Raw genomic sequence first — 112,025 nt, 5'->3', positions numbered from 1 at the left:
GAGGTGAAAAGGGGCAGGCCGCAACCCGCCCGCCGGGGGCGGCAACCCCCCCCGGCCTGCCGCCAGCAACGCCGGCACAATGGCGGCAGCTTCTGCTGCGGCCCTGCGGCCAACCGCGCACCGGCCGCCCAACCGGAGAACAACATGATGCAACTGACCCGCGCCCGCGACTTCACCGCCAGCCGCGCCTGGGGTGCCAAACACCTTGCCAGCCTGGATGGCGTCACCGCCCGCCTGCACTGGACCGACCAGCCGTATCACTGGCACATCAACGATGGTGACGAACTGTTTGTGGTGCTGGATGGTGTGGTGCGCATGCACTATCGCGATGCGGCCAACCTGGAACAATCCGTTGAAATGCAGCCAGGCGACATCTTCTTTGCCACCGCCGGCTGCGCCCACGTGGCGCACCCGCAGGGCGCGGCCCGCATCCTGGTGCTGGAACGCGCCGGCAGCGAGTAAGCACATCGCCCAGCTTCGGGGCAGAGTGCCCGCCGGCTGCCGCACGATGCAAAAACGGTAAGGGCGACCTGCGTCGCCCTTGCCGTGTTGAATGCCTGCTGGCGGCGGCCAAGGTTGGCCGCGCGCCTTGCCCGCTTAATGGCCCAGCGAGCTGGCTACCACCGGTTTCTGCACCGCTTCCGGATGCGCGCGGTTCTTCACCAGCAGCGCGGCGGCGGCCAGCACGCCCGGAATCGCCAGTACCAGGAATACCTGGTCGAAGCCGACATGGCGGCGTGCCAGTTCTGCCACCAGCAGCGAACCCAGGATGCCGCCAAAGCGGCCGATGCCCATCATCCACGACACCCCGGTCGCCCGGCCCTGGGTCGGGTAGAACGAGGCGGCCAATGCCGGCAGCGACGATTGCGCGGTATTCATCACCGTACCGGCAATAAACACCACCACCATCAGCGTGCCGACATTGCCCACTACCTGGCCGACGGCATAGATCGACAGCGCGGTCAGCAGGAAACCGATGGCGATGATGCGGTCGGCATTGAAGCGGTCCATCAGCCAGCCGCTGAACACCGCACCGATGCCGCCCAGCGGGAACAGTGCCGATACCAGCATGGCGGTCTTGCCGTCGATGCCCACTTCCTTGAACAGCGTCGGCATCCAGTTGATCACCGCGTAGAAAATCACCACGCCCATGAAATAGGTCAGCCACAACATGATCGAGCCGACGCGGTAGGACGGCGAGAACACCACCGCCAGGCCGCGTTTGCCATCCGCCCCGCTCTTGCTCTCGCTCAGATGGAAGGCGGCGATACTGCGGGCGGCGGCGGAAATTCGCGCCAGCACCTCGACCACTTGCGCATGCGGCTTGGCGTGCGCCACCAGATAGCGTACCGACTCCGGCAACACCAGCAGCATCAACAGCAGCAGCAACAGCGGCGCCACGCCGCCGAACAGCATCACGCTGCGCCAGCCCCATTGCGGGATCATCCATGCGGCCACAAAACCGCCCAGCGACGCGCCCAGCGGAAAGCCGCAGAACATGGCATTCGTCAGCATCGAGCGCCTGGCCGCCGGGCAGTACTCGCTCATCAGCGTCACCGCATTGGGCATGGCGGTGCCCAGCCCGAGGCCGGTGAGAAAACGCAGCACCGACAGCTCGGTCAGGTTGCTGGCAAACGACGACGCCAGGGTGAATACCCCCAGCACCGCCACCGAAGTCACCAGCACCTTCTTGCGGCCAAAGCGGTCGGACAGCGAACCGGTCAGCAAGGCGCCGGCCGACAGCCCAAACAGCGCGGCCGTCAGCACCGGCCCCAGTGCCGGCTTGGCGATGCCCCACTCCTTCAGCAGCGAAGGCGCCACGTAGCCGATGGCGGCAGTATCGAACCCATCCAGCAGCACGATGCAGAAGCACAGTGCGAAGATGAACCATTGAAACGGGGAAAACGGGTGCCGGTCGATAAACGCCTGCACGTCAACAGACTGCTGCGACATATCTCTATCTCTCCATTGCTTGTGTTGTGCTGCCTGTGTGGTGCGCCGGGCGGCGCGGAGGATGCCTGCAGCCCGTGGCCTGGGCCTGGCGGGCCGTTGTCGCTCTCTGTTTTTTCGCAACGACGCCACCGCGGGACATGCGGGAATCCGGTTCAGCACAGCGCTGCCGGCGCTCGCACACCGCCGGGCAACAGCCATACTGTCTGACCACAGTATCAGGCTACATGATATTAAATTGAACCGGGCGGGAGAGATAGTAGATATAACAATCTGCTATAGATTTGCGGCAAAACGACAATCTGCCTGCCGGCAGCTGGCGTCAGAATGCCTCCGGCAGCGGCTTGCCTTCGATGATGGCCGGCAGCATTTCGCGCAGCAGTTCCTGCATCGCCTGTTGCGTCAGGGTGCGCGGACGATGCGCGCTGACCACCAGCGCCAGCCGGCTGAACAGGCCCGGCTCGCCGATCTGCCGCAGCCGCAGCCGCGCCGCCTTGTCGCTGGACGATACCGCCAGCCGCGACAGCACCGCGCAGCCGGCACCATCGGCCACCAGCTCCAGAATCGCCGGCACGCTGTCGATTTCCAGCGCCACGGTTGGCCGCAAGCCGCGCGCACCCAGCTCCGCCTCCACCAGCATGCGGATGGCGTGCGGTTGCGACGGAATCACCAGCGGCTGGGCGGCCAACTCGGCCAGCGTGACCGGCGCACTGCTACCGCCCTCGGTGGCCAGCTCCACCAGGTACAGCACCTCGTCGCACAGCGGCAGGATGTCGATATCCGCCGCCGGCACCGGGTTGTACAGCAGCGCGATATCCAGCCGGCCATTGCGCAGCGATTCCAGCATATTGGCCGACAAGCCTTCGCGGATCGCCAGCGATGCCTCCGGCAAGCGGGCGCGGAACGCGCGCGACAGCGGCACCGACAATACCCGCGACAAACTGGGCGGCAGCCCCAGCGCCACCTTGCCGGCCAGTGCGCCGCGCACCCGCCCCAGTTCCTCGCGGGTGCGCTCCACCTGGTGCAACACGCCACGGCCGTGCTCCAGCAACAGCTTGCCGGCCTCGGTCAGCGTCACGCCGCGGCCATTGCGCAGCAGCAGGGTCTGCCGCAGCTCGACCTCCAGCTGGCGGATCTGCCGGCTCAAGGCCGGCTGCGCGATATCCAGCACGATGGCGGCGCGGGTGAAACTGCCCAGCTCCGCCACGCGCACAAAGTATTCGATCTGTTTCAGGTCCATGCCCTGCTCCTGCACTCATTGCACGCCATGCCGCTTACCCCGCCGAGTTATCCAGCCCGCGCACCAGCGCGCGCAACAGCCGCTGCAGTTGCTGGCGCTCGTCGCCGGCCACCTCGGCCAGCATGCGCTGCTCCTGCAACGCCACCACGCGATCGCAGGCCACCAGCAGCGCCAGCGCCGTCTCGGTGAGCCGCAGATTGATGATGCGGCCGTGAGTCGGGTCCGGCTCGCGCTCGATCCAGCCCTTGCCTTCCATGATCTTCACCATCTCGTTGGCCGACTGCGGCGACACCATCGAGCGCTCCGCCAGCTGGGCATTGGACAGCTGGCCATGCGCCTGCAGCATGGACAGCATGGTGTACTGGCTGACGGTCAGCCCCTGTTGTTTCAGGCTGTCGCGCAGCTGCTGGCTGAGCATGTGATCCACCCGGCCGATCAGGTAGGCAATGCCCAGCGGGCGTTCATTGGCGCCGGGCGCCACAGTGTCTTTACTCATTGCAAAACAATCCTTGCCAGTGCGGAAAACTGGCGATTAGAATGAAAACAATATCAGGTTGCTTGATATTTATTTTTAACCATGACGAGGTGAGTGAGTATGGCAAATTACGCAGATCGCTGGAAGACAGTGGCGGTAGAAGGACAGGAAGGGATTGCCTGGGTTACCCTGAACCGCCCGGACAAACGCAATGCCATGAGCCCGACGCTCAACCGCGAAAAGATCGACGTGCTGGAAAACCTGGAGCTGGATCAGGAGGCGCAAGTGCTGGTACTGACCGGCGCCGGCGAGTCCTGGACCGCCGGCATGGACCTGAAAGAATACTTCCGCGAAACCGACGGCCAGCCGGAGATCTTCCAGGAACGCATGCGCCGCGATGCCTGCCAGTGGCAATGGAAACTGCTGCGCTTCTATAACAAGCCGACCATCGCCATGGTTAACGGCTGGTGCTTCGGTGGCGCCTTCTCGCCGCTGGTGGCCTGCGACCTGGCCATCTGCGCCGACGAAGCGGTATTCGGCCTGTCCGAAATCAACTGGGGCATCCCGCCGGGCAACCTGGTCAGCAAGGCCGTGGCCGATACCATGGGCCATCGCCAGGCGCTGTACTACATCATGACCGGCGACACCTGGAGCGGCAAAGAAGCCGCAGCCATGGGCCTGGTGAACAAGAGTGTGCCGCGCAGCGAACTGCGTGCCGAAGTACGCAAGCTGGCCGGCAAGCTGCTGGAAAAGAACCCGGTAGTGCTGCGCTACGCCAAGCATGGCTTCAAGCGCTGCCGCGAACTGAGCTGGGAGCAGAACGAAGACTACCTGTATGCCAAGCTCGACCAGAGCAACGGTCGCGATCCGGAGCAAGGCCGTGCGCAGGGCCTGAAGCAGTTCCTCGATGACAAGACGCTGAAGCCGGGCCTGCAAAGCTACAAGCGCGGCTGATTCTTCCCCGTACACACGCATCCTGATCGTGGCGCCAGCCTGTCCCTGATGGCCGGCTGCGTCCCGAAGCGGCAACTTACATAACAACAGCACGGCCCATGCGGCCAACACAAAACAACACGCTACAGAGGCGTAGGAGACTGTTATGTTCGAATCTTCCCTGCTGATCAACGGTCAGCACCAACCTGCTCACCAGCACGCCACCTTCCAGCGTCTCAACCCGGTGAACGGCAGCGTCGCCAGCATTGCCAGCGCCGCCAGCGCCGCAGACGTGGACGCCGCCCTGGCCGCCGCCAGCGCCGCCTTCCCGGCCTGGGCCGCCACGCTACCGGGCCAGCGTCGCGCCTTGCTACTGAAAGCCGCCGACATCATGGAACGCCGCGCCGGCGACTTCGTGGCGCGCGGCATCGCCGAGGCCGGCAGCATTGCCGGCTGGTACCACTTCAACGTGATGCTGGCAGCCGGCATCCTGCGCGAAGCCGCCGGCATGACCACCCAGATCGGCGGCGAGCTGATTCCGTCCGACATTCCCGGCAACATGGCCATGGGCGTGCGTCGTCCCTGCGGCGTGGTGGTCGGCATCGCGCCGTGGAATGCGCCGGTGATCCTTGGCACTCGCGCCATAGCCATGCCGCTGGCCTGCGGCAATACCGTGATCCTGAAAAGCTCCGAGCTGTGCCCTGCCCTGCACGGCCTGATCGGCGAAGTGCTGCACGAAGCCGGCTTCCCGGCTGGCGTGGTCAATGTCATCAGCAACGCCCCGCAGGATGCGGCCAGCGTGGTGGAACGTCTGGTTGCCCATCCGGCCGTCAAGCGCGTGAACTTCACCGGTTCTACCAAGGTTGGCCGCATCATCGCCGCGCTGGGGGCCAAGTACCTGAAGCCGGTACTGCTGGAACTGGGTGGCAAGAACCCCTTGCTGGTGCTGGACGATGCCGACCTCGACGCTGCGGTAGAAGCCGCCGCCTTTGGCGCCTTCTTCAACCAGGGGCAGATTTGCATGTCCACCGAACGCATCATCGTGGACGAACGTATCGCCGATGAATTCGTTGCCCGCTTCACCCGCAAGGCCCAGAGCCTGCGCGCCGGCAACCCGGCCGATGGCAACACCCCGCTGGGCGCCCTGGCCGACATCCACACCGTCGAGCATGCCTACCGTCTGGTCGAGGATGCCGTGGCGCATGGTGCCAGCCTGACCACCGGCCCGCTGCACAGCGACGGCTGCATCATGCAGCCGGCGGTGATCGACGGTGTCACCGCCGCGATGGCGCTGTACCGCGATGAATCGTTTGCCCCGATTGTCGGCATCATCCGCTGCCGCGGTGACGAGGACGCCATTCGTCTGGCCAATGACAGCGAGTACGGCCTGTCGGCCGCCGTGTTCAGCCGCGACATCAGCCGCGCCATGCAAGTAGCCGAGCGCATCGAATCCGGCATTTGCCACATCAACGGCCCGACGGTACACGACGAGGCACAGATGCCGTTCGGCGGCGTCAAGGCCAGCGGATATGGCCGTTTCGGCGGCAAGGCCTCGGTCAACGAATTCACCGAGCTGCGCTGGATCACCATCCAGCACACGCCGCGCCACTATCCGATCTGACGGGAGCCGCCATGCCTATCGCATCGAAGCACGCGACGGCGTTGCGCTATCGCGCCGTCGATATCGGCCAGGCCGAGCTGCGCTACCAGCACCGGCTGGACGGCAGCTGGCTGCTGGGCTCGTCCGAACCGCTGGGCCCCTACCCGGCACGGCTGTTCGACTGCCTGCTGCAGGGCGCCGCCAGCCATCCGCAGCGCACGCTGGTCGCGCGCCGCGGCGCCGACGGCCAGTGGCAGCACATCAGCTACGCCGACATGCTGCAACGTGCCCGCGCCATTGGTCAGGCGCTGCGCGACCGCGGCCTGTCGCCGCAGCAGCCGCTGTTGATCCTGTCCGGCAACGATCTGGAACATCTGCAGCTGGCCATGGGCGCCATGCTGGCCGGCGTGCCGTACTGCCCGGTATCGCCTGCCTACTCGCTGCTGGCCAACAACCCGGACAAGCTGGCGCACATCATCGCCAAGCTGACCCCGGGCCTGGTGTACGCCAGCGACGGCAATGCCTACGCCCGCGCCATCCTGCAGGTGGTGCCGGCCGAACTGGAACTGGTGCTGGCCAGCGGCGAGGTGCCGGGCCGGCGCTGCAGCCGCTTTGCCAGCCTGCTGGATACCGAGCCGCGCGACATCGACCAGCAGGCGGCCAACGTCACGGCCGACGACATCGCCAAGTTCCTGTTTACCTCCGGTTCCACCAAGCTGCCCAAGGCGGTGCCGTGCACGCATCGCATGCTGTGCAGCAACCAGCAGATGCTGCGCCAGACCATGCCGTTCTTTGGCAGCGAACCGCCGGTGCTGGTGGACTGGCTGCCGTGGAACCACACTTTTGGCGGCAGCCATAACGTCGGCATCGCGCTGTACAACGGCGGCAGCTACTACATCGACGACGGCAAGCCCACCGAGCGCGACTTTGCCGCCACGCTGGCCAACCTGCGCGAGATCTCGCCCACGGTGTACTTCAACGTGCCCAAGGGCTGGGAGATGCTGACCGAGGCACTGGAAGAGGACGCCGCGCTGCGCGACAGCTTCTTTGCCCGCGTGAAGCTGTTCTTCTTTGCCGGCGCCGGCCTGTCGCAGGCGGCGTGGGACCGGCTGGAGCGCGTCTCCGAGCAGCACTGCGGCGAACGGATCCGCATCATGGCCGGGCTGGGCATGACCGAGACCTCGCCGTCGTGCACCTTCGCCACCGGCTCGCTGATGATGGCCGGCTACGTCGGCCAGCCGGCGCCCGGAGTCGAAGTCAAGCTGGTGCCCAGCGACGGCAAGCTGGAAGCGCGCTTTCGCGGACCGCACGTGATGGGCGGCTACTGGCGCGATGCCGAGCTGACGGCGGCGGCGTTCGACGAGGACGGCTTTTACTGCTCCGGCGACGCGCTGCGCTTCGTCAATCCGGAAGAGCCGGCACTGGGGCTGATGTTCGACGGCCGCATCACCGAGGACTTCAAGCTCAGCTCCGGCACCTTCGTCAGTGTCGGCCCGCTGCGCGCGCGCATCATCAGCGACGGTGCGCCCTATGTGCAGGATGCGGTCATCACCGGCCTCAACCGTGACGACATCGGGGTGATGATCTTCCCGCGGCTGGACCAGTGCGCCAGGTTGGCCGCCCTGCCGGCCAACACCCCGGCGGCGACGGTACTGGCCAGCGATGCGGTGCAGGCGTTCTTCGGCTGCCTGCTGCAACAGCTCAATCGCGGCGTGACCGGCTCCGCCACCCGCATCGCACGGCTGTGCCTGCTGGACGAGCCGCCGTCTATCGACCACGGCGAGATCACCGACAAGGGCTCCATCAACCAGCGCGCGGTGCTGGCCCGGCGCTCGCAGGCGGTGGAAGCGCTGTACCTGGAACAGCATCCGCTGCAAGTACGGCCGGTCCCCAGCGCGCACTAGCCCCGCTCACCCGCGGCAGTGGCCACGGTATCGGCACACGGGCGCCCCGCGCCCGGCCACAGGGGTGTGTGCCGCCGGACCGCGGGCGACTGCCGCCGGTAACTTCACCGCGCCCTGCCGGGCGCGGTCTTTCTACCCGACAAGGAAACGCATCATGCTCAAGCACGCAGGCGTGTTTTCGTCTTATGCCGACATCTGGCTGCTGCACGGCCAGCGCACGCCGTTTGTCGATTACAACGGCGCGCTGGCGGCGGTGTCGCCCACCGACCTCGGCATCCATGCCGCCCGCGCCACCCTCGCCAGCGCCGGCATTCCGGCCGGCGATGTCGGCCACGTATTCGCCGGCAATATGGCGCAGGCCAGTTTTGATGCCTACATGCTGCCGCGCCATATCGCGCTGTATGCCGGCACCGACCTCACCACCCCGGCCACGCTGACGCAGCGGGTGTGCGGCACCGGCATCGAACTGCTGCTGCAGGCCGCCGACCGCATCACGTTGGGACAGATCGCCCTGGGGCTGTGCGTCGGCGCGGAATCGATGTCGCGCAATCCGATCGCCGCCTACGGCCATCGCGGCGGCTTCCGCCTGGGACAGGTCGAGTTCAAGGACTTTCTGTGGGAAGCGCTGTTCGACCCTGCGGCCAACGTCAGCATGGGTGACACCGCCGAGAAGCTGGCACGCCAGTACGGCATCCCGCGCGAACAGGTGGACCGCTTTGCCGAGGCCAGTTTCCACCGGGCGCTGGCCGCACGCGAGGCCGGCTTCTTTGACGGCGAGCTATGCGCCATCGACAACTGCATGTTCGAGCTGGCGGGCTACCAGCCACGGCGTCTGAAGCTGGCGGCCGGCCATGGCCGCGTGACCACGGACAGCCACCTGCGCCCGTCGCCCTATGCCGAACTGGCCCGCATTCGCCCCGCCTTTGGCGGTGTCCAAACCGCCGGCAACAGTTCCGCCATTGTCGATGGTGCCGCCGCTGCACTGGTCGCCAGTGGCGACTATCGCCAACAGCACCACTGCGCGCCGCTTGCCCGTATCGTCGCCGGCGCAGTCATCGGCGTGCCACCGGAAATCATGGGCATCGGCCCGGCACCGGCCATCCGCCGGCTGCTGCAAGGTAGCGGCCTGTCGCTGGCCGACATCGACCGTTTCGAGATCAACGAAGCGTTTGGCGCGCAATGCCTCGCGGTGATGCAGGAGCTGGGGCTCGACCACCAGCGCGTCAACGTCAACGGCGGCGCCATCGCCATCGGCCACCCGCTGGCCGCCAGCGGCCTGCGCCTGAGCATCACGCTGGCGCGCGAACTACAGCGCTGCAACGGCCGCTTTGGCATTGCCAGCGCCTGCATCGGCGGTGGCCAGGGCATTGCCCTGCTGCTGGAAAACCCCGCTTGCGGCTGAACTGTCGCACCGACCGCCGCAACCGGCGGCGCCCATCAAGGACTATGTCATGACGCATTATCACGCCCCGCTGCGCGACATCCGCTTCGCGCTGCAGGTACAGGATTTCGCACAACTGAGCCAGCTGCCCGGCTGCGAGGAACTATCGCCGGAGCTGGCCGATGCGGTGCTGGAAGAGGCCGCCCGCTTTGCCGAAAACGTACTGACGCCGCTCAACCGCGTTGGTGACCTGCAGGGTTGCCGCTGGCAGCAGGGCAAGGTCATCACCCCGGACGGCTGGACCGAAGCTTATCGCCAGTTTGCCGAGGCCGGCTGGGTGGGGCTGGAGCTACCACAGGAGTACGGCGGCCAGGCACTACCCAAGTCGCTGGCCACGCCGGTGGGGGAAATGTGGCATGCGGCCAACCTCGCCTTCAACATGCTGCCGACACTGGCGGTGGGCGCCACCGAATCGTTGCTGCGCGCCGCCAGCCCGGCGCTGCAGGCCTGCTACCTGCCCAAGCTGGTCAGCGGCGAATGGAGCGCAGCGATGGACCTGACCGAGCCGCAGGCCGGCTCCGATCTTGGCGCGCTGCGCACCCGCGCCGAGCCGCACGCCGATGGCAGCTACCGGCTGTTCGGCCAGAAGATTTTCATCTCCTACGGCGAGCACGACATGGCGGCCAACATCGTGCACCTGGTGCTGGCGCGGCTGCCGGATGCGCCGGCCGGCAGCAAGGGCATCTCGCTGTTTCTGGTGCCCAAGTTCCTGCCGGATGCCGCCGGCGAACCGGGCGCGCGCAACGACATCCAGTGCGTATCGATCGAGCACAAGCTGGGCCTGCACGGCAGCCCAACCTGCACGCTGGTGTACGGCGAACAGGGCGGCGCCACCGGCTACCTGATCGGCCAGCCTAATCGCGGGCTGGAGGCGATGTTCGTGATGATGAACGAGGCGCGGCTGAGCGTGGCGCTGCAGGGTGTGGGGCTGGGCGAGCGCGCCTACCAGCATGCCGTTGCCTATGCCCGCGAGCGGGTACAGGGCCGCGCCCCCGGTGCGCCGGCCGCCGGCGCCATCATCCAGCACCCGGACGTGAAGCGCATGCTGCTGGGCATGCGTGCGCGGCTGCTGGCCACCCGGCTGCTGATCTACCACCTGGCCAGCCTGCTGGACCGCGCCCATCGCCAGCCGGATGCGGCCGCCGCCACGGCGGCACAGCAGCAAGCTGAACTGCTGGTGCCGGTGGCCAAGGGCTGGGGCACCGAAACCGGGGTCGAACTGAGCAATCTGGCGGTGCAGGTATTCGGCGGCAGCGGCTTTATCGAGGAAACCGGCATCGCCCAGCAACTGCGCGACGCCCGCGTCACCACCATTTACGAAGGCACCACCGGTATCCAGGCCGCCGATCTGGTTGGCCGCAAGCTGGTGCGCGATCAGGGTGCCGCGCTGCAGGCGCTGCAGCAGCAGATGCTGGCCACCGCCAGCGCGCTGCTAGCACAACCTGCGCTGGCAGCACTGGGGCAGCGCCTCGCCGCTGCGGCCAACGTGCTGCAGCAGGCCGGTGCGCAGATGCTGCAACAGGAGCCGGCCAGCGCGCTGGCGGTAGCGGTGCCGTTCCTGCAACTGTGCGGCGGCATTGCCGGCGCCTGGCAACTGGGCAAGGCCGCGCTGTTGGCCGCGCAGCAGCTGGACAGCGCCCATGACGACTACCAGGCCGGCATCATCGCGCTGGCACGCTTCTACTACAGCCATCAACTGCCGCAGGCCGAAGCCTGGCTGCACAGTCTGCAGGATGGGGGCGCGGCGGTCTGCGACTATCCGCTGGCAGCGCTGTAAACAGCACGGCCACAGATCAGCACGGAGGAAATCCCGATGAGTTCACCGCAACACCAGTTGGCCCTGACCCAGCGCCCGCGCTATGACTGGCTGCTGCTGGCCGGCCTGCCGGCACTGGCGCTGTGCGCCTACCAGCCGGCCCTGCTGGCACCGGCGCTGGCCGCGGTTCTGCTGCTGGCCCTGCTGGGCTGGTGGCAGACGCGGCAACAGCTGCAGCAACTGAATCAGCGACTGCCGCAGCTGTTGCAGCAGGCCGAACAGCAGGCACTGCAGCAGTGGCAGTTGCAGCAACAGTTGGCCGCGCCTGCGGCTAACCCTGTGACTACCGCCGAGCAGCGCTTCGCGGCCTGGCAGGCGCAGCAGCAGAGCCTGCTGCAACGGCTGCAGCAACATGGCGAGGAGATGGCGAGCATGATCGAGCAGCATGTGCTGCATGCCAGAGGTGCCTGCGACATCGCGCGACAGTCCAGCCACGCCGTGGCCGGCCACACCCAGGATGTCAGCGACACCGCCGCCATCATTGCCGAGCTGGTCGCCGGCGCGCAGCGCAGCAGCGAAGTATTTGCCGAGCTGACGCTGCAATCGGAGCAGATCGGCCGGCTGGTTGACACCATCCAGGACATTGCCAGCCAGACCAATCTGCTGGCGCTCAATGCCGCCATCGAGGCGGCGCGCGCCGGCGAAAGCGGGCGCGGCTTTGCCGTGGTAGCCGACGAGGTGCGCAAGCTGGCCGAACGCGTCAACAGCTCCAGCAAGGAAATCGGCAGCATCGCCCAGGCCTTCCACCACACCTCGCAACAGGCCGGCGGCAGTGTCGCGCAGGCCAAGGCGGATGCGGAACAAGGGCTGGCGCGCACGCTACAGGTGCAGGCGGCGATGCAGGCCATGCAGCAGGCCGCCACCCGCCGCGTCGGCATTGCCGAACAGGCGGTGGCAAAAGGCGAACTGCAGGCCGACATCTGCCGCCAGATGCAGGCCAGCCTGCAACAGCTGCAACAGGCGCCGGTCTGACACGCGCTAGCCACCAGCGCTCTGCGTCAGCGGCGCGCCGCCCAGCGCCTCGTACAGGCTGGCGCTGGCAGACAGCAGTTTGCCGCGCATCTCGCACCAGCTCTGCCGCACCGCCAGCATGCTTTCCTGCTGCGCCAGCAGCGTGGCCTTGTCGATGGCACCCAGCTGGTAGCGGGCGGCAGCTGCCCGCTCCTGCTGCTCCGCCGCCCGCAACTGCGCCTCCAGCGCCATCATCGCCTGGCGGTAGGCAGCGATGGCCTGCATGGCATTGTCGGCATCGGCAATCGCCGCCAGCACCGTGCTGCGCCACGCCTGCAGCTGCACCTGCCACTGCGCCTCGCTGTAACGCACACCGGCACGCAGCTTGCCTCCGTCGTACAGCGTGCCGGCCAGTGCCGCCGCGGCGGTCGTTACCCACTGGCTGGGACCGCCGGCCACCTTGCTCAACACCCCTTCCCAACTGAGCGTAAAGCTCGGATACAGCGCCGCCCGCGCGGCGGCGATATCCGCCTGCGCCGCCTGCAAGGTGGCATCGGCGGCGCGGATGTCCGGCCGCTGTAGCAGCAATGCCGACGGCTGCTGCGCCGCCGGGTATGGCTGCTGCAGCACGGTCAATGCTTCCCCGGCCAGCCGGAAGTCTTGCGGCGCGACACCGCACAGCACCGCCAGCGCGGTAAACGCCTGCTGCAGCGACAGGCTCAGCGTCGCCACGCTTGCAGTCTGGCTGGCAATGTCCTGCTGCAATGCGGCCAACTCGTACGGCGCCTTGCTGCCGAGTGCCACCTGTTGCCGCAGCAAAGCGCTGCGCTGCTGCATCGCCGCCAGTTGCCGGCTGGCCAGCTGCTGCTGTTGCTGCAGGGCCAGCAAGGAGAAGTACTGCCGCGCCACCTCGCTATCCAGCGTCAGCGCCGTGGCGTCGCGGCTGGCCTCGCTGGCCACCACCCGCGCCTGCGCGGCGCTGTCCTGTGCTGCACGCTGGCCCCACCAGTCCACGCTGTAGCTGAGCGTTGGCCCCAACTGGCTGCTGGTGCTGCGGGTACTACCGCGACTACGCTGGCTGCTGGCACTGGCGCCAAGCTGCACGCTGCCGCCGGCGGCGGTTTCCGCCAGCGTGGCACGCGCCCTGGCAATGACGGCCTGCGCCGACAGCAGATCCGGGTTGGCCGCACGGGCCTGCGCCTGCAAGGCCGGCAGCGTGCGGCTGCCGAATGCCTGCCACCAGTCGACGGCGCTGCGCGGCGCCTGCCACGGCACGGCAGCCTGTCGCCAGGCATCCTGTTGCAGCGGCAGGTCCGCGTTGCCGGCGGCCAGTAGCGGGCTGGGCGCCAGACACAGCAGCGCTGCCGGGAGGGAAATCCATCGCATCTTCAAATCCTATTCCGCCGCCAGCGCGACCACCGGGTCCAGCCGGGCGGCCTTGCGCGCCGGCAGGTAACCGAACACGCAGCCGGTGACAAAGGCGCAGCTGAAGGCCAGTAGCGGCGGCAACAGCGAATACACCGCCGACACCCCCGCCAGTTTCAGCCCCCACACCGCCAGCAAGCCGATGGCGATGCCGATCAGCCCGCCCAGCCCGCATACCACCACCGCCTCGACATTGAACTGCAGCAGGATGCTGCCCACTGGCGCGCCGGTGGCCATGCGCAGGCCGATCTCGCGGGTGCGCTCGGTCACCGACACCAGCATGATGTTCATCACGCCGATGCCGCCCACCAGCAGCGAGATCGCCGCCACCAAGCCCAGCAGCAGCGTCAGCGTGTTCTGCGTCTTGGTAATCATCTCCACCAGCGAGGCGGTATTGCGCACCTGGAAGTCCTCGCTGCCGTGCCGCGCCAGCAGGATGCGGCTGATCAGCTGCTCGGTAACGCTGCTCTTGGCAATGCTGGCCATGCTGACGGTGATGGAGCTGACGTAGCGCTGCCCCATCAGTCGCGACTGCGCGGTGGACAGCGGCACGAAGGCGACGTCGTCCTGATCCTGGCCAAAACTGTTGGCACCCTTTTTCTCCATCACCCCCACCACTTCAAACGGGATGCTGGACACCATCACGTACTGCCCCACCGGGTTCTGTCCCAACGGGAACAGGCTGTCGACCACGGTCTGCCCCAGCACGATCACCGCCGCCTGGCGCTCTTCCTCGGCCGGGCCGAAGAACGCCCCTTGGCTCAAACCCCAGCTTTTCACCTGCGGGTAGCTGGGCCACACGCCCTGGATCTCGCTCTGGTAGTCCTTGTTGCCCAGCCGCAGCGTGGTGCCGCTGCCGCTGCGCATCGGCACCACGCCGTTGACGTTGGGCAGACTGGCGATGGCGCGGGCATCGTCGGCGGTCAGGGTGGCGATCTTGCCGGTTGGCCGCACGCCGGGCGCCCCTGGCCGCACCAGCAGCAGGTTGGTGCCCATGGCGGCGATGCGGTCGAGCACCTCGGCCTTGCTGCCGTTGCCGATCGCCATCATGGTGACCACTGCCGCCACGCCGATGATCACCCCCAGCAGGGTCAGCGCGGTGCGGAACAGGTTGGCCTGCAGCGCCACCAGCGCCATCTGCACCGCCTCCCACACCCGTGCCAGCGACAGCTGCCGTACCGCCGGCAGCTGATGGCGGTCAAGCTCCTGCGGCGGCCGCGGCACCGGGCCGCTGTCGGACTCGACCCGGCCATCGCGCAGGCGGATGATGCGCTCGGCGTAGCCGGCAATCTCCAGATCGTGGGTAATCAGCACGATGGTGCGGCCCTCGGCGTGCAGCTGTTGCAGCAGCGCCAGCACGTCGCGGCCGTTCTGGCTGTCCAGCGCACCGGTCGGCTCGTCGGCCAGGATCACCGGCGCATCGTTCATCAGCGCACGGGCGATCGACACCCGCTGCTGCTGGCCGCCGGACAGCTGCGCCGGCTTGTGCAGCAGCCGGTCGCCCAGCCCCAGCCGTGTCAGCAATTGCTGCGCGCGCTGCTGCCGTGACTCCGCCTCCATCCCGGCGTAGATCGCCGGCAGCGCCACGTTGTCGCTGGAGCTGGCCGAGGCCAGCAGGTTGTAGCGCTGGAACACGAAGCCGAAGGTGCGGCAGCGCAGTGCGGCCAACTCGTCGCTGTCCAGCGTCGCCACATCCTGCCCGGCTACCAGATAGCGGCCGCTGCTGGCGCGGTCCAGACAGCCGAGGATGTTCATCATGGTGGACTTGCCGCAGCCGGACGGCCCCAGCAGAGCGACAAACTCGCCGCGCCGGATGCTCAGCTCGATGTCCTGCAGCACGATGCTGTCGCCATCACCGGCGCGGTAACGCTTGCTTACCCCCTGCAATGTCAGCATGGCGTCCATGCTAGCCTCCGGGCGGCGGCGGCATGTTGCGGCTGCTGCTCTTGCCACTGTCGGTCGCCAGCATCAGCTCGTCGCCGGCCTTCAGCCCGCTGGCAATCGCCGCCTGGCTGCGGGTGGCCAGCCGCACCACCACGTCGCGGTCCTGCACCTTGCCATCCACCAGCACCTGCGCGCGGTAATGCACGCCGTCCTGCGACAAGGGCTTGAGCGCGGCCAGTGGCACCACCGGCAAGCCGCTGACCTGGTCGAGCTGGAAGAACACCTGCGCGGTCATGGTGATCATCAGTTTCTGCGCCGGATTGGGCACATCCAGCAGCACGGTGTACAGCACCACGTCGTTGGTGGTGGTCGGCGTCGGCTTGATCTGCCGCACCGTGGCCTGATGCCGGGTCTGGCTGTCGCCCAGGGTGGTGAACCAGGCGCGCATACCCGGCTTGAGCTGCGGCACATCGGCCTCGGCCACACTGGCCTCCACCGTCATCGGGTCCAGCCGCGCCACGCGCAGAATGGTCGGCGCGCTCTGGCTGGAATTGATGGTCTGCCCCTGCAGATAGCTTTGCGACACCACGGTGCCGTCGATCGGCGCGTAAATGCGGGTGTATTTGAGGCTGACTTCGTCGCCCCGCAGCGTGGCGCGCGCCTTGGCGATCTGCGCCTCAAGCGAGCGCAGCGTGGCGGCGGCTTCGTCGTGTTCGGTCTGCGCGGTTTCCAGCGCCTCGCTACTGGTGGCATCGGCCTTGGCCAAGCCGGTCTGCCGCGCCAGCGCCTGGGATGCCAGCCGCAGCGAGGCCTGCTGCTTGTCGCGCTGCGCCAGCAGGTCATCCACTGCGGCGCGGTCGCTATCCACCTTGGTCTGGTACGACTCCGGGTCGATCTGCACCAGCAGCTGGCCCTGCTTCACCTGCTGGCCGATGCCGACATATACCTTGCTGATCTGGCCGGAGACCTGCGCGCCGACATCCACATAATCGCGCGGCGCCAGCGAGCCTTGCGCGGTGACGGTTTTTTCCAGGCTGCCGACGGTGACTTTCTGGCTGAGCCGCTCCGCTGCCGGTGCGGCACGCGGTGTCAGCCACCAACCGGCCACCGCCAGCAACAGCAGCGCGCCGGCGATTAGCCCGCCCTTGCGCCAGCCTTTGCCTGCCGGCGGACGACTCTCGAGTTGATTCATGCTTTCCTCCGTTGCTGTCATTACAGTAGCGGAGTGTGTCGCCGGTTTACCAACTGTACGTCATGGGCGATACAGTGCCGCGCGGCGGCGGCATGGCGGCCAAGCTGGGCGCGGCGGCCACGGGGTTGGCCGCATGGCTACAACGCCGCCAGCACCTCGTCCAGCGTGCCCAGCAGCAGATCGGCGTTGTCGCGCGAGAACGGCAGCTGCGGCCGCAGCTTGAGGATATTGCCGGCCGGGCCGGTGGCGCTGAGCAGGATCTGCCGCTGGCGCAGCGCGTTGACGATGCGCACTGTCTCTTCCTTTGCCGCCGTCTTGCGCTGGCGGTCGCTTACCAGCTCCACGCCGAGGAAGAAGCCGGCGCCGCGCACGTCGCCGATCAGCTCGTGTTTGGCGGCCAACCTGTCGAAGCCGGCCTTGAGATAGGCGCCGGTGTCGTGTGCGTTCTGCTGCAGGTTTTCGTCACGGATGATGTCCAGTACCGCGAGGCCGGCGGCGCACGACACCGGGTTGCCGCCGAAGGTATTGAAATAGCGCACCTTGCTGCCGAAGGCATCGATGATCTCTGGCCGTGCCGCCAGCCCGGCGATGGGGTGGCCGTTGCCCATCGGCTTGCCCATGGTGACGATATCCGGGGTGACGCCGTGGCGCTGGAAGCCCCAGAACTGGCTGCCGCTGCGGGCAAAGCCGGCCTGCACCTCGTCGGCGATGAACACCCCGCCGGCGGCGCGGATGGCATCCACCGCGCCGGCGAGAAAGCCTGCCGGCTCGGCAAACACGCCATCGCTGGTAAACAGCGTGTCCACCAGCAGCGCCGCCGGCCGGATGCCATGCCGCTGCAGGTCATCGATGGCCTGTTGCACATGGCGGGTGAAGCACTCTGCCACGTCCTCGTCCGGATGGCGATAGCCATCGGGCGCCGGCACGGTACGCACATGCACGCCCAGCGGCACGTTGTGGCCGAAGGCCGGCGAGCACGCCGCCACGCTGCTGGTGACGCCGTGATAGGCATGGCTGGTGACAATCACGCCGCTACCGCCGCTGTAGTTGGCCGCCAGCCGCAGCGCCAGATCGTTGGCCTCGCTGCCGGTGCAGGTGAACATCGCCTGGCCGATCGCCGCCGGCAGCGTCGCCAGCAACCGCTCGGCGTAGTCGAGGATGATGTCGTTAAGGTAACGGGTATGGGTGTTCAGCGTCGCCGCCTGCTGCGCGATGGCTGCCACCACCCGCGGGTGGCTATGCCCGACCGAGGCGACGTTATTGTAGACGTCGAGATACGGCTTGCCATCCGGGTCGTACAGCCACACGCCCTCGCCGCGCACCACGTGCAGCGGCTGCTCGTAGAACAGGCGGTAGGCCTGGCCCAGCACCTGCTGCCGGCGCCGGATCAGCGCCTGCTCTCGTGCCGGCAGGCTGCCGACGGTGGCAGGGTCGAAGGCATTGGCCATGCGTTGATCCTTGCTCATGCTTGTCCTTTCATGCCGCACACCTGCAGCAAAAATGCCTGCGCCTCGGCGCGGTCCAGCGCGCCCAGCCGTTGCAGCCCGTCCCAACTCAGGCCGTTGTTGCGCAGGATATAAGTCTGGTTGTCCGGATAGCGCGCAGCGCGCCAGCCGGTGATGGTCACCGTCATGCACAGCCGGGTGAGAATCAAGTCGTACAGCAGCAGCACTTCCTCGCGCAGCAGCGGGCAAGCCTGGTGATAGCCGGCGATCAGCTCGGCGGCGCTATCCAGCGGATTGGCATTGCCGGACAGCTGGTAGGAACAGGCCACCGCCAGCTCGTTTATCAGCGGCGCCTGCACCATGTCGCCGAAGTCGATCAGCCCGCAGGTGGTGATCTGCTCCTGCGGATCGACCAGCACGTTGTACGGGTTGAGATCGTTATGGATCACCTGCCGCCGCAGTCCGGCCAGCGCCGGCTGGATGTCGCGCACAAAATGCTGCAGAAATGCGGCCAACGTGGCGGTGCGCTCGCCTGCCGGCAGCTCCGCCAGCAGCGGTTGCAGCCGGTCGCTGTGCTGGATGTCCCACAGCAGCGCATGCCCGGCGGACGGATGGCTGAAATCGCCGAGCGCTACATCCAGCCGCCCCAGCGTATACCCCAAATGCCTGCGCTGCGCCGCACTGCGCATGATCTGGTGCAAAGGTTGGCCGTGCAGATAGCTCAGCAGCCGCAATACCCGCTGCGTGCCGTCCGGCAGGGTAATCGCCGCATACGGCTCGCCGTCCAGCCGCGGGATGACGCGCGGAATCGGCAGCGACGGGTCGCGGCTGGCGGCATGCAGCAAGGCGCGGGTCTGGAAATCGGTGACGCCGCGCGCCTCGGCCGGGTGCGTCAGCTTCAGCACATACTGCCGGCCGTCATCGCCATCGATGCGGAAGTTCTGGTCGCGTTCGCTGTTCAGCGGGCTGGCGCTGCCGCGCAGGCCATAGTGCTGCCACAGCAGCTCGCTGGCTGCCTGCAGCGAGGTGGTGCTGCCCATGGTGGAAAACAGCTGGTCGATGGTGCTGTCAGACATGCTGGCCTCCGTTGATGTGGATTTCCGCGCCGTTGATGTAAGAAGAGTGGCCGGAGCACAGGAAGTAGATCGCCTCCGCCACCTCGTGCGGGGTGCCCAGCCGCCGCAGCGGCACATCGTGTTCCACGATTTGGGCGGTGTCCGGCGACAGGATGGCGGTGTCGATCTCGCCCGGCGCAATGGCGTTGGCTCGGATGCCGTGCGGCGCGAACTCGTGCGCCAGCTCGCGGGTCAAGGCGGCCAGGCCGGCCTTGGAGGCGGCGTAGGCGACACCGGCAAACGGATGCACCCGCGAGCCGGCAATCGAGGTGACATTGACGATGCTGCCCTGCCCTTTTTTCAACTCCGGAAACAGCCCGCGCGCCAGCAGTGCAGTGGAGACCAGATTGACGTTGAGCACCCGGCCCCAGGTATCCGCATCGCTATCCAGAATCCCCAGCCGCGCGCCATCCGGCCCCTTGGGCGAAATGCCGGCATTGTTCACCAGCGCGTGCAGCTCGCCATCCGGCAGCCGGCTGCGCACCTCGGCCACCAGCGCGTCGAGGCAGGACAGCTCGGCCAGATCGGCCTGTACATGGCTGGCGCGTGCCGACGGCCAGCGGCAGTCCTCGGAAAACGGCTGCCGCGACACGGTCAGGATGTGCCAGTTGTGTTGCTGGAACAGCTTGACGGTGGCGTGGCCGATGCCACGGCTGGCCCCCGTCAGCAACATGTAGTGCTGTTTGTCCGCCATCGCACCTCCTCCTTTGCAGTTAGTTGCGGCCAGCGCCACGACGGCGCGACCGCTCGTCCGGCTGGCCGTTACACTGGCCGGCCAGTAAATTATGATGCATCATATTTGCTGTATTTTTAGCTGACAAGCCCTTGCTTTCGCGCATGGCTTGCCCTGCCGTAGCGATGCTGCGGCCAACCCTGATTCTTGATGCATCAAACATTCTTGGCGCGATGCTAGAATCGACTGCCCCCCATTCTTGCCACCAGCCATGAGCGACGCACTGGATACACTGGAACACGACAACCTCGGCAGCACCGTCTACCGCCTGCTGAGCAATGCCCTGATCGAAGGGCGGCTGAAGCCGGGCGAGCGGCTGAAAATCCGCGAGCTGGCGGCGCGGCTGGGCACCAGCGTCACCCCGGTGCGCGACGCCATCCTGCGGCTGGTGCAGGAACAGGCGCTGACCATGAAGTCGGCGCGCGACATCCGCGTACCGCACATGACGGTGGCGCGTTATCTGGAAATCCGCACCATCCGCATCCGGCTGGAAGGGTTGGCCGCAGAGATGGCGGCCCAGCGCGCCGATGCGGCGCAGATTGCGCAGCTGGAGGAACTGGTGCGCCAGAACCAGCAGGCGATTGCCGACGGCGACATCGCCCGCGGCTGCGACCTGAACCAGCGCTTCCACTTTGCGCTGGTCGACATCGCCGGCATGCCGTTCCTGCAGGGGATTTTGTTCCGCATCTGGCTACAGATGGGGCCGCTGATCGCCGAGGTCTACGCCGCCGGCGGCGACGACATGCTCGACTACCACTACCCGCTACTGGCGGCGATCCGCGCCCATGATGGCGCGGCTGCCGCCCGCGCCATCGGCGACGACCTGCTGTACGGCGGCCAGGTAATCCTGCAGCACCTGCAAAACGCCGCCGCAGCCGATGCCGCGCCGGCGGATGACGATCAACCCACTGCCTGAGCCGCCCCCATGTCCACCACCCGCCCCCATGCCTGGCTTGGCCAGCTCAAGATCCTGCTCTCCGCCATCGGCTTTGGCAGCATGGCCATCTTTGCCCACTTTGCCACCCTGGACGGCACCTCGACCCCCACGCTGCTGTTCCTGCGCTTTGCGCTGGCCGGCATGCTGCTGTTGCCGTGGTGTCTGGCCAAGCGCCTGGAGTGGCCGCGCGGCCGCTCGTTGCTGGTGCTGATGCTGATGGGCAGCGTGGGCTATGCCGGCATGGCCGCCTGCTACTTCAATGGCCTGCGCTATGCCAATGCCGGCACCATCTCGCTGCTGCTGTATCTGTTTCCGGCCATCGTGCTGGTGCTGTCCACCCTGCTCTTGAAAGAACCGTTTACCCGCCGCCGGCTGCTGGCGTTGTGCCTGGCGCTATCCGGTCTGCTGGTGACGGTCGGCATAGAGCTGCAGGCGCAACCGCTGGGGCTGCTACTGGGGCTGGCTTCCGCGCTGATCTATTCGCTGTATATCCTCGCCGGCAGCCAGCTGGTGCGCGGCGGCCATCCGCTGACCCACGCCTGCGTGGTGGTGCTGTCCGCCGCCTGCTGCTACGGCGGCTGGCTGGCCATCAACGGCTTCTCCCCGCCGCACAGCCCCGCCGGCTGGAGCGCCATCCTCGGCATCGTGCTGCTGGGCACGGTGGCGGCACTGGCGCTGTTCCTGTCCGGGCTGCAAAGCACCGGCGCCACCCAGGCCTCGCTGATTTCCACCGCCGAGCCAGTGGTGACCATCATCCTGGCGCGGTTGTTTCTGGGCGAAGCGCTGAGCCTGACACAAGTCTTGGGTGGCGCACTGATCCTGTGCGCGGTGCTGCTGATCAGCCGCGAATCGCGCCCGGAGCAGGTAGCGCTGACCGAGCTGCACGACTAGGCAACATGACATCGGCACCAAGAATAACGCCCGCATTGCGGGCGTTTTTTTGCGGCCAACTCTTACCTACACGTCGGTGCTGTCGCCCCAGCCGACGCGATTGCCGACGTGGAAAATGCGGTCGTGCGGCTCGATCTCGCCGGCACCCAGCACGCCCTGCTGCTCTACCGCGTGGTATAGCGGGGTGAAATCGGGGGCGGTGGCATCGAACAGTTGCTGGAAGCTGTCGATAACGAAGTAAGTCTTCTGGAAGGTGTCGATGCGGTAGCGGGTGCGCATGATGCGCTGCAGATCGAAGCCGACGCGGTTCGGACTGTCGCTATCCAGGCAGTACACCGACTCGGACTTGCTGGACACGATGCCGGCGCCGTAGATGCGCATGCCCTGCGGGGTGTTGATCAGGCCGAACTCCACCGTGTACCAGTACAGGCGTGCCAGCAGCGGCAGGTAGCCCAGGTTCTTGGCCTTCATGCCGCCCTTGCCGTAAGCCTGCAGGTAGTCGGCAAATACCGGATTGATCAGCAGCGGCACGTGGCCGAACAGGTCGTGGAAGACGTCCGGCTCCTGCAGGTAGTCCAGCTGGTGCGGTTCGCGCAGCCACCAGGTTACCGGAAAACGGCGATTGGCCAGGTGCTCGAAGAATACGTCATCCGGAATCAGCCCCGGCACCGCCACTATGCGCCAGCCGGTGGCGGCCTGCAGTTTTTCGTTGAGGCGGTTGAAGTCCGGCACGCGGTCGGCATCCACATCCAGTGCGGCCAACCCTTGCAGGAATTCGTCGCAGGCACGGCCCGGCAACATCTCGCTCTGGCGGCGGTACAGCGTGGCCCAGGTCTGATGATCCTCGGTGCTATAGCGCGCCAGCGGTTGCGGCAGGGTGAAATCCGCCGCGTGCGTCAGGCCCTGGTTCTTGCGCACGGTAATGTCCGGCACCGTGTAGGTATTCGTTTCCATGGCGTTGTCTCTCGAATGGGTTGGCAGTGACTGCCTATGTTTCGAGTGTAGGTGCAAGCGCATGCGCGTTGGCCGCATGATTTGAATTTGCGAACCTTTTTTTGCATACTTTCCGCACCAAAACACATTGAAATGCAGAATATGCGCGGAATCGAGCTGGATCGATACGATTACCAGATTCTGGAGGCGCTGCAGAAGGACGCGCGCGCCACCCACCAGAAGCTGGCACAGGAGGTGCCGCTGTCGGCATCGCAGATCGGCCGCCGCATCCAGCGGCTGGAGGAGTCCGGCATTATCCAGGGCTACCACATCGCCTTGCGGCCGGACCTGCTGGACCTGTCGGTGACCGCTTTTGCCAATGTCAGCCTGGAACGCCACGGCGAGGCGTCGATCCGCGAGTTTGCCGCCGCCATCAGCGATCTGCCGGAGGTGCTGGAGTGCTACGCGGTGGCCGGCGAGGCCGACTACTGGCTGCGCATCGTGGTGCAGGACCTGCCGTCGTTATCGCGCTTCGTGATGAACAAGCTGATGACGCTGTCGCTGGTGCGCAGCGTGAAATCGACGGTGGCGCTGGAGCCGATCAAGCACACCACTCGCCTGCCACTGCAACCGCCCGGGCGCTGATGCGGCCAACGTTGGCCGCCGCTTAGCCGCGCCGGCGCCACCAGTGCGGCAGCGACAGCAGCAGCAGCGCCGCGCCGATCAGCACCATGCCGCCGGCCTCGGCCTGGCTCGGCAGCTCGCCGATCATCAGCCACGCCATCAGCACCGCCACGGCCGGAATCGCCAGAATCGACAGGCTGGCCATGCCGGCGGACAGTCGCGCCAGCAGCAGCATCCAGATCAGCCAGCCGATGCCGCCGGCCAGCACGCCGGAAAACAGCAGGATGCCGCACAGCTGCCAGCTGAATGCCAGCTCGCGCTGCGGGAACAAGGGCAGCAGCAACAGCAGCGGCAAGGTGCCCCACAGCAGCTGCCAGAAGGTCAGCGTCAGCGTGTCCACGCTATGTTGCGCACGCATGCGCTTGGCGATGATGGCGGAAGCCGCCCACACCAGCCCGCCGCAGATGGCCAGCAGATCGGACAACCAGTTGCCGCCCAGCGACCACGGCTCCAGGATCGCCAGCAAGCCAGCCAGCGCCAGTGCTACCGCCAGCCACTGCAGCGGCTGCAGTTTCTCGTGCAGGAACACGCGCGCCAGGATCAGCGTCCAGAACGGCATGGTGTAGCACAGCACCGATACCTTGCCGGCACCACCGGCTACCAGCGCCAGATTGGTAAACACCAGAAAACCGGCGGTCTGGGTCAGCCCGAGCAGGAAAGTGGGCCAGGCCGGCGTGGGGGTAAAGCGGCGGCCGGTCAGGCGCATGATCAGCGCCAGGGTGGCGACCGCCAGCACGGTACGCAGCAGGCTTAGCTGGAAGGCAGTGGCATAGGCCAGCCCCAGTTTGGTCACCACCCAGTTGGTACCCCAGGAAAACCACAACACCAGCAGCATCAAGGCACTGGCGACAGGAGAAGCAGCAAAAGACATAACGCAACAGAAGGCAAAGGTTGGCCGCAGGCAATAAAAACGGGCCGGTATCGACCGGCCCGCGCTTACGCTGACGTGGAGGGCGCCAGTTTATGCCGAAAGGTTTTTCGACACAATTTCATACACGTCCTTGGACAGCCCTTCCTTGGCCAGAATGCGCTGCAGTTCGCGCGTCATCAGGTCGCGACGAAGCGGCTCCAGCTTCTGGCGGCGGTTGAACAGCGACACGATACGGCTGGCTACCTGCGGGTTGATGGCATCCAGCGCCAGTACCTGGTCAACCAGGAAGCGGTAGCCGGAGCCGTCTTCGGCATGGAAATGCAGCATGTTGCGGCCGAAGCTGCCCAGCAGTGCGCGCGCCTTGTTCGGGTTGCGCAGGGTGAACGCCGGATGCGCCATTGCCGCCTTGACGTGCTCCAGCGTGCACGGCAGCTGGCTGCTGGCCACCAGCGAGAAGAACTTGTCCATCACCAGCGCGTTGTCCTGCCAGCGTTCGGCAAACGCCAGATAGCAGTTGTCGCGCTCCTCACTATCACGATCACGCAATGCCAGCATGGCGCCCATCTGGTCGCTCATATTGTTGCTCTGCAGGCACTGCCGCTCGGCAGCCTCCAGCGGCCACGGGTCCGGCAGGCGTGCCAGCATGCCCAGCGCCAGATTTTTCAGCGCGCGGCGACCGGCATCGGCCGGCTTGTAGTCGCGGGTCTGGTTGAAGTCGTAGGCCTGGCGCAGCTCGCCGCGCAGTGCCTGTGCCAGGGTATCCAGCACGAAGTCGCGGACGGTATGGATGGCAGCCGGATCGGCCTCGTCCACCATTTCCAGGATTTCGGCCTCGGTCGGCAGGCTCAGCATCAGCGCCTTGAACGCCGGATCGGCAGCATGGTCTTCCAGCACCGCGCGGAAGGCGTCGATGAAACCTGCGGCCAACTTCAGCGGCGTGCCGGCGGCGTGATCGGCCAGCAGCTGGCGGATCAGGCGCTCGGCATAGGCCTGGCCGGCTTCCCAGCGGGCAAAGGCATCGCTGTCGTTGGCCATCAGGAAAGCCAGCTCGCTGTCACGCCAGGCAAACGACAGCTTCACCGGCGCGGAATAGCCGCGCAGCAGCGAAGCCACCGGCGCGGCGGCGACGTTGATGAAGGTGAAAGTCTGTGCCGCGGCACGCACGTCCAGCACGCGGGTAGTGCCTTTTGCCTCGCTCTCGCCCTGCAGTTGCAGCGGCAGATCGTTGCCGTCCGGGTCGATCAGGCCGACCGCGAACGGAATGTGCAGCGGCTGCTTGTCGCTCTGCCCCGGGGTGGCCGGGCTGCTTTGCTGTACATGCAGGGTGTAGCTCTGGCCTGCCGCGTCGTATTCGCCGCTGACAGTCAGCAGCGGCGTGCCGGCCTGGCTGTACCACAGCGCGAACTGCGACAGATCGACATCGTTGGCGTCGGCCATCGCGGCGCGGAAGTCGTCGCAGGTGACGGCCTGACCATCGTGACGCTTGAAGTACAGCTGCATGCCCTTCTGGAAGCCTTCTTCGCCCAGCAGGGTGTGGTACATGCGTACCACTTCGGCGCCCTTCTCGTACACCGTCATGGTGTAGAAGTTGTTCATCTCGATGTAGCTGTCGGGGCGGATCGGGTGCGCGGTCGGACCGGCGTCTTCCGGGAACTGCAGCTGGCGCAGGTTCTTCACGTCCTGGATGCGCTTCACCGCGCGGCTGTCGAGGTCGGAGCTGAATTCCTGGTCGCGGAACACGGTCAGGCCTTCCTTCAGCGACAGCTGGAACCAGTCACGGCAGGTGACGCGGTTACCGGTCCAGTTATGGAAGTACTCGTGGCCGATGATGGCCTCCACCCGCTGGAAGTCGGCGTCGGTGGAGGTATCCTGCCGTGCCAGCACGGCGGAGGTATTGAAGATGTTGAGGCCCTTGTTCTCCATCGCCCCCATGTTGAAGTCGCCCACCGCCACGATCATGTAGATGTCGAGGTCGTACTCGAGGCCGAAGCGCTCCTCGTCCCACTGCATCGAGCGCTTCACCGCGCCCATGGCGAATTCCACCTTGTCCTGGTCGGCCGGCACGGTCCAGATTTCCAGCAGCACGTTGCGGCCGCTGCGGGTGGTGTAGCTGTCACGCAGCGCCGACAGTTTGCCGGCCACCAGCGCGAACAGGTAGGACGGTTTCTTGTACGGATCGACCCATTTCACCCAGTGGCGTTTCTTGTCCAGCATGCCCTCGCCCACCTTGTTGCCGTTGGACAGCAACACTGGGTATTTGCCCTTGTCGGCAATGATGGTGGTGGTGAACTTGGCCATCACGTCCGGACGGTCCGGATAGAAGGTGATCTTGCGGAAGCCTTCCGGCTCGCACTGGGTGTAGAGGTTGCTGCCGCCGGAGGCGTACAGGCCCATCAGGCTGGTATTGGCCACCGGATCGATCTCGGTTTCCACGTCCAGAATGAAACTGTCCGGCACACAGGCAATGCTGAGGCCATCGGCGTTCAGCGTGTAACCATCCGGACCCAGCTTGTCGCCGTCCAGTGTCACGCCGGTCAATTTGGCGCTACCGTCCAGCTGCAGCACGCCCGCCGCCGTGGCGGCCGGGTTGCGACGCATGACCATGCGTGAATGCACGCGGGTCAGGTTGTCTTCGATGATGTCGAAAGTCAGGTCGACCTTGTCCACCAGATAAGCCGGCGGCTGGTAGTCACTGCGATATTTGATCTGCGGTTGTTGGCTCATCTACTTCCATCCTGCTAAGGGGTAACGGCGGGTCGTCGTTGCCCGCCTTGTTATTGTGACGCTGACGCGTCCCCGGTCATGTTCGGTTATTGCTGGCTCAGCCCTGGATCCAGCTGCCGCCGTTCTCTGCCAGCCGCAGACGGCAGGTATCTGCCGGCGTGTCCTGCAGGGTGATACGGAAACTCAGCAACTGGTCGCGGCGGAAGGCATGCAGCTTGATGCTGTCGCCACTGCGGCAGCGGCGGATCGCCTTGTCCAGGTCCGTCACCTTCAGGCCATCTACGGCAATCACCACATCGCCACCGGCGAGCCCCGCAGCCTGTGCCGCCCCGCCATCCAGCACCGCGGTCAGCTTGACGCCCAGCGCGTCGCCGGCGGTTTTCACGCCCAGGGTTGGCCGCACGGTAGCGGGCTTGATGTCGTCGACCACGCTGCCGCCATCGGCCGGGCTGTCGGCCGGCAGCAGTTTCATCTCGACTCCCTGCGTGGCCAGCAGTTCCGCCAGCGGCAACTCGCGGGTGGAGCGGATCGCCATATCGAAGAATTTGCCGAGTTTGAGGCCGGTGACTTCCTCCGCCACCCGCTCCCATTCATCCTCGGCCAGTCCCTTGCCATCGGCCAGCCATTTCTGCCACAGCGCCAGCATCACGCTGTCCAGACTCTTGCCGCCTGCAGTGTGCTTGCGGATGTGCAGGTCCAGCGCCAGTGCGGCCAGCGAACCCTTGGTGTAGTAGCTGACAATGCTGTTGGGGCTGTTCTCGTCCTGGCGGTAGTACTTGGTCCAGGCATCGAAACTGGAGTCGGCCAGCGTCTGCTTGTTGCGGCCGTTGCCGCGCGCCACGCCGGTGATGGTCTTGGCCAGCAGGCCCAGGTAACGCTTTTCGTCGATCAGGCCGCAGCGCACCAGCGCCAGGTCGTCGTAATAGGAAGTAATGCCTTCGAACGCCCACAGCAGCGTGGTGTGGCCTTCGCGGTTGAGGTCGTACGGTGTGAACGCCGCCGGTTTCATGCGCTTGACGTTCCAGGTGTGGAAATATTCGTGGCTGATCAGGCCCAGCAGCTTGAGGTAGCCATCGCTGATGCCCTCCTCGCCGGCTTGCGGCAGATCGTCGCGACTGGCCACCAGCGCGGTGGAGGCGCGGTGCTCCAGACCGCCATAGATATCGCCGCCGGCAAACAGCATGAATACATAGCGCTCGAACGGTGCCGGTTCGCCAAAGAAGCGGATCTGCCATTCGCAGATGCGCTTGGTATCGGCGGCCAACCTTTTCAGGTCGGCCTTGTATTTGCCGGACACCACGAATTCGTGCGGCACGCCGCAGGCCTTGAACGTCACGCGCTCAAACTCACCCAGCTCCACCGGGTGATCGATCAATTCGTCGTAGTTGGCCGCACGGTAATGGCCGAAACCGGATTTCTTGACGTCCAGTGCCGGCAGACTGGTCGCCACTTTCCACTTGGCCAGCGCCTTGTCCTGCGGTGGCAGGATTTCCACCGCGCACGGGTCATGCTCGAAACCATCGGCCTGCAGGAACACGCTGGTGCCGTTGTAGAAGCCGCGCTCGCCATCCAGATAGGCGCCGCGCACCGACAAGTCGAAGGCATAGACGGTGTAATGCACGGTCAGCTCACCTTTTACTGCGGCGGCCTGCCAGCTGTGCTTGTCGAGCTTGGTGAGCGCCACCGCCTTCTTGCCGCTCTCGGCACGGATGGCGACGATGTGGCGGGCAAACTCGCGGATCATGTAGCTGCCGGGAATCCACGCCGGCAACCGCAGGATCTGCCCGCTCTCGGCCGGGGTGGCCACGGTAAGCGAAACTTCGAACAGGTGCGCCTCGGGCGAGACGGGACGGATGCGATAGCTGACAGCGGTAGACATGATGACAGTCCGTTGGAAAGCGGAAGAAGCGCGAATTCTAGCACCAGCCACCCACGGCCGCGCCTGACCTTACAGCTTGATATGCGTCAATAGCAAACAGGGCGATGACAATATAATCGCCTGCATGTCAATGGCGGGAATGGGGGTGCAAATTATGCGAATCGCGCAATTTGCACCGGTCCGGGTCTCTATCGTTCTAGTGGCTGCTACCGGAATTGATTTAGAATCGCCCGTTGAATAACAGGGGATTGGCGCGTTGATTGGGCTAGTTTTATAAGGGTTACAAGGTGCGGCAACACTCCACATGCACCAGCTGTCCTAGCCGCTTTCCCCCGACTTGCCCGGCCTCATGAAGAAATGGGGATACGCACCGGAATATCAAGTCACCGGTTTTACACGTTCTAGTTCGCAACCTTGGAGAAAACCCTAATGGATACGCAATCCACTTATAACTATAAGGTGGTGCGCCAGTTCTCGATAATGACCGTGGTCTGGGGCATTGTCGGGATGCTGGTTGGCGTGATTATTGCGGCCCAGTTGGTGTGGCCGGAGCTCAATTTTGGGCCCTGGTTCCACTACGGTCGCCTGCGTCCGCTGCACACCAACGCCGTGATCTTCGCTTTCGGCGGCTCCGCACTGTTTGCCACGTCTTACTACGTGGTACAGCGTACCTGTCACGTCCGCCTGCTGTCCGACAAGCTGGCGGCCTTCACCTTCTGGGGTTGGCAACTGGTCATCGTGCTGGCCGCCGTTACCCTGCCGCTGGGCCTAACCACCGGCAAGGAGTACGCCGAGCTGGAATGGCCGATCGATATCCTGATCACCGTGGTATGGGTTGCCTACGCCATCGTGTTCTTCGGTACCCTCGCCATCCGCAAGGTCAAGCACATCTACGTGGCCAACTGGTTCTACGGTGCCTTCATCCTGGCCGTGGCCCTGCTGCACATCGTCAACAGCCTGGAAGTACCGGTCACCATGTGGAAGTCCTACTCGGTATACGCCGGTGCCGTGGATGCCATGGTGCAATGGTGGTACGGCCACAACGCCGTGGGCTTCTTCCTGACTGCCGCCTTCCTGGGCATGATGTACTACTTCGTACCGAAGCAGGCCGGCCGTCCGGTGTACTCCTACCGCCTGTCGGTAGTGCACTTCTGGGCGCTGATCTTCACTTACATGTGGGCCGGTCCGCACCATCTGCACTACACAGCCCTGCCTGACTGGACCCAGTCGCTGGGTATGGCGTTCTCGCTGGTGCTGCTGGCTCCGAGCTGGGGCGGCATGATCAACGGCATCATGACCCTGTCCGGCGCATGGCATAAGCTGCGCACCGACCCGGTGCTGAAGTTCCTGGTGGTATCGCTGTCCTTCTACGGTATGTCCACCTTCGAAGGCCCGATGATGTCCATCAAGACCGTTAACGCCCTGTCGCACTATACCGACTGGACCATTGGTCACGTGCACTCCGGCGCACTGGGCTGGGTGGCGTTCATTTCCATCGGTTCCATGTACTACCTGATTCCGCGCCTGTTCGGCCGTGATGCCATGCACAGCGTGAAGCTGATCGAAACCCACTTCTGGCTGGCTACCGTGGGCGTGGTGCTGTACATCGCCTCGCTGTGGATTGCCGGTGTGATGGAAGGTCTGATGTGGCGTGCGCTGAACCCGGATGGCACCCTGACCTACTCCTTTGCCGAAGCCGTGAAAGCGACCTACCCGTACCTGTTCGTACGCTTCCTGGGTGGTGTGCTGTTCCTGACCGGCATGCTGCTGATGGCTTACAACACTTACCGCACCGTCGTTGCCGGCCGTGCCGTTGATGCCAAGATCCCGGCCGTTGCCGTTCACGCGCACTAAGGGACCAAGGGAAACATCATGGAAAAAATCCAGAAACTGATCGAAGAAAACGTAGCGTATCTGATCGTGCTGACCCTGCTGGTAATCAGCGTGGCAATGATGGTCGAGATCCTGCCGCTGATGTTCCAGAAATCGACGACAGAACCGGTTGCCGGCGTGAAGCCGTACAACGCCCTGCAGCTGACCGGTCGCGACATCTATATCCGCGAAGGTTGCTACACCTGCCACTCGCAGATGATCCGTCCGTTCCGTGCCGAAACTGAGCGCTACGGCCACTACTCAGTTGCGGGCGAGTCGGTATACGACCACCCGTTCCAGTGGGGCTCCAAGCGTACTGGTCCGGATCTGGCACGTGTTGGCGGTCGCTACTCCGACGAATGGCACCGTGTTCACCTGACCAACCCGCGTGACGTGGTACCGGAGTCCAACATGCCGGCATTCCCGTGGCTGGCCCGTAATCTGGCTGACGCCGACGGTGTAGCCGCCAAGATGACGGCGCTGCGCAAGGTGGGTGTGCCGTACAGCGATAAGGAAATCGCCGAAGGCAAGGCCATGGTGGAAGGCAAGTCCGAACTGGATGCGCTGATCGCCTACCTGCAGGGCTTGGGCCTTGCGCTGAAGAACGCGCGCTAAGCCATGGACTGGACCAATCTGGGGCGCACCCTGTTCACGGTATTCTGTCTCATCGTGTTTGTCGTGATCGTACTGGGTGCCTTCGGTAAAAAATCCAAGAAGCGTTACGACGAAGCGGCCAACCTCTTATTCAGTGAAGACGAGGATGATCAGCCGCAAAAGCCGGACGCCTCCAACGGAGCCTAAGTAATGAGTGATTTCGTAAGTAACTTCTGGGGCGTTTATATCGCCGTCGTGGTAATCGTGGGCTTCGTAGGCCTTGCCTACCTGCTGTTCAGCCAGTCGAAAACCACGGTCAAGAAAGGCGAGCAGGTTGAGATTACCGGTCACGTCTGGGATGACGACCTGGCCGAGTACAACAACCCGCTGCCGCGCTGGTGGATGCTGATGTTCTACATCACACTGGTGTTTGGTGCTGTTTACCTGACCCTGTACCCGGGTCTGGGTACCTGGAAAGGCTTGCGTGGCTGGACTTCGGTCGGCCAGTACAAGGAAGAAAAGGCCCAGGCCGAAGCCAAGTACCAGCCGCTGTACGACAAGTTCCTGAAACAGGACGTCAAGGCAGTTGCCGCCGATCCGGAAGCCCAGGCTATGGGCAAACGCCTGTTCCAGACCTACTGCGTACAGTGCCACGGCTCTGACGCCCGCGGTGCCAAAGGCTTCCCGAACCTGACCGATAACGACTGGCTGTACGGTGGTACGCCGGAAATCATCAAGACCACCATCAGTGGTGGTCGTCAGGGTCAGATGCCGGCCTTCGGCGCGGCCTTCGGCGAGGAAAAAGTGAAAGATGCGGCCAACTACGTGATGTCGCTGTCCGGCAAGAAGCATGATGCCGACCGCGCCGCACGTGGCAAGGAAACCTTCGCTGCCATCTGTTCTGCCTGCCACGGCGCAGACGGCAAGGGTAACCAGGCAGTTGGTGCACCGAACCTGACCGACAACGTGTGGCTGTATGGCGGTACCGAAAAGACCATCATCGAAACCATCACCAACGGTCGCAACAACCAGATGCCGGCCTGGAAAGACTTCCTCGGCGATGGCAAGGTTCACCTGCTGACATCCTATGTTTACGGCCTGTCCCATAACGGTACAGCCCAGTAATTGATGCTGCTCAATACTGCCCGCGCAAGCGGGCAGTATCTTTTGCAATATTAATATATTTTTTTGTAAATCATTTTCTCATCCAGAAGTTTGTGGCAAGGCCATACAATGGCGCATGCCCTTGCCGGAAACTTCTAGCAGGAACCACCCCCATGTCAGACAAGCTCAAAGACATCGCCGTAAAAGTCGAAAACCCCAAACCCGAGACCGTTTCGCTTTACGCCGCGCAAAAGAAGATCTACCCGCGCAGCGTGAAAGGCCTGTTCGCCAACTGGCGCATCCTGTTTGTCGTGGCAACCCAGCTGTTCTACTTCGGCCTGCCCTGGCTGCAGTGGAACGATCGCCAGGCGGTGCTGTTTGATCTGGTCAATCGCAAGTTCTATCTGTTTGGCCTGACCATCCTGCCGCAGGATTTTGTCTATCTGGCCGCGCTGTTGATGATCTGCGCCTTCGGCCTGTTTGCCTGGACCACCATCGCCGGCCGGCTGTGGTGCGGCTATTCCTGTCCGCAAACGGTGTACACCGAAATCATGCTGTGGATCGAACAATGGGTGGAGGGTGACCGCAACAAACGCATGAAGCTGGACAAGGAGCCGTGGAGCCTGCGCAAGCTGCGCATCAAGGGCACCTCGCAGGCCATCATGATCGCATTCTCGCTGTGGACCGGCTTCACGCTGGTAGGTTATTTCACCCCGGTACACGATCTGATTGCCGCCCTACCTACCTTCAACTACGGCACCTGGGAAACCTTCTGGATGTTTTTCTATGCCGGCTTCACTTACCTGCTGGCCGGCCACATGCGCGATCAGGTCTGCAAGTACATGTGCCCGTATGCCCGCTTCCAGAGCGCGATGTTCGACGAAGACACGCTGATCATCTCCTACGACGAGAAACGCGGCGAACCACGCGGCGCACGCAAGAAAGGCCAGGAAGGCCAGAACCTGGGCGATTGCGTCAACTGCGGCATCTGCGTGCAGGTGTGCCCGGTCGGTATCGATATCCGTAACGGTCTGCAATATGAATGCATCGGCTGTGCCGCCTGTATCGATGCCTGTGACGAGGTGATGGTGAAAGTCGGCAGCCCCAAAGGACTGATCCGCTACACCACCGAAGCCGCGCTGGAAGGCAAGTATCCGGAAAGCCAGTTCCTGTCACGCCTGAAGCGCCCGCGCGTGGTGATGTATGTACTGGTGCTGAGCATCGTGCTGATTGCCGCCCTCACTTCACTGGCACTGCGCAAACCATTCAAGGTAGATGTGATCCGCGACCGTGCCTCGCTGGTACGCGAGACCGATGATGGCCTGCTGGAGAACAGCTACAGCATCCGCATCATGAACGTATCGGAACAAGTCCAGCACTTCCGCATCAAAGTCGATGGCATGCACGACATGAAACTGGAGACTGACCACAAGGAAATCGTGGTCAAACCCACGGAGGATGAACTGGTGGCTGTGCGCGTGCAGGTCGATCCGGAGGAGGCTACCAAAGGCAGCCACGAAATCCATTTCACGGTCGAATCGCTGGAAGACGGCAGCACCGTGCATGAAAAATCCAGTTTTATCGGTGAATAAGATGCAGAAAACAACTGGGATGCCCATTCCCTGGTACAAAAACCGCTGGCCGTGGTTCCTGATGGCAGGTCCCGCCATTGCCGTCGTTGCCGGCATCATTACGTTCCGGCTGGCGGTGGTGACCGCCGATGACATGGTGACCGACGACTACTACAAGCGCGGCAAAGACATCAACCTGGAGCTGAGCCGCGACAAGGCCGCCGTCAGCATGGGTATCAAGGCCCAGGCAATGTTCAGCGACGACCAGCAAAGTGTCCGCATCATCACCAGCAGCAAACAACCGCTGACCGGCACCCTCGAGCTGCAGCTGCTGCATCCGACCCGCAAGCAGGATGACCAGACCATTACCCTGCAGCGCCTGGGTGACAATCTGTATCAGGGCAAGATCACCCACTACACCGCCGAGCACTGGTATGTGCGGCTGCAGGACAAAGCCCGTACCTGGCGCCTGCAGGGCGAATGGCGGCCGCAAGATGGCCAGAGCGTAAGCCTGGGCAACCCGAAACTGGAGCCGGCAGAATGATGCAACGCCCCCTTCCGCGCCGCGCCCTGCTACTGGGGCTGAGTGCCTCACTGCTGGCCGCCTGCGCCAGTAATGGCCGCCCTACCCTGTCCTACCTGAACGGCAACGCCTTCTATCTGGAGAAAATCCAGTACCCCCGCGACAAGACGCTATTGCGTTTGCGGCTGCTGGATATCACCGACAGTGAAGCCGCGCCGGCCGTCCTGGCAGAACAAAGCCTGGAAAAAATCGGCACCTCGGCAGCCTATTCACTGTGCTACGACGCCAGCAGCGTCCAAGCCGGTCACCGCTATGTAGTGGACGCGCGGCTGTTTGTGGATGGCGAATTGCGCATGCAAGGTCGCGAGCTGGTTAGCGGCATGGGCATCGAGGCTGCCGGCCCGCAAGTCCGCCTGCAAATGATCGCCGCCGACTAGCTGGCGCTGTCATCAAAAAAGCCCGTGACTGCACGGGCTTTTTTATTGCCGACCACGGCGGCCAACCTGGCTATGCGACGACAGAAAAGCAGTTGGCAGACAACTCCCTCCAAGCTGCAAGGTTGGCCGCAGGATACAGGTCGCTGCCAGCGCCCTATGCTTCAGCCCTGCAACACCTTGCCGTCCCGACAATCGATCAAGCGGTCAATCGCCATGCCAGGCGGTATGCACGCGAACTCCCCAGGCGCGCTGATCAGCATCAGCCCGTGATTGACCGGACGCGGGAACCACTTGTCGTCGGTCATCACCCGGACATTATCCACGCCGAAGTAGGCCAACATCGGCAGGCTATAACTCCACACCGCGTAGCGCTGTACCCCGCTGCGGTAGGCCGGCTGGTAGCCATAGGAAGTAATGCGCTGATCGACGCCGATCTGGCGGAAAAAAGCGGTTTCACGCCGCTGCTTGTCGCTGACCAGTGCCTCAATCCTGCGTCGCTGCGCATCGCGACGTGCCACCGGATATTTGTACAACATCTGTCCGATCCGGTCGGCGGTATCCATCATGCCGCCGTGAAAAGCCACAATCGCGTACAACCCCAGCTCGCGACTCGTCGCCGCGGTAAACACATAGTTGGCACAGGATGAATTGCAGTAGCGCGGCACCGACACCTTGAGCCGGTGGCGGAACACCCACTCGCCCAATGCCAGGCCGTGCTCGAAATTACCGCCCGGGCTGGAAATAACCAGCGTATCCGGTTTGGGCTCCACTGCCTCATAGAGCTGGTACAGGCGCTGATTCGCCTGGGCAGAAAGCTCGCCAGTGTAAATCAGCGCCTGTCCCGACAATGACAGCTCCACGGTCGTAAGCGCCATCGCCACGGCCGGCAGCAGCATCGCCAACAAGGACAACAGATACTTCATTGCAGCACCCACCAACATTGACCCGATCAAATGCCGAACGATCGCCAGTTTATCGCCGCTCCACACAGCACTGCCGCACCCCCAGTCCAGTCGATCACTATAACCGCACGGGTCGACAACCTAGCCCCCAGCACAAACTCATCAGCTCCGAATGCAGTTGCCTGGGTAACCGCCATCAGCAGAGACCCTGCCATGACTCGCCACATTCCGGCACCACACCACATTCAAGATATAGCCTGCTGACGACACTACCGGCGGCAACTTGTAAGCCGGTAGCCGCTAACCGCCACATGTTGGCCGCAACATCACGTCACCGCTATTCCTGCATTACCCCCCTCTCGCCGCCAGTCAGTATCTGGTGCTTATTCGCAGCGCCAGTCAGTGCGGCCAACCACCGCCTGTGATGCGTTAAAACCAGCCCTTACTGCCCTGCCACAAGCAATCTGCAGTCGACCGGAAACCACAGCCACAAATGCAAAAAAGCCCGGCCATGTCAGGCCGGGCTTTTCTTCGACATCCGGATTTGCCGCTGCTTGCCGAAACGCGTCAGCAACGCCGCAAAGCCATCGTCAGACGACTCAGTCGTGATGTTCGTGGCGCATCTGCGGGAACAGGATGACATCACGGATAGATGGCGCATTGGTCAGCAGCATCACCAGGCGGTCGATACCGATACCGCAACCACCGGTCGGCGGCAGGCCATATTCCATCGCGCGGATGTAGTCGGCATCGTAGTGCATCGCCTCGTCGTCACCGGCATCTTTCTGCTCGACCTGCGACATGAAGCGTGCGGCCTGGTCTTCCGGATCGTTCAACTCGGAATAACCGTTGGCATGCTCGCGGCCAACGATGAACAGCTCGAAGCGCTCGGTGATGCCCGGCTGGGTATCCGAACCGCGAGCCAGCGGCGACACTTCCACCGGGTAGTCGATGATGAAGGTCGGGTTCCACAGCAGCGCTTCGGCACATTCTTCGAACAGCGCCAGTTGCAGACTGCCCAGACCCGGTGCCGGCGGCAGCTTGCCACCCAGGCGCTTGATCTCGGCGGCCACCCATTCGGCGTCGAACAGTTGCTCGTCGGTGTACTGCGGGTTGTAGTGCTTGATGGCGCCAACGATGGTAAAGCGGTCGAAGCGCTTGCCCAGATCCACGTCTTTACCGTTGTAGCTCACCAGGGTGTGGCCGGTGGCGGCAAGGGCACAGCTGCGAATGATCTGTTCGGTCAGGTCCATCATGCGCTGGTAGTCGCTGTAGGCCTCGTAGAACTCGATCATGGTGAACTCGGGGTTGTGGCGGGTGCTCATCCCCTCGTTACGGAAGTTGCGGTTGATCTCGAACACGCGCTCCAGACCACCGACCACCAGACGCTTCAGATACAGCTCCGGCGCCACGCGCAGGTACAGCGGCATGTCCAGCGCATTGTGGTGGGTCACAAACGGCTTGGCCGTGGCCCCGCCCGGGATCGGGTGCATCATCGGGGTTTCCACTTCCAGGTAACCCTCGCCCACCATCACCTCGCGCAGCGCCTGCACGATCTTGGAGCGCTTGATGAAGGTGTTGCGGCTTTCCTCGCTCATGATCAGGTCAACATAACGCTGACGGTACTTCTGCTCCTGATCGGTCATGCCGTGGAACTTGTCCGGCAGCGGACGCAGGCTCTTGGACAGCAGGCGCAGCTCGGTGACATTCACCGACAGCTCGCCCTTGTTGGTCTTGAACAGGATGCCCTTGGCAGCCACGATGTCGCCCATGTCCCAGTGCTTGAACGCGCTGTGTACTTCCGGGCCGACGCCCTGGTCGTTGATGTACAGCTGGATCTGGCCGGACATGTCCTGGATGGTGGCAAAGCTGGCCTTGCCCATCACGCGCTTGAGCATCATGCGGCCGGCAACCGACACATGTACGTTCAGCGGCTCCAGCTCGTCCTTGCTCTTGTCGTTGTAATCGGTGTGCAGCTCGCCGGCCAGGTGCTCGCGCTTGAAATCATTGGGAAAGGCCACACCGGCTTCGCGCAGAGCTTTCAGCTTCTCGCGACGCTCGGCCATGATGTGGTTCTCATCATGCTGTACCAGGCTGGATTCTTGTTCCGACATGGAAATCTCCGTCAAATGTAAAAGGTTGGCCGCAACACTGCGGCCAACCCTGGTTATGCGTTACACGCCCTGCTTCAGGCTGGCTTCGATGAAGCCGTCCAGGTCGCCGTCCATCACGCCCTTGATGTTGCCCACTTCGTAGCTGGTACGCAGATCCTTGATGCGCGACTGGTCGAACACGTAGGAGCGGATCTGGTGACCCCAACCCACGTCGGTCTTGCTGTCTTCCAGCGCCTGCTTGGCTTCGTTGCGCTTTTTCAGTTCCAGCTCGTACAGCTTGGCACGCAGCATCTGCCAGGCCTCGTCGCGGTTGCGGTGTTGCGAGCGGTCGTTCTGGCACTGCACCACGATACCGGTCGGAATGTGGGTCAGACGCACTGCAGAGTCGGTCTTGTTGATGTGCTGGCCACCGGCACCGGAGGCGCGGTAGGTATCGGTACGCACATCGGCCGGATTGATGTCGATCTCGAAACTGTCGTCCACTTCCGGATACACGAACACGGAGCAGAACGAGGTATGGCGACGCGCGTTGGAGTCGAACGGCGATACGCGCACCAGGCGATGCACGCCGACTTCGGTACGCAGCAGGCCGTAGGCGTATTCGCCCTCGATCTTGATGGTGGCGCTGGTAATGCCGGCTACGTCGCCTTCGGATTCTTCCAGGATGTCAACCTTGAAGCCCTTGCGCTCGGCGTAACGCACATACATGCGCAGCAGCATGCCGGCCCAGTCTTGCGCCTCGGTACCGCCTGCACCAGCCTGGATGTCCACGAAGCAGTTGTTCGGGTCCATCGGGTCGTGGAACATGCGGCGGAATTCCAGTCGGGCCAGCTTGGCCTCGACCTCGTCGAGGTCGGCCTTCACTGCGAGGATGGTATCGTCGTCATCCTCGGCCTTGCCCATTTCAAACAGTTCGGCACAATCTGCCAGCGTGGCGGCGATACCTTCGATCACCAGCACCACGTCTTCCAGCTGCTTGCGCTCGCGGCCCAGATCCTGGGCTTTTTTCGGATCGTTCCAGACATCCGGATCTTCAGTCAGGCGGGAAACTTCTTCCAGACGGTCTTTTTTGCCGTCGAAGTCAAAGATACCCCCGGATAGCGGTGTTGCGTGTGCTCAGATCGTCGATCTGGGCCTGAATCTGATTGAGTACTTCTGCTTCAATCATGGTGTGAAACCTCCACAATAAAGAACATTTCCAGACTGCAATTACAGTATTTCAGTAAAGACAAAAAGCGCACCTCGCGGTGCGCTTTTGCCGAAGCACTCAGACATTAACCCAGCAGGTGGGTAACGCCGGCGCGTTCTTCTTCCAGTTCAGCCAGGGTGAAGTTGATACGTTCACGGCTGAATTCGTCGATTTCCAGACCTTGTACGATCTTGTACTCGCCATTCTCGCAGGTTACCGGGAAGCCGAACATCACATCCTTCGGAATGCCGTAGGAACCGTCGGACGGAATACCCATGGTCACCCACTTGCCGTTGGTGCCCAGCGCCCAGTCGCGCATGTGATCGATAGCGGCATTGGCAGCAGAAGCAGCGGACGACAGGCCGCGGGCGGCGATAATCGCGGCACCACGCTTGCCTACGGTCGGCAGGAACACATCGCGGTTCCAGGCTTCGTCATTGATCATCGCCTTAACGGACTGACCGTCGATGGTAGCGAAGCGGTAGTCGGCGTACATGGTCGGGGAGTGGTTGCCCCAAACAGTCAAGTGCTCGATGTCGGCCACAGCCTTGCCGGTTTTGGAGGCAATCTGGCTGGCTGCACGGTTGTGGTCCAGACGCAGCATGGCGGTGAAGTTCTTGGCCGGCAGGTCCGGTGCGGACTTCATGGCGATGTAGGCGTTGGTGTTGGCCGGGTTGCCGACAACCAGCACCTTCACGTCGCGCGAAGCCACTGCGTTCAGTGCCTTGCCCTGACCGATGAAGATGGCACCGTTGATGGACAGCAGCTCGGAACGCTCCATGCCCGGGCCGCGCGGACGGGAACCTACCAGCAGTGCGTAATCGGTGTCCTTGAAGGCGGTCATCGGATCGCTATGCGCTTCGATACCGGCCAGCAGCGGGAATGCGCAGTCTTCCAGTTCCATGATCACGCCCTTGAGCGCGTTCTGTGCCTTCTCGTCAGGGATTTCCAACAGTTGCAGAATCACCGGCTGGTCCTTGCCCAGCATTTCACCGGAGGCGATACGGAACAGCAGGGCATAACCAATCTGACCGGCTGCGCCAGTAACAGCAACGCGTACGGGGGCTTTCATCTAGGTACTCTCCTTTAGACGTGGCGATGGATGCGAGCACATGCTTTTCTCTGGTGCATGCTGCTATGCAATACGGACCGAGTGTAGCACGCGACACCCGATTTGTGACCACCACCTTACCCCTTATCCGGCGAGCTTGGCAACAGGCATCTTGTGTCTTATATAAGACATGTCTTTACGCTTGATTTATTTGATGATAAAAAGCAGCAATGAATGCAAAGTCACTCCTTCGCCTCCCGCTGTACGAACAGATAAAGCTGCAGATTTTGCAGCGCATAGCAGCTGGGGAATGGGGTAGCAACGAGTTGTTACCAAGCGAGTGGGATCTGGCCGAGCAGTTTGCAGTCAGTCAGGGCACGGTCCGCAAAGCGCTAACAGATCTGGTTACCGATGGCGTGCTGTTTCGCCAGCAAGGACGCGGCACTTTTGTTGCCGAGGCACTAGACGACTGGGCGGGCATGAGCATGGTTTCCCCCGGTCTGCTGAACGAAAAACCTGATCGGCTGGCGCGTGAGTTCCTAGGCATCAGCCGCGCGCACGCGAGCGAGGAGTTGGCCGCAGCACTGGGTTTGCGTCGCGGTGCTGGCGTACACCGCATCCGCATGCTGTGGCGACTGCGCGGCCAACCTGTAGCCCTGGACGAGGTAACGCTGCCGCAGGATCGCTTTGACACGATGGAGGCACGCTGGCTACGACAGAGTGCGGGCGTGTGGGCCGCGCTACAGCAGCACTTTGGCGTACGACTGAAAGTCGCCGCCGAGCAATGGCGGGCAGTCGCCCTGCCAAGAGAGGAAGCCCAGCTGCTTCAGGCCCGCGAAGGCGATGCCGCCCTGTTCTACCTGCGCATTGCGCAAGACATGCAGGGCCAGGCTGTGGAGTGGCGGGAGCGCTGGTGCCTGACAGGCTCGTTTGGCCTGACCAGGCAGCAGACAGATTAAGCAGTTTTATGTGTCGCAAAGATGTAAACAGGCGACCGGTTTATGTCAGGCGTCGGCATGCCGGCGCTAATTTGCTAGAATTTACGGGCATGTTGCACCTGCAGCATCGGTTCGACATGTTTTTAATCGGGTGGGGGCTGCAGCAAAACCCCTGTTCAGAGGACTTCGCGGTCATACAGCGAAGCCCGATATAACCACTTGGTACATGCACATCCAAGGAAGCTCTATGCAGAAGCAACGACCAAAGCACCTCGATCTGGGGAAGATCAGACTGCCTGTTCCGGGCATCGTCTCGATCCTGCACCGGATCAGCGGCGTGGCACTCTTCTTCGCCCTGCCGTTATTGATTTACCTCCTCTCTGGCTCCCTCAGCTCCGCTGAAACTTTCGATAGCTACCGCGCCGTAGTTGCCCACCCGCTGATGAAGCTGATCCTGATCGGTTTCCTGTGGGCCTTCCTGCACCATGCCTGTGCCGGCGTACGTTTCCTGTTTCTTGACATTCACAAGGGCCTCGAGCTGCAAACCGCTCGCGCGACCGCCAAGATTGTTCTGGCTGTCAGCCTGTCCCTGACCGTGATCCTGGGGGCGATCCTATGGTAAACCGCAACGTCGTTGGCGCTCATTACGGCCTGAAAGACTGGATCGTCCAGCGTATTACTGCCGTCATCATGCTGACCTACACCGTGATGCTGGTGCTGTTCCTGCTGGCCATGCCGGCCGGCTACGAAGGCTGGAAAACCCTGTTCAGCCTGACCTGGGTAAAAGTTCTGACCCAGACCACGCTGCTGGCGCTGTTCCTGCACGCCTGGGTGGGTATCCGTGATTTGTGGATGGACTACATCAAGCCGGTTGGTCTGCGTCTTGCGCTGCATACCTTTACCGCTGTATGGCTGGTGTCCTGTTTCATTTATTCGCTTAAGGTTGTCTGGGGGCTGTAATGACCGTACCCGTTCGTCATTTTGATGCAGTTATCGTCGGTGCCGGTGGCGCCGGCATGCGCGCTGCCTTGCAACTGTCCGAGGCCGGTCTGAAGACCGCGGTACTGTCCAAGGTTTTCCCGACCCGTTCGCATACCGTTGCTGCACAAGGTGGTGTCTCCGCCTCGCTGGGCAACTCCGAGCCGGATCACTGGCACTGGCACATGTACGACACCGTAAAGGGTTCGGACTGGCTGGGCGACCAGGATGCTATCGAATTCATGTGCCGCGAAGCGCCGAAAGTCGTCGTCGAGCTGGAACACTTCGGCATGCCGTTCGACCGTAACGAAGACGGCACCATTTACCAGCGCCCGTTCGGCGGCCACATGTCCAATTTCGGCGAGAAGCCGGTACGCCGCGCCTGTGCCGCTGCCGACCGTACCGGTCACGCGATGCTGCATGCGCTGTACCAGCGTAACGTGCGCGCCAACACCCACTTCTTCGTAGAGTGGATGGCGCTGGATCTGGTGCGTGATGCTGACGGCAATGTCCAGGGCGTCGTTGCCATGGAAATGGAAACCTCCGAAATCGTGGTATTCCAGGCCAAGGCCACCCTGTTCGCGACCGGCGGTGCCGGCCGTATCTTCGCTTCCTCCACCAATGCCTTCATCAACACCGGTGATGGTCTGGGTATGGCTGCCCGTGCCGGCATCCCGCTGGAAGACATGGAATTCTGGCAGTTCCACCCGACCGGCGTCGCCGGTGCCGGTGTACTGATTACCGAAGGTGTTCGCGGTGAAGGCGGCATTCTGCGCAATAGCGCGGGCGAGCGTTTCATGGAGCGCTATGCCCCGAACGCCAAAGACCTGGCATCGCGTGATGTGGTATCCCGCGCCATGGTGACCGAGATCAACGAAGGCCGTGGCTGCGGTCCGAACAAGGATCACGTGCTGCTGGACATCACCCACCTGGACCCGGAAGTCATCAAGTCCAAGCTGCCGGGCATCCGCGAAATTTCCATCAAGTTTGCCGGTGTCGATCCGATCGTAGCCCCGATCCCTGTCGTGCCGACCTGCCACTACCAGATGGGCGGCATCCCGACCAACTATCGCGGCGAAGTCGTGATTGATGGCAAGCCGGTTCACGGTTTCTACGCCGCTGGCGAAGTGGCATGTGCTTCGGTACACGGCGCCAACCGTCTGGGCACCAACTCGCTGCTTGACCTGCTGGTATTTGGCAAGAGCTCGGCCAACTCGATGATCGACTTCATCAAGGCACAGCCTGCCGAACTGCCGGAACTGGCGACGACTGACGTTGACCGTGCCGTTGCGCGTGTCGCCCGTCTGGACAACCAGACTGGCGGCGTGGAAGTCAACGATGCCCGTAACGCCATGCAGCGCACCATGCAGAACCACTGCGGCGTATTCCGCTTCAAGGACATGCTGGCCGAAGGCGCAGCCAAGATCCTGGAAGTGGAAGAAATGGTCAAAAAGACCCAGATCCACGACAAGTCCAAGGTCTTCAACACCGCGCGTATCGAAGCGCTGGAGCTGGAGAACCTGATTGAAGTGGCCAAAGCGACCATGATTTCCGCCAATGCCCGTACCGAGTCCCGTGGTGCCCACGTGCGTGATGACGCACCGGATACTGCCGAGACCCCGAACGGCCGCGATGACACGAACTGGCTGAAGCACACCCTGTGGCACCGTGACGGTAACCGCCTGGAGTACAAGCCGGTGAACATGACTCCGCTGACCGTCGAGACCATCGCGCTCAAGACTCGCTCGTACTAAGGGACGCCGACAGATGACAACGCAAACCGTGCAATTCCGCGTTTATCGCTACAACCCGGATCAGGATGCCAAGCCGTACATGCAGGACATCAGCGTCGAGATCGACTCGACCGATCGCAAGCTGCTGGACGCACTGGTCAAGCTGAAGATCAAGGATGACTCCGTGTCCTTCCGTCGCTCCTGCCGTGAAGGTGTATGTGGCTCTGACGCCATGAACATCAACGGCAAGAACGGCCTGGCCTGTCTCACCGACATCAGTGACCTGAAACAGCCGATCGAGCTGCGCCCGCTGCCGGGTCTGCCGGTCATCCGCGACCTGATCGTGGACATGACCCAGTTCTTCAAGCAGTACCACTCGATCAAGCCGTACGTGATCAACGACACGCCGCCGCCGGAAAAAGAGCGCCTGCAATCGCCAGAGGACCGTCTGGAACTGGACGGCCTGTACGAGTGCATTCTCTGCGCCAGCTGCTCGACTTCCTGCCCGTCGTTCTGGTGGAACCCGGACAAATTCGTTGGCCCGGCCGGCCTGCTGGCTGCCTACCGCTTTATCGCCGATACCCGCGATACCGCCACCAACGAGCGTCTGGACAACCTGGAAGACCCGTACCGCCTGTTCCGTTGCCACACCATCATGAACTGCGTGGACGTGTGTCCTAAGGGCCTGAACCCGACCAAGGCCATTGGCAAGATCAAAGACCTGATGGTCAAGCGTGCCGTATGACCGAAATCGATCCGATTGAAATCAAGCGGATCCGCTGGCGCTCGCGCCGGGGTTTGCTGGAGTTGGACCTGGTACTGGAGCGTTTTCTGGCCAACGGTTTCAACCAGCTGACCCAGGCCGAGCTGTTGGCGTACAGGCGTTGTCTGGAGCTTCCGGACAACGATTTCCTGGACTACGTCAACGGCAAAGCGGAGATCGAAGACCCCGAACTGACTCACATCATCGGGATCTTGCGCCGCGCGTAAGCGCAGTGCAAAGCAGCAACCATAAATTACAACGACCACAAATTTAGACTGGGAGTATTGCTGTGGAAAACAATCGCAAAGTAACGCTCACCTACAACGACGGAAAAGACTCGCTGGAGATGCCGGTTCTGCCGGGTACTCTGGGTCCGGACGTGGTAGATATCCGTGCCTTCTCCAAGACCGGCATGTTCACTTTCGACCCGGGTTTCCTGGCCACCGCCAGCTGCGAATCGCAGATCACCTTCATCGATGGTGACCTGGGCCAGCTGTACTACCGCGGCTACCCTATCGAGCAACTGGCCGAAAACAGCGACTACCTCGAAGTGTGCTATCTGCTGCTGAACGGCGAACTGCCGAATGCAGAACAGCGCAAGGAATTCGAGCGCGGCATCATGCGCCACAACATGCTGCATGACCAGATCATCAGCTTCTACAAAGGCTTCCGCCGCGACGCACACCCGATGGCCGTGATGGTGGGTGTGGTTGGCGCGCTGTCCGCCTTCTACCACGACTCGCTGGACATCAATAACGCGGAACACCGCAAGATTTCGGCACACCGCCTGATCGCCAAGCTGCCGAACATCGCCGCCCAGGCGTATCGCTACAACAAGGGCCTGCCGTTCTCCTACCCGAAAAACGGCCTGACCTATGCCGAGAACTTCCTGCACATGATGTTCTCCACCCCGTGCGAAGAGTACAAGGTGAATCCGGTTACCGCGCGCGCGCTGGACCGCATCTTCACCCTGCACGCTGACCACGAGCAGAACGCTTCCACCTCTACCGTGCGTCTGGCCGGCTCCTCCGGTGCCAACCCGTTCGCGTGTATCGCCGCCGGTATCGCCTGCCTGTGGGGCCCGTCCCACGGCGGCGCCAACGAAGCCGTGCTGAAGATGCTGGACGAAATCGGTTCCGTGGATAACGTGGCCGAATTCATGCAGGGCGTGAAGGACAAGCGCTACAAGCTGATGGGCTTTGGTCACCGCGTGTACAAGAACATGGACCCGCGCGCCGCCATCATGAAGCAGACTTGTGACGAAGTGCTGACCGAGCTGGGTCTGCAGGACGATCCGAAGTTCAAGCTAGCCATGGCACTGGAAAAGATTGCGCTGGAAGACCCGTACTTCATCGAGCGCAAGCTGTACCCGAACGTGGACTTCTACTCCGGCATCGTGCTGTCCGCCATCGGCATCCCGGTATCCATGTTCACCCCGATCTTCGCCCTGGCACGTACCGTGGGCTGGATCTCGCACTGGACCGAAATGATCGCCGACCCGGGCATGAAGATCGGTCGTCCGCGCCAGCTGTACACCGGCTCGCCGCGTCGCGACTTCGTACCGGTAGCAAAGCGCTAATCGCGCACTGAAGGTTGGCCGCCATGCGGCCAACCTTTTTCAACGCCCCTTGCAGGAGAAAGAAAAGGCAGAAAGAACAGCAAGAGCGTTCCGTCAAAGGGAGAAGCAGCGATGAACACCTCGCCGGCTACTCACTTTGTCAAAACGGTTTTTGCAAAGCTGCAACGCAGACAAAAGGGTCGAACAATGATGCAATCCATGTACAGTCATTCCCACCTGTTTGGTGGGAATGCACCGTTCATCGAGGAGCTGTACGAACAGTACCTCGCTGATCCGAACGTGGTTCCGGCGGAATGGCGGGATTACTTCGACAAGCTGGCAATGGCACCGGGCGCCGCCGAGCGCGACGTGGCGCACCAGCCGATTCAGGAATCCTTCATCCAGCTGGCGAAAAAGCCGATTTCCGGCCAGCGCAGCAGCGATGTTGCCAACTGGGAATCGATGCAGAAGCAGGTTGGCGTACTGAAGCTGATCTCTGCCTGGCGCGTGCTGGGCTCCCGCCAGGCCAACCTCGACCCGCTCAAGCGCATGGATCAGGCCACGGTTCGCGAACTGGACCCGGCCTCTCACGGCCTGACCGATGCCGACATGGCGGTACAGTTCAATGTCGGCTCGCTGATCGCGCCGCAAAAGCTGCCGCTGTCCGACATCATTGCCCGTCTGAAGCAGACCTACGGTGGCAATGTCGGTGTGGAATACATGCACATCACCAACTCCGCCGAAAAGCACTGGATCCAGCAGCGTTTCGAAGGTGATCTGTCCACCCCGCGTTACAGCGCCGACAAGAAAAAACGCATCCTCAAGCAGATTACCGCTGCCGAGACCCTGGAACGCTACCTGCATACCCGCTACGTCGGCCAGAAGCGCTTCTCGCTGGAAGGTGGCGAAGCCGCCATCGCCGCGCTGGATCACCTGATCCAGACCGGTACCAGCCATGGTATCGAGGAGCTGATCATCGGCATGGCCCACCGCGGCCGTCTGAACGTGCTGGTGAACACCCTGGGCAAACTGCCGCGTGACCTGTTCGCCGAATTCGAAGGCAAGGCCTCGCAGGATCTGGCTTCCGGCGACGTGAAGTACCACATGGGCTTCTCCTCCGACATCCCGACCGCCAATGGTCCGATGCACGTGTCGCTGGCGTTCAACCCGTCGCACCTGGAAATCGTCAACCCGGTAGTGGAAGGTTCCGTGCGCGCCCGTCAGGAACGCCGCAAGGATGCCGAACGCAAGACCGTGGTGCCGCTGCTGATTCACGGTGACTCCGCCTTTGCCGGTCTGGGCGTCAACCAGGGTACCTTCAACCTGTCGCAGACCCGCGGCTACGGTACCGGCGGTACCCTGCACCTGGTGATCAACAACCAGGAGGGCTTCACCACCTCCGACACCCGCGACATGCGTTCCACGCTGTACTGTACCGACGTGGCCAAGATGGTCGAAGCACCGATCTTCCACGTCAACGGCGACGATCCGGAAGCCGTGTGCTACGTGATGCAGGCTGCGCTCGACTACCGCATGACCTTCAACAAGGACGTGGTAATCGATCTGGTGTGCTACCGCAAGCTGGGCCACAACGAGGGCGATGACCCGTTCCTGACCCAGCCGATGATGTACAAGAAGATCGCCAAGCATGCCGGTCCGCGTGCGCTGTACGCCCAGCGTCTGGTCGCCGAAGGCGTGCTGAAGGCCGAAGAAGCCGAAGACCTGATCCGTGCCTACCGCGATGCACTGGACAAAGGTGAACACGTCGAGCAGACCGTACTGTCCAACTACCGCCGCGAACACGCGCTGGACTGGAGCCAGTACCAGGGCACCCACTGGGCGCACCCGACCGACACCTCGCTGTCGCAAGCCGACATCGTGCGTCTGGCCGAGAAGTTCACCAGCGTACCGGCCGAGTTCAAACTGCACCCGACCGTGAAAAAAGTGCAGGAAGCCCGCATGGCCATGGCCCGTGGCGAGCAGCCGCTGGACTGGGGTATGGCGGAAATCACTGCTTACGCCAGCCTGGTTACCAACGGCTATGGCGTGCGCATCTCCGGTGAAGACTCCGGCCGCGGCACCTTCTCCCACCGCCACTCCGTGGTTCACGACCAGAACCGCGAGCGTTGGGACCAGGGTTCCTATGTGCCACTGCGCAATATGAGCGACAACCAGGGCGAGTTCCTGGTGATCGACTCGATCCTGAACGAAGAAGCCGTTCTGGCCTACGAGTACGGTTACGCCTGCTCCGCGCCGGACCAGCTGGTAATCTGGGAAGCCCAGTTCGGCGACTTCGCCAACGGTGCCCAGGTCGCCATCGACCAGTTCATTTCCTCCGGCGAAACCAAGTGGGGCCGTCTGTGCGGCCTGACCACCATCCTGCCGCACGGCTACGATGGTCAGGGCCCGGAGCACTCCTCCGCCCGTCTGGAACGCTGGCTGCAACTGTGTGCCGAGCACAATATGCAGATCGTGATGCCGTCCGAAGCCAGCCAGATGTTCCACGTGCTGCGCCGCCAGGTACTGCGTCCGTACCGCAAGCCGCTGGTGATCTTCCTGTCCAAGCGCCTGCTGCGCTACAAGGACTCCATGAGCCCGATCACCGACCTGACCGCCGGCAGCTTCCGCCCGGTCATCGGCGACGCTTCCATCCAGGACGCCAAGAAAGTGAAGCGCGTACTGCTGTGTGCCGGCCAGGTGTACTACGACCTGGTAAACGGTCGCAAGGAACGCGAGCTGGAAGAAGAAGTGGCCATCGTGCGCATCGAGCAGCTGTATCCGTTCCCGACCGAGCAGCTGCAGGCCGAACTGGCCCAGTTTGCCCACGCCAAGGAACTGGTATGGGTGCAGGAAGAGCCGCGTAACCAGGGTGCCTGGTACCAGATCCGCCACCGTCTGGAAAGCCTGCTCACCGGCAAACAGACGCTGGAATTTGCCGGCCGTCCGTCTTCCGCCTCCCCGGCCGTAGGCTATATGAGCAAGCACGTTGCCCAGCTCAAAGCCTTCGTCGAAGAAGCCCTGTCGTTCAACAAATAACACCTGCACATAAGAACGGGGCGGCAAGGCGCCGCCCCCCAACGGAGAAGAACAATGGCCATCATTGAAGTCAAAGTCCCCCAGCTGCCGGAATCCGTGTCCGAAGCTACCCTGATGACCTGGCACAAGCAGGTCGGCCAGGCGGTAGCCCGTGACGAAAACCTGATCGATCTGGAAACCGACAAGGTGGTACTGGAGCTGCCGGCACCGCAAGCAGGCGTACTGGTAAAGATCGTTGAGCAGGACGGTGCTACCGTTACCTCCGGCCAGCTGATCGCCCACATCGATACCGAAGCCACTGCTGGCGCGACCGCTCCGGCCGCAGCCGCCGCACCGGCCGCCGCCCCTGCCGCGGCGCCGGTTCAAGCCGCTACCGGTGGCGCCGCCATGCCGTCCGCCGCCAAGCTGGCTGCCGAAACCGGCGTGAACCTGGCTGACGTAGCCGGTTCCGGCCGTGACGGCCGTATCCTGAAAGAAGACGTTGCTGCCGCCAAGCCGGCCGCACCGGCGCAATCCGGCCCGGTGATCGCCGCGGCTGCGGCCAACGTGGGCAAGGCGCTGGCCTCCACCCCGGCCATCAATACTTCCGTCCTGTCCGGCCGTCCGGAACAGCGCGTACCGATGTCCCGCCTGCGCCAGCGCGTGGCCGAGCGTCTGGTGATGTCGCAACAGACCAACGCCATCCTCACCACCTTCAATGAAATCAACATGAAGCCGGTGATGGACCTGCGTGCCAAGTACAAGGACAAGTTCGAGAAAGAGCACGGCGTGAAGCTGGGCTTCATGGGCTTCTTCGTGAAGGCCGTGGTTGCCGCACTGAAGAAATACCCGGTAGTGAACGCCTCGGTTGATGGCAACGACATCATCTACCACGGCTACTTCGACATCGGCGTAGCCGTTGGCAGCCCGCGCGGCCTGGTGGTACCGGTGATCCGCAATGCCGACCAGCTGTCGCTGGCCGAGATCGAGAAGCAGATCGCCGACTTCGGTAAGCGCGCCCAGGAAGGCAAGCTGACCGTGGAAGAACTGACCGGCGGTACCTACACCATCTCCAACGGCGGCACCTTCGGTTCCATGATGTCCACCCCGATCATCAACCCACCGCAATCCGCGATCCTGGGCATGCACGCCACCAAGGAACGCGCCGTGGTTGAAAACGGCCAGGTGGTAGTCCGTCCGATGATGTACCTGGCCCAGTCCTACGACCACCGCATCATCGACGGTCGCGAAGCGGTACTGAGCCTGGTGGCAATCAAGGATGCCATCGAAGATCCGGCCCGCCTGATCCTGGACCTGTAAGCGCAGCCGCGGGCCGGGCGCATGCCCTGCCCGTCCTGACTCCACAGCGTGCGGCCAACCCACAAGGTTGGCCGCAACGTGCAAAGGAAAGATTCAATGAGCCAACAATTCGACGTAGTAGTGATCGGCGGCGGTCCCGGCGGTTACGTGGCTGCCATCCGTGCAGCACAGCTGGGCTTCAACACCGCCTGCGTGGACGCCTTCAAGAACCCGGAAGGCAAAGCATCCCTCGGCGGCACCTGCCTGAACGTGGGTTGCATCCCGTCCAAGGCACTGCTGCAGTCCTCGGAAAACTTCCACGCCATCCAGCATGACTTCGCCAAGCACGGCATCTCGGTTGACGGTGCCAAGATGGACGTGGCCACCATGCTGGAACGCAAGAACGGCATCATCACCAAGAACGCCGGCGGTATTGCCTTCCTGTTCAAGAAGAACAAGGTAGCCAACATCCACGGTCTGGGCACGCTGAAAACCCGTCAGGGCGAGAAGTGGGTCATCGAAGTGACCGACAACGGCGCCGTGGTGGATACCCTGGAAGCCAGCCACGTGATCATCGCCACCGGCTCCAACCCGCGCCAGCTGCCGGGCCTGCCGACCGACAACCAGATCGTGCTGGACAACGCCGGCGCGCTGGCGCTGACCGACGTACCGGCGCGCCTGGGCGTGATCGGCGCCGGCGTGATCGGCCTGGAAATGGGTTCGGTATGGAAGCGCCTGGGCGCCGACGTGACCATCCTGGAAGCAATGCCGACCTTCCTGGCCGCTGCTGACCAGCAGATCGCCAAGGAAGCGTTCAAGACGCTGACCAAGGACACCGGCCTCGACATCAAGCTGGGCGTGAAGATCGGTGAAATCAGCAAGGGCGCCAACAGCGTCACCGTGAACTACGAGCTGAACGGCGAAGCCGTGAAGGCCGAGTTCGACAAGCTGATCGTGGCCATCGGCCGCGTACCGAACACCGCCGGCCTGGGTGCCGACAACGTGAACCTGCAGCTGGACGAGCGTGGTTTCGTGGTGGTGGACGACCACTGCCACACCAACCTGCCGAACGTATGGGCGATTGGTGATGTCGTGCGCGGCCCGATGCTGGCGCACAAGGCGTCTGAAGAAGGCGTGGCGGTTGCCGAACGCATCGCCGGCCAGAAGCCGCATGTGGACTTCGGCGTGATTCCGTGGGTGATCTACACCTCGCCGGAAATCGCCTGGGTCGGCAAGACCGAAGAACAGCTCAAGGCCGAAGGCATCGAGTACAAGAAAGGCACTTCGGGCTTTGCGGCCAACGGTCGCGCGCTGGGTCTGGGCCATGCCCAGGGTACCGTCAAGCTGCTGGCTTGCGCCAAGACCGACCGCATCCTCGGCCTGCACATGATCGGCCCGATGGTGTCCGAGCTGGTGACCGAAGGTGTGGTATCCATGGAGTTCAAGGCCGCCAGCGAAGATCTGGCACGCATTGTCCATGCCCACCCGTCGCTGTCCGAAGTGGTACACGAAGCTGCGCTGGCCGCCGACAAGCGCGCACTGCACGGCTAAAGCGATCCGGGCCGTGTACAATGTCGCGGCCCACGTAAACGGTGCGGCAACCGCTTGCGGTTGCCGCCTGCGAAAAAAAGACTGCGCGAGCAGTCAAGGAATAGAGACGTAGGCCAGACAGGCCCCGCCATCATTTCCACCCGAAAGGAAAATCAATGAACCTGCACGAATACCAAGCGAAAGAGCTGCTGGCCAAATACGGCCTGCCGGTGCAACAGGGCATTCTGGCCAACTCGCCGGAAGAAGCTGCTGCTGCTTACGACAAGCTGGGCGGCAAATTTGCCGTTGTGAAGGCCCAGGTCCACGCCGGTGGCCGTGGTAAGGCCGGTGGTGTAAAAGTGGTGAAGAGCCGCGAAGAAGCCGCTGAAGTTGCCAAGACCCTGATCGGCACCAATCTGGTGACTTATCAGACCGACGCCGCCGGCCAGCCGGTAAACAGCGTGCTGGTATGCGAAGACATGTACCCGGTACAGCGCGAACTGTACCTGGGCGCCGTGGTAGACCGTGGCACCCAGCGCGTGGTGTTCATGGCCTCCACCGAAGGCGGTGTCGAGATCGAGAAGGTTGCCGAAGAGACCCCGGAAAAGATCATCAAGGTCGAGATCAATCCGCTGGTTGGTCCGCAGCCGTTTCAGGGCCGTGACCTGGCATTCGCGCTGGGTCTGGAAGGCGCACAGGTTGCCGCCTTCACCAAACTGTTCCTGGGCGCCGCCAAGGCCTTCATCGACAACGACTTCGCCCTGTTCGAAGTAAACCCGCTGGCGCTGCGCGAAAACGGCGAACTGGCCTGCGTGGACGGCAAGATCAACCTGGACTCCAACGCCCTGTACCGTCATCCGGAACTGCTGGCCCAGCGCGACAAGTCGCAGGAGAACGAGCGTGAAGTGAAAGCCTCCGAGTTCGACCTGAACTACGTGGCACTGGAAGGCAACATCGGCTGCATGGTGAACGGCGCCGGTCTGGCCATGGCCACCATGGACATCATCAAGCTGAAGGGTGGCCAGCCGGCCAACTTCCTGGACGTGGGCGGTGGCGCCACCAAAGAGCGCGTGATCGAAGCGTTCAAGCTGATCCTGGCCGATACCTCGGTTCAGGGCGTGCTGATCAACATCTTCGGCGGTATCGTACGTTGCGACATGATCGCCGAAGCGATCATTGCCGCGGTGAAAGAAGTGAATGTGACCGTGCCGGTCGTTGTGCGCCTGGAAGGCAACAACGCCGAGCTGGGCGCCAAGATCCTGGACGACTCCGGTCTGAAACTGACCTCCGCCCAGGGCCTGAACGACGCAGCCGAGAAGATCGTTGCTGCTGTTGCCGCCCTCTAATCACCTGCACCGCATAAGGATCTCAAAATGAGCGTATTGGTAAACAAAGACACCAAAGTGCTGGTGCAAGGCTTCACCGGCAAGAACGGTACTTTCCACGCCGAACAGGCGTTGAAGTGCGGCACCAAGGTTGTGGGTGGCGTGACTCCGGGTAAAGGCGGTGCCGAGCACCTGGGCCTGCCGGTGTTCAACACCATGAAGGACGCCGTTCGTGAAACCCAGGCTGATGCCTCCGTTATCTACGTACCGGCAGCTTTCGCCAAGGACTCCATCCTGGAAGCTATCGACAGCGGCGTGAAGCTGATCGTGTGCATCACCGAAGGCGTACCGACCCTGGACATGCTGTACGTGAAGAAAGCCGTGGACGAAGCCGGCATCCGCCTGATCGGCCCGAACTGCCCGGGTATCATCACCCCGGGTGAGTGCAAGATCGGCATCATGCCGTGGCACATCCACAACCCGGGCCGTATCGGTATCGTGTCCCGCTCCGGCACCCTGACCTACGAAGCCGTGGCTCAAACCACCGCTCTGGGCCTGGGTCAGTCCACTTGTATCGGTATCGGTGGCGACCCGATCCCGGGTACCTCCCACATCGATTCCCTGAAGCTGTTCCAGGACGATCCGGATACCGACGCCATCATCATGATCGGTGAAATCGGTGGTACCGCCGAAGAAGAAGCGGCCGAGTTCGCCAAGCAGTATGTGACCAAGCCGGTAGTAGGCTACATCGCCGGTGTTACCGCTCCGAAAGGCAAGCGCATGGGTCACGCTGGCGCCATCATCTCCGGCGGCAAAGGTACTGCCGAAGAGAAGTTCAAGGCCTTCGAGCGTGCAGGCATCGCCTACACCCGCAGCCCGGCAGAAATCGGCAAGACCATGTTCGAACTGCTGAAATCCAAAGGCATGATCTAATCCGGTCGTAACGGATTGATTAAAACCCGCCAGCGCAAGTTGGCGGGTTTTTTCTTGCCTGCATTCCGGAAGTGCCACGCATGGCCGGCATTGCCCGCGCTTACTTGCAGTCAGCATCGGCCACACAAATCGGTCTGCAGCAAATAAAAACCCGCCATCGCGGCGGGTTTCCTTGCATGCGGCCAACGTTGGCCGCAAGCTGCGCTGATCAGCCTGCTGGCAACAGCGTAGCGTTGCGCAGCAGGGGCTCCACCTGCTCTGCCGCCATCGGCTTGGCCAGCAGGTAACCCTGCACCTGATCGCAGCCATGCTGCTCCAGGAACTGCCATTGCTCGATGGTCTCCACCCCTTCGGCGACAACCTGCATGTTCAGGTTTCTCGCCATATTGATGATGGCGCGGGTAATGGCGGTATCGTCCTGGTCTTCCGGAATATCGCGCACGAAAGAGCGGTCGATCTTCAGTTTGTCGGCCTTGAAGCGCTTCAGGTAGGCCAGACTGGAATAACCGGTACCGAAGTCGTCGATTGACAGGCGGATCCCCATCTCCTGGATGGCGCGGATGGATTGAACGGTGGATTCCATATCATCCATGATCACGCTCTCGGTTACTTCCACATCCAGGCAGCTACCCGGCAGATCATAAGCAGCCAGCGCATTGCCCAGCACCTGGGTCAGATCCTGATGGCGGAATTGCAGTGCCGACAGGTTGACGCCGATGGTGATCAGCGGCAGGCCAGCGGCATGCCAGGCCGCAATCTGGCGGCAGGCCTCGCGAATCACCCAGTTGCCGATCTGCACGATAAAGCCGCGTTCTTCGGCCACATCGATGAAGTGCAACGGCCCCAGCAAGCCCAGCGACGGATGATTCCAGCGGATCAGCGCCTCGGCCCCGACAATGCGGCCACTCTTGATCTCGACCTGCGGCTGGTAATGCAGCACGAACTCGCCACGCTCCACTGCGTAGCGCAACTGGCTTTCGATCGCCAGAATCTCGCGGGCACGGGCATTGAGGTCTGCGGTGTAGAACTTGTAGTTGTTACGGCCGCTGGACTTGGCGTGATACATCGCCGCATCGGCATTGCGCACCAGGGTATCGAAATCGCGACCGTCATCCGGGAACACGCTGATACCGATACTGCCGGTCACCATCAGCGAGTGGTTATACACCTCCAGCGGTGTGGAGAACTCGGCAAGGATACGCTCGGCAGCATGCGCGGCAGCGGCGGCATCACTGACCAGCGGCAGCAGGATAATGAATTCGTCGCCGCCCTGGCGCGCCACCACTTCACCACTACCCAGCACCGTGCGGATGCGCTCAGAAGCCATCTTCAGCAGAATATCGCCGGCTGCATGGCCCAGTGATTCGTTAATGGTCTTGAAGCGATCCAGATCCAGCAGCAGGATGGCGAGCTTGCCATTGTCGTGGGTGGCGTTCTGGATCGCCAGCAAGGCGCGATCCTGCAGATGGCTGCGGTTAGGCAGCCCGGTGAGCACGTCGAAATGGGCCAGGAACTGAATGCGCTCATCGGCGGCCTTGCGTTCGGACTGGTCGCTGAAGATCGCTACGTAATGGGTCACGTCGCCGGACGGGCTCTTCACCGCGTTGATCGCCAGCCACTCCGGATAAACCTCGCCGTTCTTGCGACGATTCCAGACCTCCCCCTGCCAGGAGCCATGTTCGTTCAGCACCTGCCACAGATTGTCGTAGAACTCTTTGTTGTGACGGCCGGAACTCAACACCATCGGTCGCTGGCCGAGCACTTCTTCCTGGGCAAAACCGGTAATCTCGCTAAAGGCGCGGTTCACGCTGCGAATGCGCACATCGCCGTCGGTAATCATGATGCCTTCGGCGGTGTTCTCGAACACCTTGGCCGCCAGCTGCATGCGCTCCTCGGCGGCACGGCGCTCGGAAATGTCGCGCACCATGCGCCACACGGCGGTAATACGGCCGCTGGCATCACGCATCGCCACCGTCTTCACGCTGACCGGGATCGGGTTACCGATACGGTTGATGTACTGCACCTCGAACTCATCGCAGAAACCGAAGCGCATTACCTTGTTGTCAAGGTTATAGCGCTCCTGGGTTTCACTGTCGCGATCCAGCAAGCCCCAGAAGTTCTGCAACTTGAGCTGGTCGAGACTGAATCCCAGCAGGCTCAGGAAGGCCGGGTTGGCATCGATGATCTGCCCTTCCAGCGAGCTGATTACAATGCCATCCAGATTGGACCAGAACAGCTCGCGGTACTTGTTCTCGGAGCGGCGCAGCGCATCCTCTACTTCGCGACGACGCTCGATGTCCGCCTCCAGTGCCAGGGTCTTGGCCTTCAATTCGTCGATCAGCCGCTTGAGTTCGGAACGTGTCCATTCCAGATGCTTGCCGACGGTGCCGATCTCGTCATGCCGCCCCCAATGGAACGGTTCGTCCAGTTTGAGTGCGGCCAACTTGGTAGCCTGCTGCGACAATTGCGCAATCGGCCGCAAAAACCGCGAATGCAGGATGGTCATGACCAGCACCACCGACAGCAATAGCTGCGCGACCACGATCAGCAGGAGATTCTTCAGCTGATTGCGCTGGTAAATGGCCAGATGCTCGGTGTCGAATTCGATGCTGACCTGGCCAATCTCTTCGCCGCGGTAAACCACCGGCTTCTGTACAAAGGCGACGCTGCCGATACGGCGCTCGCTGCGCAGGGTGGACAGGAATACGGTATTGGACTGGGTATCGGACACGCGAATCGAGATCACCCGCGGGTCATCCATCACCGACGACACCAGCGGTGCGCCGGCCTGCCGGCTAAGGTTCCACAGCGGCTCCTGCATGCCCAGCGCCACGATATCCAAGAGACGCTTCTGGTCAACCGCCAGCTGGTTCTCGGCCTGCTCGCGCTGCAGGTTGAAGCTCAGGACACTGATGAACACCGCCGGAATAAGCAGCCCGAGAACCAGCGCCATCAGGAACACCTGGCGCAAGGACAGGCGTGAACCAATGGTGTAGCTATCGAAATTGTCAGGCTTCTGGGTCATGGACTCGTTTTCCCCAAAGGCTAGTCGCCATGGATATTCAATTTATTGAAACAGATTATACGGAACTGCCTGTCTGTGCGCGGGATTTCTCTTTTTGCATAGTATAAGGCAGGTTGCCGAAGGGGGAAGCCAGCGCCTACAATCGCCCGCATACTTTTATAGGCAACATTTCATGCAAAATACCGCTTTTGATCAGTTGATTTGCGCCCGCTGGATTATTCCCGTAGAGCAAGATGGCCAGGTGCTGGAAAACCACGCAGTCGGCGTGCGCAATGGCCGCATTGTGGCAATCCTGCGACCGGACGAGATCGCGGCAGCCACTGCCGCCGAGCACATCAACCTGCCGCAGCATGTGCTGATGCCAGGCCTGATCAATCTGCACGGTCACTCCGCCATGACCCTGCTGCGCGGCATGGCTGACGACAAGGCGCTGATGGACTGGCTGCAGAACCATATCTGGCCGGCCGAAGGCAAACATGTCAGCGATGCCTTCGTGTTTGATGGCGCGTTGCTGGCAATGGGCGAGATGTTCCGCAGCGGTACCACCACCATCAACGACATGTACTTCTTCCATGCCGCGATGGCACGCGCCGGCCTCGCCGCCGGGATGCGTACCTTCGTCGGCTGCTCGATCCTGGAATTCCCCACCGTCTACGGCCAGAACGCCGATGACTACATTAGCAAGGGCATGGCCGAGCGCCAGCAATTCCTTGGCGAAGAACTGATCACCTTCACCCTGGCGCCACACGCACCGTACACCGTGGCCGATGACACCTTCCGCAAGGTCATTACCCTGGCCGAGCAGGAAGACATGCTGATTCACTGCCATATCCACGAAACGCAGGACGAAGTGAATGGCAGCATCGAGCAATACAAACAGCGCCCGCTGGCACGACTGGCCAACCTGGGTCTGCTGTCGCCGCGGCTGATCGCCGCCCACATGGTGCACCTCACCGATGAGGAAATCGCGCTGGTCGCCAAGCATGGCGTGTCCATCGCCCACAATCCGACCTCCAACATGAAACTGGCTTCCGGCATTGCCCCGGTGCAGAAGCTGTTGGCCGCCGGCGTCAACGTGGGTATCGGCACCGATGGTGCCGCTTCCAACAACAAGCTGGACATGCTGAGCGAGACCCGCATGGGCGCGCTGCTGGCCAAGGTCGGCACCCTGGATCCGACTGCCGTACCGGCTGCCACCGCTATCCGCATGTCTACGCTGCACGGCGCCCAGGCACTCGGCATCGCCGACAAGGTCGGCAGCGTCAGCGTGGGCAAACAGGCCGACCTGATCGCCGTCGACCTGTCGGCGGTGGAAACCAGTCCGCAATTCGACCCGATCTCGCACATTGTGTATGCCGCCGGCCGCGAACAGGTCAGCCATGTGTGGGTGAATGGTCGCCAGGTTCTGCGCGAGCGCCGCCTGACCACCCTGGACGAAGCCGAACTGAAAGCCAAGGCCGAAGACTGGCGCGTACGCATTCTGGCCAAATAAGCAGGACACAAGATGAGCAATGTAGACGAGCAGGAACTGGATAAATTCAGCCAGATTGCCCACAAGTGGTGGGACAAGGACAGCGAGTTCAAACCGCTGCACGAGATCAACCCGCTACGACTGGGTTTTATCGATGACTTTGCCGCCATCAGCGGCAAGACGGTACTGGACGTGGGCTGCGGCGGCGGCATTCTGGCCGAGAGCATGGCGGCCAAGGGCGCCACCGTTACCGGCATCGACCTGGCCAAGAAGTCGCTGAAAGTCGCCCAACTGCACAGCCTGGAATCCGGCGTCAGCGTCAGCTACCGCTGCATTCCGGTGGAAGAGTTGGCCGCAGAGGTGCCCGCCAGCTTCGACGTGGTGACCTGCATGGAGATGCTGGAACACGTACCGGACCCGCTGAGCGTGGTGCGTGCCTGCGCCGAGCTGGTGAAGCCGGGCGGCTGGGTGTTCTTCTCCACCCTCAACCGTAACGCCAAGGCCTATCTGCTGGCAGTGGTCGGTGCCGAATATGTACTGAACATGCTGCCGCGCGGTACCCATGAGTACAAACGCTTCCTCAAGCCATCGGAGCTGGCGCGCATGGCCCGTGGCGCCGGGCTGGAACTGGTTCAGGTCAAGGGTATGGGTTACAACCCGCTGACGCATATCTATAGTCTGAACGACGACACCGACGTCAACTACCTACTGGCCATGCGCCGTCCGGGCTGATTGCATCGGCGTCACCACCTTGCGGCCAACCTGACACCTGCAGGTTGGCCGCAGCATTTGAACCTGTTGCCATGCTGACTTCTCCCCCACTGCCGCCCAATGCCATCCGCTGGCTGGCAGCGCTCAACATCCATAGTCGCGAGCAATTGCAGACGGTGGGCGTGGTGCGTGCGTTTCTGCTGCTGAAGGCTTGCGGTCACACCGCCACCGAACGGTTGCTGTTCGCGCTGGAGGCAGCGGCACACGGTGAGCACTGGTCGGCACTGGATGATGCCCGCCGCACCGCATTGCGCAGCGCCGTTGCCAGCCATGCACCGGTGCGCCCGCTGCCGTCGCGGGAGGCGCAGCAGTCATTCATGGCCGAGGCATTGGCGCTGGCTGCCGAAGCCGCACGCCACGGCGAGGTGCCGGTCGGTGCGGTGGTGGTGCAGCACGACAGGATCATCGGCCGTGGCTACAACCGGCCGGTAGCCAGCCACGACCCCAGCGCCCATGCCGAAATGCTCGCGCTACGGGAAGCGGCCGCCCACATCGGCAACTACCGGCTGCATGGTTGCCAGCTGTATGTCACGCTGGAGCCCTGTGCCATGTGCGCCGGCGCCATTCTGCACAGTCGGCTGGACCACGTGCTGTACGGTGCCGCGGAAGCCCGCACCGGCGCCGCCGGCAGCGTGCTTAACCTGTTTGCCGAGCGGAGGCTCAATCACCACACCGCCATCGATGGCGGCATTGAAGCGGAAGCGGCTGCGGCACTTCTGGCCGATTTTTTTGCCCAACGCAGGTAACCGAGGAGAGCAGCATGCCCATGCGACCGCGCTGTCTGCCTGCCCTGCTGGCAATACTGGTCATTCCCGCCGCTGCGGCCAACCCGCCGGAAGCGGACTATCTGCTGGCCAGCCAGTTGCAGCCGATGCAGGCAGCCGTCATCAAGTCCAACCCCTATACTCCGGGAAGCCCGTGGCTGGAAATCGGTGTGCATAGCCAGTCGCTGGTGTTCTATGATGCGCGCGGCGTTGCGCGTGCCCATTACACGATCTCCACCGCCAAAAACGGTGTCGGCGAACAAGCCAACAGCTACCAGACACCCCGCGGCTGGCACAGGGTTTGCGAGCGTATCGGTGACGGCGTAACGCCGGGTACCATTATCTACCGCCGCCAGGTCACCCCGTGGATGTACACCGCACAGTTGCACCAGGAATACCCGGACAAGGACTGGATCCTGACCCGCATCCTCTGGCTGTGCGGCATGGAACCCGGCAAGAACCTGGGCGGCACGGTAGATAGCTACGACCGCGCCATCTACATCCATGGCGCCGGCGAACATGTCGCCTTTGGCACTCCGACTTCACGTGGCTGCATCCGGATGCGCAATGAAGATATCGTCGAGCTGTTTGCCCAAACCGGCAATGGCCTGGACGTCCTGATCAACGAAAACCTCTGACCCATGCTGAATCTCACCACCCCCGCGCTGCTGTTCCCGGCGATCTCCCTGTTGTTGCTGGCCTATACCAACCGCTACCTGGCACTGGCCAGCATCATCCGTAACCTGTACGACGACTACCAGCAATCTCCGGATGAAAAGCTGGTGCAGCAGATCGGCAACCTGCGCCGCCGGATTGCACTGATCAAGTGGATGCAGAGTCTGGGCGTGGGCAGCCTGTTCATGTGCGTGCTGGCGATGCTGCAGATTTACACCGGTTGGCCGCAGGTAGCGCAGGTCACCTTTGGCGCCAGCCTGCTGCTGATGATCATGTCGCTGGGCATGTCGCTGCTGGAGCTACGCATGTCCACCGATGCGCTGAATATCCTGCTTTCCGATCTGATTGCCGCCGAGCACAAACGCGGCCGTCGCTGATACGGGCAAAAAAAACCTCCCCCGTGATGGGAGAGGTCAACACCCGTGTCGTACCTGCAAGGTTCCTGATGGAACACGCAATAACCGAGTTATTGCTCTTGAAGCAGCCGTTCAAACCAACCTTGCGAGCCACTTATCGTGTTAGCCCCTGATTCCTCGCCTGGCCTCGTTTAAACAAGCGTTTGAATAGTACTTTTGCCGTTGGCCGCAGGCAAGCAATTTCCACCACAAATCAAACAATCGTTTTATTTGCACCACAAACCGTTGCCTTCCCCTGTCCGATAGCACGGGATTGCCCGCCGTAGAGACCGACAGTGCTAGAATCCGCGGTCCGATTGCCCGACAATCAACAGACTTCAATCCGTATCCGCACCATGAACAGCAGCCAGCAGCAGACGCGCGTGAGCTTCAAGGCCAACGACTCGCTTACCGAACAAATCTCCCAGTTCCTCGGCCACAAGATCGTTACCGGCGACATGCCGCCGGGTACCCGCATCCAGGAATTGCGAATTGCCGCCGAACTGGATGTCAGCCGCGGCTCGGTGCGCGAGGCGCTATTGATCCTGCAGCGACGCCATCTGGTAGATATCTACCCGCGTCGCGGCGCCATTGTCTCCAGCATCAGCCCGGAAGACGTGCGCGAGCTGTTTGCACTGTGGTTCCTGTTGCTGGAACAGGCCGTGGCCAATCTGGCGGCCAACTGGCAGAACGATGACCTCGCCGGCTTCATCGAGCTGATGACCGAACTGGGCGAGCAGCAGCGCAAGAGCGACAGCGAGGCGTTCTACCATTCCGGCGTGAAGTATCTGGAGCAGTTGTACCGCCACTGCGGCAACCGTTATCTGCAGCAGACCCTGTTCGACCTGCTGCCGCAAACGCAGCGCTGCCTGTTCGCCATCCTGCGCGCCGGCAAGAACCAGATCGACCGCACCTACGATTTCCTCGACCGCCTGCTCAAGGCCATCGTGGCACGCGATGCACAGCTACTGCAGCAGATGTTGCGCGAGTTTGCCGTGCAGTACAGCCAGACCGCGCAGGCAGCGGCCACGGTATTGCTCGGCTAGCGCCACAGCACAATAAAAAAGCGGCCAATTGGCCGCTTTTTTATTGCAGGCAAGGTGCTATACCCGCCGCAGATAATCGGCAAAGTAGTACTGCAAACCGTTGGCCGCAACGAGGGCGGGCTGTGGTGTGCACTGCCATTCGTCGGCGGCCAAGGCCGGAAAACGGGCATCACCGGCCACATCCAGTTCGATGTGCGTCAGGCACAGCTTGTCGGCCAGCGGCAACGCCTGCGCGTAAAGATTGGCGCCGCCGATCACGCATACCTCTTCCACCGTCCCCGCCTGCTGCAGTGCCTGCTCGAGCGAGTGCGCCACGGTGACACCTCCATGCTGCCAATCACGCTGGCGGGTAATGACGATGTTCAAGCGGCCAGGCAGCGGCCGGCCGATGGAATCGAAAGTCTTGCGCCCCATGATCACCGGCTTGCCCAGCGTCACCGCCTTGAAGTGTTTCAGGTCTTCCGGCAGGTGCCACGGCAGGGTGTTGTCGATACCGATCACGTTATCGCGCGCCATCGCCGCCACCAGGGTAAGGGTTGGCCGCAGGCTCATACCGCCACCTCCGCCTTGATGTGCGGGTGCGGGTCGTAGCCTTCCAGCGTGAAGTCCTCGAACTTGAACGCGAACAAATCGCGTACCTCCGGATTGATGCGCATGGTCGGCAGCGGCCGCGGTGTGCGCGACAGCTGCAGACGGGTCTGCTCCAGGTGGTTGCTGTACAGGTGCGCATCGCCCAGGGTATGGACGAAGTCCCCCGGCTGCAGGCCGCAGACCTGCGCCACCATCATGGTGAGCAAGGCATAACTGGCAATATTGAACGGCACACCGAGGAAAATATCTGCCGAGCGCTGGTACAGCTGGCAGGACAGGCGGCCGTCGGCCACGTAGAACTGGAACAGGCTGTGGCACGGTGGCAGCGCCATCTCGTCGACCAGCGCCGGGTTCCATGCCGATACGATCAATCGGCGCGAGTCCGGATTGCGGCGGATCATCTCCAGCACGTTGGCAATCTGGTCGATGTGGCGGCCGTCCGGTGCCGGCCAGCTGCGCCACTGGTAGCCATACACCGGCCCCAGCTCGCCGTTGTCGTCGGCCCATTCGTCCCAGATCGACACGCCATTCTCTTTCAGATAACGGATATTGGTGTCGCCGCTGAGGAACCACAGCAGTTCGTGGATGATGGAGCGCAGATGGCATTTCTTGGTGGTAACCAGTGGAAAGCCCTGCGCCAGGTCAAAGCGCATCTGGTAACCGAATACCGAGCGCGTACCGGTACCGGTGCGATCGGACTTGTCGACGCCGTGCTCCAGCACATGGCGCATCAGATCTAGATATTGCTTCATCGGTACCTCGGCATGCATTTTTCGAATCGCGCGATTGTACCTTTATTCCTGCTGCTTTGCGGCCAACCATGCCCGCCTTGATCCGGCTACCGCCTGTCCGATTGATCAAACACCAGCGCAGGATGGCCGCAATCGGCTAACATCGCCGCTTGATAGCGACTTATTGAATACCCGCGAGCAATGGCAGAAGAAAGCGACAAGGAAGACCGCACCGAAGCGCCCTCGCCCCGGCGGCTGGAACAAGCCCGCGCCGAGGGCAATGTGCCGCGCTCGCGCGAGCTATCCACCTTCGTCATTACCGCTACCGGTCTGGCCCTGCTGATGGCAACCGGCAGCAGCATCTATCAGTTCCTGAACAAACTGATGATCGACTGGTTCACCTTCGACCAGCGCAAAGCCATCGACGGTGCGCAGATCCTCGAACAATTCCGCAGCAGCCTGCTGGATGCGCTGATGGTGCTGGCGCCGATCCTCGGCGCGCTGTTTCTGGCTGCGGCCCTCACCCCGCTGAGCATCGGCGGCTGGAACATCACCAGCAAAGGCTTCATGCCCAATTTCGGCAAGCTCAATCCGGCCGCCGGCATCAAGCGCATGTTCTCGGTCCAGGCCGCCACCGAAGGCCTGAAAGCCATCCTGAAAAGTGCCTTGATCGGCGGGGTGGCCACCTGGGTGATCTGGAGCGAGCGCGGCGCACTGGTCGGGCTGGTCAGCATGCCGCTGGATCGCGCCCAGACCCAACTGATCGGCCTGATGGAGCACACCTTCCAGATGGTGGTTGGCGCCATGCTGCTGCTGGTGCTGATCGATGTGCCGTTCCAGTTGTGGCAGTACCAGAAGAACCTGCGCATGACCAAAGAAGAGCTGAAACAGGAATACAAGGAGCAGGAAGGTTCGCCGGAAGTCAAAGGCCGTATCCGCCAGCTGCAACGTGAAGCCGCGCGCAAACGCATGATGCAAGAAGTGCCCAAGGCTAACGTGATCGTCACCAACCCGACCCACTATGCGGTGGCGCTGCAGTACGAGGAAGGCATGGGTGCCCCCAAGCTGATCGCCAAGGGCTCACTGAAACTGGCCGAACGCATCATCGGCAAGGGCAAGGAACACCGCATCGCGGTGCTGCGCGCACCGAGTTTTGCCCGCGCGCTGTATTTCAACGTCGAGCTGAACGAGGCCATCCCGGCCAAGCTGTATACTGCCGCAGCGCAGGTGCTGGCCTATGTCTACCAGCTGCAGCAGTATGAACAGGTCGGTGGCATTTCACCGGTATTCCCGGAAAAACTGCAGGTCCCGCCCGAACTTGACCCCGAATCCAAACGCAATCAACATACTGCGCCCACCGGCACCCCGTAACGAGGCATGAACAAGCTGCTCGAACTGCTCAAGAAAATCGACGTCAACACCCTGGCAGGTCCGATCCTGATCATGCTGGTGTTGTCGATGATGGTGTTGCCGCTGCCACCGCTGCTGCTCGACATCTTCTTCACCTTCAACATTGCCATTTCCATCATCGTGCTGATGGTCGGGGTGAACACGCGCGAACCGCTGGAGTTCTCGTCCTTTCCGACCCTGCTGCTGATTACCACCCTGCTGCGGCTGTCGCTGAACGTCGCCAGTAGCCGCATCATCCTGCTGCAAGGTCATACCGGTACCAGTGCCGCCGGTGCGGTGATCGAGTCGTTCGCCCACTTCCTGATCGGCGACAACATCACCATCGGTATCGTGGTGTTCGTGATCCTGACCATCATCAACTTCGTGGTCATCACCAAGGGTGCCGGCCGTATCGCCGAAGTGTCGGCGCGCTTTACCCTGGATGCGATGCCCGGCAAGCAGATGGCCATCGATGCCGACCTGAATGCCGGCCTGATCGGCGAAGACGACGCCCGCCGTCGCCGTGCCAAGATCACCGAAGAGGCCAACTTCTTCGGCTCGATGGATGGTGCCTCCAAGTTCGTACGTGGCGATGCCGTGGCCGGCATCCTGATCATGGTGATCAACATCGTCGGCGGCCTGATCATCGGCGTGGTACAGCATGATCTGGATGTCGCCACCGCCGCGGAAACCTATACCCTGCTGACCATCGGTGACGGTCTGGTCGCCCAGATTCCGGCGCTGATCATCTCCACTGCCGCCGGTATGGTGGTGGCACGCGTCGGCACCGAAAAAGGCATCTCGGAACAACTGGTCGGCCAACTGTTCGCCAGCCCGACCGTGCTGTATCTCACTGCCGGCGTCATCGGCCTGCTGGGCCTGATTCCCAACATGCCGCACCTGGCGTTCCTGATGATTGCCGGTGCGCTGGCCGGTACTGCCCGCTGGCTGGAAAAAAGCAGCCAGCGCCGGGAAACGGCAGCTGCCGCGGCGCCAGCCGGCGAACAACCGCCACCGTCGGTGCTGGAGCAGCCGCTGGCCGAGGTGGGCTGGAAAGATGTGCAGCCGGTGGATGCGCTGGGGCTGGAAGTTGGCTACCGGCTGATTCCGCTGGTCGATCGCGACCAGGATGGCGAACTGTTGCGCCGCATTCGCGGTATCCGCAAGAAGATGGCGCAGGAGCTGGGCTTCCTGGTGCCGCCGGTCCACATCCGCGACAACCTGGAGATCCGTCCCAATGCCTACCGCATCCTGCTAAAAGGGGTGGAGATCGGCAATGGCGAGGCATATATCGGCCAGTTCCTTGCCATCAATCCGGGCCAGGTCAGCGGCGACTTGCAAGGTACACCGACCACCGATCCGGCCTTTGGCCTGCCGGCCATCTGGATCGATGCCAGCAAACGCGACGAAGCGCAGAACCTTGGCTACACCGTGGTGGATACCAGCACCGTGGTCGCCACCCATATCTCCAACCTGCTGCAGACCCATGCTGCCGAGCTGCTGGGCCGCGAAGAGGTACAGGCCCTGATCGAGCACGTCGCCAAGGAAGCGCCGAAACTGATCGAAGACCTGGTACCCAAAGTGGTACCGATCGGCATTCTGCAGAAAGTGCTGCAGCAGTTGCTGCTGGATGGCATCCACCTGCGCGACTTCCGTACCATCATCGAAACCCTGGCCGACCATGTGGCCATCACCCAGGATATCGACGATCTGACCAGTGCCGTACGCACCGCGCTATCGCGGGCCATCGTGCAGCAGCTGTTCCCTGGGGAACAGGAACTGCCACTGATGACGCTGGAGCCGCAACTGGAAAATATCCTGATGCAGGCGGTAAACAGCAAGGCCGGCGGCGGGCTGGAACCGGGTCTTGCAGAGAATCTGTTGTCCAATGCTGCCCATCAGACAGAGAATGTTGAAAATCAGGGTTACAATCCGGTTCTGCTCACACCGCCTGGATTGCGCCCGCTTTTGGCACGCTTCTTGCGCCGGGCACTGCCGCAACTACGGGTCATTTCTCATAATGAGATACCCGACAGCAAATCCATTCGTATAATTGCGGTGATTGGGGGGAGCAAAGGCTAACGCATAATGGTCGTCAGAAAGTTCTACGGCAAAACTACACGCGACGCACTGCGCCAGGTTCGGGAAGAACTTGGCGCCGATGCGTTGATCCTGTCCAATCGCCCGACGTTGGGCGGTGGGGTAGAGATCATGGCGGTTGCCGATGCTGACGTATCCGCGATTGCCACCACGCTCACGCCACAATCCCAGCCCAAGCCGCCGCGCAACACTGCGCAGCAGCCTGCGGCCAACCCTGCCCCGCCCAGCGGTAGTGGCAGCAGCAACGCGCCGGCCGTGAACCGCGCGCTGGCGCGCACCTACGCCATGCCGGTGGAGCCGCTGGAAGAGCCGCCGGCACCACCGCCGCCGCCCACGCCTCCGCCGCAACCAGAACCGGCACGCAACCAGCCGCAGCCGTTTCTGGAGCATGTACAGCAAAGCAACCGGCGACCGGCAGCCGCCCCCTCCTCGCCGCCGCGCAGCAGCAATGCGGCGGAAACGGATGCCGAACGCGAGCAGATGCAGCAGGAACTCAAGCAGATCAGCGACGAGATCAAGCAGCTGCGCAGCCTGCTGCAAAGCCAGCTGGCCGGTTTTGCCTGGTCGGACATGGAGCAGCGCACCCCCAATCGCGCCGAACTGTTCCGCCACCTGCTGACCGCCGGCTTCAGCTCGACGCTGATCCGCCAGCTCACCCAGAAACTGCCGCCACAATACGATGGCGAAATCGCGCAGAAGTGGGCGCGCTCGGCGTTGATCCACAACCTGAAGTGCATGGACCCGCAGCACGACCCGATCGAAGCCGGCGGCATCTATGCCCTGGTCGGCCCCACCGGTGTCGGCAAGACCACTACCGTGGCCAAGTTGGCCGCACGTGCCACCATGCGCCATGGCGCACAGAACGTGGCACTGATCACTACCGATACCTACCGTATCGGCGCACAGGACCAACTGCGCATTTACGGCAAGATTCTCGGGGTACCGGTGTTCTCGGTACAGAACGAAGGTGACCTGCAACTGACGCTGGCCGACCTCACCCCGCGCAAGATCGTACTGATCGACACCGTGGGCATGAGCCAGCGCGATGCGCGGGTACAAAGCCAGCTGGAAATGTTCAAGCAAGCCGGCCGGCCGGTACAACGGTTGCTGCTGCTGGCCGCCAACGCCGACGGCCATACCCTGGAAGACGTGGTACGCCACTACAAGGGCGAGGGTCTGACCGGCGCCATCGTCTCCAAAATTGACGAAGCCCTGGCATTGGGCCCCAGCCTGGATGTAGTGATCCGCAACCGGCTGCGCCTGTTCTATGTCACCAACGGCCAGCGCGTGCCGGAAGATATCCACGCTGCGCATGCCGAGCTGCTGATCGACCGCGCCTTGCGCGCCGCCCAGCAACACTCGCCGTTCAGCCCGTCCGGTGACGAGCTGAATCTCGTCAACGCCGCACAATCCGGCTGGCTGGGCTGACAACATGAGCGATCAAGCCTCCAGCCTGCGCCAGGCTCGCGCGCAATCCCACTACCCGCCTTCGTTTGCCTTTTTCGGTGGCGAAGGCAGTGGCGTCAGCACCGTGGTGGGCGAACTGACCGCCGCGCTGGCCATGAGCGGCCAACGTCCGCTGCTGGTAGAGCACCAGCCGGGCAACCATCAGGCCCGCCGGCTGGGTTTGCCCACCAGTGCCAGTTTTGCCAGCCTTGCCATCAGTCTGGGCGGTGTCAGCGACCTGCTGGTTAACAACCGCTATGGCCTGAACCTGGTCAATCTGGTCGCCAGCAGCGAGGAACGCACCCGCATGTCGCCGCGGTTATGGCGACGGCTGGCCAGCGAATTCGCGGCGCTGGAAGCCGACAACAGCGTGCTGTTGATCGATGCCCCCGCCCTGACCGATGACCCGGCGCCGCTGTGTATTGCCGACAATCTGGTGCTGGTGCTCAGCCCGGATGCCGACAGCCTCACCCAGGGCTATGCTGCCCTTAAGCGGCTGGCTGGCGATTACGCCCGCCGGCGCTTCAATGTACTGGTCAACCGTGCCAGCGATTTCGACGAAGCGCAGGCCGTGTTCAACCGTCTTAGCGGCGTGGCCGGCGACTACCTGTCGGTGGCGCTGCGCTGGGTAGGCTTCGTCCCGCAGGACAGCACCGTGCGTAAAAGCCAGACCCTGCGCCGCCCCACGGTAGAGGCTTTTGCCGACAGCGAGGCGGCACAGGCCTGCCGCCAGCTGGCGCAAATGCTGCCGCGCTGGCATGCGCCAGACAGCACCACGCAGCGGGCCAGCTATCTGGAACACTTGCTGATGACCACCAAATCGCTCGCAGATCTGACAGGAAGCTGACATGGCAGCCCCCCATAAAATACGCGCCTACGCCCAGGTTGCCGCCACGCGCGAACAGATCGACATCGAACAGCACACCCCGCTGGTGAAAAAGCTGGCCAGCATGCTGGTCGCGCGTCTGCCGGCCAGTGTCGATATCAATGACCTGATCCAGGTCGGCATCATCGGCCTGATGGAAGCCGCCAAACAGTTCGATGCCAGCCAGGGCGTGCAATTCGAGACCTTCGCCAGCCAGCGCATCCGTGGCGCCATGCTGGACGAGCTGCGCCGCGAAGACTGGATGCCGCGCCAGACCCGGCGCAACTCGCGCCAGATCGAGGCCGCGATCAACACGCTGGAACAGCAGCTGGGACGTCCGCCGCTGGAAAGCGAAATTGCCGAGTTCATGGCGTTGCCCCTGGAGCAGTACCAGGAAATGCTGGGTGACTGCCGCGGCATCAGCCTGGTGCATTTTTCCGATTTCGAGGATGACGAAGGCAACAGCAGCGGCCAGCACGTAGAAAACGTGGTGGACGAGAATAGCCACGAGCCGGCCGACATCCTGGCCAGCGCGGCGTTCCGCAATGCGCTGGTGGAAGCCATCAAGCTATTGCCGGAGCGGGACCAGCTGGTGATGAGCCTGTATTACGAACAAGAGTTGAACCTGAAAGAAATTGGCGCCGTACTTGGCGTCTCCGAATCGCGCGTCTGCCAGCTGCACAGCCAGGCGGTTACCCGCCTGCGCAGCCGCCTGCGCGACTGGACTTGATGCGGCCAACCTTTTTGCGCCGCCAGTAAACGGAACCCTACATCTTGGACAAGATCAGTTTTGTCGCCATTCTGGGCGGGCTGACCGCCATTCTGGCCGGTCAGGCACTGGAAGGCGGTCACATCGCCTCGCTGATTCAGGTCACGGCCTTTCTTATCGTCATCGGCGGCACCGCCAGTGCGGTGATGCTGCAATCCACCCCGCGCCAGTTCATGACCGGCTTGCTGATGAGCAAGTGGGTGTTCATGCCGCCCAACTTCGAGTTCGAAAAGCAGATTCGCGACATCGTCGGCTGGAGCAACACCTCGCGCCGTAGCGGCCTCTTGGCGCTGGAAGGCTACCTCAACGCGCAGCACGACCCGTTTACCAAGAAAGCCTTGCAGTTGCTGGTGGACGGCGGCGAGCCGCAGATGATCCGCGATGTGCTGGAAGTGGAACTGGAAGCCCACGAGCACTCCCGCAAGCTGGCCGCCAAGATCTGGGAATCCGCCGGCGGCTACTCGCCGACCATGGGCATTCTGGGCGCGGTTCTGGGGCTGATCCACGTGATGGAAAACCTGTCCGACCCTTCCAAGCTCGGCGGCGGCATTGCCGTGGCCTTTGTCGCCACCGTCTACGGCGTCGGTGCGGCCAACCTGCTGTTCCTGCCGATGGCGCAGAAGCTCAAGCATCTGATCACGCTGGAAAGCACCGCGCGCGAGCTGGTCATCGAGGGCATCGTCGCCATTGCCAGTGGCGAGAACCCGCGCCAGATCGAAGCGCGCCTGCGCGGCTTCCAGGCCATTACCGACTGAACCGCGCCAGCCAGCCAAATGACAACGCCCGCTTTACGCGGGCGTTTTGCTTGCAACACTCGTTCTGCCAATCAGACCGCGGTGGGCAGTTCCAGCAGCTGCGCATTGTCCTGCGGTTTCTTGAGGAATGCCGCCAGCAGCTTGTAGACATCGTGATCGAAGCGCGGCTTGGCCTCCAGCCGCTCGCTGTCGGCGCGGCGCGACCCCAGATAACACCAGCGATCGAACAGGAACTCCTCCCACTCGCCGCTGACCGGATCGGTCTCGCGCACCGCTACCTTGCCGGCATACGGCCATGCTTTCAGCTGCAACCGCGACAGGGCATGCAGCAGGCGGATATTGTGCTCGCCCGCATCCTCCTTGCCGATGCAGGCGCCCTTGCAGCGGCCGCGCTGGTGCGCAAAACAGGCCCCCTTGCGCGCACCGCGCTTTTCCAGTTGCAGGCAGGTCTGGCACAGGCCATTGAACTCGCACACCTCGGTCAGCGCCTTCTTGGCTTCTTTCTGGCTGCGGAACAAGCCGTACAAGCCGGATAGCTGCGAGAAATCGACATCGGCGGCATTCACCAGCTTCGGCAGCAGGAATCCGCTGCCGCCCTGCTGCAACTGGATCGAGCACAGCTCCTGCTCCAGCCGGCCGCGCGGGTTGTGGATAGGCTGCAGCGATTTGACCAGCTCCAGCTCCAGCAGCTGGGCGCCGAACTCGCCGATGGTCTCATGCCACGCCACCCGCTTGATCTGCTGGCTGAGGCGGACTTCCTTGTGCGACGGTTGGCCGCTGCCATAGTGCGCCAGAATGCGGTTGCGCAGGTTGCTGCTCTTGCCCACGTACAGCGGCAGGTCATGTTCGCCGTACAGAGCGTAAACGCCGGCGACATCCGGTAGCTGCTCCAGCAGCTCAGGGTCCATACCCGGCGGCACCGTCGACTGCGCCATCAGCTCGCTGGCCGCCGCCTCCACCGCCTCGCGCCCGAGATTGGCCAGCGACTGCCCCAGAAACTGGTACAGCGCCTCGGCATCGGCCATCGCGCGGTGGCGGGACGGCAACTGGATTTCATGGCGCTGGATGATGCTGTCCAGATTGTGCTTGTAGTGCTGCGGATAGAGCTTGCGCGACAGCTTGACGGTGCACAGCACCTCGCTGCGGAACTTGATGCCGGCACGCTTGAATTCGTTTTTCAGGAAGCCGTAGTCGAAACGCACATTGTGGGCGATGAACAACCGCCCCTGCAGCCTGGCCAACAGCTGCTCCGCCACTTCGGCAAACGGCGGCGCCGTCGCCACCATGTCGTTGCTGATGCCGGTCATCTCCTCGATGAACGGCGGAATGTGCTGCTGCGGGTTGACCAGCATGTCGAAGCGTTCCACCTGCCCGCCGTCGATCAGGATGAGGCCAACCTCGGTGATACGGTCGCGGGTGATGTGGCCGCCGGTGGTTTCCAGGTCGACAATGGCGATGGGACGGTCAAACAGCATGCGGGAACTCGGTGATTACAAAAGGGATTCCGCCACGCGGCAGGGCGCAGAGACTACCACGATTCGCCCGCCGCTTCACCTGCCGCCAGTGCCGGGGCTCAGCCTGCCGGCTGCAACGCCTGCCACACCCGGAAGGCGACCCAGGCATCGTTGGCCGCATACAGTTGCTGCGCCTCGCTCAGGGTACGCAGCGACCAGTTGGAGGTGGACACCTTCTTCGACTTGCGGAAGTACTGGCCGAACAGCTGCGCCACCGCCTGCACCGCGCCGATGGTCAGCCGCTTGTCTTCACACTGGAACAGGTTGCCGATGTCCAGCAGGCGCAGGTCGGTCACGCCGAAACGGTTCTTCAGGTGCGCGCGGTCCGAGCTCAAGTCGAAACCCGCCAGCGTCAAGCCGGGGCGGGCCAGCAAGGCGGCCAAAGCTGGCGGCATCGCCCCCTCGCCCAAGGGAAACAGCCAGGCATGATCGGCAGTAGCCAGCTGCACCAGATGCGGACCGGTAGGCTTCTGCCCCTTGTGAAAGGTTGGCCGCGACTCGGTATCGAAACCCAGTACCGGCTCGCCGGCCAGCCGCTCGGCGGCCGCGGCCAACATCGCTTCGTCCTGCACCAGGGTGATTTGCGACAGTGACAAGCCGGCAAACAGCGGCAGGGTCTTGATTTCGTCGCGGGGAATATGGCGGGTGATCTTCATGGGGCGACACGGTAGCGCAGAACAGGCGCCGTTGCGATAGATATTTGCTGAAAATGCGGCCAACACCGCTTGACGCAATGGCTAGCGCTTGCTGGCCGCTGTCGGCAGCGTGGCCAGGTAGTCGGCCACCTCCTGCTGCAGCCAGGCGGCGAAGATTTCCTGCTTGTAGCGCGAGCTTTCGCGCGGCGGCCACACCAGCCAGCACGGATAGGGATACGGCGCCACGATGCCGGTCAGCTGCACCAGCCGGCCGGCTTCCAGGTCGCGCTGCACCAGGCTGCGCCGCTCCAGGGTAATGCCCTGCCCCTGGCGCACCATCTCCAGGATCAGGTTGGAATCGTTGATCCACAGCCAGGCCTCGCCCGGCTCCTCGATGCCGGCCAGCTGGCACCATGGCTGCCAGCTTTCCACCGAGCGGATCAGTGGCCCGGCCATCACTTGCTGCGGCGTCTGCGGCAAATTGCCGCCGTTGAAAGTCGGCGCCGCCACCATCAGCAATTCGTCGTCGAACAGCTTCTGCTGCTGCAGCCCCTCCCAGTCTCCCTGACCGATGCGGATGCCGACATCCACCAGCCCCTGACGCAGATCGAGAATGTCCAGGCTGGCGCGGATGCTCACCCGGTAGCGCGGGTACAGCGCCTGGAAGCGGTGCAGCCGCGGCAGCAGCCACTGCGAACCGAACGACGGCAGCACCGCCACCGCCAGATCGCCCTCGCGCGGGCGCGCCTGCACCAGCCGGGTGGCTTCGCTCAGTTCCGCCAGGCCGGAGCGGATCTGCAGCGCGTAGAAGCGGCCTTCTTCGGTAAGCCGCAGCCCGCGGCCTTCGCGCATGAACAAGGTCACTCCCAGCAGCTCTTCCAGCAGGCGGATCTGCTGACTGATAGCGGAGTGGGTAACGTGCAGTTCGCCGGCGGCACGGGTAATGCCACCCAGGCGGGCAACGGCTTCGAAACTGCGCAGCGCGGCGAGGGGCGGCAAGGCTTTCATGTAAGAAAAACTAACACGTAGCAACAGAAATTATCAATTTTTCTTTGTGTTTCATTTGCTTATAGTAGCAACACTACTTGGATGGAAACGCAATGGAACACGTACTGCATCTGACCCTGCAACAACACGAGCTGCTGGTGCTGCAACTGCTGCGCCCCGGACAGGTACGCGCCATCAGCGGTGCGCACTGGCTAACCATCAACGGCGAGGACATCTGCCTGCGTGCCGGCGAGCAGGCGCAGCTGCCGGCCGGTAAACTGCTGCTGGAAGGCAACGGCCGCCTCGACCTGCAAGACCTGGCCGCTCTGGCACCGCAAGGCGGCGCCTTGCAGCTGGGCTTAATTTCGGTACGCAACGAACAACAGGAGGTGTCATGCAACTGATCGGCATGCTGGACTCACCCTACGTCAGACGGGTGGCGATTTCACTGCACTTGCTGGGCATCGAATACCAGCATCTGTCGCTATCGGTATTCCGCAACATGCCGGAATTCCGCCAGATCAACCCGGTGATCAAGGTGCCCACCCTGGTCTGCGACGACGGCGAGGTGCTGATGGATTCCAGCCTGATCCTCGACTACCTAGAGCGGCTGGTACCGGCGGAGCGCCGGTTACTGCCGGAGGCATTGCCGGCACGCCAGCATGCGTTGCGGGGCGTTGGCCTGGCGCTGGCCGCGATGGAGAAAGCGGTGCAGGCGTTCTACGAATGCCAGCTGCGTCCGGCCGAAGCGCGGCATGCACCGTGGCTGGCGCGGGTCGAGGAGCAACTGAATGCCGCCTGCGGCCAGATGGAAGACTACCTGCAGCGCCATGCGCCCCAGCCCGCCGCGCTGGATCAGGCCAGCCTCAGCATGGCCGTGGCATGGCGCTTCATCGCCGAGCGGGTGCCGGAACCGGTGCCGGACGGCGCCTATCCGCTGCTGCGAGCCTGGAGCCGGCAGGCCGAAACGCATCCGGCCTTCCTCGCCTGCCCGTTCGAGTAGGCACACCAGCGCTGCTCACACCGCGTGTTACCACGCCTGCAATAAAAAACCGCCCCATGCGTGGGGCGGTTTTTGCGGCCAACCTTGGCGTGGCTCAGGCCGACAGTTCCAGCATCAGCTTGTTGATGCGCTTCACGAAGGCGGCCGGATCTTCCAGCTTGCCGCCTTCGGCCAGCAGTGCCTGGTCGTACAGCACATGCGCCAGGTCTTCGCGACGACCATCATCGCTTTCTGCTGCCAGACGTTTCACCAGCACATGTTCCGGGTTGATCTCCAGCGTCGGCTTGGCGCCTTCCGGCACCGGCTGGCCGGCGGCCTTCAGCATGCGCTCCAGATGGGCGCTCATGTCGTGCTCACCCACCACCAGGCAGGCCGGGCTGTCGGTCAGGCGCGCAGTGGCACGCACATCCTGCACTCGCTCGCCCAGCGCCTTCTGCACCAGTTCCACCAGCGGCTTGGCGGCTTCTTCCACCTGCTTCTGCGCTTCCTTGTCGGCTTCGTCTTCCAGCGCGCCCAGATCCAGCGCGCCCTTGGCCACCGACTGCAGCTTCTTGCCGTCGAACTCGGTCAGCGAGCCGGTTACCCACTCGTCGACGCGATCGGTGAGCAGCAGCACTTCCACGCCCTTCTTCTTGAACACTTCCAGATGCGGGCTGTTGCGCGCGGCGGACAGCGTATCGGCAGTGATGAAGTAGATCTTGTCCTGGCCTTCCTTCATGCGGCCAACGTAGTCGGCCAGCGATACGGTGGGCACATCGCCTTCCGAGCTGGTAGACACGAAGCGCAGCAGTTTGGCGATGCGCTCCTTGTTGGCGAAGTCCTCGCCGACGCCTTCTTTCAGCACCTGGCCGAACTCTTTCCAGAAGGTGGCGTACTTGTCCTGATCGTTGCCCGCCAGGTCTTCCAGCAGGCCCAGTACCTTTTTCACGCAACCGGCGCGGATGGCGTCGATGTCCTTGGATTCCTGCAGGATCTCGCGCGATACGTTCAGCGGCAGATCATTGCTGTCGATCACGCCACGCACGAAGCGCAGGTACTGCGGCATCAGCTTGTTGCTGTCTTCCATGATGAACACGCGACGCACATACAGCTTCACGCCCTGCTTGCGGTCGCGATCCCACATGTCGAACGGCGCGCGCGACGGGATGTACAGCAGCTCGGTGTATTCCTGGCGGCCCTCGACGCGGGCATGGCTCCAGGCCAGCGGCGCGGTGAAGTCGTGCGCCACGTGCTTGTAGAACTCCTGGTACTGCTCTTCGCTGATGTCGTTCTTGTTGCGGGTCCACAGCGCGGAGGCTTCGTTGACGGCTTCGAACTCGTCGCTGACGATCACTTCGCCGTTCTCGCCGTAGCTGTTGCCCTTCTTCATCTCGATCGGAATGGAGATGTGGTCGGAATAGGTACGCACGATGCGCTTGAGCGCCCAGTCGTTCAGCAGCTCGTCCTGACCTTCCTTCAGGTGCAGCACGATCTCGGTGCCGCGGCCAACCTTTTCCACCTGCTCCAGGGTGAATTCGCCCTCGCCCTGCGATTCCCAGCGCACGCCCTCGCTGCTGGCGGCACCGGCACGGCGGGTGGTCAGCGTGACCTTGTCGGCGACAATGAAGGCGGAGTAGAAACCGACACCGAACTGGCCGATCAGGTTGGCGTCCTTCTTGGCATCGCCGGACAGTTGCTCGAAGAAGGCCTTGGTGCCGGATTTGGCGATGGTGCCGATGTTGGCAATCACTTCGTCACGGCTCATGCCGATGCCGTTGTCGGCGATGGTGATGGTCTTGGCTTCAGCATCGAAGGTGATGCGGATTTTCAGTTCCGGATCGTTCTCGAACAGGGCGGCATTGTTCAGCCCCTCGAAACGCAGCTTGTCGGCGGCATCGCTGGCGTTGGACACCAGCTCACGCAGGAAGATCTCCTTGTTGGAATACAGGGAGTGGATCATCAGTTTCAGCAGCTGTTTGACTTCGGTCTGAAAACCCAGGGTTTCTTTCTGTGCGCTCATGGTATGGATGTGCTTAGGTTAAACAAGACAGAGCTGAAAATAGGGCTGCCGCGGTGTATTTCAATACCCCTTGCCGCAACGCGGCGTTGCAGATGCGCGTCTGGGCGTAACAGCCGCGGCAGAAATTACCCATAGTTCCAAAGTAGATAGATTAAGATTAGGCCGTCTGCGCTGCTAGGAAGCGACCCGATGCGTAGTATCAAGACGCGACTCATCATCTGGATTGTGCTGGCTCTGCTGCTGGTTCTGGGCGGCACCGGCTATGTCTCGTATCGCGGCACGCTAACCAGCGAAGAGCATGATTACGCTGAACAGAAAGAGAGTCTGGCGCAGCGTCTTTCGCTGTCCCTCCCCCACGGGGTGTGGCAACTGGATGACGAATTCATCCGTCTGACCCTGGATGCCGAGCTGAAATCCCCTGCCGTGGTGGCGATACGGGTAGAAGGCGATGCCGGCCTCTACCTTGGCCGCCAGCGCAACAGCAATGGTGATCCGGCCTTTCTGGACCGCAATATCAATCCGGTGAGCGACGAGGTCATGGAGCTGCCGGTGATCTACCAGCAGCATGACAACCTGGGCACGGTAAAAATCTATCTATCACGGGCAAGAATCCAGGAACAGCTCACGCTGGAAGTGATGCACCAGGCCATTCAGGCGCTGCTGATCGCAGTCATGATTTCCTTTATCCTGATCCTGCTGTTGCGCAGCTATGTGTTTGCCCCGATCAACCAGCTGCAGCGGGCGTTGCAACTGGCTGCCACGCTGGAAACCAGCGATAGCCTGCAACTGCCGGAAGCTCGCTTCAGCGAGTTTTCCGAACTGGTACACGGCGTCAATGCCATCATCCACAAGATCAGCAGCGAGCTGGGACTGCGCCGGCAGGCCGAAACCATAGCGGTGGCAGAGAAAGAACGCGCCGAATCCGCCTACCGCCAGCTGCTGGAAACCCAGGATTCGCTGATCAAGACCGAAAAACTGGCCTCTCTGGGCTCGCTGGTGGCCGGCGTGGCCCACGAGATCAACACCCCGGTGGGGATTACCCTGACCGCGGCATCGCACCTGTCGCTGGCCACCGGACAGATCAATAATCAGTTCAGCTCCGGCCAGATCAAGAAAAGCGACCTGCAGGACTACCTGCTCAATGCCCAGGAATCCAGTGACCTGATTCTTGCCAACGCCGAACGGGCGGCCAACCTGATCCATAGCTTCAAGCAGGTGGCGGTCGATCAGACCAGCGAGGCGCGGCGAACTTTCGAGCTCAACGAATACCTCAACGAAATCATCACCAGTCTGCGTCCCAAGTTGCGTCGCACCCAGGTACAGGTCGTCATCGACTGCCCGGACAAGCTGGAAATGGACAGCTATCCTGGCGCGCTCTCGCAGGTTGTCACCAACCTGGTGATGAATGCACTATTGCACGCCTATGATGATAAACAGGCCGGTACCATCAGCCTTCACGCCAGCCTGCAGAACGACAAGCAGGTCCAGCTCGTGATCAGCGATGATGGCAAGGGCATCGCACCGGAAAACATGGTGCATATCTTCGAACCTTTTTTCACCACCAAACGCGGTAGCGGCGGCAGCGGTCTGGGCCTGCATATCGTGTTCAACATCGTGTTCAAACGTCTGGGTGGAAAGATTGATGTGGCCAGTACTCCGGGAGAAGGGACCCGGTTTAGCATGGTACTGCCCTGCAGCGCCCCGGAACCCAAGCATGAGGAGCAATCATGAGCAGCATTGACAATAATAACGACGACTGGCTGCTGGACGATGATGACGAGCCGGCGAAGGAGACCTGCCCCGCACGCAAGCCGTGGAAAATCCTGATCATCGACGATGAAAAGGACGTGCATAGCGCTACCCGGCTGGCCATCAAGGACATGCAATACAAGGAGCGGCCGCTACAGCTGCTGAGCGCCTACAGCGCCCAGGAAGGCTTCGACATGCTGTGCCAGCATGACGATGTGGCACTGATCCTGCTGGATGTGGTGATGGAAACCGACAATGCCGGCCTGTTGCTGGTGCAGCGCATCCGCGAGGAGTTGCACAACCATCTGGCGCGCATCGTGTTGCGTACCGGCCAGCCAGGACAGGCGCCGGAGCAGGAAGTCATCCTCAACTACGATATCAATGACTACAAAACCAAGACCGAACTGACGGTGCAGAAGCTGTTCACCACCGTGATTGCCTCCTTGCGCGCCTACGAAAATCTGGTGGCCATCGAGAAAAACCGCCAGGGTCTGTCCAAGATTCTGGAAGGCGCCGCCGACCTGTACCAGCTGCGGTCGCTGAAAGAGTTTGCTTCCGGCGTACTCAAGCAAATCAGTGCCATCCTCGACATCGGCTCCGACGGCGTGCTGTGCATGGAAAACACGCAACAGCAGAACCAGAGTCGGCCTAACCTGGAGGTCCTGGCGGCTACCGGCGCCTTCGAGCCATTGCTGGGGCGCCCGGCCGAAGAAATGGCACCGCTGTACCCAGAGTTGCACTCCGCCATTATCGAGACCCTGCAGACCAAGCACAGCCTGTATCGTCATCCGGTGGACGTGCTGTATATCGCCTCGCAGAACGGCCGCGAGTTCGTCGTGCACTTCTCGCCACCGTGGCCGCTGGAGGATGTCGAGCGCGATCTGCTGGAAGTGTTCTGCCAGCGGATTTCATCCGCCTACGACAACCTGTATCTCTACACCCAGCTGCTCAAATCGCAGGAGGCCACCGTGGTCGCCCTGGCGGATCTGGCGGAATTCCGCGACAGCGATACCGGCGATCACGTGCTGCGCGTGCAGCAGCTGAGCGATGCCATTGCCGGTGAACTGCAGCAGATGGGCGCGTATCCGGAATTGCTGACGCCGGCCTTCATGGACATGATCGGCATGGCCAGCATCCTGCACGATGTCGGCAAGGTCGGCACCCCTGACCACATCCTGTTCAAACCGGGCAAACTGGACCCGGACGAACGCATCATCATGGAACAGCATGCCAGCATCGGTGCCAGCATCCTGTCCAAAGCCAGCGCGATGGTGGAAGGCGCCAGCTACCTGTCGCTGGGCGCCGAGATTGCCGGCGGTCACCACGAGTACTTTGACGGCAGCGGTTATCCCAACCAGCTACAGGGGCAGGCTATCCCCTTGTCCGCCCGCATCGTGGCGGTAGTGGATGTGTTCGATGCGCTGCTGCACAAGCGGCCGTACAAACAGCCATGGCCATTGCAGGAGGTGATGGACTACATCGCCGGCCGCGTCGATACCCAGTTCGACCCCAAGGTGGTACAAGCCTTGCAACGATTGATCAACCACAACAAGCTGCCACCACAACTGCTGGGGCCGTTACAGAACAACTGACCCCGTGCCGGGGTTGGCCGCAGCATGAAAAAAGGGCGGGGATAATCCCGCCCTTTTCTATTACCTGCTGGCTGCGTATCAGGCGCCCAGCGCGGCAAACACTTCGTCACGCACGGTTTCTACTGCCTGCACGCCATTAACCTTCACGTACTGCGGCGCCTTGCTGTCGCCGGAGGCAGCCATTTGCGAGTAGAAGCCAACCAGCACTTCGGTCTGCTCGTGGTACACGTCCAGGCGCTTCTTCACGGTTTCGGCCTTGTCGTCGTCACGCTGTACCAGCGCTTCGCCGGTCACGTCATCCACGCCTTCCACCTTCGGCGGATTGTATTTCACGTGGTAGGTACGGCCGGAGGCCACATGCACGCGGCGGCCGGACATGCGGTCGATAATGGTTTCGTCCGGCACGTCGATCTCGACCACAAAGTCGATGTCCACACCGGCTTCCTTCATCGCTTCAGCCTGCGGAATGGTGCGCGGGAAACCATCGAACAGGAAGCCGTTGGCGCAATCAGCCTCGGCAATACGCTCTTTCACCAGGCCGATGATGATGTCGTCGCGCACCAGGCCGCCGGCATCCATGATCTTCTTGGCTTCCACGCCCAGCGGGGTGCCAGCCTTGACCGCGGCACGCAGCATGTCGCCGGTGGAAATCTGCGGAATGCCGAATTTTTCCTTGATGTAGTTGGCCTGGGTGCCTTTACCTGCGCCCGGAGCGCCCAACAGAATCAGCTTCATCGTTTACTCCCATTCAGTTAATTGTTGTGCTATGCGGTGTATCCGGCCACCACGGCGCGTACCCGTTCCAGATCTTCCGGGGTATCCACGCCGGCAGCAGGCGCTTCGGCGACGCATTCCACGGCAATGGCATGGCCATGCCACAGCATGCGTAACTGCTCCAGCGCCTCGAACTGCTCCAGGGGGGCGGGTGCCAGCTGGCTATAGGTGTGCAGCAGGCTGGCGCGGTAAGCGTACATGCCGATGTGGCGATATACCGGCAAACCGGCCGGCAACGATTCCTTGCTGGTGGCAAAGGCATCGCGTGCGTAGGGAATGGGCGCACGGCTGAAGTACAGCGCATGCCCCTGCTTGTCCAGCGCCACCTTGACCACGTTCGGATTGAACATGTCGGCAGCACTGTGAATGTCATGGGCCAGGGTCGCCATCGGCGCGCGGCTTTCCTGCAGCAGCGCAGCCAGGCGATCGATCAGCGCCGGCTCGATCAGCGGCTCGTCACCCTGCACGTTCACCACCACGGTGTCATCCGCCAGGGCCAGCAGGCTGGCCACCTCGGCCAGACGGTCGGTACCGCTGGGATGATCGGCGCGGGTCAGTACCACTTCCACGCCATACTGCTCACAGGCGGCCACGATACGCGGGTGGTCGGTAGCGACCACCACACGGTTGGCCGCAGACAGGCGCGCTCGCTCTGCCACGCGTACGACCATCGGCTTGCCGCCGATGTCGGCCAGCGGCTTTTCCGGCAGGCGGCTGGACGACAGCCGCGCCGGAATCACCACCAGGAAGCCGTTCATTGCACTTCTTCCTCGGGCGCCAGCTCGCGGGCCTCGCTCTCCAGCATCATCGGGATGCCATCGCGAATCGGGTAGGCCAGACGATCACCCTTGCAGATCAGTTCCTGCTTTGCCTTGTCCAGCTGTAGTGGACCCTTGCACAACGGGCAAACCAGAATCTCGAGAAATTTAGCGTCCATGGAGTTCTTTCAATCGGGACAAAATCCAGCCGGCCAAATCTGGCTGCAGCTGTGCCGTTACCGGCAGGAACCATAGTCTAGCATGATTGACGCACTGCAACTTCACCGCGTCCTTACTGGTCACAATCACCGCATCCGCATCGTCCGGAATGTCCGCCACCACAAAGTCGTGGTGGTCCGGCAGTGCGATAGTGCGCTGCAACACCAGCCCCATGCCGCGCAGGGTGGCAAAGAAACGTTCCGGGTTGCCGATACCGGCCATCGCCACCACTTTCAAGCCGGAAAAATCGGCCGCCTGCCGCGGTGGCTGGGCTCCCGCCAGGTGCTGGAACAGGCCAGGCTGCAGGCGTTGTGCAAACAGCGGCACCTGCGGCGGCCAGTCGATAGCGGTACGGTGCTCGCCGTTGACCACGATGGCATCCACCGTCGTCAGCCGCGCCGCCTTTTCACGCAGTGGGCCGGCCGGCAGCAGGTGGCCGTTACCCAACCCGCGCTCGCCATCCACCACCACGATCTCCAGCGTGCGACGCAGGGCGTAATGTTGCAGCCCATCGTCACTGAGCAGCAATTCGACTTCCGGATGATGCGCCAGTAACAGTTCACCGGCAGCCACCCGATCGCGCCCCACCACCACCGGTGCGCCGCTAGCGGCCAACAGCAGCGGTTCGTCCCCTACCAGGCTGGCCGGGGTATCGCGGCCAACCTCGGTCGGCTGGCGGTGGCTGCCGCCATAGCCACGGCTGATCACCCCCACCCTGACGCCACGCTCGGCAAAGGCCTGCAGCAATGCCAGTGTCAGCGGGGTCTTGCCGACGCCGCCGACATTGATATTGCCGATCACCACCACCGGTACCGGCAGTGCCCGGCTGCGCTTGATGCCGTAGCGGAACAGCCTGCGGCGCACTGCGGCCAACAGTGCAAACAGCCCTTCGGGCAAGGCCAGAAGGGCTGTCATCCACCAGCGCGGCTGGTACCAGTGTTGCTCCAGCCGGTTCACTTCGGTCCCATCTGGGTGGCAAACGTCAGCTGTGCCAGGCCGGCATAACGCGCTGCCTCCATCACCGTCACCACCGCCTGGTGCGTAGCCAGGGCGTCGGCATTGATGATGACGACCGGCTGGGTCTTGCCGCTGGCCTGCGCCTTCAGCAGATCGGTAAGCGCGCTGACGGTCATCGCCGCCGGCGCAACGCCGTTGACACGGTATTGACCCTGCTGGCTGACCTCTACCCGCAGCGGGCTGTTCTTCTGCTCCTCGGCCTTGCCCTCGGCTTGCGGCAGATTCACCTGCAGTTCGGAGAAGTGCGAGTAAGTGGTGGTGACCATCAAGAAGATCAGGATCACCAGCAGCAGGTCGATCAGCGGGATGAAGTTGATTTCCGGCTCTTCACGATGGCCGTGACGGCGAAAATTCATGCTCAGTCTCCGCGGCGGTCGCCGTGAATGGCTTCCACCAGCCGTACCGCCTGCGCTTCCATTTCCACCAGGAAATCATCCACCCGGGCGCGGAAGTGGCGGTAGAAAATCATGCTCGGGATCGCCACTACCAGGCCGAAGGCCGTGTTGTACAGCGCCACCGAGATACCATGCGCCAGCACCCGCGGGTCGGTACCGGCCGGCGATTGCGAGCCGAAAATCTCGATCATGCCGATCACGGTGCCCAGCAGACCGAGCAGCGGCGACATGGCGGCAATGGTGCCCAGCGTGGTGAGGTAGCGGCCCAGCTGGTGCGCGACGATACGGCCTTCGTCTTCGATGGCCTCTTTCATTACCTCGCGCGAGCTGCCTACCTGGCGCAGACCGGCGGCAAACAGGCGGCCCAACGGCGAATGGCGCTGCAACTCAACAATGGCGTCACGCGCGGCGCCGGCACGGCGATACTCCTGCAGGGACTGGGCCAGCAGGCCTTTTGGTACCACCAGCGGCGCCCGCAGGCTGTAAAAACGCTCCAGGGTAATGGTGAGGGAGATGACAGAGGCGAGGATGATGGTCCAGATCGGCCAACCGGCGGCTTCGATGATAGACAACACGATGGGGATTCTCCCTTTATTGGGCAAGCGCTAAACTTTATCGGGTAGGCTGCATTGGCGCAACACGCATGATCCGCGCATCATGCTTCTTGAATGCTATTTAAGTTCCCCGCCTAAGTATCGATTTTTTCAGCGCTTTTACCGTTCATCCACAAAATCTGTGGATAACCCTGTGGATGAAGTCACCGCAATGACAAAAAAACCTGCTGCAACAAGCCTGCGGCTGGAATGCCCACAAATTGCGCCATCAACACAAGCTGTTGTTTTTAAAGGTTTTTGATTTTATTTATGCATATATCGCACGACATGCATGATATGCAATCGCCGTACTCTTTCGCCCATAACCCGCTGTGGATGACTTGACAAGCATGTTTTTCTCCGCAAACCAAAACGATGTCATCTCGGTTGCCACGCTTAACCGCATGGCGCGTGACCTGCTGGAATCCGGCCTGCCGCCGATGTGGATCGGCGGCGAGATTTCCAACCTTACCCTGGCGGCATCCGGTCACGGCTACTTCTCGCTGAAAGACAGCAATGCGCAGATCCGCTGCGTGATGTTCCGTAACAAGCTGTCGCAGCTGGATTTTCGCCTCAGCGAGGGCATGCAGGTCGAGCTGCGCGGCACGGTCACCCTGTACGAGGCGCGCGGTGATTACCAGATCAATGTCGACACCTTGCGCGCTGCCGGACTGGGCCGGCTGTACGAAGCCTTTGCCCGCCTGAAAGCCAAACTCGAAGCCGAAGGATTGTTCGACAATCAGCGCAAGCAAGCACTACCGCCCAGCCCGCAGCGGGTCGGCATCGTCACCTCGCCGGCCGCCGCCGCGCTGCGCGATGTGGTCACCACCCTGCGCCGGCGCATGCCGGCCATCGAGCTGATTCTCTATCCCTGCCAGGTACAGGGCAGCACCGCACCGGCGCAGATCGTGGCGGCGATCAATGCGGCCAACCGCCGCGCCGAGGTCGACGTGCTGATCGTGTGTCGCGGCGGCGGCAGCATCGAGGACCTGTGGGCGTTCAACGATGAAGCGGTGGCACGCGCCATTGCCGCCAGCCAATTGCCGGTGGTCAGCGGCATCGGCCATGAGACCGACTTCACCATCGCCGACTTCGTGGCCGATCGCCGCGCGCCGACCCCGACTGCGGCGGCAGAAATGGTCTCGCCCAGCCGCGAGGCGTTGCAGCAAGGGCTGGACCTCACCCGCCGCCAGCTGGAACGCGCGCTGTCGCGGCTGCTGACCGACAAGACCCAGCAGCTGGATTACCTTGGCCGCCGCCTGCAGCATCCGGGCGACAAGCTGCAACAGCAGCAGCAAAAGCTGGGGCAATACCAGCTGCAGCTGCGCCAGCGCCTGCAGGAGATCCTGCGCCAACGGCAATGGCGGCTGGATAGCCTGCGCTACCGGCTGGCACAAGGCAAACCCGCGTTGCCACGGCTGCAGCAGGCGTTACAACAGCGCCAGCAGCAGCTGCAAGCCACGATCCATCGCCAGCTGGCGCAACAGCAGCTGGCGCTGGGCAAACTGGAGGCGACACTGCTGGCGATGAATCCGGAAGCGGTACTGGCCCGCGGTTACGCCATCGTGCAGAACGAGGCCGGCAAGGTGATCCACTCCCCCGCCGAACTGCATGAAGGGGAAGCCATCCGCCTGCAACTGGCCGACGGTAGCGCCCGCGCGCGGGTGGAGCTGGAACACGGCACCCAGAGCCAGTTGCCGTTCTGAACGTTGGCCGCAGACCTTGCGGCCAACGTTGTCTCCACCCGGCGTGCAGCGGGTCGGGGATGTTGCCGGCAGCCCAGGCTTGACGGGGGCGTCGCTTTTATCGACGATGCAACGATTCAAACAATCGTTTCACACCACCATGCACCCACTCCTCGCCAAAACCATTTTCAATCTGTGGCCACCGTTTCTGGGCGCCGGTATCCGGGTTGGCCGCATCAGTGCGGACTGGCAGCAGGTGGAAGTCCGCCTGCGGCTGGGGCTGACCAACCGCAATTACGTCGGGGTGCATTACGGCGGCAGCCTGTATTCGATGACCGACCCGTTCTTCATGCTGATGACACTGAAAAACCTGGGCAAGGATTACATCGTGTGGGACAAGGCCGGCAGCATCGATTACCTCAAGCCGGGGCGCGGCACCGTGACCGCACACTTCAAGCTGGAGCCGCAGTGGCTGGAACAGGCGCGCGCCGCCACCGCCGACGGCAGCAAGCACCTGCCAGAACTCTGCGTGGACATCACCGACCGCGATGGCGAAGTGGTGGCGCGGGTGCACAAGACGCTGTACATCCGCCGTAAAAAAGGCCGCTAGCGGCGCGTAACGGGCGGGCTACCAACACCCCGCCCCGCCGCACCTGACAGCCACGCCACGATCCAATACCATCGTGCGCACAGCCTTGGGTGCTGGTATGGCACTCGCCCCGTGACGGCGCAGCCTGTACTATTCCGTTCTTGCGCTTCTGCGGGGCCCGCCAGCACCTGCGCTGCCCCACCCACGACATTGCATGCACGGAAAAGACATGAGTACGGTAAAGCCGGTTCTTCTGCTGATTCTTGACGGTTTCGGCCATCGCCTGGAAGGCGACGACAACGCCATCCTGGCCGCCAACACCCCCAATATCGATGCCCTGAAATCCCGCTACGCCTATGGTGTGATCGACGCCTCCGAAGGCTTCGTCGGCCTGCCGTCCGGCCAGTTCGGCAACTCCGAAGTCGGCCACCTGAATATCGGTGCCGGCCGCGTGGTACAGCAGGACATCAGCCGCATCGATTGCGATATCGAAAACGGCAGCTTCGCACAGAACCCGGTACTGGCCGGCGCCATCGCCACCGCCAAGACCCAGGGCAGCACCCTGCACATCATGGGGCTGATGTCCGATGGCGGCGTACACAGCCACGAAAACCATATTTTCGCCATGATCCGTGCCGCGGAAGACGCCGGGGTTGGCCGCATCGCCATCCACGCCTTCCTCGATGGCCGCGACACCCCGCCGCGCAGCGCCGAAACCTATCTGGCACGCCTGGCCGCGGTACTGGCCGACTGCCCGCACGCCCGCGTGGCCACCGTCTGCGGCCGCTACTGGGCAATGGACCGCGACAAGCGCTGGGAACGGGTGATTACTGCCTACAACGCGCTGGTGGAAGGCCAGGGCGAGTTCAGTGCCGCCACGCCGGAAGCCGCGCTGGCCGCCGCCTACGAACGCGGCGAGAACGACGAATTCGTCAAGGCCACCGTCATCGGCGAGCCGCTGAAGATGCAGGATGGCGACGTGGTGGTGTTCATGAACTTCCGTGCCGACCGCGCGCGCCAGCTCACCACCGCGCTGACCGATCCGGCTTTCGATGGCTTCAGTGCCCGTCAGCCCAAGTTTGCGCAGTACGTGACGCTGACCAGCTACGGCGAGGCCTACAGCAACCCGGTGGCCTACGCGCCGCAGAAAATCAGCAACGGTCTGGGCGAGTACCTGTCCAAGCTGGGCCTCAAGCAGCTACGCATTGCCGAGACCGAGAAATACCCGCACGTCACCTACTTCTTCAACGGTGGCGAAGAACAGGTCTATCCGGGCGAAGACCGCATCCTGGTGGCGTCGCCGAAAGTGGCCACCTACGATCTGCAGCCGGAAATGAGCGCGCCGGAAGTCACCGACAAGATCGTGGATGCGATCAACAGTCGCCAGTACGCCGCCATCATCTGCAACTACGCCAACTGCGACATGGTCGGCCACACCGGCATCTTCGACGCCGCGGTCAAGGCAGTGGAAACGCTGGACGGCTGCGTGCAGCGCTGCGTGGACGCCATGCAGTCCATCGGTGGCGAAGTGCTGATTACCGCCGACCACGGCAACTGCGAGCAGATGCACGATGCACTGCACCACCAGGCACACACCCAGCACACGCTGGAAAAAGTGCCGTTCCTGTACGTTGGCCGCAAAGCTGCCATCAAGGATGGCGGCGCGCTGCGCGACATCGCCCCCAGCCTGCTGGCGATGATGGGTCTGGACCAACCGGCCGAAATGACCGGCCAATCGCTGATCGAGTTCCAGTGAACAAGCTGTTGTTGATCACCTTGCTGGCAAGTGCGGCCAACGTTGCCGTCGCCGCCGGCAAGTCCCAGCCGGATCCCGTTGCCCCGCAACGGGATCTGCAGGCTGTGCGCAAGCAGATAACCACCCTGCAGCAGGACATCGCCAAGAAAGAGGCGGTGCGCCAGCAGGCCGCCAGCGCGATTGCCGAATCGGAACAGGCGCTGGCGCAAACGCACCAGGCACTCAGCGCGCTGGAGCAGAAAAAAGACACCTCCAGCAGTCAGCTGGAGCAGTACCAGCAACAGCTGCAGGCCATCCGCTTCAAGGTGGCGGAAACCCGCCAGCGGGTGGGCAAGCTGCTGCAAAGCAGCTACAAGCGCGGCCAGCATGACGCCATGGCGCTGATGTTCAATCAGGCCGACCCCAACCAGGCGGGCCGCGACCTCACCTACTACACCCATATCTCCCGTGCGCAGCAACAGCTGATCGAGAAGCTGCACGAGCAGGAAATCCAGCTGGTCGCCACCGCAGAGCGGCTGGAGGATGAACTGGTGCGCCTGGGACGGCTGTCTGCCGACAAGGTGCGCGAAAAGCGCCAGCTGCAGGCCACCAAGAACCAGCACCTGGCCCAGGCCACCCAGCTGGAGGCCTCGATCCGCGCCCAGCAGGACAAGCTGCAGCAGCTGAAGGAAGACGAGAAACAACTGTCCAGCCTGATCGCCCGCATCAACGCCGACATTGAGCGCCGCCGCCAGGAAGCCATGCGCAAGGCCGCCGAGCGCAAGAAGGCACGCGAAGAAGCCAACAGGTTGGCCGCAGAAAAACACCGCCAGCAAGTGGCGGAAGCGAAAAAACAGGGCAAGGCGCCACCGCCGGAACCGAAAGCGCCGCCTCCAGTCGAAACCGTGGATGAGGTGGTAGACGGCAGTGCTGCCGGCAAGGCTTTCCGTAGCCTGCAGGGCAAGCTCAAGCTGCCGGTGTCCGGCGAAATTGCCGGCCGCTTCGGCGCCCGACGCGGCGAAGGCAACAGCTGGAAAGGCATTTACATCCGCACCGCCCCCGGCACGCCGGTACGCGCGGTGGCCGATGGCACCGTGGTTTATGCAGACTGGCTACGCGGCTTCGGCAATGCGATGATTGTCGATCACGGCGGTGGTTATCTCACCGTCTATACCGGCTTTGGCACCATGGTGCGCGGTAATGGCGCCCCGATCCGCGGCGGCGACGTGCTGGGCACCTCCGGCAGCATGGAAAGCGGCGAAACCGGCCTTTATTTTGAATTACGCTACCTGGGCAGACCGATCAACCCGCTTTCGTGGGCGCGCTGACGGCTTGCAGGCAACTGACGAGAACCCGATATGAATACACGCATCCGCAAGCTGACTCTGCTGACCACCGGCGCCCTGCTCGGCGGCGCACTCACCCTCAGCATCCAGGCTTTCGCCGACAAGGGCGACAGCGTGCTGCCGCTGAACGAGCTGCGCACCTTTGCCGAAGTGTTCGGGCGCATCAAACAGGATTACGTCGAGCCGGTTGAAGACAAGAAACTGATCAACGATGCCATCCACGGCATGCTGTCCGGCCTCGATCCGCACTCGGACTACTTCGATCCGAAGGAATTCAAGGACTTCAAGGAAAGCACCCAGGGCGAGTTTGTCGGTCTCGGCATCGAGATCAGCATGGAAGACGGGCTGGTGAAAGTGGTGTCGCCGATCGAAGACACCCCGGCGCAGAAAGCCGGCATCAAGAGTGGCGACTTCATCGTCAAGATCGACGACACCCCGGTGCGCGGCCTGTCCATCAACGACGCCGTCAAGCGCATGCGTGGCCTGCCCAATACCAAGGTCACGCTGACCATCGCCCGCAAGACGGAAACCAAGCCCATCGTGCTGACGCTGACCCGCGCCACCATCCAGACCAAGAGCGTGAAATCGCGCCTGCTGGAACCGGGCTACGGTTACATCCGCGTGTCGCAGTTCCAGGATCACACGGTAGAGAACTTCGCCACCGAGCTTGGCAAGCTTTACAAGGACAACAAGACCCCGCTCAATGGCCTGGTGCTCGACCTGCGTGACGACCCGGGCGGCCTGCTCAATGGCGCGGTAGGTGTTTCCGCCGCCTTCCTGCCCAAGGATGCACTGGTGGTGTACACCGAAGGCCGCGTGCAGGATGCCCAGATGCGCCTGTACGCCAACCCGAAATACTATCTGCGCGGCGGCAGCGACTACTACGCCAAGAGCCCGGCCGAGCTGAAATCGGTACCGCTGGTGGTGCTGGTCAACGGCGGCTCCGCCTCGGCCTCCGAAATCGTCGCCGGCGCACTGCAGGATCACAAGCGGGCGCTGATCGTCGGTACCCAGACCTTCGGCAAGGGCTCGGTACAGTCGGTACTGCCGCTGTCCAATGATGGCGGTATCAAGCTCACCACCGCACGCTACTTCACCCCGAGCGGCCGCTCCATCCAGGCCAAGGGCATCACCCCCGATATCAACGCCGAGGACAACAGCGACAACAGCTTCCGCATCCGCGAGGCCGATCTGGACAAGCACCTGAGCAATCCGAACGGCGACGCCGAAGCACCGAAGACCAGCAGCAAGCCGGCAGCAGCCCCGGCAGCCAAGCCGGCAACCAAGAATGGCGAGGGCGACAGCAACGCCAAAGCGGTTGACAGCCAACTGGAGCAGGCCTTGAATGTGCTCAAGGTGCAGCAGATCCTGCTGAAGAAAAACCCGTCCTGACGCGTCAACCCATGGTTGGGCGCCAGCGTGGAGCGCAACCATGACGCCAATGGAACACCGCAAGTGCCGCACACTTCACCTGGCCGATGCCGGACAGGTGGAGTCTGCGGCACTTTTCTTGCGCCAGCAGTTCGGCATCCAGGTACTGGCCCTGCCCCACCTGTCGCGGCTGATTCTGGTGTATGACCTGCCACAACTGACGCTGGCGCAGCTGTTGCCGGCGCTGGAGAGTGCCGGCATCACCCTCGCCGCCTCCTGGTGGCAACGCGCGCACTGCCGGCTGATCAGCTACAGCGAGGAAGTCCAGCTCGACAATATGGGCTGCAAGGTCTGCGACACCAAGTCGCGCGAGGTGTTCTGCCACATCTACCAGCAACACCCGCACGGCGACCACGACGACACCCCCGAGGAGCTGCGGCTGGAGCGCTGACCGTCGGCGGCCAACGTTGGCCGCACCATGCCCGGCCCATTCCTGCTAACCTTGCGCTTTTTCCGGCCCCTTCTGCCTGGAGCTGTGCATGCTGCATCCCGATTTTGTGCTGGCCTTCCGCGAGGCTGCCCCCTACATCAACAACTTCCGCGGCAAGACTTTCGTCATTGCCATCAACGGCGAGTGCATCGCCCGCGGCAACCTGTACGGGCTGGCGCAGGACATCAACCTGCTGGTGAGCTTTGGCGTACGCATCGTGCTGGTGCATGGCGCCCGCCCGCAGATCGACGAGCAGCTGCAAATCCGCAACCTGCCGCGCCAGTTCCACCACGGCCGCCGCGTCACCGATGCCGCCACGCTGGAAGCCGTCAAAGCCGCAGTGGGCGGCATGCGCCACGATCTGGAAGCGGTCATGTCGATGGGCATGCCCAATTCGCCGATGCATGGCGCCTGCCTGCACGTGGCCGGCGGCAATTTCGTTACCGCCCAGCCGCTAGGAGTGATCGACGGCGTCGACATGCAGTACAGCGGCCGCGTGCGCAAGATCGATACCGAGGCCATCAACAAGCGGCTGGACCAGGGCGAACTGGTGCTGATGTCGCTGATCGGCTACTCGCCCACCGGCGAGGCCTTCAACATGACCATGGAAGAAGTCGCCTGCCAGGCCGCCATCGCGCTGAAGGCCGAGAAACTGATCTTCATGGTGCAAAGCAATGGTCTGGTCGATGCCGATGGCGTGCTGCACAGCGCCATCTCGGCCGAGCAGGCGGAGGCGATCCAGCAGCGCGGCATCGACAGCGACGAGGTCAGTGTCAGCCTGCCGTATGCCATCCGCGCCACCCGCGAAGGGGTTGGCCGCAGCCATCTGGTCAGCCATGCCGAGGATGGTGCACTGCTGGTGGAACTGTTTACCGACTACGGCACCGGCACCATGATCGCCCGCGACTCGCTGGTGAAAGTGCGCGAAGCCAGCATCGACGACGTCGGCGACATCATGGCGCTGATCCGTCCGCTGGAAGAACAAGGCATCCTGATCAAGCGCAGCCGCGAGCACTTCGAGATGAGCATCCGCCAGTACTTCGTGGTGGAGCACGACGAGCGCATTTGCGGCTGCGTGGCGATGTTCAGCTTTCCGGATGAAGGCATGGCCGAGCTGGCCTGCCTGGCCGTCAGCCAGGAGCGGCGCAAGGGCGGCTTCGGTGACCTGCTGCTGAGCCATGTGGAAAAGCAGGCGCAACTGCGCGGGCTGAAGAAACTGTTCATCCTCACCACCCAGACCGCGCACTGGTTTCGCGAACGCGGCTTCAAGCCGGCAGAAATCGCTGACCTGCCGGCGGCGCGCAAGGAACTCTACAACCACAACCGCCGCTCCAAGGTATTCATCAAGCCGCTGGCTTGAGCACGGGCAACCATTCGCGCAGCAAGGTTGGTTACCCGTCATCGCTGTGTCACAATTGCCCTCTACTGTGTCAAAACTTTTAGCAAGGAATGCACCATGGCAAGAATGGTTAACTGTGTGAAACTCGGCCGCGAAGCTGAAGGTATGGACTTCCCGCCGCTGCCGGGCGCACTGGGCCAGCGCGTATTCGAGAATGTTTCCAAGGAAGCCTGGCAAGGCTGGCTGCGTTACCAGACCATGCTGATCAACGAAAACCGCCTGAGCCTGGCTGACCAGCGCGCCCGCCAGTACCTGGCCGCGCAACTGGAGGCCTACTTCTTCGGCCAGGGAGCCGACCAGGTGGCCGGCTTCACCCCGCAGCAATAAAAACGCAGCCCTCGCAAGAGGGCTTTTTTTGCCGCCCGATTAATTTAAATTGCATAAAAAATGTCCACGCCAAACGACACTCTGCTCAACCGTGAACTGGGCCTGATCGAATTCAATCGCCGCGTGATGGCGCAGGCCGAAGAAGAACGCCTGCCACTGCTCGAGCGGCTCAAGTTTCTGTGCATCGTCTCGTCCAATATGGACGAGTTCTACGAAGTACGGGTGGCGTGGCTGAAAGAAGCCGCCGAGCTGACCCCCAAGCGCATCCTGGCCGATGGCTGCACCCCGGGCGAAGTCTTGTCGCGCCTGTCGGCTGCCGCCCATGACCTGGTACACGAACAGTACCGGCTGCTGCGCGAGGAAATCCTGCCGGCGCTCCGTGAGCAGAACATCGTGTTCCTGCGCCGTAACGAGTGGGACAGCCATCACCGCGAGTGGGTGCGCAATTACTTCTTCCGCGAGCTGATGCCGATCCTGACGCCGATCGGACTGGACCCGTCGCACCCGTTCCCGCGCCTGCTCAACAAGAGCCTGAACTTCATCGTCGAGCTGGAGGGCACCGATGCCTTCGGCCGCGAATCCGGCATCGCCATCGTGCAGGCACCGCGCATTCTGCCGCGCGTGATCAAGCTGCCGGCCGAAATCTGCGGCGGCAACCCGGACACCTTCGTATTCCTGTCTTCCATCCTGCACTCGCACGTGCAGGAGCTGTTCCCGGGCATGACGGTGAAAGGCTGCTACCAGTTCCGCGTCACCCGCGACAGCGAGCTGAACGTGGAAGACGAGGACGTGAAAAACCTGCGTACCGCGCTGCAGGGCGAATTGCGCCAGCGCCAGTTTGGCGATGCGGTGCGGCTGGAAATCGCCGACACCTGCCCACAGCACGTCGAAGACTTCCTCACCGGCACCCTGAACCTCAGCAAGGAGCACGTGTTCCGCGTCGATGGCCCGGTGAACCTGGTGCGGCTGATGCAGGTGCCGGACAAGGTGGAACGGCCGGAGCTGAAATTCGCCCCGTTCCAGCCGTCGCTGCCGCTGCCGCTGGCCAACAAGACGCCGCTGTTCGACGCCATCCGCCAGAACGACATCCTGCTGCATCACCCGTTCCAGAGCTTCCAGCCGGTGATCGACCTGCTCAACGAGGCCGCCACCGATCCGGACGTACTGGCGATCAAGATGACGGTGTACCGCACCGGCACCGACTCGGTGCTGATGGAATCGCTGATTGCCGCCGCCCGCGCCGGCAAGGAAGTGACCGTGGTGGTGGAACTGATGGCGCGCTTTGACGAAGAGGCCAACATCAGCTGGGCCAACCGGCTGGAAGACGCCGGCGCCCACGTGGTATTCGGCGTGTTCGGCTACAAGGTGCATGCCAAGATGCTGATGGTGGTCCGCCGCGAACAAAGCCAGCTCAAGCGCTACGTGCATCTGGGCACCGGCAACTACCACCCGCGTACCGCGCGGCTGTATACCGACTTCGGCCTGCTCACCGCCAACGAGGAAATCGCCAGCGATGTGAACGACCTGTTCGTGCAGATCACCGGCCTGGGCCATGCCGGCGAGCTCAAGCACCTGTACCAGTCGCCATTCACCCTCAACAACATGCTGATGAGCGCCATCGACCGCGAGATCCAGCATGCGCAGGAAGGCAAACCGGCACACATCATCGCCAAGATGAACGCGCTGCTGGAGCCGCAGATGATCAACGCGCTGTACCGCGCCAGCCAGGCCGGGGTGAAGATCCAGCTGATCATCCGCGGCGTGTGCGCGCTGCGCCCCGGCGTGGACGGGCTGTCGGAGAACATCACCGTGCGCTCCATCGTTGGCCGCTTCCTGGAACACACCCGCGTGTTCTACTTCCTCAACGACAAGGCGGAGAACCTGTTCATCGCCAGCGCCGACTGGATGGGGCGCAACCTGTTCCGCCGCATCGAGACTTGCGTGCCGATCCTGGATGCCAAGCTCAAGCGCCGCATCATCAAGGAAGGCCTGAAGATCTACCTGGAAGACAACGCCAATACCTGGGAAATGCAGCCAGATGGCAGCTACCGCCGCCGCGTGGCACGCGGCAAGGGCCGCTGCGCGCAGGAAATCCTGATGCAGGAATACACCAGCTGATCCGCTCTTGAAGGTTGGCCGCAACACGGCGCGGGCGGAACTTTACCGCCGGCGCCGTATTCTTTTCCGGTATTACCCGTGACTGGAGCAACACGATGGACTGGAGCTGGCTGGGTTACGCCCTCGCCGTGATACTGATGCTGGCCGGCCTGGCCGGCACGCTCTACCCGGCGCTGCCGGGCTTGCTGCTGCTGGGTGGCGGCATGCTGCTGGCCGCCTGGCTCGGTGACTTCAGCCATGTCGGCATGTGGCCGCTGATCGTGATCGGCATGCTGGTGGTACTGGGCATGGTGGTGGAGAACCTGGCCGGTTTGCTCGGTGCCAGGAAAAGCGGCGCCAGCCGTCAGGCCCTGATCGGCGCGTTTATCGGCGGCGTGGTGGGCATGTTCCTCGGCCTGTTCGGCGCCATCATCGGGCCGATAGTCGGTGCGGTGATCGGCGAACTGCAGGCGCGGCGCTCGCTGCCACAGGCCGGTAAAGTCGGCCTCGCCACCCTAGCCGGTTTTATCGCCGGCACCGCGGTGAAAATCGCCTGCGCCTTTGCCATGCTGGCGGTGTTTGCCGGCGCCCTGCTGTTTGGCGGGCCTGCCGCCGGCTAGAACGGCGCCGGACAGCAGATGTCCAGCAGCGCCCCGCTCTGCGGGTGCGGTAGTTGCAAACGGCTGGCGTGCAGCATCAGCCGCGGCGCGGCGGCCAAGCCCTCAGCCGTGGCGTACAGGCCATCGCCCAGGATCGGATGTCCCAGCGCCTGCATGTGCACCCGCAGCTGGTGGGTGCGGCCGGTGTGCGGCAGCAGCGCCACCCGGCTGCAGCCGTTGGCCGCATCGTAGTCCAGCGCCTGCCAGTCGGTGCAGGCAGGCTTGCCCAGCAGCAGGTCCACCTTCTGCCGTGGCCGGTTGGGCCAATCGCCAATCAGCGGCAGCGTGCTGCGGCCCTCGCCGCTCAGCCGGCCTTCCACCAGCGCGGTGTAGCACTTGTGTACAGCCCGCCCGGCAAACAGTTGCGACAGCGTGCGCTGCATCTCGGCCCCGCGAGCCAGCAGCAGAATGCCGGAGGTGGCCATGTCCAGCCGGTGCACGATCAGCGCCTCCGGAAACTGCCGCTGCGCACGGGCGATCAGGCAGTCATCAAAGCCCTCGCCCCGCCCGGGCACGCTCAGCAGGCCGGATGGTTTGTCCACCGCCAGCAAGGCATCGTCCGCGTACAACAGCGTCAGGCCGTTATCCGGCGGCGGGGTGTAGTGTTGCAGGGTATGGGCAGACATGGCGGTGGTTGGTGACGGACAGCCGGCAATTATCGCGCAAGCCTGTCCTTGCCGTCAGCGGCTCTTGAAAAGTACGCCGCCAGCCAGCACTGTGTCATGACTGGCGCCAGCCGCCGCATAACAACAGAGGACACCATGCCGGAACGTTTCTATCTCGACCCGTACCAGACTTCCCTCGCGACCACCGTCGTCAGCCATGACGATGCCGGCATCGTGCTGGCCGACACACTGTGCTACCCGCTGGGTGGCGGCCAGCCTGGCGACAGTGCCAGCCTGCAGCTGGCCGATGGCAGCAGCATCACCATCAGCGATACCCGCCGCGACAAGCTCAGCCGCGCCATCGTGCACCAGGTGCCGGCAGACACGCCAAGGTTGGCCGCCGGCTGCGCGGTCACCCTGCAGCTGGACTGGGCGCGCCGCCACCGCCACATGCGCATCCACACCTGCCTGCATCTGCTGTCCTGTGTGATCAAGGCCGGCGTCACCGGAGGCAACCTCAGCGCCGAATCCGGCCGTCTGGATTTCGACCTGCCGGAAGGCATGGAGCTGGACAAGGATCACATCGAGCGCGAGCTGAACGCGCTGATTGCGGCGGATCATGCGGTGAGCGTGCAGATGACCAGCGGTGCAGCGCTGAAAGCGCAGCCGGAGCTGATCAAGACCATGTCGGTCACCCCGCCGCTGGAGCTGCCGGAAATCCGCCTGGTGGCCATCGACGGCATCGACCTGCAACCCTGTGGCGGCACCCATGTGCGCAGTACCGGCGAGATCGGCCCGGTCGTGGTGAAAAAGATCGAGAGCAAGGGGGCGCGCAACAAGCGGGTGGTCATCGCCCTCGCCGACGCGGCCTGAGCCGCCGTGGGCTGCGGCCAACCCCTGCCCACCTGTCAGTGCGTGACGGGTGGCGAACGGCGGCAGCGGCTGGCTACACCCAGCCCAGCGCGCCGAGCAGGCCACCCACCGCCAGCAGCCACAGCGGGTTGATGCGCAGCCGCCATGCCAGCACGGCAGTAGCGGCACACAGCAGCAAACCGCGCGTTCCCGGCGTAATCGCGTGCAACATGGCGCTGGCGCCAGCCAGCACCAGCCCCACCGTCAGCGGCGCCAGCCCGCGCTCGATCGCCAGCGCCAGCCGGCTACCCTGCACCCGCTGCCACCAGCGCGCCACCACAAAGCTCAGCAACGACGAAGGCAGGCAGATACCCAGCAGGCTGATGGCGGCGCCGGACACGCCGGCCATCTGCCAGCCGATCAGGCTGACAAACAGCACGTTCGGCCCGGGAGCGGCCTGGGCAATGGCAAACAGGGCGGCAAACTGCGAGCCGGTCAGCCAGCCCAGCTCGCCCACCACGGTGCGGTGGATTTCCGGCACCACCGAGTTGGCGCCGCCAACCGCCAGCAGCGAAAACTCGGCAAACAGGGTAAACAGGGTCCACAGCATCATGACACGCGCTCCGGCCAGTGCCAGGCCAGCGCTACGCCCAGCGGCACCAGCAACAGCAACACCAGCAGCAAAGAAAGCTTCCACACCGCCACCGCCAGAAAAGTCAGCAGCACCAGCGCCCACGGCAACTGCCGCCGCGGCAGCCGCGTCGCCAGCTTCAGCGCCATGCCGAGCACCAGCCCGATCCCCGTCGGCGCCAGACCGCGCAACAGCCCCTGCACCAGCGGCTGCTGCTGGTAACTGGCATACAGCGCCGCCAGCAGCAACACCACGCCCAGCGGCGCCAATAGCAGCCCGGCACAGGACACCAGCGCGCCACTGGCGCCATGAAAGCGCGCCCCTACCGCCACCGCGACATTGACGATGTTCGGTCCGGGCAACACCTGCCCCAGCCCCAGTACCTCGGCAAACTGCTGCTCGGTAAGCCAGCGCCGCTGCTCCACCAGCATGTGTTGCGCATGCGGCATCACGCCGCCGAAGCCGGCCAGCCCCACCATAAAGAAACCGGTAAACAAGGCCCGCCGGTCAGGCACCACAGTCGTCATCATGGCCTTGAGCTTAGTCTGGCTGGCGGCGGTAGCACAAACGAGTTTTTTCGCCACTCATTGTGCAATAAACTCACATAGATGAACCGACGCCTGCCTCCGCTCAACGCCTTGCGCGTATTCGAAGCCGCCGCCCGCCAGGAAAGCTTTTCCGCCGCCGCCGAGCAGCTGAATGTGACCCACGGTGCTGTCAGCCGCCAGATCAGCCAGCTGGAAGCGTGGCTGGGGGTAGCGCTGTTTGTGCGCCACGGCCGCCGGGTGCAATTGAGCGATGCCGGCCGCCAGTATCTGCCGGTGCTGCAAAGCGCGTTCGACAGCATCGCCACCGCCACCGAAAAACTCACAAGCAGCCGGCCGCGACTGCTGCGCATCAACGTCACCCCCACCCTGGCGATGCACTGGCTGCTGCCGCGGCTGACCCGCTTCCAGCGCCGCCATCCGGGCGTGGAACTGCGGCTGGCTACCTCGGACGCCGCCATCAACAACCAGCATGCCGATTTCGACATCGCCATCCGCCGTGGCAATGACCACTGGCACGGCTTTGTGTCGCACGCCTTTCTCACCGAGCACGAGTTGCCCGCCATCAGCCCGGCGCTGCTGGCGCGGCAAGCGCTGCACAGCGCAGCGGATCTGGCGCAGCACACCCTGCTGCACTCGGAAACCCGGCCGGTGGCCTGGGAGCGCTGGCTGGCGGCAGCCGGCGAACCGGCATTGCAGGCGGCCGGCCACCAGCATTTCGACCATTACTATCTGGCGCTGCAGGCCGCCATCGACGGCCTGGGCGTTACGCTGGGGCCGCTACCGGTAATCGAAGAATTGCTGGCCAGCGGCAAGCTGGTCACGCCGCTGGATGGCCCGCGGGTACGGGTACGCGGGTATTCCTGGGTATTGCCGCTGGCGTTGGCGGAAGACCCGCTGTGCGCGGCATTCTGCGCCTGGCTGGAAGAAGAAGGCGGAGAGTAGCAAAACGATGCGGCCAACGTTGGCCGCATGCGCTCAGCCCGCCAGTGGATGGAAATGCAGCCGGCGCATGTCCGGCAGCCCGCCGGCAAACGGCAGCGCCACCTCGCCCTGCAATAGCGGTTGCAACCAGGCACGACAGGCCGGCGTCACGTCCAGCCCGTCGGCAGCGATGAACGCCGCCGGCAAGGCGCGCTCCAGATTGGCCACCGCCGCCAGCGGCTGCGGCACGACCTGCCAGTCGCAACCCTGCGCCGAGCTTACCCGTTGCAGCGCCGCCATCACCCCGCCCTGTCCGGCCAGTGCCCACTGCACCGCCATACGGCCAACCTCGTACGCCAGCCGCGCGTCCACCGCCGACAACAGATGCCGCGCCGCACGCTGCAGGCAATCGGCCACCGCCACATGCGCATGCAGCTGCAAGCCCTGGCGGATGCGCTGCGCCAGCCATACGCCGGCCCCGCCCAGCTGCTCGTGGCCATACACCTTGTCGGCGTGCATCTGCGCCACAAAGCGGCCATCGGCACTGCGCAAGCCTTCCGACACCACGATGGCGCAATAGCCCTGCGCATCGACCTGCCGGCGCACGGCGGCAAACAGCCGCGCCTCGTCGTAGGCCACCTCCGGCAGCAGCAGCAGCGGCGGCGCCTCGTCCGGCAGCGCCGCCAGCGCGCCGGCTGCCGTCAGCCAGCCGACATGGCGGCCCATGGCTTCCAGGATGAACACCCGCCCCTGCGCCATGCTGCGCATGTCGAACAGCACTTCGCGGAGGCTGCTGGCCAGGTATTTGGCGGCAGAAGGAAAACCCGGACTGAAGTCGGTGGCTTCCAGATCGTTGTCGATGGTCTTGGGAATGCCCACCACCGTCAGCGGCAGGCCGAAGCGGGTGCCCAGTTGCTGCAGCAGCAGCGCGGTTTCCATCGAACCGTTGCCGCCGTTGAGCAGAATCTGGCGGATGTCGAAACGCTGCAGCACCGCGGCCAACTGCTGCCACTGCTGCGGGTCATCCGCCAGCGGCGGCAGGATGTCGCGGCTGCTGCCGAACGCCGCCCCCGGCAGGTGCGCCAGCCGGGCAATGTCGGCGGCGGCTGGCGCGGTGCAGTCCAGCAGCCGGCCGGCCATCAATCCGGCCAGGCCGTCGGCAGCGGCGCACACGGCGATGCCCTGTGCGCGGGCGGTTTCGATGACGCCTTGCGCCGAGATATTGAGTACGGCGGTGGGGCCGCCGGATTGCAGATACAGCAGACGGGACATGATGCGGCTACGGCAGGGAGATACTCCGATTGTAGCCGCGCCATGCCGTCGCTGGCGCTAGTTGGCCGCCGCCGCGCGCCACACGACCGGAAACCAGTCCTCGCGCATGCGCTCGCCGCTGTGCAGATCAATGCCGGGGAACGGCGGCGAGGTGCGCCCCGGGCGCTGCTCGAAGCGCACATCGTCGCCGAGGAAACGCGCCGAGAACGCGCGGCGGCGGTTGCCGCCCTGATTGCCGGCGGCACCATGCACGGTGCGGAAGTCGAACACCACCGCATCGCCCGGCTGCAGCTCCGGCGCCAGGATGGTGTAGTTGCCATTCTCGACATCCGGCATTTCCATGTAATCGTCTTCGCCGGCAAAGAAGTTCTCGTTGCTGGCCCAGCGCTTGGGACGCACCAGCTTGGGCCAGCGGTGCGAGCCCAGCACCACGCGCAGGGTGTTGTCGGCCTGCACCGGGTCCAGCGGAATCCAGTAGCTGGCGGTCTGCTCGCCGCTGACACAGTAGTACGGGATGTCCTGATGCCACGGCGTCGGCTTGGTGGTACCCGGTTCTTTCACCAGGATGTGCTCGTGGAAAATCTGCACCTGCTGCGACTGCATCAGCCGCCCGGCAATGCCGGCGGCCGGCGAATCGTGAATGAAGCGGCTGAATGGTGCGATACGTTGCCAGTTGCAGTAATCCTCGAAGAAACGGCCGGCTTCGCCGCTGCCGGTGTTCTCGATGGCAAACGGGCTGGGCGCGGCCAACACCTGCTCGAAACCGTCGCGCAGGGTATCGATCCAGTCGCGGAACACGCCGCGCAGCACGATGACGCCATCGCGCTGGAAATCTTCAAGTTGTTGCTGACTGAGGCTGACTGTGGACATGGCACGCTCCGGTGGGTGGGTAAGCCTGGCCAGTATCCCTGCCGCTCGGGTAATAATAAAAATATCCGTTTTCTATTCTGCAATATCGGAAATCATGATCACCTTCTCGCTGCGCCAGCTGGAATACTTTGTCGCCACCGCCGAACACGGCGGGGTAAATGCCGCCGCCCGCGCGCGCCACGTGTCGCAGCCATCGGTCTCGCAAGCCATCGCCGAGCTTGAGCGCACGCTGGGCGCTGCGCTGTTCCGCCGCCAAGCCAGCCGCCGGGTGGAGCTGACCGATGCCGGCCAGCAGGTGCTGCAGCAGGCGCGCCAGCTGCTGGCCCTGGCTGCATCGCTTGGGCAGCAGGATGCCGCCGCCCCGCTGCGCGGCCAACTGGCGCTGGTGTGTTTTCAGGATCTGGCACCGTATTTCGCGCCGCGGCTGCTGGCCGGCTTCCGCCGCCAGCACCCGCAGGTAGAGATCACCCTGCTGGAAGGCGATCTGGCCAGCGTGCAACGCGCGCTGCGCAGCGGCAAGGCCGAGCTGGCACTGACCTACGAACTGGCCACCGATCCGCAGATGCCGCGCCAGGTGCTGGCCGAGCTGCCACCATACGCGCTGCTGCCGGCCGATCATCCGCTGGCGGCGCAGGACACGGTATCGCTGCAACAGTTGGCCGCAGAGCCGCTGGTGCTGGAGGACATCCCGCACAGCCGCGAATACCTGCTGTCGCTGTTCTGGCAACAGCAGCTGACGCCACGGGTGGTACAGACGGTGCAGAGCTTCGAGATGCAACGCGGGCTGGTGGCACATGGCTGCGGCGTGGCGCTGGCCTGCACCCGCCCGCAGGGAGACCACAGCTATGACGGCCTGCCGATTGCCTGCCGCCCGCTGCGGGAGCCGCTGCCGCCGCAACGGGTGGTGCTGGTCCAGGCCACCGACTCGCCACTGGCCAGCGCGTTCAGCCAGTGGGCCATTGCCGGCATGGCGGCGCGCTGAGTCGACAATCCGCTGCCGCGGTCTACACTTAATCGTTCCCACCGCCCACAGGAGACGTCATGTCCGCGCCGGCAAACAGCGACCCGCGAGAACTGCAGCTCACCCGGCTGCTGCCCGCCACCCCGGAACAGGTCTACCGCGCCTGGACCGACCCCGTGCTGCTGTGCCAGTGGTTTGCCCCGCTGCCCTACACCACGCCGCATGCCGAGCTGGATGTCCGCCCCGGCGGCAGCAACCTGGTGGTAATGCGCGATCCGGACGGCAACGACTACCCCAATGCCGGCGTCTACCTGGAGGTGATTCCCGGCCGCAAGCTGGTCATCACCGATGCCTACAGCTCGGCGTGGCAACCGGCGGCCAAGCCGTTCATGACCCTGATCCTCACCTTCGAGGCGGAAGCCGGCGGCACGCGCTACACCGCGCTGGTACGACACTGGAGCGTGGCCGACCGCGAGGCGCACGAGGCGATGGGCTTCCATGCCGGCTGGGGACAGGCTACCGACCAGCTGGCCGCCGTGCTGGCCCGGCTGTAGCTCGCTACCAGGTTGGCCGCAACGGCGGACTGACACTGACCGCTTCGCAATCACGTCGTCCCGCCTCCGCGCCGGGGCGCGATGCAAGGAGAGCACCATGAGCAACGCCCCCAAGATTCTGGCTTTCGCCGGTAGCGCGCGAAAGGACTCCTGGAACAAGAAACTGGTCGCCATCGCGGCGGAAGGCGCAGCGATCGCCGGCGCCGAAGTGACACAGATCGATCTGCGCGATTTTCCGATTCCGCTGTACGACGGTGACGACGAGAGCGAATACGGCATGCCGGCGCATGCCATGACCCTGCGCGAGCTGCTGCTGGAACATCAGGGGCTGCTGATCGCCTCACCGGAATACAACGGCTCGATCTCGCCGCTGCTGAAAAACCTGATCGACTGGACCTCGCGCCCGCTACCGGGTAGCAACGGGCCGTCGCCGTATTCCGGCAAGGTCGCCACCCTGCTGAGCGCCTCGCCCGGCGGCTTTGGCGGCCTGCGCGGGCTGGTGCATGTGCGCGCCATCCTCGGCAACCTCGGTGTCATCGTGCTGCCGGAGCAACTGGCGGTCGGCAGTGCCCACGAGGCCTTTGCCGCCGATGGCAGCATGGCCAGCAGCAAGCAGCAGACCGCAGTGGAAGAGCTGGGCGCCGGCCAGGCGCGGCTGCTGGCCAAACTGCATGGCCTGACCCTGTCCACCGGCTGCAGCGAGCGCCGCCACGACATGACCCGCCTTCGCTGAGCGCTACACGTTGGCCGCATCGATGCGGCCAACCTGGCAGCAAAAAGGCCATGACATCTGTCATGGCCTGTTGTCATCCCGCCACCCCGGCGGAAAGTGACGACATCAGATGTCGGCTTCCACCTCGTTGCCTTTTTCTTCCATCCAGCTGCGACGGCTGGAGGCCTCGCCCTTGCCCATCAGCTTGATGAACATGTCGCGGGTTTCCTGCAACGCGCCCGGGCGCACCTGCACCCGCGACAGGCGACGGGTGTCCGGATTCATGGTGGTGTCCTTCAACTGCTCCGGGTTCATCTCGCCCAGACCCTTGAAGCGCGAGATGCTCCAGGCGTTTTCCTTCACCCCTTCGCTGCGCAGGCGATCAAGAATCGCGGTCATCTCGCCCTCGTCCAGCGCGTACATCTTGCGTGGTGGACGATTCTTGCCCTGCCCCGGCACGTCGACACGGAACAGCGGCGGCTGGGCGATGTAGATGTTGCCCTGCTCGATCAGGCGCGGGAAGTGGCGGAAGAACAGCGTCAGCAGCAGCACCTGGATGTGCGAGCCGTCGACGTCGGCATCGGACAGGATGGCAATCTTGCCATAGCGCAGACCGGACAGGTCCGGCGTATCGTCCACGCCGTGCGGGTCCACGCCGATGGCGACCGCGATGTCGTGGATCTCGGCGTTGGAGAACAGCTGGTCGCGGTCGGTTTCCCAGCTGTTGAGCACCTTGCCGCGCAGCGGCAGGATGGCCTGGTATTCCTTGTCGCGCGCCAGCTTGGCCGAGCCACCGGCGGAGTCACCTTCCACCAGGAACAGCTCGTTGCGCTCGATGTCCTCGCTCTCGCAATCGGTGAGCTTGCCCGGCAACACTGCCACGCCGGAGCCTTTTTTCTTTTCGACCTTCTTCACCGACTTGAGGCGGCTCTGTGCCTGGCGAATCGCCAGTTCGGCAATCTTCTTGCCAGCCTCCACATGTTGGTTCAGCCACAGTTCCACCGGGTCGCGCGACAGGCCGGAGATCAGTTTCAGCGCATCGCGGCTGGTGAGTTTGTCCTTGGTCTGGCCCTGGAACTGCGGGTCCAGTACCCGTGCCGACAGCACGAAGCGCACCCGGCTCCACACGTCCTCCGCCATCAGCTTCACGCCGCGTGGCAGCAGGTTGTGGTGGTCGATGAAGCTCTTTACCGCCTCGTACACGCCAGCGCGCAGACCGGCCTCGTGGGTACCGCCGGCCGGCGTCGGAATCAGGTTGACGTAGCTTTCACCGCTGGCGCCGTCCTCGAACCAGGCCATCGCCCACTGCACCCCTTCGCCGCGGGCGAACTGTTCGTGGTCGTCGCCGATATAGGCTTCGCCGGCAAACAGCGGCGCCACCGGGTCATCCTCGCCGCACAGCTCGGCCAGATAGCTCTTCAATCCTTCCGGGTACTGCCAGACTTTCACCTCGTCGCCACTGGGACGCTCCACGGTCAGCGTTACCGCCACCCCCGGCAGCAACACCGCCTTGGCGCGCAGCAGGCGCTCCAGCTCCTGCATCGAGTAGCGCGGGCTTTCGAAGTACTTGCCATCCGGCCACACCCGCACGCGGGTACCGCTGGTGCGCGGACCGCAGTCGCCGACGCGCGCCAGCGGTTCGATGACGTCACCGCCGGCAAACACCAGCCGGTGCACCCCGCCCTCGCGCTTCACTTCCACTTCCAGCCGGGTGGACAGCGCATTGGTTACCGACACGCCGACGCCGTGCAGACCGCCGGAGAAGGCGTAGGCGCCGCCATCCTTCTTGTTGAACTTGCCGCCGGCATGCAGGCGGGTGAATACCAGCTCCACCACCGGCACGCCTTCCTGCGGGTGCAACCCCACCGGGATGCCGCGGCCGTCGTCTTCCACCGTCAGCGAACCATCCTGATGCACGGTCACCGCGATCTTGCGGGCGAAACCGCCCAGCGCCTCGTCGGCGGCGTTGTCGATGACTTCCTGACAGATATGGGTCGGGTCGGTGGTGCGGGTATACATGCCGGGCCGCTCTTTGACCGGCTCCAGCCCCTTGAGTACCCGTACCGAGGATTCGTCGTAATTTTGTTGTGTCATGGCTGTCATTCAGATTCAGTAACGCGCCGCCTGTAGCGTCGCGAGTTGCCGGTTATGTGCCGGAATCAGCGTCAACTGCGCCAGCAAGGCGCCACACAGCGCCAGAAACATGTCCCACTGGGTGTCCCACGGATCGCCCTGGGTAGCAAGAAAGGCATCGGCACCAGAGCCAAGCGCCAGCGCGGTCCACCATTCGATCAGCTCGTACAGTGCGGAAAATGCCAGGCAGAAGCAGGTGGTCAAAAACGCCAGCCAACCGCCACGTAACGGTGTCCGGCGGCTGAGCACCTCGCGCGCCAGTAATGCCGGAAAGAAACCCTGTGCCAGATGGCCGATGCGGTCGTAATGGTTGCGGCTGAAGTCGAATACCTCCTGCAGCCAGAAACCCACTGGCGTCAGTGCGTAGGTGTAGTGCGCTCCGATCAGCAAAATGATGGCGTGCAGTGCCATCGACCATGCGGCCAACCTGGTCCACGGGAATCGCCCCCACAGCAGCCAGACTAGTGGCAGCCCGACAACGGCAGGCAGTGCCTCCAGCCACCAGGTGCCGACATCGTGCGGCTGCCATGCCGACCAGGCAGCAACAACGGCCACGGCTGCAAATGCAGCGCGTGGCCGTGGGAAAGAAGAGATCATCACGAGTCCGGCCACTCCGGGCTAGGGCGCGTCGCCCCCGCCTGTCCGTTTCAGATAGTCGCTGTAGCTTTCCACCCCTTTAAGGAAGCGGGTCAGCTCGGTCAGCGCACGCTCGTACACATCTTTCTTGAATTCAATCACCGCATCTACCGGCGCCCAGTAGTCGTTCCAGCGCCAGCCATCAAACTCGGGGTGGTTTGTCGCCCGCAGGCAGACATCACACTCGCGGCCAACCATGCGCAACAGGAACCAGATCTGTTTCTGGCCGCGGTAGCTACCGCGCCACTCGCGACGCACCCAGTTGGTAGGCACGTCGTAGCGCAGCCAGTCGCGGGTGCGGCCCAGAATCTTGACATGTTGCGGCAGCAGGCCGACTTCTTCCAGAAGCTCGCGGTACATGGCGGCTTCGGGGCTTTCGCCAGGTTTGATGCCTCCTTGCGGAAATTGCCACGAGTGCTCGCGCACCCGCTTGCCCCAGAACACCTCGTTCTTGCCATTGACGAGGATGATTCCGACATTGGGGCGATATCCGTCCCGGTCCAGCATGGAAAAACCTGTAGTTCGTTAGTTGGCTCGATTTTTGCACATTTCGCTTTTCCGCGCCATGCACCACTTTTTTGCCCCTCAGTGGCGCGAGTGGCACACCGTAAAGCGATTTGCCTCGCCTGACGTTAAATAAAATTGACGAAATAATTGATTTTCGAATAAAAAAATAAACGCCACTCCACTTGGAGCCACTCATGGACTGCAGTTCCGCACTTTTGTCATGCCGCAGCGGTAGCCAGCTGTCGCTTGGCGTGTTCGAGCAGCCGCTCAGTGCCACCGGAAACCGTGCTGCCTAGCACTGTATCCCTTCACACTGACCACGCAATGGAACTGTCTCTATGAGCCAAACACGCCAGGACTGGCTGCAAAAACACGCCATCACCCATATCGAATGCCTTATCCCCGACCTGAACGGCCTGCCCCGCGGCAAGCTGGTACCGGTCAGCCACTATCCGAACAACGGCCTGCTACGTTTTCCGCAGGTAAGCCTGCTGCAGACGCTGATGGGTGACCCGCAGCAGCAACTGGTACCGGAATGCGATCCTGACATGGTATTGCAGCCCGATGACCGCAGCCTCGCCCTGAAACCGGGCAACGGCCGCAACATCGCCCAGCTGATTCACGATTGCCATTACGAAGATGGCCGCATGGTGCCATTTGCGCCACGCAGTGTGCTTCAGCATGTATTGCAACAATACCGTCAGGCGGGACTCCACCCGCAAGTCGCGCCGGAAATCGAGTTCTACCTGCTGAACAGCGATGGCCTACAAACTGAAACCACAGGCCCCGCCTACTCGCTGGATCATGCCCAGCGTCACGAAGGTTTTTTTGCACAACTGGAACAGCACTGCCATTTGCAAGGCATCGCAACGGATACCCTGCTGCACGAGGTCGGCAATGGACAATACGAACTCAATCTGCAACATGGCGATGCACTGGCGCTGGCAGATCAGGTATTTCTGTTGAAACGCACCCTGCGCACCTTGGCCAGCGAACATGGCATGAAGGCCTGCTTCATGGCCAAACCATTTTCTGGCCAGGCCGGCAGTGCCATGCACATCCACCAGAGCCTGCTTGATGAGTCCGGCCGCAATGTCTTCAGTCGTGACGATGGCGACGAGCATCCTCGCTTCCGCCATTACATCGCCGGACTGCAGCAGCACTTGCCTTCTGCCATGGCATTGATGGCTCCGAATCCCAATTCCTATCGCCGGCTTGCGGCCAACACCGCGGCGCCGATCAATGTGGAGTGGGGTTATGACAACCGTAGCTGTGGTCTGCGTGTGCCTGCGTCACCACCGCGCGCACGCCGCGTGGAAAACCGCTTGCCCGGCATAGACTGCAATCCTTACCTGGCGCTGGCTACCACCTTGGCCTGCGGCTTGCTTGGTCTGCAGGCAGAGCAGCCAGCAACTCCGCCACTGCAAGGCAGTGCCTACGACAAACAGGCGGCCTTGCCGCAGGATCTGGCCGTTGCACTGGATATGCTGGATAGCAACCAGCCGCTACAGCAAGTATTGGGCAGCGAGTTTGTCGGCCAGTTTATTGCGATCAAACGCCTGGAATTGGCTGACTTCCAGCAGCAGATTACCGCTTGGGAACGCAACTATTTGCTTGAACAAGCCTGAATCGTGCCAATGGTTTAGTCCATTGCACTAAATGATCCATCAGTGTTGTCATCTCCCCCTTGGGGAGGTTTAATTAATGGGCTTGTTGTATATGCCCTAATAAGCTTCTACGAAGTACTTCAAGGAGAAACCATGAAGAAATCTATCCTGGCTTTGTCGCTCGGACTGGCCTTGGCTGGCATCACCGGCAGTGCTGCCGCTGCCGCGACCAAAGTACTGAACGTTTACAACTGGTCGGATTACATCGCGGAATCCACCATTCCGAACTTCCAGAAGGCCACCGGCATCAAGGTTCGTTATGACGTGTACGACAGTAACGAAATCCTGCAGGCCAAGATGCTGACCGGCAAATCCGGTTACGATCTGGTGCATCCTTCCAATACTTTCCTGGCCAAGCAGATTCAGGGCGGTCTCTATCAGCCGCTGGACCGCAGCAAGATTCCGAACTACAAGAACCTTGATCCGGACCTGATGAAACTGATGGCATCCTTCGACCCGGGCAACAAGTTCGCGGTACCGTACTTCTGGGGCGTCAACACCATCGGCATCAACGTCGACAAGGTAAGCAAGGCGCTGGGCGGCAAACTGCCGGATAACCAGTGGGACCTGCTGTTCAAGCCCGAATACCTGTCCAAGCTCAAGAGCTGCGGTGTAAGCATGCTGGATTCGCCGGCCGAGGTTTTCCCGGTAGTGCTTCATTACATGGGTAAAAATCCGGGCAGCACCAACGAAGCCGACTACAAGGCAGCGATGGAGCTCCTGAAGCCGCTGCGCAGCAGCATTACCCGCTTCTCTTCTTCCGGTTACATCAACGAACTGGCGGGTGGTTCGCTGTGCATGGTGCTGGGTTACGGTGGCGACCTGAATATTGCCAAGAAACGTGCCGCAGAAGCCAAGAATGGCGTGAAAGTAGAGGCACTGGTACCGAAGCAAGGTGTGGCGATCTGGGTTGACAGCATGGTTATCCCGAAAGACGCCCAGAACGTAGACAATGCCTACACCTGGATCAACACCATGCTGGATCCGAAGGTCGCTGCGGCCAACGCCAATGCAGTATCGTATGCTCCGGGCAGCCTGCCGGCCCGCCAGTTTATCGACAAGGCCAGCCTGAGCAACCCGTCCATCTTCCCGAGCAAGGAAGTCATGAACGCCAGCTTCGTGATGCCAAGCATGGATCCGAAGACCCAGCGCCTGACCACTCGCATGTGGCAAGCGTTCAAGACCGGCAAGTAAGAAGACAGGGCCGGCTTAGCCGGCCCTTTTTACTGGTACAAGTGTTAGCATGATCACTTGTTTCAACTGTTGATCTGCTCATGCCGTTCTTCTCCCGCAAACCTGATCTGGGAACCCTGCCAGGCTTCTTCATGCCTGCAGGCTGCATGCAAACGCTGCATTCGGCCAGTGAATTCCGCCAAGTATTGCTGACACTCATCCGCGGCGCTCAAACCCGCATCCATCTGGCCGCACTTTACTTGCAGCAAGATGAGGCCGGAGAAGAAATTCTTGACGCGCTATTCCAGGCTGCGAGCAATAACCCGCAATTGGATGTGCGTGTCTTTGTGGATGCCCATCGCGCGCAGCGGGGGCTGATCGGCCAAGGGCGGAAGGCAGGCAATGCCGCCTGGTATCGGTCAAGAGCACAGCAACACCCTCTGCCCAACCTTGCCATTCACGGCGTGCCGGTACAGCGCCAAGAACTATTTGGCGTGATGCACCTTAAAGGCTTCGTCATCGATAACGACGTGCTCTACAGCGGGGCCAGCCTCAACAACGTATATCTGCATGTGGGCGAGCGCTACCGCTTCGACCGCTACCATCTGTTTCACCATCCGGAACTCGCCGACAGCCTGTCCCATTTCCTGCTTTCGCAGCTTGCTTCTAGCCCGGCGGTACTTCGACTGGATCAACCACTCGATGTAGACAAGCGCGAGCAACGGCAACAGGTTAGCCAGCTGCGCAACAAGCTCTCGCAGCAACAATACGCGGCCCCATCTGCGCGACCTGCAGGCACCAGTATCCATCCGATCATCGGACTCGGTCGCGGCAACCGCTTCAATCGTCTGCTACTGCAACTTCTCCAGCAACCACAGCAACAACTTGTAATCTGCACCCCCTATTTCAATTTGCCACGCAGCGTATTACGGCAAATAGATGCCCTGCTTGCCCGCAACGTCCACGTAGAAATCATCAGCGGCGATAAGCAGGCAAACGACTTTTACATTCCCCCCGATCAGCCATTCAAGTTCATCGGCTGCCTGCCTTATCTGTATGAAATCAACTTGCGCCGTTTCGCGCGCAAGCGGCAATCCTTTCTACAAAGCGGCCAACTTACCCTGCGCCTGTGGAAACATGACAGCAACAGTTTTCACCTGAAAGGGGCATGGGTAGACCAGCAGTACATGCTGATTACCGGCAACAACCTGAACCCGCGAGCGTTCACCCTCGACCTTGAAAACGGCCTGCTCATCCACGATCCACAGCAGGCGCTGCAAAGCCAGATAGCGGAAGAACTGACATCGATACGCCGGTATAGCACCGTGCTGAGCCATTACCGGCAATTGCAGAAACTGCATGATTACCCGGAGAGAGTACGCAAAATTCTGGGGCGCCTTGGAAAGCTTCGGATAGACCGCCTCTTTTACCGTCTACTCTGACTAATATTTGACCGCATATTTTGCATATACGTTAAGTCGCCTCAGGGCTTTAAGTAGGAAAGCCAAAGCCCGCGCATGCGGGCTTTCTGTTTGGTGGCGGCTTGCGGGCAAGGTTGGCCACCGCGTGCGTTGGTGGACGTCGTCAGCACAGGACAGTGCCGCGTCGCACGAGCTACTGCTTTCCCCATGCCCAAAGCACAAAGCCCAGCTTGATCTCTCAAGCTGGGCTTCTTGTGGGGGAGTCTGGCGGTGTCCTACTTTCACACAGGTATCTGCACTATCATCGGCGCTGAGGCGTTTCACGGTCCTGTTCGGAATGGGAAGGCGTGGGACCACCTCGCTATGGCCACCAGACATAAACTG

At 62.8% G+C, this 112,025-nt stretch carries 100 protein-coding genes, 1 rRNA gene and 1 pseudogene; 63 read left to right on the top strand and 39 right to left on the bottom strand.

All coding sequences use genetic code 11. From position 1 onward, the window contains the following. Nucleotides 1-147 precede the first annotated feature (147 nt). Nucleotides 148-462, top strand: coding sequence for a cupin domain-containing protein (locus HU218_RS14050; RefSeq protein ID WP_174875566.1), 315 nt, complete (start codon nucleotides 148-150; stop codon nucleotides 460-462). Between the two features lie 135 nt (nucleotides 463-597). Here the strand turns inward: HU218_RS14050 and HU218_RS14045 are convergent, their stop codons facing one another. The 3 genes from HU218_RS14045 to HU218_RS14035 form a co-directional block, all read right to left on the bottom strand. Then, the gene (locus HU218_RS14045) at nucleotides 598-1,953 is read right to left on the bottom strand and encodes an MFS transporter (protein WP_174875559.1); all 1,356 of its coding nucleotides are present in this window, start codon (nucleotides 1,951-1,953) and stop codon (nucleotides 598-600) included. A gap of 319 nt (nucleotides 1,954-2,272) precedes the next feature. Further along, nucleotides 2,273-3,190, bottom strand: a complete 918-nt coding sequence (locus HU218_RS14040; RefSeq protein ID WP_174875558.1) for a LysR substrate-binding domain-containing protein — start codon at nucleotides 3,188-3,190, stop codon at nucleotides 2,273-2,275. A gap of 34 nt (nucleotides 3,191-3,224) precedes the next feature. Continuing rightward, nucleotides 3,225-3,686, bottom strand: coding sequence for a MarR family winged helix-turn-helix transcriptional regulator (locus HU218_RS14035; RefSeq protein WP_174875557.1), 462 nt, complete (start codon nucleotides 3,684-3,686; stop codon nucleotides 3,225-3,227). 99 nt (nucleotides 3,687-3,785) lie between these two features. Here HU218_RS14035 and HU218_RS14030 point away from each other — a divergent pair, with 99 nt between their 5' ends. The 6 genes and pseudogenes from HU218_RS14030 to HU218_RS17215 form a co-directional block, all read left to right on the top strand. Beyond that, entirely contained in the window at nucleotides 3,786-4,619 is an 834-nt protein-coding gene (locus tag HU218_RS14030; RefSeq protein ID WP_174875556.1) for a p-hydroxycinnamoyl CoA hydratase/lyase, read from the top strand. 145 nt (nucleotides 4,620-4,764) lie between these two features. Continuing rightward, the gene (locus HU218_RS14025) at nucleotides 4,765-6,219 is read left to right on the top strand and encodes an aldehyde dehydrogenase (RefSeq protein WP_174875555.1); all 1,455 of its coding nucleotides are present in this window, start codon (nucleotides 4,765-4,767) and stop codon (nucleotides 6,217-6,219) included. Between the two features lie 11 nt (nucleotides 6,220-6,230). Next, the gene (locus tag HU218_RS14020) at nucleotides 6,231-8,102 is read left to right on the top strand and encodes a feruloyl-CoA synthase (RefSeq protein ID WP_174875554.1); all 1,872 of its coding nucleotides are present in this window, start codon (nucleotides 6,231-6,233) and stop codon (nucleotides 8,100-8,102) included. Between the two features lie 154 nt (nucleotides 8,103-8,256). Continuing rightward, nucleotides 8,257-9,504, top strand: a complete 1,248-nt coding sequence (locus tag HU218_RS14015) for a thiolase family protein (protein ID WP_174875553.1) — start codon at nucleotides 8,257-8,259, stop codon at nucleotides 9,502-9,504. A gap of 49 nt (nucleotides 9,505-9,553) precedes the next feature. Further along, on the top strand, nucleotides 9,554-11,320 hold the full coding sequence (locus HU218_RS14010) for an acyl-CoA dehydrogenase (RefSeq protein WP_174875552.1): 1,767 nt from the start codon (nucleotides 9,554-9,556) through the stop codon (nucleotides 11,318-11,320). 621 nt (nucleotides 11,321-11,941) lie between these two features. After that, a pseudogene (locus tag HU218_RS17215) lies at nucleotides 11,942-12,331 on the top strand (methyl-accepting chemotaxis protein); the annotation flags it as partial. Between the two features lie 6 nt (nucleotides 12,332-12,337). Here the strand turns inward: HU218_RS17215 and HU218_RS14000 are convergent. The 6 genes from HU218_RS14000 to HU218_RS13975 form a co-directional block, all read right to left on the bottom strand. Next, the gene (locus HU218_RS14000; RefSeq protein ID WP_174875550.1) at nucleotides 12,338-13,696 is read right to left on the bottom strand and encodes an efflux transporter outer membrane subunit; all 1,359 of its coding nucleotides are present in this window, start codon (nucleotides 13,694-13,696) and stop codon (nucleotides 12,338-12,340) included. A 9-nt stretch (nucleotides 13,697-13,705) separates the two neighbouring features. Continuing rightward, complete coding sequence (locus HU218_RS13995; protein ID WP_174875549.1) at nucleotides 13,706-15,640, bottom strand: MacB family efflux pump subunit; 1,935 nt, start codon at nucleotides 15,638-15,640, stop codon at nucleotides 13,706-13,708. Nucleotide 15,641: 1 nt separating this feature from the next. Beyond that, entirely contained in the window at nucleotides 15,642-16,811 is a 1,170-nt protein-coding gene (locus tag HU218_RS13990) for an efflux RND transporter periplasmic adaptor subunit (protein WP_174875548.1), read from the bottom strand. Nucleotides 16,812-16,948: 137 nt separating this feature from the next. After that, the gene (locus tag HU218_RS13985; protein WP_174875547.1) at nucleotides 16,949-18,277 is read right to left on the bottom strand and encodes an aspartate aminotransferase family protein; all 1,329 of its coding nucleotides are present in this window, start codon (nucleotides 18,275-18,277) and stop codon (nucleotides 16,949-16,951) included. Further along, on the bottom strand, nucleotides 18,274-19,332 hold the full coding sequence (locus HU218_RS13980; RefSeq protein WP_174875546.1) for a phosphotransferase: 1,059 nt from the start codon (nucleotides 19,330-19,332) through the stop codon (nucleotides 18,274-18,276). The genes HU218_RS13985 and HU218_RS13980 overlap by 4 nt, the downstream gene beginning before the upstream one ends. Next, nucleotides 19,325-20,065, bottom strand: a complete 741-nt coding sequence (locus HU218_RS13975) for an SDR family NAD(P)-dependent oxidoreductase (protein WP_217450837.1) — start codon at nucleotides 20,063-20,065, stop codon at nucleotides 19,325-19,327. The genes HU218_RS13980 and HU218_RS13975 overlap by 8 nt, the downstream gene beginning before the upstream one ends. 250 nt (nucleotides 20,066-20,315) lie before the next feature. Here HU218_RS13975 and HU218_RS13970 point away from each other — a divergent pair, with 250 nt between their 5' ends. Next, complete coding sequence (locus tag HU218_RS13970) at nucleotides 20,316-21,020, top strand: GntR family transcriptional regulator (RefSeq protein WP_174875545.1); 705 nt, start codon at nucleotides 20,316-20,318, stop codon at nucleotides 21,018-21,020. Between the two features lie 9 nt (nucleotides 21,021-21,029). Then, entirely contained in the window at nucleotides 21,030-21,932 is a 903-nt protein-coding gene (locus HU218_RS13965) for a DMT family transporter (RefSeq protein ID WP_174875544.1), read from the top strand. 66 nt (nucleotides 21,933-21,998) lie between these two features. On the opposite strand, the gene phhA is transcribed toward HU218_RS13965, so the two are convergent. Further along, nucleotides 21,999-22,886, bottom strand: a complete 888-nt coding sequence (gene phhA, locus HU218_RS13960; RefSeq protein WP_217450836.1) for a phenylalanine 4-monooxygenase — start codon at nucleotides 22,884-22,886, stop codon at nucleotides 21,999-22,001. Between the two features lie 141 nt (nucleotides 22,887-23,027). Here phhA and HU218_RS13955 point away from each other — a divergent pair, with 141 nt between their 5' ends. Beyond that, nucleotides 23,028-23,510, top strand: a complete 483-nt coding sequence (locus tag HU218_RS13955; RefSeq protein WP_246211206.1) for an Lrp/AsnC family transcriptional regulator — start codon at nucleotides 23,028-23,030, stop codon at nucleotides 23,508-23,510. Nucleotides 23,511-23,532: 22 nt separating this feature from the next. Here HU218_RS13955 and HU218_RS13950 read toward each other — a convergent pair whose 3' ends face one another. The 3 genes from HU218_RS13950 to HU218_RS13940 all read right to left on the bottom strand — a co-directional run bounded on the left by HU218_RS13950 (nucleotide 23,533) and on the right by HU218_RS13940 (nucleotide 29,023). Next, a complete protein-coding gene (locus HU218_RS13950; protein WP_174875541.1) occupies nucleotides 23,533-24,420 on the bottom strand; it encodes a DMT family transporter in 888 nt (295 codons plus the stop codon). A 90-nt stretch (nucleotides 24,421-24,510) separates the two neighbouring features. Beyond that, complete coding sequence (pepN, locus tag HU218_RS13945) at nucleotides 24,511-27,144, bottom strand: aminopeptidase N (RefSeq protein ID WP_174875540.1); 2,634 nt, start codon at nucleotides 27,142-27,144, stop codon at nucleotides 24,511-24,513. A gap of 97 nt (nucleotides 27,145-27,241) precedes the next feature. Continuing rightward, complete coding sequence (locus HU218_RS13940) at nucleotides 27,242-29,023, bottom strand: M61 family metallopeptidase (RefSeq protein ID WP_174875539.1); 1,782 nt, start codon at nucleotides 29,021-29,023, stop codon at nucleotides 27,242-27,244. A gap of 429 nt (nucleotides 29,024-29,452) precedes the next feature. On the opposite strand from HU218_RS13940, the gene ccoN reads away from it, so the two are divergent. The 7 genes from ccoN to HU218_RS13905 all read left to right on the top strand — a co-directional run bounded on the left by ccoN (nucleotide 29,453) and on the right by HU218_RS13905 (nucleotide 35,124). After that, complete coding sequence (ccoN, locus tag HU218_RS13935) at nucleotides 29,453-30,877, top strand: cytochrome-c oxidase, cbb3-type subunit I (RefSeq protein ID WP_174875538.1); 1,425 nt, start codon at nucleotides 29,453-29,455, stop codon at nucleotides 30,875-30,877. Between the two features lie 18 nt (nucleotides 30,878-30,895). Beyond that, the gene (gene ccoO, locus HU218_RS13930) at nucleotides 30,896-31,510 is read left to right on the top strand and encodes a cytochrome-c oxidase, cbb3-type subunit II (RefSeq protein ID WP_174875537.1); all 615 of its coding nucleotides are present in this window, start codon (nucleotides 30,896-30,898) and stop codon (nucleotides 31,508-31,510) included. Nucleotides 31,511-31,513: 3 nt separating this feature from the next. After that, nucleotides 31,514-31,696: a cbb3-type cytochrome oxidase subunit 3 gene (locus tag HU218_RS13925; protein ID WP_174875536.1), complete on the top strand. Its 183-nt coding sequence runs from the start codon at nucleotides 31,514-31,516 to the stop codon at nucleotides 31,694-31,696. A 3-nt stretch (nucleotides 31,697-31,699) separates the two neighbouring features. Beyond that, on the top strand, nucleotides 31,700-32,614 hold the full coding sequence (ccoP, locus tag HU218_RS13920) for a cytochrome-c oxidase, cbb3-type subunit III (protein ID WP_174875535.1): 915 nt from the start codon (nucleotides 31,700-31,702) through the stop codon (nucleotides 32,612-32,614). 152 nt (nucleotides 32,615-32,766) lie between these two features. Further along, entirely contained in the window at nucleotides 32,767-34,185 is a 1,419-nt protein-coding gene (gene ccoG, locus HU218_RS13915; RefSeq protein WP_174875534.1) for a cytochrome c oxidase accessory protein CcoG, read from the top strand. A 19-nt stretch (nucleotides 34,186-34,204) separates the two neighbouring features. Further along, nucleotides 34,205-34,708 carry a FixH family protein gene (locus HU218_RS13910; protein ID WP_246211198.1) on the top strand — a complete coding sequence of 168 codons (504 nt, stop codon included), beginning with the start codon at nucleotides 34,205-34,207 and terminating at the stop codon, nucleotides 34,706-34,708. Beyond that, nucleotides 34,705-35,124 (top strand): YbaY family lipoprotein, encoded by a 420-nt coding sequence (locus tag HU218_RS13905; RefSeq protein WP_174875532.1) that lies wholly within the window; start codon nucleotides 34,705-34,707, stop codon nucleotides 35,122-35,124. Before HU218_RS13910 ends, HU218_RS13905 begins: the two co-directional genes overlap by 4 nt. 161 nt (nucleotides 35,125-35,285) lie before the next feature. Here HU218_RS13905 and HU218_RS13900 read toward each other — a convergent pair whose 3' ends face one another. The 4 genes from HU218_RS13900 to HU218_RS13885 all read right to left on the bottom strand — a co-directional run bounded on the left by HU218_RS13900 (nucleotide 35,286) and on the right by HU218_RS13885 (nucleotide 40,401). Next, nucleotides 35,286-36,047 carry a hypothetical protein gene (locus tag HU218_RS13900; protein ID WP_174875531.1) on the bottom strand — a complete coding sequence of 254 codons (762 nt, stop codon included), beginning with the start codon at nucleotides 36,045-36,047 and terminating at the stop codon, nucleotides 35,286-35,288. Between the two features lie 578 nt (nucleotides 36,048-36,625). Then, nucleotides 36,626-38,140, bottom strand: a complete 1,515-nt coding sequence (lysS, locus tag HU218_RS13895) for a lysine--tRNA ligase (protein ID WP_174875530.1) — start codon at nucleotides 38,138-38,140, stop codon at nucleotides 36,626-36,628. Between the two features lie 60 nt (nucleotides 38,141-38,200). Beyond that, a protein-coding gene (gene prfB / locus HU218_RS13890) for a peptide chain release factor 2 (RefSeq protein ID WP_174875564.1) occupies nucleotides 38,201-39,305 on the bottom strand; the annotation gives its coding sequence in 2 pieces (ribosomal slippage) (nucleotides 38,201-39,223 and nucleotides 39,225-39,305; 1,104 coding nt in all). Between the two features lie 109 nt (nucleotides 39,306-39,414). Then, a complete protein-coding gene (locus HU218_RS13885) occupies nucleotides 39,415-40,401 on the bottom strand; it encodes a malate dehydrogenase (protein WP_174875529.1) in 987 nt (328 codons plus the stop codon). Between the two features lie 209 nt (nucleotides 40,402-40,610). Between HU218_RS13885 and HU218_RS13880 the strand changes: the two genes are divergently transcribed. From HU218_RS13880 to sucD, 12 genes are all read left to right on the top strand, one after another. Next, nucleotides 40,611-41,339, top strand: a complete 729-nt coding sequence (locus HU218_RS13880; RefSeq protein WP_174875528.1) for a GntR family transcriptional regulator — start codon at nucleotides 40,611-40,613, stop codon at nucleotides 41,337-41,339. Between the two features lie 226 nt (nucleotides 41,340-41,565). Further along, nucleotides 41,566-41,940: a succinate dehydrogenase, cytochrome b556 subunit gene (gene sdhC, locus HU218_RS13875; RefSeq protein WP_174875527.1), complete on the top strand. Its 375-nt coding sequence runs from the start codon at nucleotides 41,566-41,568 to the stop codon at nucleotides 41,938-41,940. Further along, entirely contained in the window at nucleotides 41,934-42,278 is a 345-nt protein-coding gene (gene sdhD / locus HU218_RS13870) for a succinate dehydrogenase, hydrophobic membrane anchor protein (protein WP_174875526.1), read from the top strand. The genes sdhC and sdhD overlap by 7 nt, the downstream gene beginning before the upstream one ends. Continuing rightward, complete coding sequence (gene sdhA / locus HU218_RS13865) at nucleotides 42,278-44,050, top strand: succinate dehydrogenase flavoprotein subunit (RefSeq protein ID WP_174875525.1); 1,773 nt, start codon at nucleotides 42,278-42,280, stop codon at nucleotides 44,048-44,050. Before sdhD ends, sdhA begins: the two co-directional genes overlap by 1 nt. 13 nt (nucleotides 44,051-44,063) lie before the next feature. Beyond that, a complete protein-coding gene (locus HU218_RS13860; RefSeq protein WP_174875524.1) occupies nucleotides 44,064-44,774 on the top strand; it encodes a succinate dehydrogenase iron-sulfur subunit in 711 nt (236 codons plus the stop codon). Further along, a complete protein-coding gene (locus tag HU218_RS13855) occupies nucleotides 44,771-45,019 on the top strand; it encodes an FAD assembly factor SdhE (RefSeq protein WP_174875523.1) in 249 nt (82 codons plus the stop codon). The genes HU218_RS13860 and HU218_RS13855 overlap by 4 nt, the downstream gene beginning before the upstream one ends. A 62-nt stretch (nucleotides 45,020-45,081) precedes the next feature. Next, the gene (gene gltA / locus HU218_RS13850) at nucleotides 45,082-46,371 is read left to right on the top strand and encodes a citrate synthase (RefSeq protein ID WP_174875522.1); all 1,290 of its coding nucleotides are present in this window, start codon (nucleotides 45,082-45,084) and stop codon (nucleotides 46,369-46,371) included. A gap of 186 nt (nucleotides 46,372-46,557) precedes the next feature. Beyond that, the gene (locus tag HU218_RS13845; RefSeq protein WP_174875521.1) at nucleotides 46,558-49,386 is read left to right on the top strand and encodes a 2-oxoglutarate dehydrogenase E1 component; all 2,829 of its coding nucleotides are present in this window, start codon (nucleotides 46,558-46,560) and stop codon (nucleotides 49,384-49,386) included. 54 nt (nucleotides 49,387-49,440) lie between these two features. After that, nucleotides 49,441-50,685, top strand: a complete 1,245-nt coding sequence (odhB, locus tag HU218_RS13840; protein ID WP_174875520.1) for a 2-oxoglutarate dehydrogenase complex dihydrolipoyllysine-residue succinyltransferase — start codon at nucleotides 49,441-49,443, stop codon at nucleotides 50,683-50,685. 96 nt (nucleotides 50,686-50,781) lie between these two features. Further along, a complete protein-coding gene (gene lpdA, locus HU218_RS13835; protein ID WP_174875519.1) occupies nucleotides 50,782-52,215 on the top strand; it encodes a dihydrolipoyl dehydrogenase in 1,434 nt (477 codons plus the stop codon). A 155-nt stretch (nucleotides 52,216-52,370) separates the two neighbouring features. Continuing rightward, entirely contained in the window at nucleotides 52,371-53,540 is a 1,170-nt protein-coding gene (sucC, locus tag HU218_RS13830) for an ADP-forming succinate--CoA ligase subunit beta (protein ID WP_174875518.1), read from the top strand. Between the two features lie 27 nt (nucleotides 53,541-53,567). Continuing rightward, complete coding sequence (sucD, locus tag HU218_RS13825) at nucleotides 53,568-54,452, top strand: succinate--CoA ligase subunit alpha (RefSeq protein WP_174875517.1); 885 nt, start codon at nucleotides 53,568-53,570, stop codon at nucleotides 54,450-54,452. A gap of 208 nt (nucleotides 54,453-54,660) precedes the next feature. On the opposite strand, the gene HU218_RS13820 is transcribed toward sucD, so the two are convergent. Further along, complete coding sequence (locus HU218_RS13820; RefSeq protein ID WP_174875516.1) at nucleotides 54,661-57,477, bottom strand: EAL domain-containing protein; 2,817 nt, start codon at nucleotides 57,475-57,477, stop codon at nucleotides 54,661-54,663. A 172-nt stretch (nucleotides 57,478-57,649) separates the two neighbouring features. Here HU218_RS13820 and HU218_RS13815 point away from each other — a divergent pair, with 172 nt between their 5' ends. The 6 genes from HU218_RS13815 (at nucleotide 57,650) to HU218_RS13790 (ending at nucleotide 62,599) form a co-directional block, all read left to right on the top strand. Continuing rightward, nucleotides 57,650-58,969 (top strand): TRZ/ATZ family hydrolase, encoded by a 1,320-nt coding sequence (locus tag HU218_RS13815; protein ID WP_174875515.1) that lies wholly within the window; start codon nucleotides 57,650-57,652, stop codon nucleotides 58,967-58,969. Nucleotides 58,970-58,981: 12 nt separating this feature from the next. Beyond that, the gene (gene ubiG, locus HU218_RS13810; RefSeq protein ID WP_174875514.1) at nucleotides 58,982-59,680 is read left to right on the top strand and encodes a bifunctional 2-polyprenyl-6-hydroxyphenol methylase/3-demethylubiquinol 3-O-methyltransferase UbiG; all 699 of its coding nucleotides are present in this window, start codon (nucleotides 58,982-58,984) and stop codon (nucleotides 59,678-59,680) included. Between the two features lie 71 nt (nucleotides 59,681-59,751). Then, nucleotides 59,752-60,465 (top strand): tRNA adenosine(34) deaminase TadA, encoded by a 714-nt coding sequence (gene tadA / locus HU218_RS13805; RefSeq protein WP_174875513.1) that lies wholly within the window; start codon nucleotides 59,752-59,754, stop codon nucleotides 60,463-60,465. Between the two features lie 14 nt (nucleotides 60,466-60,479). Then, on the top strand, nucleotides 60,480-61,121 hold the full coding sequence (locus HU218_RS13800) for a L,D-transpeptidase (protein ID WP_246211171.1): 642 nt from the start codon (nucleotides 60,480-60,482) through the stop codon (nucleotides 61,119-61,121). A gap of 3 nt (nucleotides 61,122-61,124) precedes the next feature. After that, entirely contained in the window at nucleotides 61,125-61,535 is a 411-nt protein-coding gene (locus HU218_RS13795; protein WP_174875512.1) for a DUF2721 domain-containing protein, read from the top strand. A 374-nt stretch (nucleotides 61,536-61,909) separates the two neighbouring features. Next, nucleotides 61,910-62,599, top strand: a complete 690-nt coding sequence (locus HU218_RS13790; protein WP_246211169.1) for a GntR family transcriptional regulator — start codon at nucleotides 61,910-61,912, stop codon at nucleotides 62,597-62,599. A 57-nt stretch (nucleotides 62,600-62,656) separates the two neighbouring features. Here the strand turns inward: HU218_RS13790 and HU218_RS13785 are convergent, their stop codons facing one another. Together HU218_RS13785 and HU218_RS13780 are read right to left on the bottom strand one after the other, a co-directional pair. Next, nucleotides 62,657-63,151: a dihydrofolate reductase gene (locus HU218_RS13785; protein WP_174875511.1), complete on the bottom strand. Its 495-nt coding sequence runs from the start codon at nucleotides 63,149-63,151 to the stop codon at nucleotides 62,657-62,659. Beyond that, nucleotides 63,148-63,942, bottom strand: a complete 795-nt coding sequence (locus tag HU218_RS13780) for a thymidylate synthase (protein WP_174875510.1) — start codon at nucleotides 63,940-63,942, stop codon at nucleotides 63,148-63,150. The genes HU218_RS13785 and HU218_RS13780 overlap by 4 nt, the downstream gene beginning before the upstream one ends. Nucleotides 63,943-64,122: 180 nt before the next feature. Between HU218_RS13780 and flhB the strand changes: the two genes are divergently transcribed. Genes flhB through HU218_RS13750 form a run of 6 tightly spaced genes read left to right on the top strand, consistent with a single transcriptional unit; the run spans nucleotide 64,123 to nucleotide 71,245 of the window. Beyond that, complete coding sequence (gene flhB, locus HU218_RS13775; RefSeq protein WP_174875509.1) at nucleotides 64,123-65,292, top strand: flagellar biosynthesis protein FlhB; 1,170 nt, start codon at nucleotides 64,123-64,125, stop codon at nucleotides 65,290-65,292. 6 nt (nucleotides 65,293-65,298) lie between these two features. Continuing rightward, a complete protein-coding gene (gene flhA / locus HU218_RS13770; protein WP_174875508.1) occupies nucleotides 65,299-67,392 on the top strand; it encodes a flagellar biosynthesis protein FlhA in 2,094 nt (697 codons plus the stop codon). Between the two features lie 6 nt (nucleotides 67,393-67,398). Continuing rightward, nucleotides 67,399-68,838, top strand: a complete 1,440-nt coding sequence (flhF, locus tag HU218_RS13765; protein WP_174875507.1) for a flagellar biosynthesis GTPase FlhF — start codon at nucleotides 67,399-67,401, stop codon at nucleotides 68,836-68,838. Between the two features lie 4 nt (nucleotides 68,839-68,842). Continuing rightward, entirely contained in the window at nucleotides 68,843-69,703 is an 861-nt protein-coding gene (locus HU218_RS13760; protein ID WP_174875506.1) for a MinD/ParA family ATP-binding protein, read from the top strand. Between the two features lies 1 nt (nucleotide 69,704). Continuing rightward, nucleotides 69,705-70,451, top strand: a complete 747-nt coding sequence (locus HU218_RS13755; RefSeq protein WP_174875505.1) for an RNA polymerase sigma factor FliA — start codon at nucleotides 69,705-69,707, stop codon at nucleotides 70,449-70,451. Nucleotides 70,452-70,495: 44 nt separating this feature from the next. Beyond that, on the top strand, nucleotides 70,496-71,245 hold the full coding sequence (locus HU218_RS13750) for a flagellar motor protein (RefSeq protein ID WP_174875504.1): 750 nt from the start codon (nucleotides 70,496-70,498) through the stop codon (nucleotides 71,243-71,245). Nucleotides 71,246-71,316: 71 nt separating this feature from the next. Here HU218_RS13750 and HU218_RS13745 read toward each other — a convergent pair whose 3' ends face one another. The 3 genes from HU218_RS13745 to HU218_RS13735 all read right to left on the bottom strand — a co-directional run bounded on the left by HU218_RS13745 (nucleotide 71,317) and on the right by HU218_RS13735 (nucleotide 74,402). Continuing rightward, entirely contained in the window at nucleotides 71,317-72,720 is a 1,404-nt protein-coding gene (locus HU218_RS13745; protein WP_174875503.1) for an exonuclease domain-containing protein, read from the bottom strand. Nucleotides 72,721-72,818: 98 nt separating this feature from the next. Then, nucleotides 72,819-73,415 carry a 3'-5' exonuclease gene (locus HU218_RS13740; RefSeq protein WP_174875502.1) on the bottom strand — a complete coding sequence of 199 codons (597 nt, stop codon included), beginning with the start codon at nucleotides 73,413-73,415 and terminating at the stop codon, nucleotides 72,819-72,821. 81 nt (nucleotides 73,416-73,496) lie between these two features. Then, entirely contained in the window at nucleotides 73,497-74,402 is a 906-nt protein-coding gene (locus HU218_RS13735; RefSeq protein WP_174875501.1) for a LysR substrate-binding domain-containing protein, read from the bottom strand. Nucleotides 74,403-74,494: 92 nt separating this feature from the next. Here HU218_RS13735 and HU218_RS13730 point away from each other — a divergent pair, with 92 nt between their 5' ends. Beyond that, nucleotides 74,495-74,785, top strand: a complete 291-nt coding sequence (locus tag HU218_RS13730) for a DUF2917 domain-containing protein (RefSeq protein ID WP_174875500.1) — start codon at nucleotides 74,495-74,497, stop codon at nucleotides 74,783-74,785. After that, nucleotides 74,776-75,384: a glutathione S-transferase family protein gene (locus HU218_RS13725; RefSeq protein WP_174875499.1), complete on the top strand. Its 609-nt coding sequence runs from the start codon at nucleotides 74,776-74,778 to the stop codon at nucleotides 75,382-75,384. The genes HU218_RS13730 and HU218_RS13725 overlap by 10 nt, the downstream gene beginning before the upstream one ends. A gap of 94 nt (nucleotides 75,385-75,478) precedes the next feature. Here HU218_RS13725 and htpG read toward each other — a convergent pair whose 3' ends face one another. After that, nucleotides 75,479-77,383 (bottom strand): molecular chaperone HtpG, encoded by a 1,905-nt coding sequence (gene htpG, locus HU218_RS13720; RefSeq protein ID WP_174875498.1) that lies wholly within the window; start codon nucleotides 77,381-77,383, stop codon nucleotides 75,479-75,481. A gap of 189 nt (nucleotides 77,384-77,572) precedes the next feature. On the opposite strand from htpG, the gene HU218_RS13715 reads away from it, so the two are divergent. Both HU218_RS13715 and HU218_RS13710 read left to right on the top strand, forming a co-directional pair. After that, nucleotides 77,573-79,114 (top strand): sensor histidine kinase, encoded by a 1,542-nt coding sequence (locus tag HU218_RS13715; protein ID WP_174875497.1) that lies wholly within the window; start codon nucleotides 77,573-77,575, stop codon nucleotides 79,112-79,114. Then, entirely contained in the window at nucleotides 79,111-80,724 is a 1,614-nt protein-coding gene (locus HU218_RS13710) for a DUF3369 domain-containing protein (RefSeq protein WP_174875496.1), read from the top strand. The genes HU218_RS13715 and HU218_RS13710 overlap by 4 nt, the downstream gene beginning before the upstream one ends. A gap of 78 nt (nucleotides 80,725-80,802) precedes the next feature. Here HU218_RS13710 and adk read toward each other — a convergent pair whose 3' ends face one another. From adk to HU218_RS13680, 6 genes are read right to left on the bottom strand one after another with little or no spacing between them, the layout of a single operon-like run. Next, entirely contained in the window at nucleotides 80,803-81,459 is a 657-nt protein-coding gene (gene adk, locus HU218_RS13705) for an adenylate kinase (RefSeq protein ID WP_174875495.1), read from the bottom strand. Between the two features lie 29 nt (nucleotides 81,460-81,488). Then, the gene (gene kdsB / locus HU218_RS13700) at nucleotides 81,489-82,256 is read right to left on the bottom strand and encodes a 3-deoxy-manno-octulosonate cytidylyltransferase (RefSeq protein ID WP_174875494.1); all 768 of its coding nucleotides are present in this window, start codon (nucleotides 82,254-82,256) and stop codon (nucleotides 81,489-81,491) included. Beyond that, nucleotides 82,253-82,435, bottom strand: a complete 183-nt coding sequence (locus HU218_RS13695; protein WP_017506910.1) for a Trm112 family protein — start codon at nucleotides 82,433-82,435, stop codon at nucleotides 82,253-82,255. Before HU218_RS13695 ends, kdsB begins: the two co-directional genes overlap by 4 nt. Continuing rightward, on the bottom strand, nucleotides 82,425-83,390 hold the full coding sequence (gene lpxK / locus HU218_RS13690; protein WP_246211167.1) for a tetraacyldisaccharide 4'-kinase: 966 nt from the start codon (nucleotides 83,388-83,390) through the stop codon (nucleotides 82,425-82,427). Before lpxK ends, HU218_RS13695 begins: the two co-directional genes overlap by 11 nt. 38 nt (nucleotides 83,391-83,428) lie before the next feature. Further along, entirely contained in the window at nucleotides 83,429-83,848 is a 420-nt protein-coding gene (locus tag HU218_RS13685; protein WP_174875492.1) for an ExbD/TolR family protein, read from the bottom strand. 2 nt (nucleotides 83,849-83,850) lie between these two features. After that, nucleotides 83,851-84,462: a MotA/TolQ/ExbB proton channel family protein gene (locus HU218_RS13680; protein ID WP_174875491.1), complete on the bottom strand. Its 612-nt coding sequence runs from the start codon at nucleotides 84,460-84,462 to the stop codon at nucleotides 83,851-83,853. 368 nt (nucleotides 84,463-84,830) lie between these two features. Between HU218_RS13680 and xseA the strand changes: the two genes are divergently transcribed. From xseA to HU218_RS13630, 10 genes are all read left to right on the top strand, one after another. After that, complete coding sequence (gene xseA, locus HU218_RS13675) at nucleotides 84,831-86,186, top strand: exodeoxyribonuclease VII large subunit (protein WP_174875490.1); 1,356 nt, start codon at nucleotides 84,831-84,833, stop codon at nucleotides 86,184-86,186. Nucleotides 86,187-86,325: 139 nt separating this feature from the next. Beyond that, nucleotides 86,326-86,775 carry a DUF4442 domain-containing protein gene (locus tag HU218_RS13670; protein WP_174875489.1) on the top strand — a complete coding sequence of 150 codons (450 nt, stop codon included), beginning with the start codon at nucleotides 86,326-86,328 and terminating at the stop codon, nucleotides 86,773-86,775. Between the two features lie 208 nt (nucleotides 86,776-86,983). After that, entirely contained in the window at nucleotides 86,984-88,510 is a 1,527-nt protein-coding gene (gene gpmI / locus HU218_RS13665) for a 2,3-bisphosphoglycerate-independent phosphoglycerate mutase (RefSeq protein WP_174875488.1), read from the top strand. Then, the gene (locus HU218_RS13660; protein ID WP_174875487.1) at nucleotides 88,507-89,817 is read left to right on the top strand and encodes a murein hydrolase activator EnvC family protein; all 1,311 of its coding nucleotides are present in this window, start codon (nucleotides 88,507-88,509) and stop codon (nucleotides 89,815-89,817) included. Before gpmI ends, HU218_RS13660 begins: the two co-directional genes overlap by 4 nt. A gap of 30 nt (nucleotides 89,818-89,847) precedes the next feature. Further along, entirely contained in the window at nucleotides 89,848-91,227 is a 1,380-nt protein-coding gene (locus HU218_RS13655) for a S41 family peptidase (protein WP_174875486.1), read from the top strand. Nucleotides 91,228-91,267: 40 nt separating this feature from the next. After that, nucleotides 91,268-91,657: a hypothetical protein gene (locus HU218_RS13650; protein WP_174875485.1), complete on the top strand. Its 390-nt coding sequence runs from the start codon at nucleotides 91,268-91,270 to the stop codon at nucleotides 91,655-91,657. 88 nt (nucleotides 91,658-91,745) lie between these two features. After that, nucleotides 91,746-93,056 (top strand): amino-acid N-acetyltransferase, encoded by a 1,311-nt coding sequence (argA, locus tag HU218_RS13645; RefSeq protein ID WP_174875484.1) that lies wholly within the window; start codon nucleotides 91,746-91,748, stop codon nucleotides 93,054-93,056. Between the two features lie 96 nt (nucleotides 93,057-93,152). Further along, nucleotides 93,153-93,422 (top strand): oxidative damage protection protein, encoded by a 270-nt coding sequence (locus HU218_RS13640; RefSeq protein ID WP_088965124.1) that lies wholly within the window; start codon nucleotides 93,153-93,155, stop codon nucleotides 93,420-93,422. A gap of 60 nt (nucleotides 93,423-93,482) precedes the next feature. Beyond that, the gene (ppk1, locus tag HU218_RS13635) at nucleotides 93,483-95,540 is read left to right on the top strand and encodes a polyphosphate kinase 1 (protein ID WP_174875483.1); all 2,058 of its coding nucleotides are present in this window, start codon (nucleotides 93,483-93,485) and stop codon (nucleotides 95,538-95,540) included. A gap of 95 nt (nucleotides 95,541-95,635) precedes the next feature. Continuing rightward, entirely contained in the window at nucleotides 95,636-96,139 is a 504-nt protein-coding gene (locus HU218_RS13630; protein ID WP_174875482.1) for a DUF456 domain-containing protein, read from the top strand. On the opposite strand, the gene HU218_RS13625 is transcribed toward HU218_RS13630, so the two are convergent. Then, nucleotides 96,136-96,804, bottom strand: a complete 669-nt coding sequence (locus tag HU218_RS13625; protein ID WP_174875481.1) for a pseudouridine synthase — start codon at nucleotides 96,802-96,804, stop codon at nucleotides 96,136-96,138. The two genes, HU218_RS13630 and HU218_RS13625, sit on opposite strands and share 4 nt — an antisense overlap. A 96-nt stretch (nucleotides 96,805-96,900) precedes the next feature. Here HU218_RS13625 and HU218_RS13620 point away from each other — a divergent pair, with 96 nt between their 5' ends. Continuing rightward, on the top strand, nucleotides 96,901-97,656 hold the full coding sequence (locus HU218_RS13620) for an alanyl-tRNA editing protein (protein WP_246211154.1): 756 nt from the start codon (nucleotides 96,901-96,903) through the stop codon (nucleotides 97,654-97,656). 73 nt (nucleotides 97,657-97,729) lie between these two features. Here HU218_RS13620 and HU218_RS13615 read toward each other — a convergent pair whose 3' ends face one another. Further along, nucleotides 97,730-98,248: a chromate transporter gene (locus HU218_RS13615; protein ID WP_217450834.1), complete on the bottom strand. Its 519-nt coding sequence runs from the start codon at nucleotides 98,246-98,248 to the stop codon at nucleotides 97,730-97,732. Further along, nucleotides 98,245-98,796 carry a chromate transporter gene (locus HU218_RS13610; RefSeq protein WP_174875480.1) on the bottom strand — a complete coding sequence of 184 codons (552 nt, stop codon included), beginning with the start codon at nucleotides 98,794-98,796 and terminating at the stop codon, nucleotides 98,245-98,247. Before HU218_RS13610 ends, HU218_RS13615 begins: the two co-directional genes overlap by 4 nt. 78 nt (nucleotides 98,797-98,874) lie before the next feature. Between HU218_RS13610 and gcvA the strand changes: the two genes are divergently transcribed. Further along, on the top strand, nucleotides 98,875-99,756 hold the full coding sequence (gcvA, locus tag HU218_RS13605) for a transcriptional regulator GcvA (protein ID WP_174875479.1): 882 nt from the start codon (nucleotides 98,875-98,877) through the stop codon (nucleotides 99,754-99,756). Nucleotides 99,757-99,789: 33 nt separating this feature from the next. Here gcvA and HU218_RS13600 read toward each other — a convergent pair whose 3' ends face one another. Continuing rightward, a complete protein-coding gene (locus HU218_RS13600) occupies nucleotides 99,790-101,007 on the bottom strand; it encodes a 6-phosphofructokinase (RefSeq protein WP_174875478.1) in 1,218 nt (405 codons plus the stop codon). Nucleotides 101,008-101,064: 57 nt separating this feature from the next. After that, nucleotides 101,065-101,877: a phytanoyl-CoA dioxygenase family protein gene (locus tag HU218_RS13595; RefSeq protein WP_174875477.1), complete on the bottom strand. Its 813-nt coding sequence runs from the start codon at nucleotides 101,875-101,877 to the stop codon at nucleotides 101,065-101,067. Nucleotides 101,878-101,971: 94 nt separating this feature from the next. Here HU218_RS13595 and HU218_RS13590 point away from each other — a divergent pair, with 94 nt between their 5' ends. The 3 genes from HU218_RS13590 to HU218_RS13580 all read left to right on the top strand — a co-directional run bounded on the left by HU218_RS13590 (nucleotide 101,972) and on the right by HU218_RS13580 (nucleotide 104,125). Further along, entirely contained in the window at nucleotides 101,972-102,859 is an 888-nt protein-coding gene (locus HU218_RS13590) for a LysR family transcriptional regulator (protein ID WP_174875476.1), read from the top strand. Nucleotides 102,860-102,918: 59 nt separating this feature from the next. Beyond that, nucleotides 102,919-103,392, top strand: a complete 474-nt coding sequence (locus HU218_RS13585) for an SRPBCC family protein (protein WP_174875475.1) — start codon at nucleotides 102,919-102,921, stop codon at nucleotides 103,390-103,392. 97 nt (nucleotides 103,393-103,489) lie between these two features. Continuing rightward, nucleotides 103,490-104,125 carry an NADPH-dependent FMN reductase gene (locus tag HU218_RS13580; RefSeq protein WP_174875474.1) on the top strand — a complete coding sequence of 212 codons (636 nt, stop codon included), beginning with the start codon at nucleotides 103,490-103,492 and terminating at the stop codon, nucleotides 104,123-104,125. A 105-nt stretch (nucleotides 104,126-104,230) separates the two neighbouring features. Here HU218_RS13580 and parE read toward each other — a convergent pair whose 3' ends face one another. From parE to HU218_RS13565, 3 genes are read right to left on the bottom strand one after another with little or no spacing between them, the layout of a single operon-like run. After that, nucleotides 104,231-106,198: a DNA topoisomerase IV subunit B gene (parE, locus tag HU218_RS13575; protein ID WP_174875473.1), complete on the bottom strand. Its 1,968-nt coding sequence runs from the start codon at nucleotides 106,196-106,198 to the stop codon at nucleotides 104,231-104,233. 15 nt (nucleotides 106,199-106,213) lie between these two features. Further along, nucleotides 106,214-106,834 carry a DUF2238 domain-containing protein gene (locus HU218_RS13570; protein ID WP_174875472.1) on the bottom strand — a complete coding sequence of 207 codons (621 nt, stop codon included), beginning with the start codon at nucleotides 106,832-106,834 and terminating at the stop codon, nucleotides 106,214-106,216. 21 nt (nucleotides 106,835-106,855) lie between these two features. Then, nucleotides 106,856-107,380: an RNA pyrophosphohydrolase gene (locus tag HU218_RS13565; protein ID WP_174875471.1), complete on the bottom strand. Its 525-nt coding sequence runs from the start codon at nucleotides 107,378-107,380 to the stop codon at nucleotides 106,856-106,858. A 338-nt stretch (nucleotides 107,381-107,718) separates the two neighbouring features. Here HU218_RS13565 and HU218_RS13560 point away from each other — a divergent pair, with 338 nt between their 5' ends. From HU218_RS13560 to pssA, 3 genes are all read left to right on the top strand, one after another. Beyond that, nucleotides 107,719-109,008, top strand: a complete 1,290-nt coding sequence (locus HU218_RS13560) for a glutamine synthetase family protein (protein WP_174875470.1) — start codon at nucleotides 107,719-107,721, stop codon at nucleotides 109,006-109,008. A 132-nt stretch (nucleotides 109,009-109,140) separates the two neighbouring features. Then, nucleotides 109,141-110,241, top strand: coding sequence for a polyamine ABC transporter substrate-binding protein (locus HU218_RS13555; protein ID WP_174875469.1), 1,101 nt, complete (start codon nucleotides 109,141-109,143; stop codon nucleotides 110,239-110,241). 80 nt (nucleotides 110,242-110,321) lie between these two features. Further along, on the top strand, nucleotides 110,322-111,662 hold the full coding sequence (gene pssA / locus HU218_RS13550) for a CDP-diacylglycerol--serine O-phosphatidyltransferase (protein ID WP_174875468.1): 1,341 nt from the start codon (nucleotides 110,322-110,324) through the stop codon (nucleotides 111,660-111,662). A 241-nt stretch (nucleotides 111,663-111,903) separates the two neighbouring features. Here pssA and rrf read toward each other — a convergent pair. Further along, a 5S ribosomal RNA gene (gene rrf, locus HU218_RS13545) occupies nucleotides 111,904-112,016 on the bottom strand. Between the last annotated feature and the right edge of the window lie 9 nt (nucleotides 112,017-112,025).

It is taken from the genome of Vogesella oryzae (assembly GCF_902829295.1).
Lineage (GTDB): Bacteria > Pseudomonadota > Gammaproteobacteria > Burkholderiales > Chromobacteriaceae > Vogesella > Vogesella oryzae.
This window is presented reverse-complemented; position numbering and strand designations above follow the sequence as displayed.

Coding starts and splice junctions, on each gene's coding strand:
- HU218_RS14050 (WP_174875566.1), top strand. CDS start 148: ATGCAACTGACCCGCGCCCGCGACTTCACCGCCAGCCGCGCCTGGGGT.
- HU218_RS14045 (WP_174875559.1), bottom strand. CDS start 1,953: ATGTCGCAGCAGTCTGTTGACGTGCAGGCGTTTATCGACCGGCACCCG.
- HU218_RS14040 (WP_174875558.1), bottom strand. CDS start 3,190: ATGGACCTGAAACAGATCGAATACTTTGTGCGCGTGGCGGAGCTGGGC.
- HU218_RS14035 (WP_174875557.1), bottom strand. CDS start 3,686: ATGAGTAAAGACACTGTGGCGCCCGGCGCCAATGAACGCCCGCTGGGC.
- HU218_RS14030 (WP_174875556.1), top strand. CDS start 3,786: ATGGCAAATTACGCAGATCGCTGGAAGACAGTGGCGGTAGAAGGACAG.
- HU218_RS14025 (WP_174875555.1), top strand. CDS start 4,765: ATGTTCGAATCTTCCCTGCTGATCAACGGTCAGCACCAACCTGCTCAC.
- HU218_RS14020 (WP_174875554.1), top strand. CDS start 6,231: ATGCCTATCGCATCGAAGCACGCGACGGCGTTGCGCTATCGCGCCGTC.
- HU218_RS14015 (WP_174875553.1), top strand. CDS start 8,257: ATGCTCAAGCACGCAGGCGTGTTTTCGTCTTATGCCGACATCTGGCTG.
- HU218_RS14010 (WP_174875552.1), top strand. CDS start 9,554: ATGACGCATTATCACGCCCCGCTGCGCGACATCCGCTTCGCGCTGCAG.
- HU218_RS14000 (WP_174875550.1), bottom strand. CDS start 13,696: ATGCGATGGATTTCCCTCCCGGCAGCGCTGCTGTGTCTGGCGCCCAGC.
- HU218_RS13995 (WP_174875549.1), bottom strand. CDS start 15,640: ATGGACGCCATGCTGACATTGCAGGGGGTAAGCAAGCGTTACCGCGCC.
- HU218_RS13990 (WP_174875548.1), bottom strand. CDS start 16,811: ATGAATCAACTCGAGAGTCGTCCGCCGGCAGGCAAAGGCTGGCGCAAG.
- HU218_RS13985 (WP_174875547.1), bottom strand. CDS start 18,277: ATGAGCAAGGATCAACGCATGGCCAATGCCTTCGACCCTGCCACCGTC.
- HU218_RS13980 (WP_174875546.1), bottom strand. CDS start 19,332: ATGTCTGACAGCACCATCGACCAGCTGTTTTCCACCATGGGCAGCACC.
- HU218_RS13975 (WP_217450837.1), bottom strand. CDS start 20,065: ATGGCGGACAAACAGCACTACATGTTGCTGACGGGGGCCAGCCGTGGC.
- HU218_RS13970 (WP_174875545.1), top strand. CDS start 20,316: ATGAGCGACGCACTGGATACACTGGAACACGACAACCTCGGCAGCACC.
- HU218_RS13965 (WP_174875544.1), top strand. CDS start 21,030: ATGTCCACCACCCGCCCCCATGCCTGGCTTGGCCAGCTCAAGATCCTG.
- phhA (WP_217450836.1), bottom strand. CDS start 22,886: ATGGAAACGAATACCTACACGGTGCCGGACATTACCGTGCGCAAGAAC.
- HU218_RS13955 (WP_246211206.1), top strand. CDS start 23,028: ATGCGCGGAATCGAGCTGGATCGATACGATTACCAGATTCTGGAGGCG.
- HU218_RS13950 (WP_174875541.1), bottom strand. CDS start 24,420: ATGTCTTTTGCTGCTTCTCCTGTCGCCAGTGCCTTGATGCTGCTGGTG.
- pepN (WP_174875540.1), bottom strand. CDS start 27,144: ATGAGCCAACAACCGCAGATCAAATATCGCAGTGACTACCAGCCGCCG.
- HU218_RS13940 (WP_174875539.1), bottom strand. CDS start 29,023: ATGTCTACCGCTGTCAGCTATCGCATCCGTCCCGTCTCGCCCGAGGCG.
- ccoN (WP_174875538.1), top strand. CDS start 29,453: ATGGATACGCAATCCACTTATAACTATAAGGTGGTGCGCCAGTTCTCG.
- ccoO (WP_174875537.1), top strand. CDS start 30,896: ATGGAAAAAATCCAGAAACTGATCGAAGAAAACGTAGCGTATCTGATC.
- HU218_RS13925 (WP_174875536.1), top strand. CDS start 31,514: ATGGACTGGACCAATCTGGGGCGCACCCTGTTCACGGTATTCTGTCTC.
- ccoP (WP_174875535.1), top strand. CDS start 31,700: ATGAGTGATTTCGTAAGTAACTTCTGGGGCGTTTATATCGCCGTCGTG.
- ccoG (WP_174875534.1), top strand. CDS start 32,767: ATGTCAGACAAGCTCAAAGACATCGCCGTAAAAGTCGAAAACCCCAAA.
- HU218_RS13910 (WP_246211198.1), top strand. CDS start 34,205: ATGCCCATTCCCTGGTACAAAAACCGCTGGCCGTGGTTCCTGATGGCA.
- HU218_RS13905 (WP_174875532.1), top strand. CDS start 34,705: ATGATGCAACGCCCCCTTCCGCGCCGCGCCCTGCTACTGGGGCTGAGT.
- HU218_RS13900 (WP_174875531.1), bottom strand. CDS start 36,047: ATGAAGTATCTGTTGTCCTTGTTGGCGATGCTGCTGCCGGCCGTGGCG.
- lysS (WP_174875530.1), bottom strand. CDS start 38,140: ATGTCGGAACAAGAATCCAGCCTGGTACAGCATGATGAGAACCACATC.
- HU218_RS13885 (WP_174875529.1), bottom strand. CDS start 40,401: ATGAAAGCCCCCGTACGCGTTGCTGTTACTGGCGCAGCCGGTCAGATT.
- HU218_RS13880 (WP_174875528.1), top strand. CDS start 40,611: ATGAATGCAAAGTCACTCCTTCGCCTCCCGCTGTACGAACAGATAAAG.
- sdhC (WP_174875527.1), top strand. CDS start 41,566: ATGCAGAAGCAACGACCAAAGCACCTCGATCTGGGGAAGATCAGACTG.
- sdhD (WP_174875526.1), top strand. CDS start 41,934: ATGGTAAACCGCAACGTCGTTGGCGCTCATTACGGCCTGAAAGACTGG.
- sdhA (WP_174875525.1), top strand. CDS start 42,278: ATGACCGTACCCGTTCGTCATTTTGATGCAGTTATCGTCGGTGCCGGT.
- HU218_RS13860 (WP_174875524.1), top strand. CDS start 44,064: ATGACAACGCAAACCGTGCAATTCCGCGTTTATCGCTACAACCCGGAT.
- HU218_RS13855 (WP_174875523.1), top strand. CDS start 44,771: ATGACCGAAATCGATCCGATTGAAATCAAGCGGATCCGCTGGCGCTCG.
- HU218_RS13845 (WP_174875521.1), top strand. CDS start 46,558: ATGATGCAATCCATGTACAGTCATTCCCACCTGTTTGGTGGGAATGCA.
- odhB (WP_174875520.1), top strand. CDS start 49,441: ATGGCCATCATTGAAGTCAAAGTCCCCCAGCTGCCGGAATCCGTGTCC.
- lpdA (WP_174875519.1), top strand. CDS start 50,782: ATGAGCCAACAATTCGACGTAGTAGTGATCGGCGGCGGTCCCGGCGGT.
- sucC (WP_174875518.1), top strand. CDS start 52,371: ATGAACCTGCACGAATACCAAGCGAAAGAGCTGCTGGCCAAATACGGC.
- sucD (WP_174875517.1), top strand. CDS start 53,568: ATGAGCGTATTGGTAAACAAAGACACCAAAGTGCTGGTGCAAGGCTTC.
- HU218_RS13820 (WP_174875516.1), bottom strand. CDS start 57,477: ATGACCCAGAAGCCTGACAATTTCGATAGCTACACCATTGGTTCACGC.
- HU218_RS13815 (WP_174875515.1), top strand. CDS start 57,650: ATGCAAAATACCGCTTTTGATCAGTTGATTTGCGCCCGCTGGATTATT.
- ubiG (WP_174875514.1), top strand. CDS start 58,982: ATGAGCAATGTAGACGAGCAGGAACTGGATAAATTCAGCCAGATTGCC.
- tadA (WP_174875513.1), top strand. CDS start 59,752: ATGCTGACTTCTCCCCCACTGCCGCCCAATGCCATCCGCTGGCTGGCA.
- HU218_RS13800 (WP_246211171.1), top strand. CDS start 60,480: ATGCCCATGCGACCGCGCTGTCTGCCTGCCCTGCTGGCAATACTGGTC.
- HU218_RS13795 (WP_174875512.1), top strand. CDS start 61,125: ATGCTGAATCTCACCACCCCCGCGCTGCTGTTCCCGGCGATCTCCCTG.
- HU218_RS13790 (WP_246211169.1), top strand. CDS start 61,910: ATGAACAGCAGCCAGCAGCAGACGCGCGTGAGCTTCAAGGCCAACGAC.
- HU218_RS13785 (WP_174875511.1), bottom strand. CDS start 63,151: ATGAGCCTGCGGCCAACCCTTACCCTGGTGGCGGCGATGGCGCGCGAT.
- HU218_RS13780 (WP_174875510.1), bottom strand. CDS start 63,942: ATGAAGCAATATCTAGATCTGATGCGCCATGTGCTGGAGCACGGCGTC.
- flhB (WP_174875509.1), top strand. CDS start 64,123: ATGGCAGAAGAAAGCGACAAGGAAGACCGCACCGAAGCGCCCTCGCCC.
- flhA (WP_174875508.1), top strand. CDS start 65,299: ATGAACAAGCTGCTCGAACTGCTCAAGAAAATCGACGTCAACACCCTG.
- flhF (WP_174875507.1), top strand. CDS start 67,399: ATGGTCGTCAGAAAGTTCTACGGCAAAACTACACGCGACGCACTGCGC.
- HU218_RS13760 (WP_174875506.1), top strand. CDS start 68,843: ATGAGCGATCAAGCCTCCAGCCTGCGCCAGGCTCGCGCGCAATCCCAC.
- HU218_RS13755 (WP_174875505.1), top strand. CDS start 69,705: ATGGCAGCCCCCCATAAAATACGCGCCTACGCCCAGGTTGCCGCCACG.
- HU218_RS13745 (WP_174875503.1), bottom strand. CDS start 72,720: ATGCTGTTTGACCGTCCCATCGCCATTGTCGACCTGGAAACCACCGGC.
- HU218_RS13740 (WP_174875502.1), bottom strand. CDS start 73,415: ATGAAGATCACCCGCCATATTCCCCGCGACGAAATCAAGACCCTGCCG.
- HU218_RS13735 (WP_174875501.1), bottom strand. CDS start 74,402: ATGAAAGCCTTGCCGCCCCTCGCCGCGCTGCGCAGTTTCGAAGCCGTT.
- HU218_RS13730 (WP_174875500.1), top strand. CDS start 74,495: ATGGAACACGTACTGCATCTGACCCTGCAACAACACGAGCTGCTGGTG.
- HU218_RS13725 (WP_174875499.1), top strand. CDS start 74,776: ATGCAACTGATCGGCATGCTGGACTCACCCTACGTCAGACGGGTGGCG.
- htpG (WP_174875498.1), bottom strand. CDS start 77,383: ATGAGCGCACAGAAAGAAACCCTGGGTTTTCAGACCGAAGTCAAACAG.
- HU218_RS13715 (WP_174875497.1), top strand. CDS start 77,573: ATGCGTAGTATCAAGACGCGACTCATCATCTGGATTGTGCTGGCTCTG.
- HU218_RS13710 (WP_174875496.1), top strand. CDS start 79,111: ATGAGCAGCATTGACAATAATAACGACGACTGGCTGCTGGACGATGAT.
- adk (WP_174875495.1), bottom strand. CDS start 81,459: ATGAAGCTGATTCTGTTGGGCGCTCCGGGCGCAGGTAAAGGCACCCAG.
- kdsB (WP_174875494.1), bottom strand. CDS start 82,256: ATGAACGGCTTCCTGGTGGTGATTCCGGCGCGGCTGTCGTCCAGCCGC.
- HU218_RS13695 (WP_017506910.1), bottom strand. CDS start 82,435: ATGGACGCTAAATTTCTCGAGATTCTGGTTTGCCCGTTGTGCAAGGGT.
- lpxK (WP_246211167.1), bottom strand. CDS start 83,390: ATGACAGCCCTTCTGGCCTTGCCCGAAGGGCTGTTTGCACTGTTGGCC.
- HU218_RS13685 (WP_174875492.1), bottom strand. CDS start 83,848: ATGAATTTTCGCCGTCACGGCCATCGTGAAGAGCCGGAAATCAACTTC.
- xseA (WP_174875490.1), top strand. CDS start 84,831: ATGTTTTTCTCCGCAAACCAAAACGATGTCATCTCGGTTGCCACGCTT.
- HU218_RS13670 (WP_174875489.1), top strand. CDS start 86,326: ATGCACCCACTCCTCGCCAAAACCATTTTCAATCTGTGGCCACCGTTT.
- gpmI (WP_174875488.1), top strand. CDS start 86,984: ATGAGTACGGTAAAGCCGGTTCTTCTGCTGATTCTTGACGGTTTCGGC.
- HU218_RS13655 (WP_174875486.1), top strand. CDS start 89,848: ATGAATACACGCATCCGCAAGCTGACTCTGCTGACCACCGGCGCCCTG.
- HU218_RS13650 (WP_174875485.1), top strand. CDS start 91,268: ATGACGCCAATGGAACACCGCAAGTGCCGCACACTTCACCTGGCCGAT.
- argA (WP_174875484.1), top strand. CDS start 91,746: ATGCTGCATCCCGATTTTGTGCTGGCCTTCCGCGAGGCTGCCCCCTAC.
- HU218_RS13640 (WP_088965124.1), top strand. CDS start 93,153: ATGGCAAGAATGGTTAACTGTGTGAAACTCGGCCGCGAAGCTGAAGGT.
- ppk1 (WP_174875483.1), top strand. CDS start 93,483: ATGTCCACGCCAAACGACACTCTGCTCAACCGTGAACTGGGCCTGATC.
- HU218_RS13630 (WP_174875482.1), top strand. CDS start 95,636: ATGGACTGGAGCTGGCTGGGTTACGCCCTCGCCGTGATACTGATGCTG.
- HU218_RS13625 (WP_174875481.1), bottom strand. CDS start 96,804: ATGTCTGCCCATACCCTGCAACACTACACCCCGCCGCCGGATAACGGC.
- HU218_RS13620 (WP_246211154.1), top strand. CDS start 96,901: ATGACTGGCGCCAGCCGCCGCATAACAACAGAGGACACCATGCCGGAA.
- HU218_RS13615 (WP_217450834.1), bottom strand. CDS start 98,248: ATGATGCTGTGGACCCTGTTTACCCTGTTTGCCGAGTTTTCGCTGCTG.
- HU218_RS13610 (WP_174875480.1), bottom strand. CDS start 98,796: ATGATGACGACTGTGGTGCCTGACCGGCGGGCCTTGTTTACCGGTTTC.
- gcvA (WP_174875479.1), top strand. CDS start 98,875: ATGAACCGACGCCTGCCTCCGCTCAACGCCTTGCGCGTATTCGAAGCC.
- HU218_RS13600 (WP_174875478.1), bottom strand. CDS start 101,007: ATGTCCCGTCTGCTGTATCTGCAATCCGGCGGCCCCACCGCCGTACTC.
- HU218_RS13595 (WP_174875477.1), bottom strand. CDS start 101,877: ATGTCCACAGTCAGCCTCAGTCAGCAACAACTTGAAGATTTCCAGCGC.
- HU218_RS13590 (WP_174875476.1), top strand. CDS start 101,972: ATGATCACCTTCTCGCTGCGCCAGCTGGAATACTTTGTCGCCACCGCC.
- HU218_RS13585 (WP_174875475.1), top strand. CDS start 102,919: ATGTCCGCGCCGGCAAACAGCGACCCGCGAGAACTGCAGCTCACCCGG.
- HU218_RS13580 (WP_174875474.1), top strand. CDS start 103,490: ATGAGCAACGCCCCCAAGATTCTGGCTTTCGCCGGTAGCGCGCGAAAG.
- parE (WP_174875473.1), bottom strand. CDS start 106,198: ATGACACAACAAAATTACGACGAATCCTCGGTACGGGTACTCAAGGGG.
- HU218_RS13570 (WP_174875472.1), bottom strand. CDS start 106,834: ATGATCTCTTCTTTCCCACGGCCACGCGCTGCATTTGCAGCCGTGGCC.
- HU218_RS13565 (WP_174875471.1), bottom strand. CDS start 107,380: ATGCTGGACCGGGACGGATATCGCCCCAATGTCGGAATCATCCTCGTC.
- HU218_RS13560 (WP_174875470.1), top strand. CDS start 107,719: ATGAGCCAAACACGCCAGGACTGGCTGCAAAAACACGCCATCACCCAT.
- HU218_RS13555 (WP_174875469.1), top strand. CDS start 109,141: ATGAAGAAATCTATCCTGGCTTTGTCGCTCGGACTGGCCTTGGCTGGC.
- pssA (WP_174875468.1), top strand. CDS start 110,322: ATGCCGTTCTTCTCCCGCAAACCTGATCTGGGAACCCTGCCAGGCTTC.